Below are 103,576 nucleotides of genomic sequence, written 5' to 3'. Positions count from 1 at the left end.
GCCAAGCCCACGACCGGCGAGAAGCCCGCTGGCGCGGCCAAGCCGGCCGTCGGACCCACGCCCGCCGCCGAAGACAACACCTCCGTCGTCCCCAAGCCCGCGACCGGTGAAAAGCCCGCTGGCCCCACCAAGCCGGCCAGCCGGGGGAACACCACCGGCGCGGAGAAGACCACGACTGGGGACAGTCCTGCCGTCGCGGACGAGCCGCGCGCCGTGGACAAGCCGACCGCCCCGGGCAGGCGCCCGGGTGAAGGGGACGTTCGGGTGGCCGGGGCCGCCGGCTCCGAGGAGGCCTCCGGTGGCGGTGACGAGGTGGACGCCGACGCCACTCAGGTGATCTCGCTCCCCCTCCCTCGCCCGGAGAAGATCGCACCGGCCGTCCAACGGCCCCCCAAGGACGCCGAGCGCCCCCTGAAGCTCGACAAGCGGCCGGCGTCACCGGCGCCAGCACCCGCGCTGCCGGCACAAGCCCAGGCCGCTCCGGCCGCGCCCGGAACGGCGCAGGCCGCTCCGACCCGGCCCGCGAAGGCCGTGCCCGCCACGCCACCGGGAAGGACCGGCGCCGCCGTCCCCGAGCCGTCCGAGACGACTTCCCCGGCACCGGCACCGGCACCGGGCAAGACCACCCCGTCGACACCAGGCAAGACGGCTTCGCCGACACCGGCACCGGCACCGACCTCGAAAGTGGCCCCGCGCCCGGCGGCTCCGGCTCCGGCTCCGGCTCCGGCTCCGGCTCCGGCTCCGGCTCCGGCTCCGGCTCCGGCTCCGGCTCCGGCTCCGGTGAAGGCTCCCACGCGTACCCCCGCGCCCGCGAAGGCCGCGCCGGCCGTACCCGGGACGGGCGTGCCGGTGCCGGAGGCCGGGACGGCCGAGGGTGCCCGGGAGGGCTCCGGGGGCGAGGCGCCGGTGCTGTGGCTGGGGAGGGGGCCTTCGTGGGTGTCGCGGCTGGCGGCCGGCTCGCCGTCGTGGCTGCCGCCGCTGCTGACCGTCGAGGGCCTGGCCATGTACGTGCTGGCCCTGCGTGTGCCGCACGGCGCGATGCGCGGGGTCGACCTCGACCGCATCGACGGGCTCGGGCTGATCTCGGCGCTGCCGGTGACGGCCTTCGCGGCCATCGCGATGATCTTGGTCTCGTTCTTCGTCACGCTGACGCAGAACACCGACCGCAAGGGCCTGCTGCTGTTCCAGCTCGCGGCCATCACGTTCGCCCTGCACGGCGCCGCCGCCCTGGTGGAGGACGAGCCGCGTTTCCACACCGCCTGGGTGCACGCGGGGTTCGCCGAGTACATCGGGCGGGCCGGTGAGGCGCTGCCGGGCCTCGACGCGCGTTTCGCCTGGCCCGGGTTCTTCGCGCTGTTCGGCTTCGTGCTGCGGGCCGCCGGGATCGACGATCCCTCCTTCGTCCTGCAGTGGACGCCGATGGTGTCCAACCTGCTCTACCTGCTGCCGTTCGTGCTGATCCTGCGGCAGATCGTCGCCACCACCCGCGCCCGCTGGTTCGCCGCGTTGCTGTTCATCGTGGTCCAGTGGATCGGGCAGGACTACTTCTCGCCGCAGGGCTTCACCTACGCGCTCTACCTGGTCTTCATCGCGATCCTGCTGCGCTGGTTCGGCCGGGCCGAGCCGCGCACCGCGCCACCGCCGGCCAAGGGCCTGCTGCGGCGCGCGCTGGCCCGGCTCGACGGGCTCACGCCCGGCGAGCTGCCGTCGCGGCCGACCACCGTGACCGACCGCGTGGTGCTGCTCACCCTGCTGGTGGCGCTGTTCGTGGCCACCACCGCGACCCACCAGATCACGCCGTTCATGATGCTCGGGGCGCTGACCGGCCTCATCCTGCTCCGGCGCAGCACCCTGTCGCTGACCCTGCCGGTGCTGCTGGGCCTGATCGTGCTCGCCTGGATCAACTACCAGGCGACGCCGTTCTGGAGTGGCCGCATCGACGAGCTGTTCGGCGGCATCGGCAAGATCTTCGCCAACCTCCAGGAGAACACCGGCGACCGGCTGGAGGGCACCGACCCCCAGCACGCCCTCGTCCTGCAGGTGCGGCTGGGGATCTGCGGGGTGATCCTCACCTTCGCGGCCGTCGGCCTGCTGCGACGGCTGAGGCGCGGGGTCGGCGACCGCACCGCCCTGGTGCTGCTGTGCGTGCCGGTCATGGCGCTCGGGCTGCAGAGCTACGGCGGCGAGATCGGCCTGCGGGTCTACATGTTCGCCCTGCCCGCCGCCTGCATCCTGGGCGCCTACGCCTTCTTCCCGAACCTTCCCGCGCAGACGGGGGGCGCGCGCGAGGGCGAGACCGTCCCGATCCGGCTGCGCCGCCCGCTGCGGCTCGCCCCGGAGACCACCCGGCGCCTGTCGGTGGTGCTCGCCGCCGTCTCGGCGCTGGTGCTCGCGGTCGCCTTCCTGGTCGCCCGGTACGGCAACGAGAAGTTCGAGCGGGTCACCACCGGCGAGGTCGCGGCGATGCACTGGGTCTACGACCACGACAGGCCGAGCGCCCGGCTGCTGTACCTGGTGCCGGTGCTCGGGGACGAGGTGACGCCGACGATCCCGTGGCGCGAGCGCGACATCGACCGCGTCGACTACCTCCAGGCGCTGGTCACCGAGGACCCCAAGGACGTCAAGGGTGTGCTGACGGCGCTGCGCGCCAGGCCCGCCAACACGTTCGTGATGGCCAGCAGGGGACAGGCGGCGTACCTGGAGCTCAACCACGGCTTCCCCGACCGGTGGGGCGAGCGGTTCCGCGCGTCCCTGGACTCCTCGTCCTACCTCAAACGGGTCTTCGCCAACGACGACGCCGCGCTCTACACGCTGCGCAGCTACCCGAAGGGCACCGAGATCCCACCCCCGACGGCGATGACCCTTGTGGGCGACCCGTCGACGCCCTGGACCCCGCTCGGCATCGTGGCCCTCGCCACGGCCTCGGCCACCCTGTTCGCCGCGGAACTCGCACGCCTACGCGGCCGAAGCCGCAACTCACGCGCTCGAAGACGCCTGGTCGTCATCGGCCTGATCATGACCCTGGCGGCCCTGGCCGTGATAGCCGAACGCTTCCTGACCCTGACCTCGGCCTAGCGAGGCGCCCTCCACCCGGCGCAGCACGATGACCCCCTGCCTTCGCCGGGTGGCTCCCTTCCTCCCGCCGATGAGCGCCGAGTCGGCGAGAAGCGGTACGGCGAAGACGGCGCCGCCGTACGGCGGGTCACCGGCGAACCGCGCGACCCGGGACCGGCCACCTCCACCGCGGCGCCCGCCCTCCACCACCCAGGAGAATGGCCTCCCGGAGGCGCGCAGGCGAAGCCCGTGACGGGCTGGGCGGGGGTCGCCTTCGCGAAGGCCGCGCCGAAGGCACCATTCCGGGGCGGCACCCGGCTTCACCACGGACGCCGGCGGCGCCCGGTCGGGCGCGGACGATGGTGGCGGCACCCCGTTCGGGCCCAGACGACGGCGCCCGATCTGGGCCCAGACGGTGGCGTACCCGGTTGAGCGAGGGCGGTGGTGGCGACATGGTGCGGACAAGAGGCCTTGCGCAATAAGTCTACCTAGGTAGATATTAGGGGCATGGTACGCGCACGACGTCCCTCTCCGCAGACCGCCGCCGTGCTCACGGCTCTCGCCGAGACCGGCTCGGGCTGGAGCCACGGCTATGACCTGTGCCGCACGCTCGGCCTGAAGGCGGGCACGGTATACCCGATCCTCATCCGCCTCACCGAGCGCGGGCAGGTGGAGACCTCCTGGGAGACCGACCCGCCGCGCGGGCGGCCGGCCCGGCATCTCTACCGGCTCTCCAGCGCGGGCGCCGAGCTCGCGCGCACCGTCGCGGCGTCGGCGCCTGCCGGCGAGGCCGCGCCCGCTCCGCGAACGGCCCGGCTCGCGCCCCGAGTCACCTGACCGCCACCGCTCCATCCCCGCCCGGCTCGCGCCCCGAGTCACCTGACCGCCACCGCTCCATCCCGGCCCTGCCCTGCCGTTCGGAGGCCCACGATGCTCGAGTCCCTCCTCACCCTGGTGATGCTCGCACCGGCGCCCCTGCTCGCGACCGTGGTGCTCGCGCTCCGGCTGCGTGACGTCGTGCGCCGGGGCGGCGCGGGCGCGCTCGCCACCCGCACCGGCGCCGCGTGGCGGGACGGCGCCGGACGCCCCGTGTGGCCGGGACTGATCGCCGTCGCCGCCGCGGCCGGGCTGCTCACCGCCGGCCTGGAGCGCTGGTATCTCGCCACGGTCACGGACGGCCCGCGCCAGGGCTTCGACGTGGTGCTGCTGGCCATGCTGCTCGGACTGCTCGCGGCGGTCGTGTGCGCCACGCTCGCCGGGGTGGCCGCGGCCGCCGTGGCCCGTGCGCGCGGGTTCGGGGCCGGAACCGTCGCCGGGCTGCTCGCGCTCGTCGCCGTCGCCGCGGGCACCGCGTCCGGGCACCTGCCGCTGCGCGCCACCTACCTGGCGGAGCCCGACACGTTCCCCGCCATCGTGCTGTTCGGCGGCGGCCGGCTGCTGGGTCCGTTCGAGACCTTCCTCGCCGCGCTGATCTGGGCCGTGCCGTGGCCCGTCCTGGGGGCCGCGCTCGGGGCCCGCGCCGAGACCGGGGGTCGCCGGCACCCGGTACGCGACATCTGGCAGCTCCTGGTCGACACGGCCGTCGCCGACCTTCCCGAGAACCGGTCCGCGTGGGGTGCCGCGCTGCGGGCCGAGCTGGCGGCGATCGACCCGCCGGCCGAGCGCCGCGGGTTCGCCCTCGGCGGGGTGTGGACCGCGCTGCGGTCCGGACAGTCTCACGGTGCGTGGTTACGGGCCGCCGGGGTGGCGATCGTCGTCGCGGGCGGGTCGTTCGCCGCTTCGCGCTGGTCGCTGGCCCACGACCGGGGCGGCGTGCTCGGCTTCTGGGTGGCCGGCCCGAGCGTCCTGCTGCTCGCCGTCGCGCTCGCCACGGCCTGGCGCCACCGCTCCTTCGGCTCAGGGGTACGCGCCGGAGCACTGGCCGGGCTCGCCGCCCTGGTGGCCGTGCTCGCCGTCGGCATTCCCGAAGCCGTGTTCTGGATGCGCCGGCAGGCCGGTTACCTGACCACGGGCGACGCCGTGCCGCCGACCTGGCAGGCGGCCGTCCTCGACGTGCTGCGTCCGGAGTTTCTCGCCGTCATGACCGTCTTCTGGGCCGTCGGCGCGGTGGGCGGGGCAGCCCTGGGCACGGCCCTCGGGCACAGGCCCGCCGACACCCCCGGCGACGCCACGGCCCCCACCCGCTGACCTGCCCCTACCCTTCGGCGGCCGAGGACGGTCGCTCGCGCCGCGGGGGGAAGTACCGCGTCGAGGGTCGCCCTTCGGAAAGCGCGCCGGAGGCACCATTTCCGAGGGGCGGCGACGGATGGGCGACGGGGCGCTACCGGCCGCGGTCGCTCCAGGTGACGGCGTAGGGGGTCAGGTCGAAGGGCTTGCCGTCCACGGTCACCGTCACGTCGGTGCCGGCGGTGTTGACCATGATCATCTGATTCTCCACGGCCAGCACCCGCACGCGCGGGTCGGAGACCTCGACCTGGATCAGGCGGGCCTCGGCGGGGAACCAGCGGGTGAAGCCGCTGAGCAGGCCCGCCATCGGCATCTCGTCGCCGGAGCCGGCCGACCACATGCACCCGGGGCACTCGCCGCCGCGCCGTGTCTGCGGGTTCCAGTAGAGCGCGGTGGCGACGCCGCCGCGCGCGAACTCGATCATCGCGGCGGCCTGGACGGCGGTGCGGCGCGTCTCGTTCCAGTCGACGGAGTCGGGCGCGACGTACCACTCGGCCCACCAGATCGGCAGCGCGCCGCTCTTCTGCCGCAGCCAGGAGGTGACGGCCGAGAACTTGCCGAGCGCCGTGAACTCGTCGGGCACCACGCCTTGGTCGTTGGTGGCCGAGGAGCCGTCGATGACGACGAAGTCGGCGCCCTTCTTGTGCTTCAGCCAGTACTCCACGCCCTCCAGCGACCGCCGGTCGATGACGCCCCACGGCCCCTTCAACGCCGACCCATCGGACGTGGAGACGTGGCTGTCGATCGGGATGTACGGGCCGCCCACCTGGATCTTGGGGTTCACGGCCTTGAGCGCGTCGTAGACCCGGTTGTACAGGTCGGTGTAGGCCTCGGCGTTCCAGGCGTTGTGCGCGTCGTCCCAGAAGCCCTTGAACTCGTTCCAGACCATGTAGTGCGTCACCGTCGGGTAGCGCTTGGCGACCGTGACGGCGAGCGCCGCGAAGTCGTCGAAGTGCTCGCGCCGGGGCGCCACCTCGATCTTGCTCCAGGCGGTGCGCCCCTCGGCGCCGCCCTTCATCCAGTCGGGGGCGCAGCACAGGGTGAGCACCGGCTGGGCCTTGGTGGCCGCCATCAGCTTCACCCGGCGGTCGAGGTCGCGGAAGTCGTACTTGCCGGGGGACGGCTCCGGGTTGCCGGCGCCCCAGCCCATGATGTGCTGGTTCTGCAGCATGGGAACGCGGCTGAACAGCTCCTTGGCGCGTCCCGCGGCGGCGGTGTCCTCGTTGTCGGCGCTGTACTGGGTGTGCGTCACCCCCCAGCGCGGCCAGTCGGCCGTCACGGGCGGCTGCTCCAGGGTCGGCGGCGGCTCGGGGGTCGCGGGGATGGTGGCGGCCACGCCGTCCTCCCGGTCGCCGCGCTGGGCCGCGTAGGTGAGAAGGCCCACCACCGTGAGCAGGGCCACCAGACCGGCCCCGAGGGCCACCGGCCAACGGGGGATGTAGCGGCGCCTTGCGTGCCGTCCGCTGTTCTCCAACACTTCCTCACCGTATCCAGTGGCGCTTTCAGAACTCTTGAATGGTGCCACTACCTGGGCTCTCGGCACGAGTCGACGGTGTCACGTCTTGGAACCGCCGCTTTCCGTACCACCCTTAACCGGGTCATGAGGTGCATCCGTTGCCCGTGACGCGGTCAACGATCAACGATCGCAAGGTGAACTCGTTGCCGATAGGGGTATAAAACCGGACGACCGAGGATTTGAGGGGGCACAGTGGCCCGTGCATGGCTGCCCGTCGCCAGTCGAATTCCCGCTCCGGAGGACGCAGGTCCCATGACCGGAGGCGCTCCCCGAGTGGTCTGGTTCCTCTGGCCGACCGATCCCCAACGGGTGTCGGCCAAGTCAGTGGCTCAGCATCTCGTCAAACTCCGACGACCGGCTCACCTGGTCTGGAACCCGGTGACGGGCCAGATCGCGCAGTCGCTGCCCCCGTGGAGGGCGGCGTACGGCCTGCCGGGCGACCTGAACCGCCACGGCCGCGTCTGCGTCCAGATCCGCGTGCTCGGGTCGGTGGAGGAGCCCTTCACCGAGAGCAAGCTCGACGGGCTGGACGACATCCTGGCGTGGCTGGACTCCTGGCACGTGCCACGCCGGTGGCCGGCCGGCCCGCCGCTGCCGTACCCGCACTCGATCGCCGCGCAGGGAAGCCTCCGCCTGTGGGCCTTGGGCGGCCATTTCGGCAGCTCGCAGGTGCCCGGCAGCTTCGAGGGCGACCCCGGCCCGATCGACGTGCACCGCATCGTCGGCGGGCAGGCCGACGTCCTGGACGCGCCGAGCCCACGGGAGGTGCTGGAGCACGGCGTGCCGGTCGACCGATGATCGTCGCACGGCGCGCGCGGTGTTCTGATCTTTATCGTACTATTAGGTGCCAGGCATCAAGCTGGGTCAGATGAGCAGGCCCGCACCTGCCCCACGATGACCCCAGTAGGAGCCATGCGCATCTCCGTCGTCCACCCTCGGGAACTCGGCGCGTCCGAGACGGACCGGTGGCGGGAGCTCCAGAACGGCGACCCCGCCCTGGACAGCCCGTTCCTGTCACCGGAGTTCACGGTCGAGACCGGGCGCGTCCGCGAGCAGGTACGCGTGGCGGTGCTGAGCGACGGGCCCGACATCGTCGGGTTCCTGCCCTTCGAGCGGCACCGCTTCGGCATCGGCATGCCGGTCGCCGCCGGCCTCACCGACGCCCAGGGCATGGTGCACGCCAAGGACGTCGAGCTGAGCACCAAGGAGCTGATGCGGGCCTGCGGGCTGTCCGTGCTGGAGTTCGACCACCTCCTCGCCGGGCAGCCGCTGATGCCCGCCAAGCACAGCAGGCACCCCTCGCCGGTGATCGACCTGTCCGACGGCTTCCCGGCGTACGTCGAGGTGCTCAAGGAGGTCTCCGGCAAGACCTACAAGTCGACCGCCTACAAGAGCCGCAAGCTCCAGCGCGACTTCGGCGAGCTGCGCCACGACTACGACGTGCGCGACGAGGCCGTGCTGCGCGTCCTGCTCGACTGGAAGACCGGCCAGTACCGCCGCACGGGCCGCACCGACCGCTTCGCGCGGCCGTGGATCGTGCGGCTGGTGCAGAACCTGCTGCAGGTCGACACGCCGCACTTCGGCGGCTCGCTCGACATGGTGTACGCCGGGGGGCGGCCGGTCGCCGGCCACTTCGGGCTGCGCACCGCCACCACGCTCGCCGGCTGGTTCCCCGCCTATGACACCGCCTTCGCCAAGTACTCCCCCGGCCTGATCCAGCACCTGGGCATGGCCGAGCGCGCGGCCGAGGCCGGTATCCGGCTGATCGACATGGGGCGAGGCGAGAAGGAGTACAAGGAGAAGCTGAAGACCGGCGAGCTGTGGGTCGTCGAGGGACGAATCGCCCGGTTCACCCCGGCTGCCGGCGCGCACTGGGTGTCGCGCGTGCCCCTGCGCAAAGCACGCGGAACGGTCCTGGCGAATTCCGCACTCCGGGACACCGCTGACCTGGCACTTAAGACATTCGGCAAAATTCGCACGTCGATCGCCTCATAACCACCCTGTCCGCATGCGCTAACTTTCTGCTCTGATCACTCCTGGGTGCTCGCACGCGCTCACCGGTCGCGGCCCGCTGGGCGGCACCGGCACAGCCGGTCCCCGACTCCTCGCCCCTCCCCGACTTGAGGCACGGTGGCGGCGGGAACGGGCACCGCAGCCGGCGAAGACCACCGGTCGTCCCACAGGCGGGCACCCAGGCGGCGGAAAGAGAGAGCAGTGAGCCCGGAGCAACTCGTCGCGGCCCGCACCGGCCGGCACGGGGTCTACGTCCCGTCCAACCGGCTGGGCCTCTTCCTCGCCCTGCGTCACTGGTGCTCCCCCGGCCAGCGGCTGCTGATGTCGCCCATCTCGGCCGACGAGATCCTGTTCCTGGTGCTGGCCGCCGGGCTGATCCCGGTGATGGCGCCCGTCTCGCTCATGGACGGCAACATCGAGCTGGCGCGGGTGGTGGCGAGCGCCGTCGACGCGATCCTCACCACCAACATGTACGGCCTGCCCGAGGAGGTGCTGGCCATGGCGGGGACGGGGCTGGTGATGATCGAGGACGTCGCGCACGGCGGGGAGACCTCGGTCAGGGGCCGCCCCCTGGGCACGTTCGGCGCGGCCGGGGTCTTCAGCCTGTCCAAGCACGCCGGCGCGGGGTCCGGCGGCGTCGTGGCGGTCGAGGGGGCCGCCGAGCGGCGCGCGCTAGAGCGTGAGCGCGACCTGCTGCTCCGGCCCGGCGCGCTGCGCAAGGAGCTGCTGGGCGTCGCCACCTCGGTGGCCCGCAACGCGGCGCTCAGGCTCGACATGGCGCGCCCGGCCATGCGCGTGGCCCGTGTCCTGCGCCTGCAGGAGCCGCGTGACGGCCACCGCATCCCGCTGCGCCCCGAGGAGCTGCGCACCGCGCTCAAGTCGGTGCCCGACCTCGCCGCCCTCGACACCTGGGTCCGGGCCGACCTGCACGGCTACCGCGACACGCGGGGGGCCGTCGCCCGGTGGTACCAGAGCAGGCGCCTGGCGGGCCTGCCCTCCGAGCGCGACCGGAGGCTGGCGGGCGTCGCCAGGCTGGCCGAGCTGCCGACCGTCGCGCCGGGTGTGCTCGCGAACGTCGACCAGCCGCTGTTCCGGGTGCCGCTCCTGGTGGCCGACCGCGACGGGGCGATCGCCGCGCTCGCGCGGCGCGGGGTGCCCACGGGGTACCTGTACGACCCGCCGTACGACGACTACGCCGCGGAGTTCGTGGAGCCCTCGCCGGACCCCGAGCCCGCCCGCTGGTGGGCGCGGCACGTGCTGCCGGTCGACCCGATGTACGCCGACCGCGCGCTGCCCGTGGTGGGATCGCTCCAGCCCGCGCCGCCGCCGCCCGGCGACCACCGCATGCGCCGCGCCGCCTGACCGCGTGGCTCACCCGCCGTCGATCAGGCCGGCGAGCACGGCGCAGGCCCTTCTGACGTCGGCCAGGGAGGCCGACCCGTAGCCGACGACCAGCCCGAAGGTGCGGACGGGGCCGTGGTGGTGGCGCGCGGTGGTGTCCAGCAGCACGCCGCGTGCGGCCGCCGCGGCGATCAGCGGGTCGACGCGCTCGGGCGGCAGCGGCAGGAAGACGTGCAGTCCCGCGGAGTCGCCGCTCACGCGCGGGCCGAGGAGCTCCACGATGGCGGCGCGGCGGCGCGCGTACTCCAGGCGCATGCGCCGCAGGTGGCGGTCGAGGTCGCCGCGTTCGAGCAGCAGCGAGACGGCCTCCTGGACCGGTCCGGACGTCCGGTCGCCCAGCAGGCCGCGCAGCGCGGCGATGCGGGCCAGCAGCGGCGGCGCGGCGACCAGCCAGCCGATGCCGACGTTGGGCGCGAGGGACTTCGACAGCGTGCCCAGCAGCACGACCCGCTCGGGGTCCAGGCCGTACAGGGCCGGCAGCGGCGCCACGTCGTAGCGGAACTCGGCGTCGTAGTCGTCCTCCACCACCGTGGCGCCGGTGCTCCGGGCCCACGCGAGCAGCCGCTCCCTGCGCGGGATGGGCAGCCGCCCGCCCAGCGGGAACTGGTGCGCCGGGGTCGTGAACAGGACCCGCAGGCCGGCGGGCAGGCCCTCGGGGACGACGCCCTGCGCGTCCACCGGGCACGGGACGACGCGCCCGCCGCGGCTGGCGAACACCGTCCGGGCCACGCGGTAGCCGGGCTCCTCCACGCCTGCCCTGTCGCCGGGCCGCAGCAGGGCGGCGGCGATGAGGTCGAGACCGTGGCCCGTCCCGCGCGTCACCATGACGTTCTCCGGCCCGACCGGCACCGCCCTGGCCCTGCGCAGGTGCTCGGCGAGCAGCTCGCGCAGGCGCGGGTGCCCGTAGGGGTCGACGAAGTCGGCCGGGGGCAGCCCGGCCGCCGCGCGCCACGCCCGCCGCCACGCCGCCTGGTCGTAGTCGCGAACCCAGGGCTTCCCCGGCCGCAGGTCGACCATCCCCGCCGGCGCGGGCACGCTCTGCCCGTCCGGCCCCGCGCCGGGCCTGGGCAGCTCCGCGCCGGGCGCTCCGTCAGGGTGGCCGGCGGCCGCGGCGGGGACGGCGGAGGCGCCGGTGGCGGCGGCGCGAGTCGCGGCGGCCGGGGCGGGGCTCGCCGCGCCGAGCTGGGCGAGGTCGGCCACGTACGTGCCCGAGCCGTGCCGCCCCTCCAGCCACCCCTCGGCGTAGAGCTGCTGGAACGCCTCGGTCACGACGGTGCGGCTGACCCCGAGCAGCAGGGCCAGGCCGCGGCTGGACGGCAGCCGCTCGCCCGCCTTGAGGGCTCCGGCGCGTATCCCGCCCCGCAACTGGTCGCCGAGCTGCACGGCGAGCGCGACCGGCGCGCCGCGGTCGAGGGCGAGGGGCAGGTCGACGAAGTCGCGCAAGTGGTCTCCCGATAGTGCTCGGCAGTGGACATACACCCCGGTCCACTCGGTCCTTACGGTAGTGGCATGCTCTCCACGACACCTCGCACGTCCCTCGGCCGTTCCAAGGAACGGGGCCGCACCGACCGCGCCGACCTGTACGCCGTGCTCGACGCCGGGCTGATCTGTCACCTCGGCGTGGTGGTGGACGGCTCCCCGATGGTGGTGCCCACCGGGTACGGCCGCGTGGGCGACACGCTCTACCTGCACGGCTCGACCGGCACCCGCTCGCTGCGCGCGGCCGGCGAGGTGTGCGTGACCGTGACGCACGTGGACGGCATCGTGCTCGCCAGGTCGGCCTTCCACCACTCGGTCAACTACCGCTCGGCGATGATCTACGGCACGGCCCGCGTGGTGGACGACCCCGACGAGCGGTGGGAGGGCCTGCGGGCGCTGACCGAGCACCTGGCCCCGGGCCAGTGGGACACCGTGCGCCTTCCGGACAAGAAGGAGCTGGCCGGCACCACCGTGATCGCGCTCTCGCTCGCCGAGGCGTCGGTGAAGGTGCGGCAGGGGCCGCCCAACGACGACGACGAGGACTACGCGCTGCCCGTGTGGGCGGGGGTGCTGCCGTTGCGGGTGAGCTGGGGAACACCGGAGCCCGACCCCCGGCTCGCGCCGGGGATCCCGATGCCGTCCCACATCGCCGAACGCGGCGCGCCGGCCGCCCGCTGACCGGCCCGCACGGTCAAAGGGGATATAAACCGCCATTTTCCATGGGTCACTACCAAGTAGCCGGTCATGATCCACAAAGCTGACAATGGCAACGACAATATGCCAAATATCTATTTAAACAGCACAGAGGGCGGATGCCGTCGTTAGGCTTCGTTGTCGCGTCATGGGTGGGGACCCGGCCACGAAGGAGAAGTGCGTATGGACGCCCGCAGGGGGGAATGGCGAGTCCCCGGATACACCGAGATCCGCGATCTCGGCACCGGTGGATCAGGACGCGTCGCGATGGCGCGCTACGACGCCGACGGCACCTTGGTAGCGATCAAGTACCTGTCGGACGAGCTGTGCGCCGACCCGGGCTTCGTCGTCCGGTTCCGGCACGAGGCCCGGCTGCTGGAACTGCTCGACGGCCCGCACTCGGCCCGGTTCTACGAGTACGTCGAGAGCGACGGCGGCGCGGCCATCGTCATGGAGCTCGTCGACGGCGTCTCGCTGCGGGCGATGCTCCGATCGGAGGGACCCACGGGGGCCGAAGCCGCGCTGGTGCTGCTGAAAGGCTCACTGCTCGGCCTCGCCGCCGCCCATTCGAGCGGGATCGTACACCGCGACTTCAAGCCCGAGAACATCATCATCGAGGGCGACGGCGCCAGCAAGCTCGTCGACTTCGGCATCGCCGTCCGGTCGGGCGACGGCGTCAGCGGGGCCGGCACCCCGCCCTACATGGCGCCCGAGCAGTGGGCGGGCGCGCCGGCCGGCCCCAGCACGGACGTCTACGCCGCCACGATCGTCTTCTTCGAGTGCCTCACCGGCACCCGCCCGTTCCAGTCGCAGAACATCGCCGCGCTGGCACGGCAGCACCAGGCCATGCCGCCCCCGGTCGAGCAGGTCCCGGCGCCGCTGCGCGGCCTGGTCGAGCGGGGCATGGCCAAGCACCCGGCCGACCGGCCCGGCAGCGCCGACGCCTTCCTGGTCGAGCTGGAGGCGGTGGCGGCCGAGGCGTACGGCCCCGGCTGGGAGGACCGCGGGCGGCGCAGGCTCGCGAGCCTGGCCGCTCTGCTGGCGCTGCTGTTCCCGCTGGCCGACCACGCGCCCGAGGCCAGCACCTCCCTCGCCGAGACCGAACTCGGCGGCGACGGCATCGCCCGGCGGGGGCTGAAGAAGCTCAGCGTGAAGATCGCGGCCGGCGCGGTGGGCCTCGCGGTCGTCGCGGCCGTCACCGCCGTGCTGGTGGGCACGATGCGCGACAGCGAGTTGCAGGCGCAGAGCTCGGTCGTCACCCCCACCCCCACCACGTCCGACCTGGGCCTGGACCTCTCCTCGGCCGAGCCCGCGATCACCGAGGCGCCCGAGGAGCCGGAGGAGAGCCCCACCGAGGAGCCCACCACCCCCGCGCCCACCACGTCGGAGGCCGCGCCACCGGACGCCGCGCCCACCTCCACCGACGGCCAGAGCACGCCGAAGGCGTCTCCCAGCAAGAAGCGGGTCACGCCGCCGTCCGCGTCGGCGACCGGCTCGGCCAAGCCCTCCCCCAGCGCCACGGAGGACGACGAGGGCCCCCGGGCCGATCCGAAGGTGGATGACACCCTGCCCTCGGGCCGGCCGCGGCCGACACCGACGGTCCGCACCCCCGAGCCCGCCCCCACTCCCACCCCCTCGCCCACGAGGGGACAGCCGTCCACGCCCAGCGGGACGGCGGGCACCCCGACCAGGGAGCCCGAGACCGGCGGCGAGACCCCGACCGGGCGGCCCGAGACCGGCGGCGACACCCCGACCAAGGAGCCGGGGACCGGAGAGGAGTCCTCGACCAGGCAGCCCGAGACCGGGGGCGAGTCGCCGGAGCCGGAGACCTCCTCCAAGGACGGCCTTGGACTGCTGGCGGCCGGGCTGATGACGGCCGGCGCCGTTCCCGCCACACTTGCCTTGAGGAAGCGGATGGCGGGACGGCACCGGAGGCGGCGGTAGATGCCAGATGGCGGCGGCATCGCGGGGTACGTGCTCACGGGCCGTACCCGCGCGAGCGAGGTGGGCACCTGGATGGACGCGGCCGCGCCTGACGGCGGCCGGGCCGGGGCCCTCAGGTTCGACCCGGGGCTGCTGTCCTCCCCGGGGGCGACGGAACGGGTGGTCGCCGCCGTCACGGCCGACCGGCGGCTGCTGAGCAGCGGCCTGAGCGGGCTGCTGCCGGTCGCCGACCTGGTCGCCGCGCGCGAGGAGATCTGGCTGCTCACCGCGCGCCCGGGGACCCCCTCCCTGGCCGAGCTGATGGACGGCCGGCCGGGCCGGCCGTCTCCGGACGCCGGCAGCGCGGCCACCGTCCTGGTGGAGACGGCGCAGGTCCTGCTGGCCGTGCACGCGGCCGGGCTGGCGCACGGCGCGCTGCACCCGGGCACCGTCGTGGTCGGCGACGACGGCGTGGCGGTGCTGGCCGAGCGCGGGCTGGCCGCGGCGCTGCTGGGCGAGGCCGCCTCGCCCGAACGCGACGTCGCGGCCTGGGCGGCGCTCGCCCGGGGGCTGGCCGACGCGTGGGCGGCGGGCGACCCGCGCGCGGCGCGGCTCTTCGACCGCGCTGCGGCGACCGCTACCTCCCAGGGCCTGGACGCGGCACGCGACTCGCTGCTCGCCGGGCGCGAAGTGCTGCCCGCCGGGTTCATCACCCGCGAGCCGCTCGTGCGCAGCATCCAGTGGTGGTCGGCGAGCGACGTGCCGACGCAGAGCCCGCCCCGTCCCGCCATCGCGCAGGACGAGGGGGAGGTCGTCACCCTGCTCTACCCGCCGGGCGCCGGTGAACCGCCGTACGGCGGCGGGCAGGGCGCCCACCGGGTGGCGGCCCACGGCGCTCCGGGCAGCGGCCCCGCGGGCGCGGCGGGGTTCGCGGGCGCGGGCGGCGCGGCGGGGTACGCCGCGGCCGGCGCGGATGGCACGGTGCCCCCGGCGGGCACGGCCGAGACCGAGCGGGCCGGGGACATGCGCTTCGGCCCCGGCGTCCCGGCCGGCACCACGGCGGCGCAGATCTGGCGGGCGGGGCGCGAGCAGACCACGATGCCGGCCAAGGAACGCCTGGGCGCCGCCTCGGCGAAGCGGCGGCGGCGTCGCGGCGGCCTCCTCGGCTCGGTCGTGATCTTCCTGCTCATCCTGACGGCCGCGCTGTTCCTGTGGTTCCAGCGGGGCGAGCCGCTCGCCGTCACGGCCGTCGAGGTCAAGACGCCGAAGGCCAAGGGGTGCGACATCACGGTCGGCGTCGTCGGGGTGATCACGACGAACGGGTCGGCGGGCGAGGTCACCTACGAATGGCTGCCGACCGGCAAGAAGGCGATCAAGCACACCGACCCCGTGCCGTCCGGAAAGTCCACCCACGAGGTGACGCTGGAGTGGGAGGTCGGCGGCGAGGGCAGCAGGAAGCTGACCGCGCGGCTGCGGGTCCTGTCCCCCACCGGCACGGGCAAGCCCCTGGAGGACCGGGCGTCTTTCACCTATAAATGCTGACCGGCCGCTGAAGACGAGCCGGATGCTGCGCACTCCAAATGCGCGATAAGGCGGGATGTCACTATTCTGGCGACATGACGCAGACCCCCGCCGGCTGGTACCCCGACCCGTACGGAACCCCCCAACTGCGTTGGTGGGACGGCACGCAGTGGACCGACGCCACCCACCCCATGGAGGGCGCGGCGGGCCAGGCCGGTCCGGTGACCACAGGCCAGTGGGCACGGCCCGGCACCGGGCCGCAGCAGGCGGCGGGCCCGCAGGCCCCTCCGGGCACCTCACCCCAGGGCACGGGGCCGCAGCCCCAGGGCACGGGGCCGCACGGCTCGCCGGGCGGCGGCCAGCCTGGCGCGGGGCCGGAGCAGGGGACGGGGCCGCACGCCCAGCCGGGCGGCGCCCCCCGGGACGCGCCCGTGACCGGCCCCCACGGGCAGCCGGGCACCGGGCCGCAGCAGGCCCCTCCGGGCAGGCCGGCGACCGGGCCGCAGGGCCAGCCGGGCTTCCAGCCGGGGCCGCCCTACCCGCAGCAGGGCACCCCCCCGTACGGCCAGCCCGGCCCGGGCGCCTACCCGCCGGGCCCTGGCCGGCCCGGGCAGACCGGCGCGCACCAGGCGGGCCCCGGCCCGTACCCCCCGCCCGGCGACCACACCGAGCGCTTCGCGGGCCCGGGGGCGCCGTACGGCGGCCAGCCGGGGGCGCAACCGCCGTACGGCGGCCAGCCCGGGACACAGCCCCAGTGGAGCGGCCCGCCCGGCGGCACCGCCCAGTTCCCGGCGCCGGAGTACGGCCCGCACGGCGCGGCGCCGGCGAAGAAGCGCGGGCCGCTGCCATGGGTGCTCGGCGGCGGCGCGGCCGTCATCGTCCTGGTCGTGGCGCTGGTGATCGCGTTGAACGTGATCAACCGCAGTGACACGCCCACGAACGCCGCGCCCTCGCAGGCGCCCTCCGAGTCGGTCCAGCCGTCCGACCCGCAGATCACGCCGCCCCTGGAGAGCACGCCCGGCCCCTCGCCGAGCGACCCGAACAACTTCCCGGCCGAGCTGCCGGCGCCCGAGAACGACGTGATCACCGACCCGCGCACCGGGCTGTCGTACGCCTTCCCCGGCGGCGTGTGGAAGGTGCCGACCTGGCAGGAGCTGAACGGCCAGGGGCCGGAGGACCCGCGGTTCCCGCTGTGGTCCAGCGGCTACCAGACGGTCTCCCAGGAGAACTACGACGGGCAGGGCGGCAAGTGGATGGGCACGGTCACCACGGCCCGGCTGCCCGCCGTCTTCGAGTACACGGGCACCAGCGACCTGCGCAACACCGCCGGCGAGGTCCTGGTCGCCTACGACGGGGTGTTCTACGGCCCGCCGCACCAGAAGAAGGTCCTCAAGGACGAGGCCATCGAGGTGGACGGCAAGAAGGGCTGGCTGCTGCGCTTCGAGATGGACTTCGGCCCTGAGGCCAAGAAGGCCGGCTGGAAGTGGCGCAAGGAGGAGGGCGCGATCGTGATCGTCGACCGCGGGAACGGAGAGCGACCTTCCCTGCTTTACGCCTCTGTACCCGACAATCTGGACACTAAGGTGATCGATCGCGTACTGGACTCTCTCAAGGCCTCGTGACCGGGCACTACGCTGAGCATCATGAGTGACCTGCTGGTCTGGATCGACTGTGAGATGACCGGGCTCGACCTCGGCCGCGACGCGCTGGTCGAGGTCGCGTGCGTCGTGACAGACGGCGAGCTGAACCAGCTCGACGAGGGTGTCGACATCATCATCAAGCCTCCGCACGAGGCCGTGGAGCAGATGTCGGAGGTGGTACGGCAGATGCACACGGCCTCGGGCCTGCTGACGGCGCTGGGTGACGGCGTCACCCTGGCCGAGGCCGAGTCCGTCGTGCTGGAGTACATCCGAAGACACGTGCCGGAGCCGAAGAAGGCCCCGCTGTGCGGCAACTCCATCTCCACCGACCGTTCGTTCCTGGCGCGCGACATGCCCGCCGTCGACGCCTACCTGCACTACCGCATGGTGGACGTCTCCTCGGTCAAGGAGCTGGTGCGGCGCTGGTACCCACGCGTCTACTTCGCCTCGCCCGCCAAGCAGGGCGGCCACCGCGCGCTCGCCGACATCACCGAGAGCGTCCAGGAGATGCGGTACTACCGCGCCGCCGTGTTCGTGCCCCAGCCGGGGCCCGACTCCGCCACGGCGCGCGAGGTGGCGGAGGCCATAACCGGATCTTGACCCGTCGCGGCGTCAGAACCCCCCAAAGGCCGCTACACTTTTCCCTGTGCCGCGGCGATGCCGCGAGCGTGGTGGGTGTAGCTCAGTTGGCAGAGCGCCAGGTTGTGGTCCTGGATGTCGTGGGTTCAAGTCCCATCACTCACCCGGAGACGATGGCCGGTCCGCGAGGACCGGCCATCGCGCTTTTCTGGCATATCGCCCCACTTCCCCGGAAAGTAGTGGTTTCTGGTACGGCATGGACCCCCAAAGCCCCAAGCGGCGGGCTATGCTCGCACAGGACCGCTACGCCGCCAGCGCTGGGGGGGCTCGGCGACTTGACAATGATTCGTGCCACCGGAGGCCGGATGAGTGTCGATGACGCCACGTACAACAGGCATGCACGCACAGAGCTCAGCAAGCGCGAGGCCGAGGTGATGGAGCTGATCGCGACGGGGCATTCCAACGGACAGATCGCCCAGCGACTCTTTCTGAGCGAGAAGACCGTGAAGAACCACGTCAACCGCATCTACTCCAAGTTGGGGGCCGACTGCCGCATGACGGCCATCGGAATGTGGCGGGCGAAGTCCCCGAGCCGGTCCTGAACAACCGGTCCGGCCCCGGCGTGACCCGCGGTCACGCCGGGCCGGGGCCTCGGACGCCGAATGCCCATGCGGGCGCCGGCCGGGGCCCGCGCGCCCGGCACGGCCGCGGCGGGTAACCGGCGCCTCAGGCCGGGACGGTCATCGGGTTCCGCACGGCGGGCAGCGCCCGTTCCAGCGCCGCCAGCCCGTGGTCGACCTCCTCGGCGGTGATCGACAGCGCGGGGCGCAGCCGCACGGTGCGCTCCCCGCACGGCAGCACCAGCACCCCCTCCTCCTCACGCAGCGCGGCGATCAGCCGGTCTCTGGCGGACGGCGCGACGGACCGCCCGTCCTCGCCCGGGGCGTCCGGCCCGGGCGCCGCCTCTCCGGCGGAAGGCACGTCGAAGGCGCACATGAGGCCCCGCCCCCGGGCGGCGCGCACCCCGCCGGGGAACGCGGCCTCAAGGCGCCGCAGGCCGGCCAGCAGCCTCTCGCCCAGCACGGCCGCGCGCGGGATGAGGCCGTCGCGTTCGATGATCTCCAGCATCCGGCGGGAGCGCACCATGTCCACCAGGCCGCCGCCCCAGGTGGAGTTGATCCGCCCGCTGACCCGGAACACGTTGCCGGGGACCTCGTCCACCCTGCGGCCGGCCATGATGCCGCCCACCTGCACCTTCTTGGCGAAAGCCACGATGTCGGGCGACAGCCCGAGCTGCTGGTAGGCCCACGGCGTGCCGGTGAGGCCGGCGCCGGTCTGGACCTCGTCCAGGACGAACAGCGCGTCGTGCTCGTGGCACAGGTCCTGGACCGCCCGCAGGAACGCGGGCCGCATGTGGTTGTCGCCTCCCTCGCCCTGGATGGGCTCGGCGATGAAGCAGGCGATGTCGTGCGGGTGACGGGCGAAGGCGGCGCGGGCCTGGGCCAGCGCCCTCTCCTCGGCCGCCTCCACGTCGCCGTGGTGGATGGCCGGCACGTCGATCCTGGGCCAGTCGAACATCGGGAAGCGGTCGGTCTTGACCGGGTCGGTGTTGGTGAGCGAGAGCGTGTAGCCGCTGCGGCCGTGGAAGGCGCGCGTGAGGTGCAGCACCTTGGTGCCCAGCTCGCGGGGGCGGCCGTTGGCCTCGTTGTGTCGGCTCTTCCAGTCGAAGGCGCACTTGAGCGCGTTCTCCACCGCGAGCGCGCCGCCCTCGACGAAGAACAGGTGCGGCAGCTCGGGGTCGCCCAGCACGCGGGCGAAGGTCTCGGCGAAGTCGGCCAGGTGGGCGGTGGACAGGTCGGAGTTGGCCGGCTTGTTGGCCGCCACCCGCCCGAGCAGGGCCAGGAAGCCGGGGTCGTCGTCGAAGGGGTTGACGCCGAGCGGGGCCGAGGCGAAGAACGTGTAGAGGTCGAGGTAGCGGCGGCCGCTCTCGGCGTCCACGATCCAGGAGCCCCGGCTGCGCTCCAGATCCAGTTCCATGCGGAAGCCGTCGACGAGCATGTGCCGGGCGAGCCGGTCGAGGACGCTCATGGGCCCTCCTGTCAGGGTCGGACTCCTCCCCTGAATGTTCCCTCCCGGCGGGTAAGTATCGGGATTCCTCCGGCTCTTCGCGCTCTGGGCCGAATATCTTCCGGCGCGGCCGTGGCTCCGTGCGCCGGTCTCCCGCGCCGCGCCGCGTTCTCCCCGTGTTCCCTCAGGCGGGATGCGGGGCCGTGCCGTGGGTGTCCCGGTGGCCCACGCCGCGGACGCGCACGGACAGCACGAGCAGCGAGATCCCGTAGACGACGGCGAACACGCCGATCAGCCAGGTCAGCGCGAGGGCGCCGGTCGCCGGCCACAGGAACAGCAGGACTCCGAAGATCACCGCCAGCACCCCGTTGACCAGGTGCATCCAGTCCAGCTCTCCCGCCTCACCCCGCCTGAACGAGGCGAGGACCTCCCCGCCGCCGCGACGAAGGAGCGCCGCGACGATCTCGACGGCGCCGATGACGACCGCGTAGGCGGCGATCAGCATGAGCAGGGCGAACGTCGTGATGCCCGGCCAGATCCAGGCGACGAGGCCCAGGACGACGCCCAGCACGCCGGAGACGACCATCCAGATCCTGGCGTCGCGCGGGTGGGTGCCGCGGAAGGCGCCGATCAGCGTGAAGACGCCGCTCACGATGGCGAAGGCGCCGAACAGGACGACGAGCGTCAGCAGCGTCATCGCCGGCCAGATGAGTGCCAGGACGCCGAACAGCACCGCGGCCGCGCCGCGCAGGGCGTAGATCCACCAGTGGTGGGCCGCCGTCTCCTCGGTCAGGTCGTGCATGTGTCCTCCCCGATAGCGCTGCGACGAAGGACCTCCGTGACCACCCTCCGTCCCCCTTTCCCCTTCGTATCCCGACGAGAAGCGACAACGGCCCATGAACAGCTCAAAAGCTCTCTAGCTACCGATAAATCCCCTCAGAGGGGACACGGCACCCCTCGGACGCGGGTGGACCTCGACGGGCCCGGCGGCTCGCGTCGGCCGCCCGCCGACGGCGCCCGCGCGGGCGCTCACAGGGCGCGCAGGAAGCGGGCGGCGGCGGCCGCGGCGGTCCCCGCGCCGGTGCCGGCGTGTTCGACGAAGACCGCGAAGGCGAGGTCTCCCCGGTAGCCGATGAACCAGGCGTGCTCGCGGCCCGAGGCGGGACGGGCCGTGGCGGCCTTGCCCGAGACCCCGCCGGGCAGCCCGGCCGCGGCGACCGTCTCGTCGGCCGCCGCGGCGGCCATCATCGCGCGCAGCTCGGACGCCACCTCAACGGGGACGGGCTTGGCCCTGGGGCCCCCGGGGCCGTCCAGGCGGGCCACGGCGGTCTTCGACATCAGGCGGGGCGGGCGCCAGGTGCCGTCCTTGACGGCGGCGGCGAGCGTCGCCATGCACAGCGGCGTGGCGGCCACCGCGTCGTCCCCGATGGCGCGCAGGCCGAGCTGGTCGCCGGTCTCCGGCTCCCGCATGGCCCCGCACAGGCCGCCGAGCCCCGACTTCAGCCGCGCGCCGAACCCGAAGGCCTCGGCCTCGCGGCGCAGCCTCCCGTCCCCCAGGCGCTCGACGGCCAGCCGGGAGAAGGTGGTGTCGCACGAGAGCGCGTACGCCTGGGCGAGCGTCACCGTGCCGTGCGCGGCGCTGCCGCCGTTGACGACGGTGCGGCCGCCCGGGACCGTGTAGGAGGCCGGACAGTCCACCTGGGTGCCCGGGGCGACCGGCCCGCGCAGCAGGGCCGCCGCCGTCACCGTCGTGAACGCCGCTCCGGCCGGGTAGCGCCGGTAGAAGGCCCCCTGGCCCGCCAGGCGGTCGGCCACGGCCAGCACCTCCCCGGTCGACGGCCGGACGGCGACGATCGCGGCGGGGCCGCCGACGCCGTCCAGTGCGCGGTCGGCCGCCGCCTCGGTCCACCAGTCGAGCGTCGTGCGGAACCTGCGCTCGGCCGCCTGCCGGTACACCACCAGCCTGCGGACCCTGCCGGTGGCCGCCACCGCCTCGATGGCCCAGCCGGAGGGCGGGTCCTCGTCGAGGTCGTCGATCTCGCGGACCAGGTCCTCGAAGTAGGGCGCGGCCCCGCTGTCGCGAGGCAGCGGCCTGCCCTGGCGGGTGAACAGCTCGGTGCCCGGGACGGGGATCTCGGAGACGCGCAGCCGCTCGCCGGCCCCCACGCCGGGGTGGAGCGTCTCCGGCGTCCAGATGACCTTCCAGGCGCCGTCCCGGACGCCGAGGTGCAGCACGGAGGAGAAGGGCCACCGGCCGAGCTCCGCTACCTGCCAGACCCCCGTGAACGGCAGGTCCGCCGTCCGGTCGTCGCGCCGGACGAGCCGGCCGGGCGTCAGCTTGACCGACAGGATCTGCAGGTCGGTGCGCATGCGGCGGTGCCGGTCGAAGAAGTCCGCCGGCGCGGAGGCGACCCTCTCGCGCATCTGCGGCAGGTTGTCCGCCGCCCAGGCGTCGAGGTAGGCCAGGGCGGTCTGCTCGGGGCCGCCCCGCACTCGGCGGGCGTCCACCACCAGTGCCACGACGCCCCCGGCCACGATGACGAGCGTCAGCACGAGGAGAGCGAGAAGTTCCCGGCGACGCATACGGTTCTCCCAAGAGTGCCGAAGATGGCACAACCGGATATACCAGAAGCAAAGGGAGGCTGTGTGGCCAAGCACAAGGCCGAGGCGACCCCCGCCCCCGGCCGCTACCCGGTCAGCAACGGCGAGGTGGAGCTCCTGCGGGACCTCGACCGGCCGAGCGGGTGGCTGCTGAGCATGGCCGGCGTGCCCCAGTCATACGTGGACCTCGACGATCCCACCTACCTGGAGTTCGAGTACGTCCGGCTGATGGCCGACGCCGTCGACGCGCTCGCCGAGGGCCCGCTGGACGCCGTGCACGTGGGCGCGGGCGCCTGCACGCTGCCCCGTTACGTCGCGGCGACCCGGCCCGGCTCCCGCCACATCGTGATCGAGCCCGACGAGGCGCTCGTGCGGCTCGTCAGGGACCAGCTCCGGCTGCGGTCGGTGCCGCGCCTGAAGGTCCGCGTCGGCGACGGGCGCACCGCGGCCGGCGGCCTGCGCGACGCCTCGGCCGACCTGTTCGTGCTGGACGCGTTCACCGGGGCCGTGATGCCCCTGGAGCTGGCGACGGCCGAGTACATGGCCGACGTCGCCCGCGTCCTCAAGGACTCGGGCACGCTGCTGGTGAACATCGCCGACGGCAAGGGCCTGGCGTTCGCCCGGCGGGTGGTCGCCACCGTGCGCGACCGGTTCCGCCACGTGGCACTGCTGGCCGAACCGGGCATCCTGCGGGGGCGGCGGTTCGGCAACCTCATCGTGATCGCCTCACCCGCGCCGCTGCCGCTGCCGCGACTGACCAGGAAGGCGGCCGGCGGCCTCACCCAGGCCCGCTGCGTGCACGACGAAGCCCTGGTCAACTTCGTCGCCGGGGCCGCGCCCATCAAGGACGGCGACGCCGTGCTCGCCCCGGTGCCCCCGCCCGAACTGTTCCACTGACGCCGTCCCCGGGCGCCCGGGGACGGCGGATCCCCGGGCCGCGTCGTGTGCTCGCCGTCGTCGCCGGCCGGTCGCCCATCGGGTAAGCGCTCTTTCCGGTTTCCGCGCGCCCCCGACTCCCGCAGTTCAACTGCACGTGCATTCGCAAGGCCATTTCGCGCGTGCACTACGTTGACGAAAGCCTCTAAGCCCGTACTCGCGGAGTCGGAGAACTATACGAAACCGGTCACACGTCGCCATTTCGTGCAGCCCTCCCCCGACGCAACGCGCCAGATCTTCGGCATTCGCCCAGCTCAGCGCCGCTTATAAAGGATCTAGTGCGAAAAATGAGCATACTTCGTGTGCGCCCATCCGCCTGCCTCTACGCTTTGGCCTCACGACGATCATTTACCTCCAAGAAAGGATAAGTAACGACATGACGGAGCGTCAGCTCCCCGGCGATTCCGGCAATGGCGAGGCGCCGGCTCCCCCGCCTTCATTGGCGAAGCGCGCCGTGAAGGCCGCCACCCGGCAGATCGCGGGATTCACCAGCGGCGTGCTGGTGGCGGTCACGGCGCCGGCGGTGGCGGGGGTCATGCAGGGATGGCGGGAGCCCGCCCCGGAGATCGGCATCGACCTGCCGGAGGACAGGTCTCCGGTCAAGGCCACGCCCTGCGTGACGGTGAGCGGGCACGGGGTCCCCCGGCCGGGCACCCGGCTCGTCGTGGCCGTCCAGCAGTTCTATCCGGAGAACGGCCTCATCACGTTCAACCCGAACGTGCGCGTCGTCGGCGAGGAGTGGCAGGCCGCCGTCCCGCTCACCGGGCCCGTGGACGGCTGGTTCAGGATCCGGGCGGTGCTGGTGGAGGGGGAGCTGGCCGGCTACCTCGGCTCGGTCGGGGGCGACGCGGGGGCGTCCAGGTGGGTGTCTCCCTCGATGCCCCCCGGCACGGCGATCGCCGAGTCGGTGGACGTCCAGCGCGGTCCCGGTCAGATCTCCTGCTGAGCCGCTCCGGGCGCCCGTCAGGCGGGCGGAGAAGCATGGCAGCAAGGTGCCAGCGGCGGGCAGCTTGCTGCCGTCCATTCATCTGGTTCCGAGGGCTTGAAAAGCGGAGAGTTGGTGGTGCGAGAAGAAAACAAAACAACCACCGAAAGAGGAAAAAGAAATGAACTCCACGACCTCCCTCACCGCCAAGATCTCCGCCGGCTTCGTCTCCGCCGCCGTCTCCCTCACCGCCGCGATCGGCCTCTACGCCGCCACGAGCCAGGCCGCCGAGTACGCCCCAAGCACCCACGTCGTCGCCGGCACCACCTGGGACACCCCCGCCGACAAGGACGGCACCACCTGGGACTCCGCCTCCACCAGCGACGACGACGGCACCACCTGGGACTCCGCCAAGCTGCTCGCCGAGGGCGAGATCCCCGCCGACGACAACGGCACCACCTGGGACTAATCCAATACGCGAGAAACGCGGAAACAACAAAGCGAATGAATCCTCGGCAAGAAATCCGGCGAGAAAAGCGCCGGACCTGAGAGAAGAACCGGCCGGACGGCCGGCGAGAACCACCCGGCAAGGCCGAACCACGGGCCCGTCCTCCGGAATCCAGGCGTGACGTCGACCGCCACCGGAGCCCGCGCCCCGGCCACAGCCACCAGCGCACTCCCCTCCACCCACACGCCCCGGGCTCAGCCGCGCCCGGACGCCCTCCGGCACGCCGCCGGACCCCCGCACGGCGAGAAGCCGCGTGCGAACCCGGCCGGGGCGCGGGTTTCGCCTGTCGGTGGGGCGTGGAAAGCTGATCAGTATGGACAGGCTCGACGATGCGGCGATCAGCGCCCGGCTCAGTGAGGTGCCCGACTGGCGTCGGGAGGGGGACGAGATCCGGCGGACGGTCAAGGCGCCCGACTTCCGCACGGCCATCGCGATCGTCAACGACGTGGCCGAACAGGCCGAGACCCTCAACCACCATCCCGACATCGACATCCGCTGGCGCACCCTGCACCTGGCCCTCAGCACCCACGACGCCGGCGGCCTCACCGAGATGGACTTCAAGCTCGCCGGCCGCATCGACGCCATCGCGGCCGACCACGGCGCCTGAGCGCGCGGCCGCGCACCCCTCCCGAGAAACGGAAGGCGGGTGCGGCTCGCGCTTCCGCGAGCCACACCCGCCTTCCGGGTCAGGTGAGGGCGATCGCCGTCACAGGCCGATCATCTGGCAGGTGGCGGTCGACTTCTTGGTGGGGTCGCTCTCGGAGGTGGCGGTGAGGTTCAGCCTGGCCAGGCGGTCGCCGCCCGGGGCACGCTGGGCGTACACCGGCACGAGCGTGGTCTTGCCGAAGTCCACGGCGGTGAGCTGGTTGGGCACCCACGTCGTCCAGCCCTTGCCCTGCACGCCGGCGGTCAGGCGGTAGACGTCCGACTTCAGGTAGGCGCCGACGTCCTCGGGGTGCTGCCCCGCGGGGGCCGCGGCGCGGCCGGTGTTGACCACGGGGAAGCGGCAGGCCGCCCACTCGGCGCCCTTGGCCGCCCCGACGCTCGGCAGCACCCGCACGCCGCGCCGCTGCGGGCCGGCGCCGTCCAGGGAGCGCACGGCGACCGTGTACGACAGCACGCCCTTCTTGTCGCGGCTCTTCTCCAGGATGTAGAAGTGCAGGCGGTTGGCCTCGTCGACGTGCTCGAACTCGCTGCCGGAGTCGGTGCCCGCGTGGAACAGGGCGTCCGAGAGCTGCCGGTAGTCGCCGATCGTGATCGGCACCCGGGTGCCGTCCGGCAGCACGTAGTCGGTCATGCCGATGTCCTGCGGGTTGGCGTCGATGACCCACTCGAACGGGGCGCGGTCCTCGTTCTTGGTCTTGGCCAGCAGCACGCCGGAGTCCGGGGTGAAGGAGTCGGCGCCCATGCGGTCCACGACCTCGACCGTGTAGTTCTCGTAGCCGCCTCCGTCGCAGAACGGGTCGGTGAGCGTGTCACACGCCGGGCTGCGGTCGCCGTCGGCGAACGCGATGTTCACCCCGGCCAGGCCCTTGTCGCCGGGCTGCGCGGCCCGGGCCGTCACCCGGGCGACGACCAGGCCCGACTCGGCGAGCGCCTCGCGCGAGAGCCGCAGGACGTTCTTCTCGTCCACCATCTCCAGCTTGATCTTGTTGCGCAGCATGTGCTGGGCGCCCATCGAGCCGCCGCCGGTGGGCGGGATGAGCCACCGGCTGTGCGGGCCGCCCGGGCCGTTGAAGCTGCCCCGGCTGAGCATCTCCCAGATTCCGGTGTACGCGCGGCGCGGCGGCACGCTGAAGGGGTTGTTGTAGTTGTCGCCGATGCCCAGGATGTGGCTCAGCTCGTGGGCGTAGACGCCCTGGCCTGAGCTCTCGGCCTGGGTGGAGGAGCCGCCGCCGGCGTTGGGCCAGATGGAGGAGCCCGACGCCCAGGACGTCCACTCCACGTACCTGGTGCGCGACCAGTTGGGCAGCGCGGGGTCCGGCGGGCCGAAGTCGTCGGTGACGGCTTCCTTGGTCGGGAACTTGATGGGCCCGAACTCCTGCCAGGTGGCCGACTCGTCCTGGCCGGCGCTCAGGTAGAAGATGAAGTCGAACTCCTCTGTGCCCTCCTCGCCGACGTCGCCGGCCCACGCGGCGCGGCCGTCGGTGCGGATGTTGCGGTTGCAGGTGTCGCCGGCCGGGCAGGCGGTGCCGGCCTGGAACTCCATGGCGTACTCGTGGTCCTTGCCCGGCATCTCGTACGGGCCGAACGCGGTGAGGTCGACGCCGTACCTGCCGCCGGAGTCCTCCATCCAGTACTCGTGGATGGTGTGGCCGCGGTTCAGCGGGCCGGGGGTGTTGAGGAAGTCCTTGTAGAAGCCGGCGACCTGGTCGCGCGGGACGTCGTGGGCCTCGGTGCTGGGGTTGCCGAACACGGTCGAGCCCACCGGCTGGGTGACCACGAACGGCTGGTTCGGATAGTCCAGCAGGACGAGCGCGCCCTTGAACGTGCGCTCCGAGCCCTGGGCCGTGGGGTCCGCCCAGTTGGTGCCGGGGACGGCCTTGTAGTCGTCCCAGGTCATGTGGTCGGGGTTCTTCCAGTTCTGCGGGTCGATCGCGGCGGGGCCGCCGGGCTTGCCGCGCAGCGCGGCGGCGGGCGCCTGCTCCTGCCAGGGCTGCCGCTGCGGCCAGTGGTCGGCCTGCCAGGGGTGCTCGGGCTGCGGCGGGGGCTCGGCCGCGGCGGGGAGCTGGCCCGCGGCGAGCCCCAGCGGGGCGAGCACGACGGCGGCGATCAGTGCGGTGAGTCGTCTCTTCCTGCGGGGGCGGTGGATCGACGACGCGGTCACGGCCTCATCCTCCATCTCGGCCACAGCGCGGCCGAGGACGTAACAGACGTTTCTGCCGGAGATCATCCATGAGATACCGGAGCCCGGATAGGGCTTTGTCCGATAAATGATGAGATCGCCGCTTAAACGCCGCGAGGGCGAGATGCCCCCAGGAGAGCGAGAGTGCTACTTGACGGCTCCGGCGGTGAGACCGGACTGGATCTGGCGCTGGAAGATGATGTAGACGATCAGCATGGGGATGATGGCCATGCTCAGCGCGGCGAACAGACCCGGCCAGTCGGCCTCGTAGCCGGCGTTGGTGTTGATGTTCGCGATGCCCTGCGTGATCAGCCACTTGTCCTCGACGCCGCCCGAGAGCAGCACGATCGGCAGCAGGTACTGGTTCCACTGGCCCAGGATGTTGAAGATCGTGATGCTGACCAGGCCGGGCCTGGCCATGGGCATCATGATCTGGAAGAACGTGCGCGTGTGGGAGGCGCCGTCCATCATCGCCGCCTCCGCCACCGAGGTGGGGAGCGTCTTGAAGAACGCCGTGAGGAAGAACACGGTGAACGGCAGCGAGTAGGCGGTATAGACCAGTACCACGCCGGTGTGCGTGTCGATCAGGCCGAGGTTGCGGACGACGAAGAACAACGGCACCAGCGCAAGGAACACCGGGAAGGCGAGCCCGGAGACGAACAGGTAGTAGATCGCCCGGTTGCCGAAGAACCGGTACCGCGCCAGCACGTACGCCGCCATCGAGCCGAACAGCATGGTCAGCGCCGTGCTCGCCGCCACGACGAGCACCGTGTTGAGCATGTACCTGCCGATGTGCGCCTTCTCCCAGGCGCGTCCCCAGGAGGCCCACGAGAAGCTCTCGGGCATGGAGAGCGGCAGGTCGCCGACGATCTCGGCGTTGGTCTTGAAGGACGCGAGGAACGTCCACACGATCGGCCCGATCACCAGGATCGCCCAGACGACCAGGGCCACGTGGGACAGCGCCCCGAAGGCGCCGAGCGGGTTCTTCGGCTTGCGGCGGACCGGGGCGGGCGGGGTCTTGGCCACCCGGACCGTGTCGGTGGGGGTCGCCGTCGTCACAGCTCGATCCTCTCGCGCCGCGTCACGCGCAGGCTCAGCGCCGCGAACGTGATGGTCAGGAAGAACAGGGCCACGCCCATCGCGGAGGCGTAGCCGAACTTGGAGAAGGTGAACGCCGACCGCCAGATCTCCAGCGGCAGCACGGTGGTCGCGTTGTCGGGGCCGCCGCGGTCGACCGACAGCACCTGCACCAGGGCGAAGGCGTCGAACGCCGCGATGCCGAGGTAGACCCAGCCGACCTGGATGGTGTCCCAGATCAGCGGGAGCGTGACGCTGAAGAACAGCCGGAAGCGGCCCGCCCCGTCGAGGGCGGCCGCCTCGAAGACGTCCCTCGGGATGGCCGACATGCCGGCGGAGAACAGCACCACGTAGAACCCGACGGCCTGCCAGACCAGCACGCCCATGATCGACCACAGCGCCAGGTCGGTGTTGATCAGCCAGCCGACCGGCTCTTTGAAACCGACCATGGAGAGCAGGCCGTTCAGCACACCCGTGCTGTCGGGGCGGTAGATCGCCTGGAACAGGACGCCGACCACCGCCACGGCCAGCACCTGCGGGAAGAAGTAGACCACCCGGTAGAACTTCGAGCCCCGGACGCCGGTCATCGTCCCGCCCTTGCTGCCTCCCCCGAGGTTCAGCAGGAACGCGAAGAACAGCGCGATGGCGATCGTGATCAGCGGCATGGCGAGCAGCAGGAGGCCGTGGTGGCGCACCGCGGCCCAGAACACGTCGTCGTCCAGCAGTCTGGTGAAGTTCTCCAGCCCGATGAACTGCGGGGACGCCGAGACGCCCCGCCAGTTGGTCAGCGAGATGTAGAACGCCTGCACGTAGGGACTGATCACGAAGACCACGTACAGGACGAGCGGGACCGCCAGGAACGAGATGACGAACCCGTACATCCGCGCCTTCGCCGACAACCGCCCCGCGGCGAGCCCGCCGTCGCCAAGCCGCATGATCGACTACACCGTCCGGTTCTGCTTGGTGATGGAGGAGTCGGCCTTCACCGAGTCGGCCTTCTTCTGCATGTTGGCGCAGAACTCGTCGGCGGTGATGCGGCCGAACATCAGCGAGTTGGTCTGCTTGCGCAGTTCGGTCTCCAGCTCCTTGTACCAGTTCTCGAAGCTGCTGTAGGTGACGATGTTGGCCCCGGCCGCCGTCTGGGCGTCGGCGACGCTCTTCAGGCCCGGGGACAGCGGCAGGCCCTCGGCGGCGCCGACGACCACGGTGAGGCTGCCCGACTTCTCGGTGAAACCCTTGGCGCCCTCCTTGGAGAGCATGATGCGCGCGTACTCCAGACCGCCGGCGGTGTTCTTGCCCTTGGAGGGGATGATGTACGGCTCGCCCGCGGCGGCCCTGATCGCCTCGAACGGCATCTTGTCGGCCGCGGTGAGGCTCGGGGTCGGCGTCACGGCGTACTCGAAGGAGTCGGGCGTGTTGGCCTTCTGCTCGTTCTCCAGCCACGAACCCGACGGGTAGAGCGCGACCTTGTCCTGGTTCTGCCTGGTCTGGACCTCGGTGTGGATGAGGCCCTCGTAGCTCTTCTCCATGAACTTGCCGATCTCGGCCCAGGCCGCGGCGGACTGCTTCACCGAGTCGCGGGTCCAGGCGCCGTCGGCGAGGTTGTCGATGTCGAGCAGGACCTGGTTGCCCTCCAGCTTGGCCGCCGAGATGAGGATCATCCAGTACTGGTAGTAGGCGGCGTTCTTGCCCGCGTAGGCGTACGGCGTGAGGCCCGCGCCCTTGATGATCTCGCAGAGCGTCTTGAACTCGTCGAACGTCTTCGGCGGCGTCCAGCCCTTCTCCTGGAAGAGCTTGCTGTTGTACCAGAGGCCGTAACCGGTGAAGACGTAGTTCAGGATGTACGGCTTGCCGGCGATGAGGCCTGACTCGATGGTGCCCGGGACGACGGTGTCGCGCACCTTCTTGCTCGGGTCGTCGATGGACGGCGCGTCGAACAGCGGCGTGAGGTCGAGGAGCTGGTCCTCGGCCTGCAGGGCGCCCATGTCCATCAGGTCGGTGCCGGAGTTGGCGATGAAGTCGGGGACGTCGCCGCCCGCGAAGCGGGGCTGCAGCGTCTGGGCGATCTGCTGCGTGGCCACGTGCTTGACGCTGGCCCCGGGGAAGGTCTTCTTGTACAACGGCTCGTGGACGTCGGTGGCATAGCTGTCGCCGAGACCGCCCTTGAAGATCACGACTTCCAGGGGCGAGTCGGCCACGACCCCGAAGGGGTTGGCCGCCGAGACGGCGGAAGCGCTGGCAGAGGCGGTGGGAGACGCCGCGGAGTTGCCTCCGCTGGTCGCACAGGCGCTCAGCACGCCCGCCGCGGGACCCGCGACGAGGGCGGTGAGGCCGATCCGGCGGAGCATCTGCCGGCGGGTTATCTCTCGGGGCGTGCCGGCGGGGTTGGACATGCGACCCTCCAGGATGGGGCGAACAAATAGGAAAGTTTCCTAAACGTTTGAGGAACGTACGTCCATCCACCGGCATCGTCAAGTGGTCTAGGCCGACCCGTGATCGAGCTGTGGCCGACCAGCAAACCACCCGCGACAAACGGTGGCGAACACTACTCGGTGAAACCCACCCGTAACCTGCCAACAGCACAGGTCACCGGGCGATGATGACACAGGTGAGGGTGGAATAAACAGACCCTTTACCCGGTCTAGACCAGCGCAAGGTAAACGCGCGTGGTGTCCGGTACGTGGGCCTCTGCTGCCGCCCGGGCGCTGAACGACTAGCGTCGACGGCAACAGCACCGAATGTGAGGAGACACGGGTTGCCGCTGCAGATGACCGGCGCTCCCAGCGATCCGGACCTCATCCGCCTGCCGTGGGACCTCCCGCTGGAGGACTGGCCCGAGCGCCACCTGGTGTCACTGCCCCGGGGCATATCCCGGCACGTCGTCAGGTTCGCCCGCCTGTCGGGGCGGGTCTACGCCATCAAGGAGATCACCGAGCGGTACGCCAAACGGGAGTACCAGCTGCTGTGGGACCTGAGCCGCCTGGACACCCCGTCCGTCGAGCCCGTGGCCGTCATGACCGGCCGCACCACGCCGGACGGCGAGCCGCTGAACTCGGCGCTCGTCACCCGCCACCTGCAGTTCTCCCTGCCCTACCGCGCAATGCTGTCGGGCACGCTGCGGCCCGACACGCTCATCCGCCTGCTGGACGCGCTCGCCGTGCTGCTCGTCCGGCTGCACCTGGCCGGGTTCTACTGGGGCGACTGCTCGCTGAGCAACACGCTGTTCCGGCGGGACGCCGGCGCGTTCGCGGCGTACCTGGTGGACGCGGAGACCGGCGAGTTGCACCCGGTCATCAGCGAGGGCCAGCGCAAGCAGGACATCGAGGTCGCCCACGTCAACATCTACGGCGAGATGCTCGACCTGGAGGCGGGCGGCTTCCTGCACGCCTCGATCGACCCGCTGGCGTTCGCCGAGCAGCTCTGCGAGCGCTACCACCGGCTGTGGAACGAGCTGACGCAGGAGGAGATCGTCGAGGACGTCGAGTGGCACCTGATCGACCAGCGGATCCGGCGGCTCAACTCCCTCGGCTTCGACGTCGCCGAGATGATGATCCGCCGCAAGGCCGGCACCGCCCGCCTGATCGTGCGTCCCAAGGTCGTCGACGCCGGCCACCACCAGCGCCGGCTGCTGCGGCTCACCGGCCTGGACGTCGAGGAGAACCAGGCCAGGCGGCTGCTCAACGACCTCGACTCCTTCCGGGTCGCCAAGGGCCTGCGCCACGAGGACGAGGCCATCGTCGCGCACCGCTGGCTCGCCGAGACCTTCCAGCCGACGCTGCACGCCATCCCGCCAGCCCTGCGCGGCAAGCTGGAGACCGCCCAGCTCTTCCACGAGGTCCTCGACCACCGCTGGTTCATGTCCGAAGCCGCCGGCCGCGACATCGGCCTCGACACGGCCCTGCGCTCCTACATCGACACCGTCCTCGTCCACAAACCCGACGAGGAGGCCATCATCACCGAAGACGCCCCCGACGACCTCGACCCCTGACCGGCCATCACCCGCCCCGAACGGCGCCTTCGGCGCGGCCTCCCGGAGCGCCCCTGCCCCGCCCACACCTCGCCACCCGCAACGTGCGGCCTATACCGGCGCCGCGGCGGTGAGAAGCCGTACGGCGAAATCGGCGCCGCCGTACGGTGGCCGGCCAGTCCTTGCCCGTCCCGTGCGCTCCGGCTTCGTGGTGCGGGCGCGTCAGCGTGCGGCGCGTTCCAGGGTGTCGAGGTGTTCCGCGGCCTCGGCGATGCGGTCTTCGCCGAAGACGCGGATGCCGTGCAGTTCGAGCAGGGCGGCGGTCACGCCTGTGCCCGGGGTGACCCGGCCCCGGAAGGTGCCGTCGTGGATGCGGAGGCTGCCGCAGGACGGGCTGCCGTCCTTCAGGATGGCCGTCCTGAGCCCCATGGTCTGCGCCACGGCCAGGGCGGAGTAGGCGCCGGCGAGGAAGTGCCGCGTCACGTCCTCGCCCGCGGGCGTGAGGATGCGCGCGCTCCCGGAGAGCACTGCCGCGCCGCCGACGCCGCTCTCGATCTCGGCGGGCGGCCTCGGCACCGGCAGCCCGCCCTCCACCTCAGGGCAGAACGGCACAAGCCGCCCCTCGGCCCGCCACGCCGCGAACACCTCGTCCGCCACGGCCTTGGCCCGCCCGTCGAAGCGCACACGCCGCCCCATCAGGCACGCGCTGACCAGGATCCTTTCCACCGCTCCACGGTAACTCCCGCGTCGCGGCCACGGCGTTCCGGAGGGTTCAGGAGGCGTCGGCGCGTTCGGTCAGCTCGGTGACGGCGTCGACGATCTCCGGCCACAGGGGGCGCGGCAGGTCGTGGCCCATGCCGGGGAAGGTGAGGAGCTTGGCGCCGGGGATGGCGTCCGCCGTTGCGACGCCGCCCGCCAGGGGCACGAGCGGGTCGGCCTCGCCGTGGATCACCAGGGCGGGCACCGTAAGACCGGTGAGCGCGGCGGTCCGGTCGCCGGACGCCACGATCGCGGCGTACTGCCGCGCGAACCCGGCCGGGTCGTAGGAGCGGTCGAAACCGGCGCCGGCCAGCGCCGCCACCGCCTCCTCGCCCGCCGGATACCCCGGGGAGCCGATGATCCGCCACGCCTCGACCGAACGGCGCACGGCCGACTCACGGTCGGACACCGGGCGGGACGCGAGCACCCCCAGCGCGGCCGGGGTCGGCGGCGTGGCCCGCGTGCTGGGGGTGGACATCACCGAGGTCAGGCTGCGCGTCCGCGCGGGATGGCGGATGGCGAAGGCCTGCGCGATCATCCCGCCCATCGAGGCCCCGAGGAGGTGAGCCCCGTCCCAGCCGAGCGCGTCCATCAGCCCCGCCGTGTCGTCCGCCATGTCGTCCAGCAGGTACGGAACCGTCGACATGTCGCCGGCGGACACCGCCGCCAGGTCGGGAACGCCCAGAGCGTGCAGGTGCGTCGACAGCCCGGCGTCGCGGTTGTCGAACCGGACGACATGGTGCCCCCGCTCGGCCAGCATCCGGCAGAGCCCCTCGTCCCACTGGATGAGCTGACTGCCCAGCCCCATGATCAGCAACAGCGGCCGATCCCCCGGCGACCCGAAGGAGTCGTAAGCGATCTCGATCCCGTTGGCCTTGGCGCGATTCATACGAACAGAATTACATTCGGTTCCACCCCCGGCAAGCCCTCCACCCCCTCCCGCCACCTCGGTGACGTGCGACCTCTCACCCCGACCCCCGCGAGAGGCGCCCGGTTCGGCCGGGCCCCGTCACGCCAGGAGGCCGCGCCAGCGGTCGGCCGACTCGATGACGTCCAGGCTGACCCGCTCCAGGAACGCCCCCGCCCTGGCCATCCGCTGCCCCACGGGCCCGTCGAGCCCGGACGCCTCCGCCGCCGCCATGGCGGCCCGCGCCGACTCGAGCGTCTGCCGGGAGCTGATCACCATCGAGTGGTACCAGGCGTCGTCGTCGACCACGTAGATGTCGCGACGCCGCCGCGGATCGCGCTCGCGCCGGACATACCCGTGCTCGACCAGGTAGTTCACGGACACCGAGACGGAGGCCGGGCTGACCTTCAGCCTGCGTGCGAGCTCGGCCGCGGTGCGTCTGCCGTCCTCGGACAGCAACAGGTCGAGATGCACACGCGCCGTCATCCTCGGCAGCCCTGCCCTGACCGCCATCTCGATGATCTCCTCTCCCACCGTGCCGCCCGGCGGCCCGGCCGCGGGCGGGGGTGCCGGTGTGCCGCGCCGTGCCCGCCGGGTCGTCGCCTGGTGCGCCTGCTGGGGCCGGTAGCCGCGGGGGCCTCCGTTGCGCCCGACCTCCCGGCTGATCGTCGAGGTCGGCCGGTCGAGCCGCCTGGCGATCTCGGCGTAGGAATGCCCGCCGGCGAGGCCGGCCGCGATGCGCTGGCGGTCCTGCTGGGTCAACCGTCCTCCTGGCATGCCGTCAGTATTGCCTTCGCCGTCATTCATTGCAACGCGCCATTGCATTCGCCCGCAGCGCCATTGCACCAATTTATCGGTGTTCACCTGCACAAATACTCTTCATGAATTGACAGTCATTCTGGATGCAACGTAGCTTTCGAGCTATTCCAAATACGTACTATCGTGAGATGGGAAACGGCCATGGGTGAGCCTCTCCACACCGTCACGACGCTGCCGACGGCGCGTCAGCCCGGCTGTCCATTCGACCCGCCCAAGGAGCTGATCCAGGCCCGCGAGCACGGCCCCATCAGCCGCTACACCTTCCCCGGCGGACGACCCGGCTGGCTGGTCACCGGGTACGACCTGGCCAGGTCGGTCCTGGCCGACCCGCGGTTCAGCTCCCGCAAGGAGCTCATGCGCCACCACCCGACCATCGACATGGGCGACATCGAGGTCCCTCCGGCGCCGCCCGGCGAGTTCCTCCTCATGGACGAGCCACAGCACGGGCGCTACCGCAAACCGCTGGCGGGCAGGTTCACCACCCGCCGGATGCGCCTTCTCACCGAGCGCGTCGAGCAGATCACCGCCGACCACCTGGACGCCATGGAGAAGGCCGGGCCGCCGGCCGACCTGGTGACCGCGTTCGCCAAGCCCATCCCCGCCATCGTGATCTGCGAGCTGCTGGGCGTGCCGTACCAGGACCGGGGCTCCTTCCAGGAGCAGATCGAGTCGTTCCTCAGCGGGGAGGCGAGCGACGAGGAGCAGATAGCCGCCTACACCGCGACCCAGCGCTACCTCGCCGAGCTGGTGGCCGCCAAGCGCGCGAACCCCACCGACGACGTGCTCAGCGACCTCACCGACGGCGACCTCACCGATGAGGAGCTGAGGGGGATGAGCCTGCTCCTGCTCGCGGCCGGGTTCGACACCACCGCGAACATGCTGGCGCTCGGCACCTTCGCGCTGCTGCGCAACCCCGCGCAGCTGGCCGCGCTCCGCGCCGACCCCACGCTCGCCGACCGTGCCGTGGAGGAGCTGCTGCGGTATCTGAGCGTCGCCAAGATGTTCATGCGCACGGCGCTGGAGGACGTCGAGCTGGGCGGCCAGACCATCGAGGCCGGCGCCCAGGTCATCCTGGCGTACAACACCGCCAACCGCGACCCCGAGCGCTTCCCCGACCCCCACGTGCTCGACCTCACGAGGCAGGACGGCGGTCACCTGGCCTTCGGCCACGGCGTCCACGTGTGCCTGGGCCAGCAGCTGGCCCGCGTCGAGATGCGCGTCGCGTTCCCCGCCCTCCTCACCCGCTTCCCCACCCTCCGCCTCGCCGTACCGGCCGAAGACGTCGCCCTCCGCCCCGAGACCGCCGACATCTACGGCGTCAAAAGCCTCCCGGTCACCTGGGACGCGTAATGACGCCCCGTCGGGCTCGCTCAACATGACAGGTTGCGGCCGCCGGTGTAGCCACTACATGCGAGGCGCCCCGCCCTTACATGAAGGACGGGGCGCGCGCCTTAGCCGTGCTGCATCGATGGGTTAACCGGCCGCCGTCTGCAACTGCCGAAGCGTCGCAGCCGTCCGCTTGCCGCCCTCCAGCTTGTCTACCACCGCTCCCATGATGCCGATGTAGACGCCGCGGCGAAGGGTCTCCGGTTCGACGGTCAGCGCGATTTCCAGCTTGTCGCCGACGGCGACCGCTGCCGTGACGGTGCCGGCCTTGAAGATCGCGTCGACGGTCTTGGCGAACACCGTGCCCTCCGCCGCATCAAGATCTCTGACGTCGCTCTCCGTCACACACCCATAGGCCCAGACGTTGACATCCCAGACTTGCCCCTCGACGCAGTCGAACAGGTAGCGTCGACCGTGCTGCTCGATCAAGCCCGTAACTGGTCGATCATGACGGTCGTACACCTTGACCAGCGTCGCCGTGTCGGCGGGCGTCCAGGGCTGCGCCCCGAAGCGAAGGTGGATCTGATCACTCATCGTCCCCCTCCAACCAAATTGGTTCGCCGAAGCAGGCGTTGAACCGCGCGCTCTCATCGTCAGTCCAATCAACGTCCTCGTCTAGGGAGACGGTCACATGGTTAGGATTACTTTTACTGTTGCGTCCATCGTGAACGACCTCGAACCCGGCTGCACGCAGCCGTCCCGCGGTCGTCCTCCTCACACCGTCGTGGAGCATGGGACTACGCCTGCCCCGGTACACGACGTCGACCATCTCCTTGATGCTGCGCGCCCCAAGTGACAGAGACAGCCCTTCCTCCTGAGGCCTCGGATGACTACGGAACGGCAGCATCGACAGACTGGGATTCACGCGCACGCCGAACTGGGTGAGGATCGCATCGTCCGGCAGTTCGCCGTCCGGAGATCGTTCAGGTGGCTGCATTGCATGTCGACTGCGGGGCGGCATAGCTCGACATCATCGCTCTGTTATTGATCCTTTGCAGGGAGTGACGAAAAGCCGGCCTTTTCGATGCCGGTCCGGTCTCGCTCGGCCGGCTTGGGAGGGCGGGGGGAGGCGCTGTTCAGGGGACTCGGCGTACGAGGGGGAGGACCTCGGCGCCGAGCCTGGTGATGTTCTCCCGGGTGGCGGCGGGGTCGCCGGTGGTGTCGGGCAGGAGGACGAGGTGGCGGACGCCGGTTCGCGCGATCGTGGTGCGCAGTGTTTCGGCGCAGTGGGCCGGGGAGCCGATCGGGTGCAGGCGGCAGAGGAGGTCGGTGTACTCGTGGGCGTCCCTCGGGCGGTGGGGACGGGCGTCCGCCCTGCGGTAGCCGGCCAGGCCGGGCTCCAGCCACGTGGGGAGCGAGCGTTTCACGGCGGCCACGGCCTCGGGGGTGCTGTCGGCCACGTGTGCCACGCCGGCGGCCATGTGCGGCGTCGCGGCCGGGTCGTGGCCGTGCCGAAGGGCCGTGCGGGCGTAGGCGTCCACCAGGGCGGCCTTGTCGGCGTCGCCGATGTGCATGCCGAGCAGCATGGGCAGGCCGCGCGCAGCGGCCAGCCCGACGGTGCCGGGTGAGGTGCAGGCGACGACCGGGCGCATCGGGGCGGACGGCCTCGGGACGATCTCGACCTCCCGGAACTGGAAGGTCTCCCCCGACGCCGAGACCGGCCCGCCGCCGAGCGCGGCGACCAGCAGGTCGAGGCTCTCCTCGAAGCCGGTCTCGTAACGCTCCAGGCCGGTGCCGAACACCTCCAGGTCGACCCACGGCCCGCCGCGCCCGACCCCGAGGCGGAACCTGCCGCCCGACACCTGGTCGAGCAGGGCCGCCTGCTCGGCGAGCGCCACGGGATGGGTCGTGGACAGCACGCTCACCGCCGTCCCGACCGCCACGCGCTCCGTGCGGCCCAGCACGTACGCGGCCAGCGTCGTCGCCGAGGGGCACAGCCCGTAGGACATGAAGTGGTGCTCGGCGATCCAGACGTCGTCGAACCCGGCCCGCTCGGCCGTCACGGCCGCGTCCACCGCCGCCGCCAGCACCTCCCCCTGCCCCCGCCCGGGAAACCCGGCCGCCGGCAGGAACACCCCGACCCGCACCTCATCGCCCACACCCAAGAATCCGCCGCCCCCGCCCCGATGTCACGCCCCACGGCGGAGTCCAGGCCCGGACCCGCACCGGGTTGCGCGCCGTACGGCGGCGCCGCCCTCGCCGTGCCACTTCCCACCGACGCGCCGGAAGAAGGCAGCTCACAGGCGCAGGAACGGCGACCGGCGATCGCCGGGCGCGGCGGGTGAACCAGGCCGGCGAGAGCCGCCCTGGAGTAGACGCGCCGAAGGCACCATCTCGGAGACGCGGCGGCCGAGCGGTTTCCTGGGTGGTCACCCTGCCTAGTCGCCCGGGGGCAGGTAGGGGCTTTCGTCGTCGATGGTGTCCTGGGCTCCTACGCCGGTGCCGTGTCCGGGTTTCGAGACGCCGTAGGGGCGTTTGGACGGGTACTCCTCCCCGAGCTTCTCCCGGCCGGGTTCCTGTTCGCGGCGGGCCAGGTGTTCGGCGCGCATCGTCGTGCTCGTGCCGACGCCCAGGGGGCTGCGGGCCTGGGTGTCGGTGGGGGAGACGCCTTCCCGCTCGATCGCGGTGACGTCGCGGGGCGGGCGGAGGTCGCCTCGGGGCGGGCTCTCGAAGGCCAGGTTCCCGGCCCGGACGGCGTCCTCGTGCGCGAGCGCGCGCAGGTGCTGGATGCCGGGCATCTGGCCCGATGTCTTGCGCGTCGGCTTCTTGGCCATGACACCACCCCCGTCGGGACAAGCGGTCCGGGTACAGCTCTGAGTAGAAGGTCGGTTCTGCAGGGCTTTCAACAGGTGCGCGGCAAAGAGTCGCCCACGGCGACGCGGGCGATCCGGGTTCAGCAGATGCGGGGCAAAGGGTCTCCCACGAGGACGTCGACGATCCGGGTGCCGCCGAAGGCCGTCTTCAGCAGCACCAGGCCGGGCGGGTCGTCGGCGATCCGCCCGATCACGGTCGCGCCGGCGCCGTGCGGGTGGCCGCGCATCGCGGCCAGGGCGGCGTCGGCGCAGTCGCGGGCGAGCACCGCCACCATCCGGCCCTCGCACGCGACGTGCAGCGGGTCGATGCCGAGCAGCTCGCACGCCCCGCGCACGGCGGGCCGCACCGGGACGGCGTCCTCGTCCAGCACCACGGCGGCGCCGGACGCCTCCGCGATCTCGTTCAGCACCGTGGCGACGCCGCCCCGGGTGGCGTCGCGCAGGCACCGCACCCGCCCGGCCGGGCAGGTGTCCAGCAGGCGGGCGACGAGGCCGTTGAGCGGGAGGGTGTCGGAGACGAGGTCCGCCTCCAGGTCGAGCCCTCCCCGGGCCAGCATGATCGTGACGCCGTGCTCGCCGATGGGGCCGGAGACGACCACCAGGTCACCCGGCCGGACGGCCGACGCGCCGAGCCGCACGCCGGGGTCGACGACGCCCACCCCGGCCGTGGTGACGTAGCAGCCGTCGGCCTTGCCCCGGGGCACCACCTTGGTGTCGCCGGTCACGATGTCGACCCCGGCCGCCCGTGCCGCCGAGGCCATGCTGGCGACGACGCGCCGCAGGTCGGCCACGGGGAAGCCCTCTTCCAGGATGAACCCGGCCGACAGGTACGCGGGCCGCGCGCCGCACATCGCCAGGTCGTTGACGGTCCCGTTGACGGCCAGGTCGCCGATGTCGCCGCCCGGGAAGAACAGCGGCGTCACCACGAACGCGTCGGTGGTGAACGCCAGCTCCCCCGCGACGGCTCCGTCCCCCAGCGGCTCCAGCAGCGGGTTGCGGAACGACTCCAGGAACACCGCCTCGACCAGGTTCCGCGTCGCCTTGCCGCCCGCGCCGTGCGCGAGCGTGATCAGCTCCTCGCGCACGCGCGCCTTGCGCCGCCTGCTCCGCTCGACCCGTTCGAGCACCCGCAGCTCGCGGCCCGGCGCGAGCGGGTCGGCGTGCCGCGCGGGAACGGTGCGGTCGTCGGCGGTCATGCCCGGCTCCCCGGTGACGTTCCGATCCGGGCGGCGGGGGTGCCGTCGGCGGCGGGACGGCCGCGGTGGGCGGTCATGTCCGGGTCGCCTCTCGGACGCGGGCGCGGGAGAAGCGGCCGAAGTTGTAGTAGGCCGCGCAGGCGCCCTCGGAGGAGACCATGCAGGTGCCGATGGGCGTCTCCGGGGTGCAGGCGGTGCCGAAGACCTTGCACTCCCACGGCTTGAGCACGCCCTTGAGCACCTCTCCGCACTGGCACGCCTGCGGGTCGGCCACCCGGCCGCCCGGGATCTGGAAGATCCGCTCGGCGTCGAAGGCGGCGTACCGCTCACGCATCTGGAGGGCCGAGTGGGAGATGAAGCCGAGTCCGCGCCATTCGAAGTGCGGGCGCGGCTCCATCACCTCGTTGATCACGGCCAGCGCCTTGCGGTTGCCGTCCCAGGGCACCACCCGGGCGTACTGGTTCTCCACGGCCGCCCGGCCCCGCGCGAGCTGGACGAGGTTGCGGTGGATCGAGTCCAGGACGTCCAGCGGCTCGAACCCGGCGACCACCAGCGGCTTGCCGTAGTCGCGGGCCACGAAGTCGTACGGGCGGCAGCCGATCACCGTGGACACGTGCCCTGGCCCGATGAACCCGTCGAGGCGCAGGTCGGGCGAGTCGAGGATGGCCTTGATCGCCGGGATGATCGTCACGTGGTTGCAGAACACCGAGAAGTTGCAGATCCGCTCGGCCTCCGCCCGCAGGACGGTCATCGCGGTCGAGGGCGCGGTGGTCTCGAAGCCGATGGCCATGAACACCACACGCTTGTCCGGGTTGTCCCGGGCGACCTTCAGCGCGTCCAGCGGCGAGTACACCATGCGGATGTCCGCGCCCCGGGCCGTGGCGTCCTGGAAGGACCCCCGCCCGCCCGGCACCCGGGTCATGTCGCCGAACGACGTCATGATGACGTCGGGCTGCTCGGCGATGTGGATGGCGTCGTCCACCCGCCCCATGGGGATCACGCACACCGGGCAGCCGGGCCCGTGCACGAGCGTGACCGCCTCGGGCAGGTGGTCCTCCAGCCCGTGCTTGTAGATGGTGTGCGTGTGCCCCCCGCACACCTCCATGAACTTGTACGCGCGGCCCGGCTCGCACAGGGCTTCTATGCGGGCGGCGAGGGCACGGGCCGTGTCCGCGTCGCGGTACTCGTCGACGAAGCGCATCACACCTCTATCCCTGTTCGATCACTGACTCGCGGAGGGCGGCGATCTCGTCGTCGTACGCCTGGCCGATGCTTTCGAGGAACTCCAGCGCCGACCTGGCCTCCACCTCGTCGATCTTCGACAGCGCGAAGCCGACGTGGATGAGGATCCAGTCGCCGGGCGCGAGCGCCTCCCCCTCCAGCAGGCCGATGTTGACCGCGCGCCGGACGCCGCTGACGTCGACCTTCGCCAGGTCAGGACGGTCCGACGAAATCTCCACGATCTCCCCGGGGATCCCCAGGCACATGTGACGCCTCCGCGAGCTGGATGGATTCGAGGACGAGGTCGTCGCCGCCCTCGCTGTCGAGGTCGGTCGACCCGCAGGCGGAGCACACCGCGTACGGATCCACCGACGTGCCCGCGTTCCCGCACGCGCGGCAGGTGAGCCGCACGGGCAGGGTGACGAGGTCGAGGCGGGCGCCCTCGGCGACCGTCCCCTCGGCGACGACGGTGAACGCGTCGTTGATCGAGGGCTCGGCCACGCGGAGCAGGGCCCCCACCTGCACCCGCGCCCGGCGTACCCGCCGGCCGTCCGCGCGGCCTTCCACCGCGGCGAGTATCGACTCGGCGATCCCGAATTCGTGCACTTCTCCTTCTCCCCTGTTCGTCGTTCGGTCGGCTTCACGTCTCGGCGGCCCGCGTCACATGCGGCGGATCGCCAGGTACCGCTTGAGGTCGGGAATGGACTGGTAGATCATCACTCCGGCCGTCACCACGGCGGCGACGGTGATCAGACGCCTCATGCCGGCTCCCCCACTTCGTGCCGTGTCCTGTCGTCCCCGGGCCCGGGCGGGCCTGGGAGGTGTTCCCCGATGAGCTCGCACACCAGGTCGGCGGCCCGCCCGACGGCGCCCGCGACCGGCGGGCTGAGCTCCATGCCCGGGGAGAGGTCGGCGGGCTCGCACGCCACCAGCAGCACCGGGGTGGCGCGCTCGCCCAGCGCGCCGGCGAGGGCGAGGACGGCGTCCGGCGTCATGTCGTGCGCGTCGGCGAACGTGCCCGGCCCCCCGCCCGGCGAGGGCCGCAGGACGTACAGCGTCCCGGGCGGGTCGCCCCGGGCGGCCGCGTCGACCAGGATGGCCAGGTCGTAGCCGCCGCCGGTGAGCTCGTAGGCCAGGTGGACGCCCCGGATGCCGAAGTCGGCGACCACGACGCCCTCGGGCAGCGGCCTGGCGGCCAGCGACTCGGCCACCGCGACGCCGAAGCCGTCGTCGCCGAGGAAGACGTTGCCCACGCCCGCCACCAGGATCCTCACGCCTCCCTCCCCCCGTCGCCCGAGACGCCGGCGTCCGAGGACGCCCCGCGCGGCCCGTCCGAGGACGCGGGCTCTGCGGGCAGCGGCTCGACCTCCTCCGGCGCGAAGTACAGGTAGCGCCCGTGGGAGCGGCGCAGGTCGGCGCCTGGATCGTCCTCCAGGGTGACGGCCAGGTGGCAGGCTCCGTCGACGTCGTGCAGCACCGCCTCGACCCGCGCCGTCCTGCCCGCGAGGAACATGTCGTGGGCGTCGGCGCGGCGCCGGCCCGGGTTCAGGCGGACGCGGACGCCCCTGCCCACCGCGACCCCGGCGACGGTCACGCTGTCGGTCTCCGGCGACACGTCGGCGTCGGCGCCGGGATCCCACCACGGCGCGCCGGGCTCGGCCCGTGCGGGCCCGCCCAGACGCCGGACGGTCCCGTGCAGCCGTTCCAGGGCCTCGGGCGGCAGCTCCTCGGCGCGCCGCAGGATCTCGGCGGCTCGGGGGTCGGTGGCGCGCGCCTCGCGCTTCTCCTGCTCGGTGAGCGTGATCGTGCGCAGGTGGAGCATCTCGTCGATCTCGGTGGAGTCGAACAGCGGCCCGGGGCTCTCCGGGGCGATGCCCGGGTGGTCCTCCAGGATGATCGGCGAGGACAGCATCACGTCCCGCTGCCCGGGCTCGCCGGCGAGCACGGGCCAGGTGTTCTGGTTGCCGCACGCCTCGGCGGCGGGCCGCGCCCACTCGGGCGGGTCGGTCAGGGAGACGAACCCGCCCGCCGTCACCCCGATCAGCAGGTGGGCGGCGACGAGCGAGTGCCGCAGCGCCCGCTCCCGCGACTCCGGCCGTCCGGGCCCGGTCTCCCAGTGGTCGCCGTTGTGCCGCCCCGTCCCCAGTTCACCGTGGGCGCCGGGCGGGGTGCCCCACCGGGTGCGGTTCTCCAGCCTGATACGCAGCCTCAGCAGGCCGTGCGGCCCCGCCGCCTCGGCCGTGGCACGCAGCACGGCGTCCAGGGGGCGGTGCTCGACGACGACGCGCCCCCGGACCTCCCCGGACGGCTCGCGCAGCGGCACCTCGACGCGTCCCCCCGGGACGCGCACCGGGACGACCCGGTCGGTGTCCAGCAGATGGGGCACCGACAGGACGACCTCCACCTCGCGCGGCGCGGCGTCGTCGAACGTCAGGTAGGTGCGGTCGCCGCACGTCAGCTCGTCGACCTGGACGAACCCGCCGTCCCCCGCCCTCTCCGCGCGGCGCTCGCTGACGTGCAGGAACCGCAGCCGCACGCGCACCAGGGCGTTGGCCGCCCCCTCCAGCAGGCACTCGGTCACGCTCGCCGACGGCTCCCCGGTGGCGGTGAAGCCCGGCGGCACGAGCACCCCGAACTGCCAGCGCACCTTGTTCTTGGCGGCCGACGCCCGGTACGGGTAGAGCAGGTAGCCCTCGTACAGGACGGCGTCGGCGACCTTGCGCGCCCTGTCCATCGACATGGTCATCCCCGCGCCTCCTTGAGCAGCACTTCGGCGACGTCGTCCCAGGTCGCAAGGGCACGGCCGGACTTGAACCGCTGCAGCGCGCGCAGCGTGTCCCGGCGCAGGCGCAGCCAGCCGCCGCCCGGGAAGTAGCGGTCCATCAGCTCCCGCCAGACCGCCACCGGCAGGGCGGCGCGGGCCTCGCAGTGCCAGGGCACCTGGCGGACGGTGAAGCCCTCGCCGCGCCGGGAGAAGACGGTGCCGCTGAAGAGCAGCAGCAGCGGCACCTCGCCGGCGTCCAGCGAGGCCAGGTACTTGCCGCCGGCGACCTCCAGGTCGTAGGTGCAGGGCACCGGCAGGTCGACCTCGGTGGCGCCGGTGAACCGCGGGACCATCACCGAAACGGTGGCGAAGTGGAACGGCTTGAGGGTGTCCCCCCACCGGGACGGGTCGCCGAACAGGTCGGCGAGCAGCACCGCCTCGCCGGAGGCGTACCGCCGGGCCTGCGGCAGGATGCGGATCTGGCAGTGCAGCGCGACGGCGTGCACCGCGGCGCCGTCCGGCTCGGTGAGGCCGAGCCGGAACACCAGCGTCGGGAACACGGAGTACTGCTCCGCGCGCACTCCCAGGCACTCGAACCGCAGGTCAGCCATGGCCGCGCACCTTCCCGTCGTCGTCGGCGCGGCGGCGCAGCTCCTGGAAGAAGCCGTCGATGGCCTGCCACGCCTCCCGCCCGCCGCCGAAGCCCTTCCAGTGCAGGCGGACCAGGCCGACCAGCTCGTAGCAGGCATCGATGGGCACGAGGTGGCACGTGAAGCCCTCGGGGCGGCGGTCGACGAGGTAGGCCTCGACGTCCGGCCGCGCCTCGGCCGTCGCGGGGTTGGCCGCGAGCACGCGCTCCCAGGCCGAGACGGGCAGCAGCGACTCGGTCGCCCCGCCCGGGCTCGGGTAGAACGCGACGTACCGGCCGAGGGCGGAGTTGCGGAAGAAGAACGCCGTGCGCACCGGGATCTGCAGTTCCTCCCAGTCGGCCGCCGTGAGCTGGAAGGCCGGGAGGCGCAGGTACCGCTCCGGCACCGCCCGGTACCGGCCGGCGGGCCCGCCCTGGACGGCCGCGTCGCCGGGAACGGGCGGTCCGTCCGGAACGAACGCGTCGCCCGGAACGGGCGGCCCGGCCGGAGCGGACGCGTCGCCGGCACCGCGGGGCCCGTCCGGGGTGAACGCGTCGCGCGACAGGAGCAGGTGGCAGCCGCGGCAGGTGCACAGCAGCGCGCGGCTGCCGACGTCCACCACGTGCCCGTGCCGGTCGGCCAGCGGCTCGGCGCACATCTCGCAGCGCTCCACGCCCGCCGGGCTCGGCTCGCGGAACCTGCTCAGCCCCTTCACCGTCATGACCCCGCCTCCCGCGGTACCGGGCAGGGGCCGGGCGGGCGGCGCCCGATCTGCAGCAGCGGCGCGGACGGCTCGGCGGCCACGCCCTCCACCTCCACCCGCGCCACCTCGGGCGCGGCCATGGCGATCGCCCGCTCGACGGCGCCGGAGACGGTGTCGCGCGAGGACGCGCAGCCGTCGCAGCCGCCCGACAGGCGCAGCCGCACGACTCCCTCGGCGTCCACGCCGAGCAGCTCCACCCCGCCCTCGTGCCGCGCGAGCAGGGGACGGACGCCGTCGAGCGCGGCGCGCACCCGCTCCTCGGTGGTCAGGGGGTGCAGGTCGTGCACGACGAGGAGGCCGGACACCACCTCGTCGGCGGTGAGGCGGTGCAGCACCTCCGAGGCGCCGCTCTCGACCACGATGCCGACGACGCGTTCGAGGCCCGCCCCGTACAGGCCCACCATGACCCGCACGAGCTCCTCGGCCCGGGCCCGCGCCATCGGGTCGGCGAGCGCGCCCAGCTCGTCGATCAGCGCCTCCACGCGGTCGCCCACCGCGCGCACGTCGGCGGCGTCGCGCGCCGGCCGCCCGGCGTCCGCGCGGCCGTCCCCGCCCGCGCGGGCGTCCCCGTCCGCGGGCCCGGCGGCCCCGGGCGGCGGGCAGGCGCCGGCCCGCGCGTCAGGTCGCGTCGTAGGCATGGGGACTGTGCAGCTTCCGTAGTTCCTGACCGTCTCCGAGGTACATGTGCACCCCGCACGGCAGGCAGGGATCGAAGCTGCGCACCGTGCGCATGATGTCGATGCCCTTGAAGGTCTCCGGCGGGTTCTCCTCGAAGATCGGCGTGTTCTGCACGGCGTCCTCGTACGGGCCGGGCGTCCCATTGCTGTCGCGGACGCTGGCGTTCCACGGGGTCGGAGGGTACGGGTGGTAGTTCGCGATCCTGCCGTTCCTGATCACCATGTGGTGCGACAGCACGCCGCGCACCGCCTCGGTGAAGCCGCAGCTGATCGCCTCCTCCGGGACCTCGAACGGCTCCCAGGTCTGGGTGCGGCCCCCGCGCACCTCCTCCAGCCCCCGCTCGGCGAAGTACATCGCGGCCGCCGCGGCGTAGGCCTGGAAGTAGCTGCGGGCCCGGTTGCGTTCCAGGGCGTTGGACAGCAGCTCACCGTTCCGCTCGGGGATCTTCCACTCCAGCGTCACCTCGGGCTTGGTGGCCGACTTCGGCAGGGTGATCAGCACGCTGTGGCCGGTGGCCCTGACGTAGCCGATGTCGACCTTGCCCGACAGCGCGGTGGACCACAGCCGGGCGATGGGCCCGCCGCCGGTGTCCAGCGGGAGCAGGTTCTCGCCGTCGAACCAGCGCGGCGACATGACCCAGGAGTACTTGTCCTTGAAGTCGCGCTTCTGCGGGCGCGGGATCGTGTGCTGGTTCCACGGGTGCCGCATGTCGACCGGGTTGCCCAGCGGGTCGTGGGTGACGAACGGCTCCTGGGTCTCCCAGTCGTCGTAGTAGGAGCTGCCGAGCATGATGCGCATGCCGAGGTTGATGTCGACCAGGTCGCGGGTGACCAGGCGGCCGTCGACGATGACGCCGGGCGAGACGTACATCTCCCGGCCCCAGCTGTTCATGTTCTCGTAGGTGAAGTCGCAGTGCTCGGGGTTGTTCAGGCTCCCCCAGCACCCGAGCAGCACGCGGCGGCGTCCGACCTCCTCGTAGCCGGGCAGCGCGTCGTAGAAGAAGTCGAACAGGTCGTCGTGCATGGGCACGACCTTCTTCATCCACTCGATGTAGCGCACCAGCCGGGTGAGGTAGTCGGTGAAGAGCTGAACCGTGGCGACCGTGCCGACCCCGCCGGGGTACAGCGTGGACGGGTGCACGTGCCTGCCCTCCATCAGGCAGAACATCTCGCGCGCGAGGCGGCTCATCACCAGCGACTCGCGGTAGAACTCGCCCTCCATCGGGTTCAGCGAGCGCATGATGTCGCCGACGGTGCGGAAGCCGTGGTCGCCGGCGTGCGGGCTCTCGGTGCGGTCGGCCAGCTCCATCACGCCCGGGTTGGTCTCGCGGACCATGCGCTCGCAGTAGTCCACCCCGACCAGGTTCTCCTGGTAGATGTTGTGGTCGAACATGTACTCGGCCGACTCGCCCAGGTTGATGATCCACTCGGCCAGCGCAGGAGGCCGCACGCCGTACGCCATGTTCTGCGCGTACACCGAGCAGGTGGCGTGGTTGTCACCGCAGATGCCGCAGATGCGGCTCGTGATGAAGTGGGCGTCGCGCGGGTCCTTGCCCTTCATGAAGATGCTGTAGCCGCGGAAGATGGAGGAGGTGCTGTGGCACTCCACCACCTCCTTCCCGGCGAAGTCGATCTTCGCGTAGATGCCCAGGCTGCCGACGATCCGCGTGATGGGATCCCACGCCATCTCCACCAGGTCGCGCTTCTCGTCGCCTCGTCGTGCGGTCGTCATCTCTGCTCCGTCTCCATCTCAGCTCCAGGGCGCCTTGTATCCGGTGAGCAGGGCGCGGCCCCTGGCGTGCCACTTCGGCTCCTTGTCCACCGTCTTGACGGTGATGTCGCGCAGCCTGCGCACCACGCCGCCGTAGACGGTGCTGATCGTGGTGGAGAAGCGGGCTCCGGGAGGCTCGTCCATGAACGGCATGAACTTGTCGGGGAAGCCGGGCATCGTGCAGGCGATGCAGATGCCGCCGACGTTGGGGCAGCCGCCGACGCCGTTCATCCACCCCCGCTTGGGGACGTTGCACTTGACCACCGGCCCCCAGCACCCGATCTTGACCAGGCACGTGGGAGAGCCGTACTCGACGGCGAACTGGCCCTGCTCGTAGTACCCGGCGCGGTCGCAGCCCTCGTGGACGGTCTGGCCGAACAGCCAGGTCGGGCGCAGCGCCTCGTCCAGCGGGATCATCGGGGCCTGCCCGTTGAGCTGGAACAGCAGGTAGAGCAGGGTCTCCGACATGTTGTCGGGCTGCACGGGGCATCCGGGCACGTTGACGATCGGCAGCCCCGCCTTGGAACGCCAGTCCCAGCCCAGGTAGTCGGCCACGCCCATGCAGCCGGTCGGGTTGCCGGCCATGGCGTGGATGCCGCCGTACGTGGCGCAGGTGCCCGCGGCGACCACGGCGGTGGCCTGGGGCGCCAGCCGGTCCAGCCACTCGGGGAGCGTCATCGGCTGGCCGGTGTCGGGGTTGTTGCCGAACCCCGACCAGTAGCCCTCACGCTTGATCGACTCGTTGGGCACCGAGCCCTCGACGACCAGCACGAACGGGTCGAGCCCGCCGCGCGCCGCCAGGTAGTACCACTCGATCATGGCGTCGGCGCCCTGCATGGGGCCGCTGTGGAAGTCGAGCAGCGGCCAGTGCACCTCGACCTTGGGCAGGCCGGGGAACACGCCGAGGATGATGTCCTCGATGCTCGGCTGGGTCGCGGCGGTGAGCGCGACGGAGTCGCCGTCGCAGCTCAGCCCGGCGTTGATCCAGAGTATGTGGACGAGAAGGTCGTCGCGATCGCGCACCTCGGCGCTCGCCGTGTCCGTTGTTGCCGCCATGTCCGTCCCCCGCTCCTGGTCGGTGTCGATCCCCCCGGTCCCACTCCCTCCCTCGTTTCCGCCGGGCCCGGCTAGGGCCCGAGCGCGTGCTGGGTCAGCTCCCACAGCACGTGGTACGCCGTCGTCTGGGCCTCCTGGATGCGGTGCACCGACGACGACGGGATGACGAACAGGAAGTCCAGCACGCCCCGCTCGCGCAGCTCGGCGAACCTGCCGCCCAGGTGGCCGGCCAGGCCGACGGTCAGCATGTCCCTGCGGGACGCCTCCTCCAGGGCCTGGACGAGGTTGCCCGAGCCGCCGCTGGTGGACAGGCCGAACGCGATGTCCCCGGCCCGGCCGAGGGCCGCGAGCTGCCGGGCGAACACCACCTCGAAGCCCGCGTCGTTGGACAGCGCCGTCACCACCGCGACGTCCGAGGTCAGCGACAGGGCCGGCAGCGGCCGTCCGTACCAGGGGTTCAGGAAGGTGGTGGCGACCTGCTGGGCGTCGGTGCTGCTGCCGCCGTTGCCGAAGGTGAACAGCCGGCCCCCGGCCGCGAACGCGCCGGCCATGGCCTCGGCGCACTCCGCCAGCCGGTCGGCGTACAGCTCCGCCACGCGCTCGCGCAGCGCGACGATCTCGGCGACCTTGACCGCGGTGGACCCGTCGACCTCGACCGGCACGTGCCCGCCGTGCAGGAAGGGGTACAGCCGCCGTATCCCCTCGGGCGACGGCGCCTCCTCAGCCCGTCCCATCGTCCCCGCCCCTTCGCGCGAGCACCGCGATGGCCTCCATGGCGTGGACGAGGACCGTGTCCCCCGGTGCCGCGTCGACCAGCGCGACGCTCACCTCCCGCCGGACGCCGCCGAGGTCGACGACCGCGAGGTCCTGCTCCAGGCACCGCACGACCAGGGCCGGCCACGCCTCGTCCGAGCAGGTGACGCAGCTCTCGCGCGCCGGCGGCGTGCCCCGCCCCGCGCCGGGCCCGCCGTGCGCCCCCTCGGCGCGGCCCACGCTCATCGGTCCGCCTCCGGGCGCGCCGGGCCGCTCGCGCCGGCCCCTTCGTGGACGCCGGCCGGGGCCGGCTCGCCGTGCACGGCGTACTGGGCGTGGAAGACGTGGACCAGCTCCCACAGGACGTGGTAGGCGGTCACGTGGATCTCCTTGACGACGGCCGGGTCGGCGGAGCCGGCGACGAGCACGTGGTCCACGGCGGCGCTGCCGGCGATCGGCCCTCCGTCGCCGCCGACGAGCGCCAGGGTGAACAGGCCCAGCTCATGGGCCTGTTCCAGCCCGCGCAGGACGGTGGCGCACCGCCCGTCCGGTGAGACGCCGAGCGCCATGTCGCCGGGGCCGGCCCAGTGACGGACCTGGTGGGCGAAGGCCTCGGCGAGCCCGTTCCTGGCGCCCACCCCGGTGACCGTGGACACGTCGTTGCTCAGCGCGATGGAGGGAAGCGCCCGCTTGCCGACGATGACCGGATGCATGAACTCCACGGCGATGTGCGACGCGTCCGTGCCGGCGCCGCCGCTGCCGAACACGATGAGCTTGCCGCCGCGATGAAACCGGGCCGCCATGTCGCGGCAGGCGCGCGAGATGAGCTCGGAGTCCTCGGCCAGCCGCCGCCCCGCTCCCTGGCGCCGGGCGAAGGCATCGTCGACCGCCAGCCGCGCGGTGGATGTCAAAGGCATGTCCACGCTCCGTTATGTACCGTAGTCGCCAGGCTACGATGCGTACACGGAGAACCGACACCCTAAGCGGGACAACCAGAAGTAAAAGCTTGATCGTGACCGTACGCCCTGATCAGGGGGCTATATCCGGCTCCGCCGGCCGCCCCGTCGTGGGTCGGGCACCGGGGCGGGCCAGGTGCCGGGAGAACCAGCCTGAGGCCGGCGAGGCCACCCGGTCGAGGGCGCCGGGCTCCTGGAACAGGTGGGTGGCGCCGGCGACCGTCACCAAGTCCGTCTCGCAGACCATGCGCTCCATCGCCTCGCGGTTGAGCTCCAGCACGGCGGGGTCGCGCTCCCCCACCACCAGCAGGGTCGGCTGGGTCACGCGGCCGAGGTGGTCGCCGGCGAGGTCGGGGCGGCCTCCCCGCGAGACGACCGCGCGGACGACGCCGGGGCGCTCGGCCGCCGCCACCAGGGCGGCCGCCGCGCCCGTGCTGGCGCCGAACAGGCCGACCGCCAGGCCCGCGAGCGGCTCCAGGCCGCCCAGCCGGTCGGTGATCGCGATCACCCGGGCCGCGAGCAGGTCGATGTCGAAGCGCAGTGCGCCGGTAAGGGCGTCGACGTCCTCCTCCTCGGGAGTCAGCAGGTCGACCAGCACCGTGGCCAGACCGGCCGCGTTCAGCCGGTCCGCCACGTACCGGTTGCGAGGGCTGTGCCGGCCGCTCCCGCTGCCGTGCGCGAACAGCACCACGCCCTGCGCGCCGGACGGCACCGCGACGTCGGCCGTCAGCGCGACGCCCGCGGCGTCGACGGTCACGCATCGCCGCTCCACCATCGTCCCTCCCGTCTCCCGCCCGGCCGTCCCCGGCGTCGCCGCCACCCGGGCCGCGCGCTCAGCGCGGGCCGGTGGAACCGCGCGCGGGCGGCAGCGGCTCCACCGCCGCGGTCTCGTCGATGTGCACGACCGCGTCGAACTGGTCGCGCACGCGGGCCCGGAAGTACGGGCCCCGGCCCTCGCGGGGGACGCGGACGGCGCCGGTCATCCGCTCCAGCCAGGTCGAGCGCAGCACGTCGGCCGACCGGGGCGCCGTGTCGAAGGCGAGCAGGAACTCCTTCTCCCCCACCTCGTGGAACAGCTCCTCGACGCTGCCGGGCACGGCGGGTTCGAGAGCTTGTGTCCCCGGCGGGGCGTCCCACTCGTCGGCGGCGGTCACGGTGCCGGCGTAGGTGGTCAGGCCGATGAGACGGCAGGCGCCGGGGTGCCGCTCGCGTGCGAGGCGGCCGAGGCTGGTCTCGCCGCGGCACCCCGCCTCGGTCGCACGGGAGTCCCCCAGGTGGGTGCTCGTGCCCCAGACCACGATCTTCGCCGGGTCGCCGTGCCTGCCGAGGTGCCGCGCCAGTGCGTCGAGCGTGCCGGCCATGTGGCGCTCGCGCAGGTTCCACGCCCCGATGCCGCCGCCGAGCGCCGCGCGGTAGTACTCCTCCGCCGACCGCGCCGTGCCGGCGTTCAGCTCGGCGTGGAACAGCTCGTCCCCCTCCAGCAGCCCTTCCTCGCGGGCGGACTCCATGCCGTGCCGCCTCAGGCTCGCGAGCCGGCCGACGACGTCGTCCTCGCACGGCTCGCCCGCGCCGCAGGCCGCCGCGAAGTCGTACGCCGGGCCCGCCCCGGAGTCCATGCGGTCGAAGCGGGCGAACCGCCGGCGTGCCCGGGCGGCGGCGGCCGGGTCGGCGCGTTCCAGGCAGGCGACCACCTCGTGCGCGGCCCGCTGGACGCCGTACACGTCCAGGCCGTAGAAGCCGACCCCGGCCGGGGAGACGCCGGAAAGACGGGCGTTGTGGCCGCGCAGCCACTCGACGAAGTCGAGCACGACCGTGTTGCGCCACGTCCACGAGGGGAACCCTTGGAAGCCGCGCAGGGCCTGCTCGGCGCCGGCGTCCGCGCCGTGGGCGTGGACGTACCGGTTGACCCGGTAGGCGTCCGGCCAGCCGGCCTGCGCCGCGACGGCGTTGAAGCCCCGCTCCTCGATGAGCGCCCTGGTCATGCGGGCGCGCGCGGCGTGGAACTCGTGCGTGCCGTGGGAGGACCCACCGATCACGACCATTTGTGCGTCGCCCACCAGCTCGAACAGGGCCTCCCTGCCCGGGGCGCCCTCCTCGGCCTCCCTGGCCACCCGGGCCTCGGCGGCGACGGCCGCGACGTCGCCGGACGGCCGCCCGCCGGTCGGCGCGCACGGCCACGGGCCGGCCCGGCGCAGGAGGTCGAGCACGTCGGCGAGGGTGACCTCGTCGTCGCCCCAGGTCTCGGGGTCGGCGGCCGAGTACGGCGTGGGGGCGGTGGCGCAGACGACCTCGTCGGCGCCGGCCGCGAGCTCCTGGCAGGTGCACTCGGCGGCGATCGGCACGGCGATCACGACACGCGCGGGGCGCAGCATGCGCACCGCCTTGACCGCGGCCCGCATGCACGCGCCCGCCGCGAGGCCGTCGTCGACGACGACGGCGACCTTGCCCGCCACCGGGTACGGCCCGCGGCCGCGCCGGTAGCGACGCTCCCAGCGCGGGATCTCGCGGCCCTCCCGCTCGGCGACGTGCTCCACCGCCTCCGGCGGGATCGACAGCCCCCGGATCACGTCCTCGTTGAGCACGACCGCGCCCTTCCCGGCGACCGCGCCCATGGCGAGGTCCTCCTGGCCGGGCACGCCCAGCTCGCGGACGACGAGCACGTCGAGCGGGGCGCGGAGCGCGCGGGCGACCTCGTGGGCCACCGGGACGCCGCCGCGGGGCAGCCCCAGCACCACCACGTCGTCACGGCGCCCGTAGCGGTGGAGCAGACGGCCGAGAGCCCGGCCGGCGTCCGCGCGATCTCGGAAAAGGCTGTGGGACATTCGCGGGCCCCCCATCGCGTTCGGAGGCGGACCGTCCCGGGAGGGCGCCGTTCCCCGTCGGCGCCGGGTACCTCCGGCGCGACTGGCGCCTCCGGCCGGACGATCCCTGGGCCGTCATCTGCGAGTTTACGCCTTCGCCCTCCGAGGGCCCCGGCGCGCCTTCGGGCGGGCTCCCGGGCCCGACTCCCGCGAGTCCGTACATCAACCTCAAAAAACGGGTCAAGCATCGCAATTACCACCAGCAATGGAGAACACCGAAAAATGCAGCGCCCGCCGTCGTTCCCGAGAGAAATTCGTTATTTCCGATGCCGACAAGACACGGAAACTCCAATTGACACGCGGAAGACGTTCCCCGCATAATTGCTGTCGTCCGTCGACGCCGGAATAACTCCACTACAGTGAGTTATTCTCCCGTCACACGACGGGCGCGACACCTCCCCCGAGCAGCCGTCCCCGTCCCCGCCGCCCCCCGGCGAACAGCTTCGTGTTCCGCGTCCGACCGCGGCATCCCCTTTACCGAGAACCCCTATTTCGCGTTCACATAAAAAGATTGGTGGTGTGGGTCGTGACAGAGACAATCGAGGCGGGCCCGATCGTCGAGAACGGGCAGCACTCTCAGCGGAGCCTCGCTCCCACGGCGGCGCGCAACCTGGCGACGACGACCAAGTCGCAGCCGCAGATGCAGAACATCTCCTCCCGGTGGCTGCTGCGCATGCTGCCCTGGGTGCACGTCCCCGGCGGCGCCTACCGGGTCAACCGGCGCCTGAGCTACGCGATCGGCGACGGCCGCCTCACCTTCACCAGCCAGGGCGCCGACGTCCGCGTCGTACCGCCCGAGCTGCGCGAGCTCCCGCCCCTGCGCGGCTTCGACGACGACGCCGTCCTGGAGTCGCTCGCCAACCGCTTCACCCAGCAGGAGCACGAGGCCGGCGAGGTCATCGTCGAGGCCGGCCGGCCCGCCGACCGCGTCGTCCTGATCGCGCACGGCAAGGTCAACAAGATAGGCACCGGCGAGTACGGCGACCAGACCATCCTCGGCGTGCTCGCCGACGGCGACTACTACGGCGAGACCACGCTCAACGGCGTCGTGGAGACGACGTGGGAGCACACCATCAAGGCGGTCACCCCCACCACGACGCTCAGCCTGTCGCGCCAGGCGTTCCAGGAGCTGCTCGCCCAGTCGATCTCGCTGCGCGGCCACATCGAGGCCCAGCAGACCAACCACCGGCCGCCGCAGAACAAACACGGCGAGGCGAGCATCGACATCCTGTCGGGCCACCAGGGAGAACCCACCCTCACCAGCACGTTCGTCGACTACGAGACCACGCCCCGCGAGTACGAGCTGAGCGTCGCCCAGACGGTCCTGCGCATCCACACCCGCGTCGCCGACCTCTACAACCAGCCGATGAACCAGACCCACCAGCAGCTGCGGCTCACCATCGAGGCGCTGCGCGAGCGCCAGGAGCACGAGCTGGTCAACAACGCCGAGTTCGGGCTCCTGCACAACGCCGACCTCAAGCAGCGCATCGCCACCCGCAGCGGCCCGCCCACCCCCGACGACCTCGACGAGCTGCTGTGCCGCCGCCGCCGGTCGCACTTCTTCCTGGCGCATCCGCAGACCATCGCCGCCTTCGGCCGCGAGTGCAGCCGGCGCGGCATCTATCCCGACAACATCGTGCTGAACGGGCATGCCGTGCCCGCGTGGCGCGGGGTTCCGCTGCTGCCGTGCAACAAGATCCCGATCACCAAGACCCGCACCAGTTCCATCCTGGTCCTGCGCACCGGCGAGGACGACCAGGGCGTGATCGGCCTGCACCAGACAGGCCTGCCCGACGAGGTGGAGCCGAGCCTGTCGGTGCGGTTCATGGGCATCGACGATCAGGCGATCATCTCCTACCTCGTGAGCGCCTACTACTCCGCGGCGATCCTGGTCCCCGACGCGCTGGGCGTGCTGGAGCACGTCGAGATCGGGCACTGACCCTCCCCTCCCGGCGAGCCGGCTCCGGTGTCCCCGGAGCCCCGCCGGGCGGGCGCGGCCGTGATTTTCCGGCGGACGGCCCGAATTCCCGGCCGCGCGGCGGCGATCCGCGCGGCCGGTTGTGATGAAGTCTGGAAGAGGCTTTCTCCCGGCGTACCCGCGCCTTCCCACATCCGTCGAGACAAGCTCTGAGGAAGGGGTCAGGCATATGGTCGAGGTCATGACCACCGGACGGCCCGTGCGCGAGGTGCTGCACTGGAGCCGGGACACCGTGGGCCCCGCCCTGCGCACCGCGGTGGAGACCCTGCCGCCGTCGATGCGGCGCGTCGCGGGTTACCACTTCGGCTGGCTCGACCAGCACGGCGAGCCCGCCGAGGGCGACGGCGGGAAGGCCATCCGCCCCGCCCTGCTGCTGCTGGCCGCCGAAGCGCTCGGCGGCCGGCCGGAGACCGCCATGCCGGCCGCGGTGGCCGTGGAGCTGGTGCACAACTTCTCGCTCCTGCACGACGACGTGATGGACGGCGACGTCACCCGCCGCCACCGCCCCACCGTCTGGAGCGTGTTCGGCGTCAGCAAGGCGATCCTCGCCGGGGACGCCCTGCTCACTCTGGCGTTCGACGTGCTCGCGAGCAGCGGGCACCAGGCCACCGACGGCGCCGCGCGGGTGCTCGGCGCCGCCGTGCTCGACCTCGTCGAGGGCCAGAGCTCCGACACCGCCTTCGAGAGCCGCGACGACGTCACGCTCGCCGAGTGCGTCAGCATGGCCGAGGGCAAGACGGGCGCCCTGCTCGGCTCCGCGTGCGCGCTCGGCGCGCTCCTCGGCGGCGGCGACGCCGAGCGCGTCGAGCACCTGCGCCGCTTCGGCGACCGCCTCGGCCTGGCCTTCCAGCTCGTGGACGACCTGCTGGGCATCTGGGGCGACCCCGAGGTCACCGGCAAGCCGGTCTACTCCGACGTCCGCAGCCGCAAGAAGTCGCTGCCCGTGGTGGCCGCCCTGACCTCCGGCACGGCGGCGGGCGAACGGCTCGCCGAGCTCTACCGCCGCGAGCCCGCCGGAGCCGACCTCGAATACGCCGCCGAGCTCATCGAACAGGCCGGCGGCCGCGCCTGGACCCAGGCCAGGGCCGCCGACCTCTTCGCCGAGGCCCAGGCCCATCTGACCGCGGCCGCCCCCGCCCCACGCCCCGCCGCCGAACTCCAGTCCCTCGCCCGCCTGATCACCCACCGCGACCACTGACCCCGCCCGACGCCGCACCGCCCGACCTGCGGTGCGGCGTCAGCCATGCCCGCGGGCCGGCGCGGACGGCACCCAGACGGGCCGCGCGCACCCCCCGGGAGCGTGACGCGTCCGCGCGGCGGGCCCGCGGAGCGCCTCCCCTGCGAATCGCCGCGAAGTGACGTGAATCCCGTCTTTCCACGATGTTGCGGTGACGACTCGTGTGCCAAGGTTCTCCCGTCTCCTGACGCGGAGCCCCGAGGCGGCTTCGGCCGGCCGGGTGACAGCCTTCACCACCGCATTCGTTCGGTTACCCTCGGCCTCAGGAGATGACCGCATGGCCGACGAGGACGACGCCGTCACCCTCCTCCAGGCAGAGGTCCGCGACCGCCTCACCGACCTGGACGCGCTGCTCACCCAGGCTGGGGAGCTGGACCTGCACGCCGTCCGGTCGGGCCGGGGCGTCGAGGCCGCGATGAGCGCCGTTCACGACGACGTCGAGGCGATCGAACGGATGGAGCTGCGCATACCGATCGTCGCACCGATGAGCGCGGGCAAGTCCACGATCATCAACGCGATGACGGGGCTCACGCTGCTCCCCGCCCGGGTGACCGGCATGACCACCCTTCCCACCAGGATCGTCCTGGACGACGTCGCCGAACCCGTGCTCAGGCTGGCCGCCTCCGACGCGGCCCTGTTCGACACGCTCACCGGCGAGCTGGCCACGCGCCTGGGAGACGCCGAACGCGACGACGTCCTCGACCTGTTCCCCCACATGGGTCCCCTGCTCGATCTGATCGTGAGCGGGCCCCGGGTGCCGTTCCCCCTCGAATGCACGGGCGAGAGGGAGATCCAGCGGACGCTGATGCGGCTGAACGAGCTGGTTCGCGTCGGGTCGGTGGTCCTGCCCGACGTCGACGTGGTCTCCGCCCTCTCCGACGTGCCGTCCCTGCACACCCCGTCGGAGTTCGCGCCCGCCGGCGCGGGGCCGGGCGCCGGAACCCTGGTGCTGGTCGACACCCCCGGCCCGGACGACGCGCAGATGAGCGTGCCGCTGACCGAGATCGTGGCCGACCAGCTCGCCAAGGCGCACGTCGTGGTGATCGTGCTCGACTACACCCGGCTCAACGTCATGGCCGACGAGGCGATCCGCGAGCTGGTGCGCCCGGTGCTGGCGCGCATCGGCACCGAGAAGCTGTTCGCCGTCGTCAACAAGGTCGACGAACGGCTCACCGAGGAGGACCCGGGCCCCGAGGAGGTCGTCCGCCTGGTCGGCCGCCTGCTCGGCTTCTCCGGCGACCAGGCTCGTGAGCGGGTCATCGAGACCCGCGCGCGGTTCGGCCTGGCCGCGGCGCGGGTGCTCGCCCGGGTCACCGATGCCGGCGACGGGCTCGACCCGGCCACCGACCCCGCCGTCGAGGCCATGCTCCGCCTGCGTTCGCGCTACGGCTGGGAGCGCGACCGGGAGACGGCCACGGTGGCATCCCTGCACGCCACGGCGCAGGAGATGTGGCGGTACAGCGGGCTTCCCGTCTTCCGCGACCGCGTGCTGCACACCCTGCGGCGCACGGCCGTCCCGATCCTGGTCGACGCGGTGCTGGGCCGCACGATCGGGATGCTGGACGAGATCGAGGCGGCGGCCTCCAACCGCATCGCGGCGATGCACGCCGACCAGGCCGAGATCACCCGCCGCATGGACGACCTCGCGGGCGAGCTGGCCGAGCTCGACCGGCTGACCTCGCGCCTGCCCGGCAAGAACGAGGTGCGCAAGCGCGCGCAGGACAGCGTGGCCGAAGTGATCGACGGCGCCCGCCGCCGCGGTGAGGTGGTGATCGACAGCGTGCGGGGGGCCAAGCGCTTCGACACCGCCAAGGAGGCCAAGAAGTACATCAAGAAGCGGAGGAACAAGGCCTCCGAGGAGCTCGACTACATCCTCTACGACGCCCGCAACGAGGTCGCCCGCCGCCTCGGCCTGCTGCGTGGCGAGCTGCTGGCGCAGGCGGAGAAGTCGGTGGCCCCGATCATGCGCCGCGCGGGTGTGGCCGCCGGCCTCCCGGCGCCCGAGGCGGTCTCGCTGACGCCGAGCTCCGCGAAGGCGGTGAAGGGAGGCGGGGCCGATCCCGACCGGAAGACGAAGACGTACGTAGCTGGGCACGAGAGGGTCGACGAGACGCTCGGGGAGATGTTCGTCCGCTGGTGGCAGGGCGAGGCCGCGCCGACCACCCCGGTCTACGGGCAGACGGTCTCCTACAAGGCCGGGCTCGGCGACACCCGGCACACGCTGGCCGCCTCGTTCGGCGCCCGCGTCGACGATCTTTCGGCCCAGGTGCGGGAGCACGTCGCGCCCCAGCTCGCCGCGCACGTCTCCCGCTACCACGACGACGCCGTCCGCCTGGTCAAGGCGTACCGTGACGACCTCGCCGCGGCGCGCGACGATCTCCGGACCGACGACCGGCGGCGCCGGGTGCGGCTGGAGGAGCTCGCCGAGCTGGTGGAGGCGACCCGGAGCGCCTCGGCGGAGCTGCGCGAGCTGCAGGAGCGAGCGGCGTCATGAGCCCGCCGCCGTTGCGGGTGGCGGTGGCCGGCCTGCCGAAGGCCGGCGTCTCCACGCTGGTCAACGCCCTGATCGGCGCGGCGGTACTGCCTGTCTCCACCCTGGAGGGCGTCTCCCCGCTGACCGAGGTGGCCGTCGTCCCGGCCGGGGAGACGGTGGCCGAGCCCACGCTGCACCTGTCCGACGGCACCCGGGCGGCGGTGCGGGAGTCGCCGGGTACGGCGGAGCCGTCACGCGCCGCCTCGGCGGGCCGGCTTCTGGCCGGTCCGCTGGCGGCGGGCGCCGCCCCGGTCACCGGAGCCGACCGGGTGCGCGCCGTCCTCGCCGACCTGCGGCGGGCCCTGGGAGCGACGGCCTCCGCGGACGGGCGCGGCGAGCACCCCAGCCCGCCGCACGTGGTGGTGCCCGTCGGATGGGCCGCCTCGGAGCGGTTCGTCCTGGTCGACGGCCCGCCGGGCATCCTGGCGGGGCCGTCGGACGCCTTCCTGGTGGTGCTCGACTACACGCACCTCGACACCGTCGAGGACGCCCGCGTGCTGCGCCTGGCCGCGGAGGCGACAGCCCGCGTCGGCCCCGGCCGGGTGACGATCGCGGTGAACCGCGTGGACCAGGGGGAGGACGGCGACCTGGCCGGCGAGAGCCTGCGGCGCCACGTCCACGCCCGCATGCCCGCGGCCGGACGCCCCCCGGTCGTCGAGACCTCGGCGCGGTGGGCGCTGGCCGCGTCCCTCCTGCTCGGCGACGACGCCCACGCCGCGACGCTCGACGCGCTGGCCCACCCGATGGGCGGCGGCGCGGCCGACGCCGGCGCCCTGAGCCGCGGCGCGGAGCACACCATCGCCGCCTCCGGCATCCCCGAACTCCGGCAGACCCTGCTCCGCTGGTGGAGCGCGGCCGTCCGCGCCCCCCACGGGACGACGCGGTGAGCAGCGCCGTGAACCCGCCACGGCCGCGCGGTCACGGCGGCGTCCGGTGAACCACGACCAGGAGGCCGGCCGGCCGCCGGGCGACCGCGGCATCTTCAGCGGCAGGCTGCACGGGGGCGCCGCCATGACCGGCGACTACGCCTCCGCCGCGATCTTCAACCACGAGACCCTGCCGCCGCTCCCCGGCGACATCGCCATGCCGCGCGGCATCACCACGCTCCCCCGCCCACCCATGCGCCCGTTCCCCGGCCGTGCGGACGCCCTCGCCTCCCTCGACAGGGCGCTCTCCGGCGACGTCGCGGTGACGCTCCACGGGCTCGGCGGCGTCGGCAAGACCGAGCTGGCCCTGCACTACGCCGACGGGCATCCCGGCCGCTACTGGCTGAGGGGGTGGGTCGCCGCCGACACGCCGCGGAACATCGAGACCGGCCTGGCCGCGCTCGCGACGCGGATACGCCCGGGGATCCGGCACCCGTCCGACGCCGCCGAGTGGACGCTGCACCTGCTGCAGAGCTGTTCGAGCTGGCTGCTGGTGCTGGACGACGTCAGGGAGATCGGGCACGTACGGAGCCTGCTCGGCCAGCTGCGTACCGGCCACGTGCTGGTGACCAGCCGCCTCAGCTCGTGGGATCGGCTTGTCACGCCGATCCACCTGCGCGCCCTCTCCCTGGAGGCCGCGACCGAGCTGATCATGGGGGAGACGGGGGCGGGCGACCGCGCCGGCGCCCGGCGGATGGCCCGCGAGCTGGGCTGCCACCCGCTGGGGCTGCGGCACGCCATCGCCTATGTCCGGCGCACGAACATGAGCCTGGAGCGGTTCCTGCGGGTTCTGCGGGACAACCCCCAGCGTGTGTACGGGTCGGAACAGGCGGCCGAGGGCGCCGAGCGGACGGTGTCACGGCTCTGGGACATCACCCTGACCGACATCGGCGCGCGCGACCGCCGTTCCGGCGCCGGGTACTCCGCCACCCGGCTGCTGGACGTGATGGCCTGGTACGCGCCCCACGACATCCCGAGGGTGCTGGTGGCGCCGAAGGAGAACCCGGAGGACGTCGACGAGGCGATCGGGACGCTCGCCGACTTCAACATGATCGACAGGACGCGCGACACCATCGGCATGTCGCCGCTGCTCCAGGCGGTGCTGCGGGAGCGGCAGACGGCCGGGAGTGAGCACCCCGCCGGTCGTGACCTGGCCCTTCGGTGGCTGACCGACGTGGAGCCCGAGCCCGGGCAAGCGCTGAAGCGCGCTGTGGTGCGCAGCCTTGCCGGCCACCTGGAGAACATCGTCCGCCACCACCCCGATCGTCCCGAGTGGTGGTCCCAGGGCCGTCACCCGAAGCCGTCGGACTTCTCCCTTCCGTCGGCGGACGACGGCGCCCTGGTGGGGCGGTACTCCGCGGCAGTTCTGTCGATCACGGAGTCCGCCCTTGGCCCCGACTACCGGCGGGTCGCCAACCTCTCCTCGCTCTACCAGGAGCTGGGCCGGCCCGATGTGGCGCTACCGCTGGCCAGACGCGCCATGGAGTTCGCCGAGGCCGCGCACGGGCCCGACGACCCGCGGGTGGCCCAGGCGCTGGGCAACGTCGCGGCCACCTACTCCAACCTCGGCCGCACCGAGGAGGCGCTGCCGCTGGTCAGGAGGGCGTACCGGCTCACCGAGAAGGCCTACGGGCCCGGCGGTGCCGAGCTCGTGCCCTGGCTGAGCAACCTCGCCCTGCTGTACGCCGACTCCGGACGCGTCCGGGAGGCGAGGGAGGCGGTCGCCAAGGCCCTGGCCATCGCCGAGGGCCACTCCGGCGACGACCTGGTCGAGCGGCTTCGCCGCCTGGCCGGCGACCTGGAGCCGCACGGCCCGCCCGATGAGGGCGCAGGGCTCCACCGACCATCATCTGGAGGCTGACCGGCGATGACGATGACGGAACTGGCGGCGGCGGCGACCGCGTACGTCGCCGAGGCGGTGAACGCGTACGGCCTGGCGGTGTTCACCAGAGCCCAGGACGACGCCGCCGGGGCCACCGTGAACCTGGGCCACCGCATCCTGCGGCGCCTCTTCCGGCGGGGCGACGCGCCCGAGCTGGAGGAGGCGGTGCGGGAGCTCGACGGGAACCACGACGACGAGGACCTGCGGGCGGTGGTGCGCGTCCAGCTCCGCAAGCTCCTGGCGTCGGACGCCGAACTCGCGCAGGACCTGCGGCGGATGCTCGGCGAGGCCGGCGTCCGGGTGACGGTGGGCGACCGCGGTGTGGTCACCGGGGTGAACGAGGGGATCATTCAGACCGGCGACGGCTCGGCCGCGTTCCAGGACCGCCGGAACGGGTGACGCCGCCGCGCCGACCCACGGGACGTTGCCCTTGAAGTGGGGATACATCTCAACAGAGGTACATCGCACTTTCGCCGGAGACGGGGGATGATCACATGCCCGGCAACAAGGGAGTCGCGTATCTCGGGCCCGGGGAGGTCGGGGTCGAGGAGATCGACTACCCCGAGTTCGTGCTCAAGGACGGCCCGGGGGTGCATCCGGCCAATGTCGGGCGCCGGATTCCGCACGGAGCCATCGTCAAGGCGATCGCGACCAACATCTGCGGCAGCGACCAGCACATGGTCAGGGGGCGGACGACCGCCCCGCCGGGGCTGATCCTCGGGCACGAGATCACCGGGGAGGTGGTCGAGACCGGCAGGGACGTCGAGTTCGTCAAGGTGGGCGACCTCGTCTCAGTTCCGTTCAACATCGCCTGCGGGCGGTGCCGGAACTGCAAGGAGCGCAAGACGGACGTCTGCGAGAACGTGAACCCCGACCGGCCCGGGGCGGCCTACGGGTACGTCGACATGGGCGGATGGGTGGGCGGGCAGGCGGAGTACGTGCTGGTGCCCTACGCCGACTGGAACCTGCTGGTGTTCCCCGACAGGGATCGGGCGATGGAGAAGATCCTCGACCTCGCCATGCTCACCGACATCTTCCCCACGGGTTACCACGGTTGCGTGCGCGCCGGAGTGGGCACGGGCTCCACGGTCTACATCGCCGGCGCCGGGCCGGTCGGGCTGGCGGCTGCCGTGTCCGCCCTGCTGCTGGGCGCCGCGGTGGTGATCGTCGGCGACCTGAACACCGAACGGCTGGCGCAGGCGCGCAGCTTCGGTTGCGAGACCGTCGACGTCTCCAAGGGCCCGCTGCCCGACCAGATCGCGCAGATCCTGGGCACCCCGGAGGTCGACTGCGCGGTGGACGCCGTCGGCTTCGAGGCGCGCGGCCACGGGGAGGACGCCGAGATCGAGGCGCCCGCGACGGTGCTGAACGCCCTGATGGAGCTCACCAGGGCGGGCGGCGCGATCGGCATCCCGGGGCTGTACGTCACCGGGGATCCGGGGGCTCCCGACGAGGCGGCCAAGGTGGGGGCGCTGTCGCTGCGGTTCGGCCTCGGCTGGGCCAAGTCGCTGTCCCTCTTCACCGGCCAGTGCCCGGTCATGCGGTACAACCGGCGGCTGATGATGGCGATCCTGCACGACCGCGTTCAGATCGCCAAGGCGGTCAACGCCGTCCCGATCCCGCTGGATGACGCGGTGCGGGGATACCGCGACTTCGACCGCGGCGCGGCCTGCAAGTTCGTGCTCGACCCGCACGGCATGCTCGGCTCCCGACCGGCCACCTGACCCCCGGACGCCGCGCCGGCTCGCGGCCGGGGGATGCCGCGTGGGAGACGACGATGCGCCGACCCCGCGCGGGGGTGGCGCCTTGGCCTCCTCGCGACCCTCCAGACGCGATGAGACGGGCCACCACCCCCGCGCGGGCGCGGGCCCGGGGCTCACCGCCGGGGAACCGCTGGTGGTGAGTCCGGGCCTGTCGCCGTACAGGTTGACGCGGCACCGTCCCCGAGGACCCCTGTCCGGGAACGGGCCGCGACGGCGACGTGGTGACGGGCCCCGCCACGAGCCGATGATCGGCCATGGCGGGGCCCGCAGTCAGGGACGGGTGTTACAGAGCCGGGTAGGCGTTCGCCAGCAGCTGGCGGAACTGCGCGGAGAACCAGGCTCCGGAGATGGGCGCGTCCGGCAGGGCACCGGTCGCGCTGTTGCCGTTGCGGTCGTTGCCCTCGTAGGTCGGGTCACACATCCGGTCGAAGCCCTTGCCCTGATCGTTGTCGATCAGACGGCTGGAGCCGTCGGACTCACCCGGAGGCTTGATCCACACGTAGGCGTCGATGCCGGTCTCGGGGTTCGCCCGGGGCCGCTCGCCGAGGCCCGCGCCGCTCTGGTTGCACCAGTTGCCGGCGTGGATGCGCCGGTCGACGCGTGACTGGTCGACGAACTCGTTGACGTTGGTCGACGTGCTCGGCCCGGACGGACGGGCGGAGCCGCCCCAGCCGTTGCGGGAGGTGTCGATCAGCATGCCGATGTTGGAGGAGAAGCCCTCGCTGATGAGACGGGTGCGGAACGCCTGCGCGAACGACAGCTCGTCCGCGTAGAAGTTCCAGTCGAGCCAATCGGACTGGCGCACCGACTGGCCGTTCACCGTGGTGCTGGCGCTGAAGTACGGCTCGCGCAGCGCCGAGTAGTTGGCGGTGTTGAGGATGAAGCCGTCGACGCTCGCCATGCCCGCGGTGGTGCCGCGGGCCGTGCTGGCGAAGAGCTGCGCCGCCGGGCCGAAGTTGCTGTCCCAGCCGAGCCAGCCGTGGTGCGCGGCGTCGACGTAGTTGTAGACGTTCGGGATCGCGTGCAGCTTGTTCAGGGCGTACTGCACACCCTCCACGTAGGCGCCGGTGCGCTGCGCCTCGGCGCAGGCGGCGATGCCGGTGTTGGTGACCAGGTTCGGCAGCGAGTCGATCTCCACGATCGCGACGATCCTGAGCCCGCGGTACTGCGACTCACCCATGATCGCGGCGATCGGGTCGATGTACTCGGTCTTGTACCGGTTGAGGCCGTTCTCCGCGATCTTCAGCTCGCCGTTGGAGGCAAGGGCGGAGCAGTCGCGGTTGGGCAGGTTGTAGATGACGAACTGGATGGTCAGCGGTCGGCTGCCGTTGGCCGCGTCCTGCTCCAGGGCCTCGTCGAGGTGGGCGCGCATGCCCATGGCGGACGAGGAGCCCGCGATGGCGGCGATGCGGTCCATCCAGACGCCGGTCGAGATGTTCGCCACGGCCGAGCCGCCCGGCTCCGCGGCGGCCTTGGCCGACCAGTCCGGGTTCACGTAGCCGTCGGCGCCGGCGTACGGGTTGTCCACGTGAGTGGGGTTCGTCACGCCGTCGTCGTCGGCCTCTGTCGCGGCCACGGCCACGGAGGTCAGACCGGAGGACGACACGTTGATCGTGCGGGTGCCGTTGGTCTGGTCGCTGTCCTGGGCCGCCGCCAGCCTCACGGTCTGGGCGGTGTTCCAGTTCGAGGTGGTGAAGGTCAGGCTCGACCCGGCGGACACCGTGATGTCGGCGTCGCCGCCGCTCGCGGCCGCCGAGGCGACGCTCACGCTGGCGGTCGGCTGACGCGACAGGCGCACCGAGTACGTGGCCGTCGAGCCTTCCGGCACCGACACGCTGGTCGGGGTGACGACCAGCGACTGCGTTCCGGAGCTGGTGTCGTCGTCCGCCTCGGTGGCGGTCACGGCGACGGACGCGAGGCCGCTGGCGGCCACGTTCACCGTTCGCGTGCCGTTGGTCGTGTCGGAGTCCTGGGCCGCCGCGAGCGTCACGTTCTGCGCGGTGTTCCAGTTCGCGGTGGTGAAGCTCAGGCTCGACCCGCCGGAGACGGTCAGGTCCGCGTCACCGCCGGAGGCGGCGGACGAGGTCACCGTCACGCCGGCGCTCGGCTGCGCCGACAGGCGCACCGCGTAGGTGGCGGTGCCGCCCTCGGGGACGCTCACCGAGGTGGGCGTGACGACGAGCGTGGGCTGGTTGCCGCTGGGCTGGCCGGTGCAGACGGTCCCGTTGATCGAGAAGCTCGTCGGGTTCGTGTTGGTGCCGCTGAAGCTGCCGTTGAAGCCGATGCTCCAGCTCGCGCCGGTCGCCTGGGCGCCGTTGTAGGACAGGCTCCTGGCGGTGACGTTCGCGCCCGACTGCGACCAGTCGGCGCTCCAGCCCTGGGTCACGCGCTGGTTGCCCGGGAAGGTGTACGTGAGGGCCCAGTTCTGCAGGGGGTCGCCCAGGTTCTTGATGGCGATGTTGCCGCCGAACCCGCCGCCGCCCTCCCAACCCTTGGTATACGTGACCTCGCATGCGACCGCGGCGTTGGCCGCGGTCGGGCTGACGGCGAGCCCGACGGCGGCGAGCAGGACGCCCGCTCCCGCCGTCAGGGCTCTACGCCAGTGAGTCTTCTGGGGTCCCATTGTCTGTTCTTCTCCCTCATGAAACTGATGGGGGGGTCGCCGTCTTCTTGAGACGGCCAAGCAGCACCCAGCCCTGCCGGCGTGTGGGAGCGCTCCCATGGTGTGTGTGTTTCCTGGGGATGTACAGCACGTTGCGAGAGGGGGACCTCAGACGCGGCCCCCCCGCCGCGCACACACCGGGCGCCCGCGCGCTGACCTAGGAAAACGCCGCGGACTGAGCGGCCGATCACCGTCCAGCCCGATGAAACATTCATCTGTCGCGCCGCCCGGGCCCGTGGACGGCCGCCCCGTCCGCGGTCCCCGTGCCCGGCCCGCGCGCCGTGGTCGCGCGCCGATCGCCGACAGTTGGACTTTCAACCGATTTGGCCCGTTCACATGGGGTTCAGGCACGACCGGGAGGGTGCCTCCGTAGCCGGCGATCGACTGCCGGCGGGGACGGAAGGCACGACATGGGTCACGGGCACGATCACTCTCACGATCACCCTCATTCACATACGCACGGCACCTCGGACGCGCACGACCACGGCGACATGGCCGAGGTCGTGGACCTGTCCATCCCGGACGCCGAGCTCTCCCCCGGCCAGGTCTCGCGGCGCCAGGTGTTCCGCCGCGCGGGACTGCTGGGCGCCGGGCTCACCGCGGCCGGCGTGCTCGGCTCGCAGGGCACGGCCGCCGCCGCGACGGCCGGCAAGGAGCGCCCGAGGAGCGGCGCCGAGCCGCTCGACGGGTACCGCTGGCTGGCGGGCGACCACCACATCCACACCCAGTACAGCTCCGACGGCATCTACAAGGTCATCGACCACGTCCGGCACGCGAACGCGAACGGCCTGGACTGGATGGTCATCACCGACCACGGCGGCGCCACGCACGCCCGGATCGGCGTAGAGAAGGTCAACCCCGACATCGTCGCGGCCCGCCAGGCCGTCCAGGACACCCTGGTCTTCCAGGGGCTGGAGTGGAACATCCCGGCCGCCGAGCACGGCACGGTGTTCGTCGCCCCGGGCCGCCGCGAGGTCGCCACGCTCAAGGAGTTCGAGAACGGCTTCGACGGCTCGGTGAAGGGCGCGAGCGCCAACACCCCGCAGAACGAGGCGCTGGCCATCGCCGGACTGAACTTCCTGGCCGAGTCGGTCAGGAAGCGCCGCGTCGACGACGCCCTGTTCCTCGCCAACCACCCCTCGCGCAAGGGCCTGGACTCCCCGCACGAGATCCGCGGCTGGCGCGACGCCCAGCCCGGCATCGCCGTCGGCATGGAGGGCGCCCCCGGACACCAGGCCGCGGGCATCCCCAAGCCGCACGGGCCGGGCGGCGGGCGCGGGTTCTACGACAGCAACCCCGGCGCCGACTCCTTCCCCGCCTACCCGGCCGAGAGCTACAAGACCTTCGGCGGGTTCGACTGGATGACCTCCACCGTCGGCGGACTGTGGGACAGCCTGCTGGCCGAGGGCAAGAGCTGGTGGATCAGCGCCAACTCCGACTCCCACACCGTGTACGCCGACACCAGCGCGCGCGGCCCCGGCAGCGACTTCGACGCCAACGGCAAGTACAACGACCCCGTCTACGGCGGCGGCGCGATGAACCTCGCCGCCGGCGACTTCTGGCCGGGCTTCTACAGCCGGACCCACGTCGGCTCGCGCGACTTCTCCTACACCTCGGTCATGGAGGGCATCCGCAACGGCCGCGTCTGGGTCGACCACGGCGGGCTGATCAGCTCGCTGATCGTCCGCGCCCGGCAGTCCGGCCGGCGCGGGGTGACGCTCGGCGACACGCTGCACGTCCGCAAGGGCGCGAAGGTCGAGGTCTCCATCGAGATCACGCTGGCGAACCTGCCGAACTGGGCCCAGTACGTCCCGACGCTGGCCCGGGTGGACGTCATCCAGGGCGACGTCACCGGACCGGCGTCCGACAAGGACGTCTTCACGACGCCCTCCACCAAGGTCGTCAAGTCCTACGAGGTCGGCAGGAACACCGGCACGGTGAAGTTCGTGTACCAGGTGGGCGCCGTCGACCGGCCGGTGTACGTCCGGCTGCGCGGCACCGACGGCAACCGCACCGCGCCCGGCCTGCTCGGCGCGGCGGTGGACCCCAACGGGCCGGCGATCGACGTCTTCGGCGACGCCGACCCGTGGAAGGACCTGTGGTTCTACAGCAACCCGATCTGGATCGTCCCGCGCGGATGATCGTCGGCCTGGACGCGGGCTCGCGGACGGTCGCCGAGGCCGAGCACCTCATCACCGACACGGTGAAGGCGCTCGGCCTCCCGGCCGGCACCGTGGCCTGCACGCACTTCGTCCGCTCCGGCACCGGGGCACCGCACGTGGCCTGCTCGCTGGCGGTCGCCGACCGGCCCGTCGGCGCGCTCAGCGTCCCGGACGGGGTGGGCCTCGCGTACGGCGAGACCCGCACCGGGCCGGCGGAGCTCGCCGAGGGCGCGGCCCTGGCGGCGGCCGAGCACGCCGCCGGGTCGGCCGGGCGCCTGGTCCTGTTCCCCGGCCGTGACGAGCTGGTCGGCACGCTGAGCGTCGCCGAGGTGCTGGCCCGCTCGGCCGTCGAGCGGGTGGTCGTGCTCGCACACGCCGACGAGCCGCGGCCCGGCACCCCGCTGGCGACCGGCGACCACGTGCGCCCGCAGTGGCGGGAGGGCCGGATCGTCCTGCTCACCATGCCCGCCGCGGGCGGCCGCCTCATGCCGGCGGAGGTCCCGAACCCGACGCCCTGCTGCGTCGACCACGACTGACCTCGCGCGGGATCCCCACCCGGCCCGCGCGGCGGCCGCTCTCCGAAAGCTCGCCGAGATACCCGGCTCGGCGGCCCGCCGGGCGCCACCCTCACGCCCGGCGGCGGCGCGCCTGGCCCGGTGGGTCAGGCGCGTCCGGCGGCGAGGTCCATGAGGCGGGACAGGACGCGGTCGCCCGCCGTTCGGACGCCGTCGTGCTCCCACTCGTTGGTGATCCACCACCGGAGGCCGCCCACCGCGCGCGCCGTCCGCAGCGACAGGTCGGCGTCGACGTACATGTCGTCGTGGTAGACGAGGGCGGCCACCGGCACCTCGTTGGCCGCGAGCCGCCCGGCGTCGTACAACGGCGGCCAGTCGCCGGCCTCGGCCAGGGCGTTGGCCGCGTCCCGGAAGGGACGCAGGGTGCGGATCTCCTCGAACATCCACGGGTAGAACATCTCGCCGGTGAACAGCGTCGGCTCCGCGCCGGGCGCGAACTCCGGGAGGCGCTGGAGCGCGCGCTCGGCGGCCCACCTGGTCGGCGCGTCGCCCTGGGCGTAGATCGCCTCCTGGAACAGGCCGTACAGCGGGTTGCCGGGGAACGACGTCTGCGCCGCCACCTCGTGCAGGAAGACGTCCGAGAGCTCGGGGCCGTCCCAGACCTCGTCGAACAGCCAGTGCAGCCGCTCGGCGCCGCTCCCCATGCCCAGCCCCGCGCCGAGCATCTGCAGGCGCCGCACCGTCAGCCGGTCGCCGTCGGGCAGTCGCACGTCGCGCTCGGCCAGGTGCTCGGCCACCGCCGTGACCGTGGCCGCGTCCTCGGGGTAGCGCGCGTAGTAGTCGGCGACCTTGCCGCGCACCCGCGGGTACGTGCGGGCGTACACCTCGTCGGCGGTGGCGGTGAGCCCGGGCAGCCCGCCCGTCACGTAGCAGGCGCGCAGCCCTTCGGGCGCCAGCGACAGGTAGGTGAGCGTGATGAAGCCCCCGTAGCTCTGCCCGAGCGTCTCCCACGGCCGTCCCCCGCACAGCTTCCGGCGGATGATCTCGGCGTCCCGGACGATGGAGTCGGCGCGGAAGTGGCGCAGGTACCCGGCCAGCCCGTCGCCGAGGCGCGCGGCCGTCGCGGCGGTGACGGGCGTGCTGCGCCCGGTGCCGCGCTGGTCGAGCAGCAGCACCCGGTGCGTCCGCAGCGCGCGGCCCAGCCAGCCGTCGGGGCCGGTGGGCCGCGGCCCCTTGCCGCCCGGCCCGCCCTGCAGGAAGAGCAGCCAGGGCAGGGCCTCGCCCGCCCGTGCGGGGTCGACGACCTCGCGGGCGAACACCGTGATGCTGGCCCCGTCGCGGGCGCCGTGGTCGAGCGGCACCGCGAACTCGTGGCCGGTCACCGCCATCCCCGGCAGGTGCGGCATGGCACTCCCTTCGACACGGCCGGCAACGGAGGAGCGGCCACCGCCCAAAGGTACTAACGCTGGGGACCCCAGATATCGGGGCGACCGGGCCGAAGTTCCGCCCACGGGGGTAGGACAGTCGGCGTGGCCGACAAACTGGAGCCCTACCGCGGCAAGCGCGACCCCCGTCGCACACGCGAGCCGTTCCCGGCCGACGGGCCGCTGCCGCGGGGCGACGACGACACCTTCGTGATCCAGGAGCACCACGCGCGCTCGCTGCACTGGGACCTGCGGCTGGAACGCGAGGGCGTGCTGGCGTCCTGGGCGATCCCCAAGGGGCTGCCGCCGGACCCCGCCACCAACCACCTGGCCGTGCACACCGAGGACCACCCCATGGAGTACGCCACGTTCGAGGGCGAGATCCCCGCGGGCGAGTACGGCGGCGGCACGATGACGATCTGGGACCGGGGGACGTACGAGACCGAGAAGTGGAGCGACCGGGAGGTCATGATCGTGCTGCGGGGCGAGCGCGCCTCGGGCAAGTACGTGCTGTTCCGGACGCACGGCCGCAACTGGATGATCCACCGCATGAGCCCGCCGGTGGAGTCGTGGGAGCCGATGCCGTCGTCCCTGGCCCCCATGTCGCCGGTGACCCGCTCCCGGGCGCCGAAGGACGCCGGCGAGTACGCCTGGGAGTTCGCGTGGGGCGGCACCCGCGCGCTGGCGTACATCCAGGGCGGCCGGCTGACCCTGCGCTCGGCGCGCGGCGCCGACGTCACCGCGGAGTACCGGTGGCTGCGCCCGCTGGCCGAGGCGTTCGGCAGCAGGGCCGCGGTGCTGGACGGCGAGGTGGTGAGGCTGGGCGGCACGCTGGTCTACGTCGCCTACGACGCCCTGTACGACGACGGCGCCTCGCTGCTGGACGCCCCGTTCGAGACCCGGCGCGAGGCTTTGGAGGACATGGCCGTCACCGGCCCCCGCTGGCAGACCGCCCCCAGCTACCCGGGCGAGCTGAAAGCCGTCCGTCAGGCCGCCCGCGCCCAGTCCCTCCCCGGCGTGGTCGGCAAGCACCCCGGCTCGCCTTACAAGCCCGGCGAGGAGTCCCCGGCCTGGGTCTTCGTCGCCGCGTAGCGATGCCGACCTGCGAAGGCAACCCGTCCGGCGCGCTTCACCCGGTCGCGGCGAACGAGGGGGCACAGCCTCTCGCCGCGCAGATACCGAATCCGTTGATATTTCAAATAGTTTTCAGGCTAATAGAATAGCATATGGAAGGGAGTGTCAGGAATTACCACCTGGTACTACTCTTAAAGCTGCGAAACACGTGACCACCCCCGGCGGATGCAGCACAATGGAATGCCATGACAGCACTGCCATACCGCCGATCAGACCGGTCGGCCGTCCGTGCCGTACTGCCGCACGGCGCAATATCGAAGACGCCGAAGTTCACGTCCGCGAAGGGTGCTGGATCGCACCGCGAGGTCTCATGCTGACGATTCGCACCCTGTCGGTTCCGGTTGGTGACCCGAAGCCGGCATTGTCGGCGGCCGAGCACGCGTTGGAGTACGCTCTGTCGCCACAGGCATTCACCCGAAAGACCGACCCGGGGCCCGAACGGGCGAATTCGATGTGGCTGGGGTCGAACGAGGCCCTGCGGTCCCTCGGCGTGGAGCGCGGCGCCGAGACACGCGCCAAGCAGTTGACATCGGCCCTGCTGGGACGCCACACGGTCACCGGGGCGCAGGCGCGCCCACCGCATTTCACGCAGCCATCCGGCGCGGGCACGCGCCCGAGCCTCGGCGGACCGGGACGATTCGAACGGCAGATGGCGGTCACCAGCTTCGTTCTCGACTTCTGGGCCCCCGGCTCGATGTCGTGGGTGTGGGCCCAGTCCGACGCGAAACTGCGGGCGTCGCTGGGACAGGCCATGGTCCAGGCCGCGGGCCAGGCGATCGAGTACCTGACGCGGACGAGACCGCTGGTCGCCGGCATCGAGCCGGCGCGGGGATTCGCCGCCTCGATAGCGCTGCACGTGATATCACGGAAACCACCGTGGCTGGAACCACCCCCTCCGCAGTTGCACGTGCATTGCTATCTGGTCGGCGTGCTGGACGCGAATATGAAACTCCGCACCCCGCACAGCGAGGCCCTGTACGGGGAATCCGTTATGCGCGAGTGCGGCGCCGCCGGGCGGGCGGTGCTCGCGGAGGAGCTCAGAAAGCTCCGGTTTCCGATAGAAGCCCTCACGGGCCCGGGCCGCCGCTTCTTCGAGATAGCCGGAGTACCACCGGAACTGGCCGCGTCCTCAAGCGCCTGGGAGCACGCGGAATGCCAGGAGTCCACCCGAACACACCCCGCCGAACACCATAGGCACTCACACAACTAAAGAACGGAGCACCTCCGCCACACGCGTTTCTCGGGCCGATCCTGACACCGGTCACGGGCCGTCCGGATCCGCTGCCGGGGGATCACGACCCCGGGCGACCCGCGGCGCCACCCCGGACTTCAGGCTCCGTCGTCGGATGCCCCGGCACCTCCGGTCGATCATCGGTCACTCGGCGAGCCGCGGTGGCCGATGACGTGGCGGTGAGGGCTCGACGGCGTCGGGTGTGCCGTCAGCGAACCCTTCTGGGCGGTTGGTGTCCGTGGTGGTTGGGTGGCGGGATGGAGATCTTGGTTCTGGGTGGGACGGCGTGGGTGGGGCGGGAGCTTTCGGGGCAGGCGGTGGGGCGGGGGCATCGGGTGACGTGCCTGGCTCGGGGGGAGAGCGGGGAGGTCGCGGGCGGGGCGAGGCTGGTGGCCGCCGATCGGCGTGAGGCATCGGCGTACGAGGGGGTGCTCGATCGCGAGTGGGACGCCGTCGTCGAGGTGTCCTGGCAGCCGGGCTTCGTTCGCGCGGCGCTCGGCGCGCTGGGCGGCAGGGCCCGGCACTGGGCCTATGTCTCCTCCATCAGCGCATACGCCTCCCACGCCGTCCCGGACGCGGACGAGTCCGCGGCCCTGCTCGCCGCGACCGACCGTGGCGAGGTCGACCGCGGGTTGTACGGCGAGGCGAAGGTCGCCTGCGAGCAGGCGTCGACGGACGTCGTGGGCGATCGCCTCCTCGTCGCGCGCGCCGGGCTCATCGGCGGGCCGGGCGATCACACCGGGCGTACCGGCTACTGGGTGGCCCGCGCCGCGCGCGACCCGCTCGGGCCGATGCTGGTCCCCGACGCGCCGGGCATCCCGACACAGGCGGTCGACGTGCGCGACCTCGCCGCCTGGCTGCTGGACGCCGCGGAGGCGGGGAGCACCGGCGTGTACGACGCCGTCGGGCCGGTCGTCTCCTTCGGGGAGTGGGTCGAGACGTCCCGTGCCGTCGGCGGGCACACCGGCCCGGTGGTCCACGCGGAGTCGTCGTGGCTGCTCGCGAACGGCGTGACCGAGTACATGGGGGACGAGTCGCTGCCGATGTGGCTGGTCGAGCCCGGCTGGGAGGGGTTCTCGGCCCGCACCGGGGCCGCGGCGCGCGCCGCCGGGCTGCGCCACCGGCCCCGGGCGGAGCTGCTGGCCGACACGCTCGCCTGGGAGCGCGAGCAGGGTCTGGACCGGGCGAGACGTTCCGGGCTCAGCGCCCGCCGCGAGCGCGAGCTGCTCGACGCCCTCGGCTGACGCCGCTGGTCTCCGTCACGACGGCTTCGGCTTCCGGCTGTTCGCGGGGAACGGCCGATCCACGAACGACATCGGTCTTCAGTCGCTCACCACGGCCTCGGCCTCCGGCTGTTCGCGCGGGGATCGGACGGCGGGCGGCGCACCCCGTAAGTGGCAGAACTGGGGTTCCGGGGCTCGGGAGGGCGGGGTGATGATGCGGGTAACACCCGCTCTCAGGAGGCCCGATGAGAACCGCGCTCCGGACCTGTCCCCTTTGTGATGCCGTCTGCGGGCTGAAGCTCACGCTCGACGACACCGGGCGCGTCACCTCCGTCAAGGGTGACCCGGACGACCCGTTCTCCAAGGGCTTCATCTGCCCCAAGGGCGCCAGCCTCGGCAACCTCGACGCCGACCCCGACCGCCTGCGCGTCCCGCTGATCCGCAAGGACGGCGAGTGGCACGAGGCGACGTGGGAGGAGGCGTTCGAGCGGGTCGACCAGGGGCTCAAGGACGTCATCGCGACCCACGGGCGCGAGTCGGTGGCCGCGTTCTTCGGCAACCCGACCTTCCACACGATGGCCGGGCCGCTGTACCGGGGCGCGCTGAGCCAGGCGCTCGGCACCCGCAACATCTACTCGGCCAGCACCATCGACCAGATGCCCAAGCACGTCGCCTGCGGCTACATGGTGGGCGACCCGCTGGCCATCTCGGTGCCCGACATCGACCGCACCGACTTCCTGCTGATCCTCGGCGCCAACCCGGTCGAGTCCAACGGCTCGCTGTGCTCGGCCCCCGACTTCCCCGGCCGGCTCAAGGACCTGCGCCGTCGCGGCGGCAAGGTCGTCGTCGTCGACCCGCGCCGCACCCGCACCGCCGCGGCCGCCGACGAGCACCTGTTCGTGCGCCCGGGCACCGACGCGTTCCTGCTGTTCGGCATGGTGCACACCCTGCTCGCCGAGGGCCTGACCACCATCGACATCGAGGTCAACGGCCTGGACGAGCTGCGGCACCTGGCGCAGGAGTTCACCCCGGAGCGCGTCGCGCCGGTGTGCGGTGTGGCCGCCGAGGACATCGCGCGGGTCGCGCGGCAGCTCGCCGCCGCCCGGACGGCCGCCGTGTACACCCGCATCGGCACCTGCACCGCCGAGTTCGGCACGCTCAACCAGTGGCTGGTCGACGTCCTGAACATCCTGACCGGCAACTTCGACCGGCCGGGCGGGGTGATGTTCACCCAGACCGCCACCTTCGGCCCGCCCAAGCCGTCCGAGCCGTACAAGACGGGAAGCTGGCACAGCCGCGTCCGGGGGCTGCCGGAGTCGCTCGGCGAGCTGCCGGTCGCGACCCTGGCCGACGAGATCGAGACCCCGGGAGAGGGGCAGGTCAGGGCGCTGGTGGCCGTGGCCGGCAACCCGGTGGTGTCGGCGCCGGGCGGCCCGCGGCTCGCGGGGGCCCTGGAAAGCCTGGACTTCATGGTCTGCGTCGACCCCTACCTGAACGAGACCACGCGGTACGCGGACGTCATCCTGCCCCCGCCGCGGATCATGCAGATGCCGCACTACGACTTCCTGCTGCTGACGGTGACCGTCCGCAACTACACCCGGTTCTCGCCGCCGGTGGTGCCGCTGGAGCCGGGGCAGCTGTCCGAGGCCGAGATCATGGCGAAGCTGACGCTCATCGCCTCGGGGGCCGGCGCGGACGCCGACCCGTCGTCGCTGGACGAGATGATGCTCGCCGGGATCCTCGGCGGCGCCACGCAGACGCCCGGCTCCCCGTACGAGGGCATGGACCCCGCCGAGCTGCGCGCCTCCCTGGAGGGCGACTCTGGCGTCGAACTCATCCTGGACGCCTTCCTCCGGCTCGGCCCGTACGGGCTCACCCTGGCCGACCTGCGCGCCAACCCGCACGGCATCGACCTGGGCGCGCTGCGGCCCCGGCTGCCCGAGATGCTGTTCACGGCGTCCGGCCGGGTGGAGCTGGCCCCGCCGGTGCTGGTGGCCGACGTCTCCCGGCTGCACGACCGGCTGGCCGAGCCGCCCGCGGAGATGCTGCTGATCGGCAGGCGTCAGCTCCGTTCCCTCAACAGCTGGCTGCACAACGTCGAGACCCTGGTCGGCGGCAGCAACCAGTGCACGCTGCACATCAACCCCGAGGACGTGGCCCGGCTGGGCCTCGGCGAGCACGCGCTGGTGCGCTCGGCGTCCGGCGAGCTCGTGGTGCCGGTGGAGCCCAACGACGCGATCATGCCCGGCGTGGTCAGCCTGCCGCACGGGTGGGGGCACGCCGGCATCCCGCAGCGGGTCGCCTCGCAGAACGCGGGCGTCAACGCCAACACGCTGACCGACGAGTCGGTGGTCGACGTCCTGTCCGGCAACGCCGTCTTCAACGGCGTCCCCGTGACGCTCACCCCCGCCGCGGTCTGAGACGCCGCCCCGCCGGGCCGTGCGACCGCCTCCCGCACCGGTCCGGCCGGCGGCCCGGCCTGAACCCCCACGGCCCGCATGAGCCCGCACGGCCCGTCGACGCGGGCCGCCTGAGCGGACCGCCTGAGGGCGCGCCGCCTGTCCCGCGCGGGGCGTCCGGGGAAAGATCACGTGTATCGCCCCGGACATCCGCCGTTCATGCCGTGGCGTGGCACCGGTCGCCCGCACCGCTTACGTTCCGGGTGACCGTGATCGGCCAGACCTGGAGGCAATGGTGGAGCGTCGGACGGTACTGAGAGCCGCTGTCGTTGGAGTGGGAGGGGCGGCGTTCTCCGGAGCGCTGTGGGGGGAGGCGTTCGGCGCCGTCGCCCAGCCCGGCCCCAGCCCGTACGGAGACCCGCTGGCCGCCGACGGGAACGGCATCCAGCTCCCGCCCGGGTTCACCAGCAGGGTGATCGCCCGCTCGGGGCGCCAGGTCGCCGGCCACACCTGGCACTGGGCGCCGGACGGAGGGGCGTGCTTCCCCGACGGCTCGGGCTGGATCTACGTCTCCAACTCCGAGATCCCGCTGATCGGCGGCGCCTCGGCGGTGCGTTTCGCCGCCGACGGCTCCATCGTGTCGGCGTACCGCATCCTGTCGAACACCAACCTCAACTGCGCGGGTGGCGCCACTCCGTGGGGCACCTGGCTGTCGTGCGAGGAGATCGCGCTCGGCCGGGTCTTCGAGACCTGGCCCGGCGGCGGCCGTTCCGCCGAGGAGCGCACCAGGATGGGCCGCTTCAAGCACGAGGCCGCCGCGTGCGACCCCGTCCGCCGGGTGGTCTACCTGACCGAGGACGAGAGCGACGGCTGCTTCTACCGGTTCGTCCCCGACACCTGGGGCGACCTGCGCACCGGGCAGCTTCAGGTGCTGTGCGCGCCCTCCGGCCAGGTGACCGGCCCGGTGACGTGGCAGAACATTCCCGACCGCGACGGCTTCCCGGTCGCCACCCGCAAGCAGGTCGGCGCGGCCCAGCGCTTCGACGGCGGTGAGGGCTGCTGGTACGACCGCGGCGTCTGCTACTTCACCACCAAGGGCGACAACCGGGTGTGGGCCTACGACGCGACCTCCTCCACGCTCGACCTGGCGTACGACGACTCGCTGGTGACCGGCGGTGCGGCGCCGCTCACCGGCGTGGACAACATCACCGGCGCGCCCACCAGCCGCGACCTGTTCGTCGCCGAGGACGGCGGCGACATGGAGATCAACGTCATCACCGCCGAGGGCGTCGTCGCGCCGTTCCTGCGCATCCAGGGGCAGTCGTCGTCGGAGATCACCGGGCCCGCGTTCTCGCCCGACGGCCGGCGCCTGTACTTCTCCTCCCAGCGCGGCACGTCCGGCTCGTCCACCGGCAGCGGCGGCATCACCTACGAGGTGACCGGCCCCTTCCGCGTGCAGCCCTGACCCGCCGGGCGGGCCGGCCGGCACGCGCCGGGCGGCCCGCCCGGGGAGCGGGCGTGGTGGCTCCGGGTGACCAGGCCGAATCAGTTAGCGAGAAATCCCTATACGACAGGGCCTCTCGGGGTTACGTTCCTTGGAGCGTTATTTCGGGGATCTTGCACACTTTCTGGCCGCTTGGAGAACCATGCACGTACCTCTGCTGAACGGCGCTCGCAAGAGCGTCGTCCGTCTCGTCACCGTGGTCACGGTCCTCGCCCTGTTCCTCGTCCCGACCCTGCCGGCCTCGGCCGGGGCGATCGACGAACTGTTCGCGAAGCTGCTGGTGAAGCAGGTCAAGGGCACGAACGTCAAGAAGCACCTGGACGCCTTCCAGGCCATCGCGAACGCCAACGGCGGCAACCGCGCCGCGGGCTCCCCCGGCTACCAGGCCTCCGTCGACTATGTCGCCGGAAAGCTGCGTAAGGCCGGCTACAAGGTGACGCTCCAGCCGATCGAGTTCGTCGAGAGCTGGGCCGAGAACAGCGCGCCGGTGCTGGCCCAGACCGCGCCGAACGCGAAGACCTACGTCCCGAACGAGGACTTCTTCACCTTCCCGCCGTCGCCCGCGGGCGACGTCACCGCCCAGGTGCAGGGCGTCGACCTGACGCTGCCGCCGGCACCCACGCCCAGCTCCACCAGCGGGTGCGAGGAGTCCGACTTCGCCGGTTTCGTCGCCGGCCGTATCGCGCTCATCCAGCGCGGCACCTGCGCGTTCGCCCAGAAGATCCGCAACGCGGGCAGGGCCGGCGCCGCGGGCATCATCGTCTTCAACGAGGGCCAGCCCGGGCGCACCGACGCCTACACGGTCGACATCGGCGAGTGGCGGGCCGACGTCCCCATGGTGTTCGCCGACTTCGCCGTCGGGCAGGAGCTCGCCACCACGGCCGGCGCCACCGTGCGCCTCAAGGTCGACAGCACCCTTGAGCTCGGCACCGACGACAACGTGATCGCCGAGTCGCTGTTCGGCGACCCGAACAAGGTCGTGATGGTCGGCGCCCACCTCGACAGCGTGCCCGTCGGCCCCGGCATCAACGACAACGGCTCGGGCAGCGCCGCCATCCTGGAGACCGCCCTGCAGGCGAAGCTCTACCCGGTGCGCCACAAGCTGCGGTTCGCCTTCTGGGCCGCCGAGGAGATCGGCCTGCTCGGCTCCGACCAGTACGTCGAGAGCCTGTCGCAGGCGCAGCGCGACCGGATCAAGCTGTACCTGAACTTCGACATGGTCGGCTCGCCGAACTACGCCTACAAGCTCTACGACGGCGACGACTCCGACGCCGCCGGCTCGCCCGCCGGCCCGCCCGGATCGGACGCGATCGAGAAGCGGCTGGCCAAGTTCTTCACCAGCCGCGGGCTGCCCACCGTGGGCACCGACTTCGACGGCCGCTCCGACTACGGCCCGTTCATCGCCGCGGGCATCCCGGCCGGCGGCATCTTCACCGGCGCCGAGGGCATCAAGACGCCCGAGGAGGCGGCCCTGTTCGGCGGCACGGCGGGCGTCGCGTACGACCCGTGCTACCACGCGCCGTGCGACACGATCGCCAACGTCAACCTGACCGCGCTGGACGTCAACTCCGACGCGATCGCCGACTCCACCGCGAGGTACGCGTTCAACCTGAGCTCCATCCCCAACCGCGTCAGCGCGGTGTCCGCCCGCTCCGCCGTCCCGCCGGCCCACGCCGGCGACGCGGCCGCGGCGAGCTGACGTAGTCCGGTAAGCAGGGCGCCCGGCGCCGCCGTCACCAGGCGGCGCCGGGCGCCCTTCGCCCGTCTCGGCTCAGCTCACCGGGCGCGGGTGGCTGACCGGGCTTCGGTGGCCGGCCCTGTCGACGGCGCGGACGCCGAACTGGTGGTTGTCCTTCGACCTGCCCTCGACGGTGTACTCGGTCACGTCGCCCACGTAGCGCGCGTGGGTCCACAGCGGCTCGGTGCTGTCGCGCCACACGACCTCGTAACCGGCGATGTCGGGGGCCGGGTCGGCGTCCCAGCGCAGGTCGGTGTCGTTGGTGAGCCGCGTGGTGCGGATGCCCGCCCCCTTGGGCGCCTGCGGGGCGCGGGCGAGGGACGCCAGCGAGGCGACGTTCACGCGGGCCACACGGGCGGTGTAGTCGAAGTCGACGAACTTCAGCAGGTCGCCGTACTGGACGCCGTCCTCGACGCGGATGTCCTGGTGCTGGTGGGCGTACTCCTCGTGGACCTCGGTGAACCGGATCGCCGGGTAGCCGCGTTCCAGGAAGGGGATCTGGTCGCCGCCGCGCAGGTAGCGGTCCCTGCGGTAGACGAGCATGGCGTCCATGCGGGGCGTGTAGACGGTGGCGGCGTCGCGGACGAACCGGGCCAGCTGCCGGGACGTGCTGTCGTTCTCGCCGCCCGTGGAGCGGCGGGTGGCCGCCTGCTCGGGGGTCTCGGTGGTGGGCACGCCCTCGGAGAACACGCGGACCTCGCCGGGCGCCTCGCCGTTCTCGCCCTCGGCGCTGCCGACGATGTCGTTGGTGAACATGCCCTGGATGTCGACGCCGTTCGTCTTCGCCTGCTCGGCGTAGTACCCGGAGCCGTACAGGCCCTGTTCCTCGCCCGCGACGGCCATGAACACGACCGTGGCGTCGAAGGTGTGCGGGGCCATGACCCGGGCCGCCTCCAGCGCCACGGCGACGCCCGAGGCGTCGTCGTTGGCGCCCGGCGCGTCGCAGGTGGCGTTCATGACGTCGGAGCAGCGCGAGTCGTAGTGGCCGCTGACGACGTAGTGCCGGCCGGCCGACTCGGCCTGGGTGCCGCGCAGGGTCGCCACCACGTTGGTGATGACGGTCGGCACGGGGATGCGCGAGGAGACGGGCTGGACGAACGACTGCTTCTCGACCGTCATCCGGCCGCCCGAGCGCGCGGCGATCGCGCTGAACTCCTGGTACAGCCAGTCGCGGGCGGCGCCGATGCCGCGCGCCGGGTCGTCCTGGCTGGAGAGCGTGTGGCGGGTGCCGAAGGAGGCGAGCTTGGCGATGCTCCGCTGCACGCCGCGGGGGTCCACGGCCTCGACCATGCGGGCGATCTCGGCGTCGCGCGGCAGGCGGGAGGCGGGGTCTTCGGGCGCCGCGCCGGAGGAGGCGGCCGGGGTGACGAGGCCGGTGGCGAGGACGAGCGCGGTGAGGGGAAGGGCTCGGCCGGTGGAGGGAAGCCGAAGGGGCATGAACATATCTCCTGACTCAGGGTGATATGCAGCTGTCAACCCTCAACGTACGGCGCTTCCAGCGGCTTGATCAAGGGCGCGGCTCGCCGAGCAGGCGTAGCATCTGCTCGATCTGCGCCTCGCGCGAGCGTTCCACCTGCGTCGCCCAGTCCCGCACCTGCGGGTGGGCGCCGTTGGCGGCCTCCACCGTGGCCATCTGCACGGCGTCGTCCTGGTGGGCGAGCAGCAGGTTGAGGAAGTCGCGGTCGAACTCGTCCGTCGTCCCCAGGGCGGCGATCTGCCTGCGGTCGCTCCGCGGCATGCCGCCGTGGTGGGCGTGCGCGTCGGACGGCGCGGCGAGCGGCTGGTCCCAGGAGCGCAGCCAGGCCGTCATCCTGCGCACCTCGCCGTCCTGGGTCACCTCGATGGCCGAGGCCAGCGTCCTTACCTCGGGGTCCTTCGCCCTCGCCGCGGCCAGCCGCACGATCTCGATGCCCTGCCTGTGGTGCGGGATCATCATCTGCAGGAACATCACGTCCTCTGCGTTCACCGGCTCGGCCGGCCTCTCGGCGGCGGCGCCGCACGCCGGCAGCAGCAGGACGGCCAGCAGGGCCGCCGCGACGCGCTTCATGCCGAGCGCTCCCTTCACACGGGGACATCTCACACGGACATCTCACACGGGGACATCGATGCTCACCGTGCCCGGCCACGCTCCACGTGCGAGGCGGCCGGGCCACGCTCACGTTCCGGGCGGCCCGGCCGCGCGGGGCGGGGCCGGGCCGTCGACGGATCGTGCGGGTCAGACGCGCCGCCAGAGGGCCGGGACGTTCGGCGGCTCCCACCCGGTGAGGGCCGTGTGCGCCTGGATGCACTCGTAGGCGGCGCCGGAGTAGGTGACGCGGTCGCCGGCCCGGTAGGCCACGCCCGCCTGCCAGGTGCCGCCGGGCTGCGTCACCGTCGGCGTCGGGGTCGGCGTGGGCGTGCGGGTGGGCGTGACGGTCGGCGTCGGGGTCGGGGTCGGCGTGGGGTTGGTGCCGCCGCCGCCGAAGTCGACGTCCGAGCAGGTGTAGAAGGCCTCGTTGCTGCCGACCACGCGCTGCCAGATCGAGTACAGGATGTGCCGCCCCGAGCGCTGCGGCAGGTTGATCGTCCAGTTGGTGAACGTGGTGGGGTTCTGGTTGTTGAACGTCCTGATGTGGACGAGGTCCGACCACCTCAGGGGCATGGTCGGGTTCCAGCCGTCCCGGGTGATGTAGAACTCGAAGTGGCTGTTGGCGTGCGGGGCGCTGGCGTGGTACGTCAGCGTGAACGAGCCCGGCGACACGCGGGTGGCCGGCCAGTCGGCCCGCTGCAGGTCGAGCCCGCGGTACTTGTCGCGCCCCGCGCTGCACAGCTTGCCGTCGGGAATGAGCTCGCGGTGCCGCCCGCCCGCTTCGAGCAGCGACACCTCGTTCCAGTCGTAGTACGCCTGGGTGCCGCCCGCCGCCACGGCCGCCTTGCACGCGGCCGACTTCGGCGTCTCGGGCCCTTCGTTCTTGCAGACGTAGACCCGGCTCGGCGGGTTCGACATGGTGCCGTGCGCGTCGACGGCCCCCGCGGGCAGCAGAACCAGCGCGGGGGGGGGGGGGGGGGGGGGGGGGGGGCCCCCCCCCCCCCCGCCACCTTGCTTCGCTTGTACATCGAGAACTCCTCCATTGGGGCTGGGGGGTGGGAGGCAGTCGAAAAAGCGGACAACTAAAAAGAAACCTTCCTAAGAGTTAACAACAGAAGTCAACCAGCGCAAGCCTTTCGGGCTGGAAAGACGCACAACCTTGACTCCCAGGCACCTTGACTCTCACCCCGCGAGCCCTCCTTGCTCCCTCGGCCCAGCCGCTGTTCCGGTGGCGCGGGGCAAGGGGCGTGGCTAGCCTTCTCCTGGGTCGGGCGGCGAGAAGGCGGATATGACTTACACAGGCGAGCGCACACGTAGAGAGCCGCCCTCGCGCCTCGCTCCGCGAGAGCGGGCGCACGCGTGAGCGGCGCACCGCCGCCCCCGCCGCCGTTGCCCGACGACGCGCTTCCCGGGCTCTTCCAGGCGGCCGACCAGGCGTCCCTGCACGGCCAGAAGCGGTACATCACCAGCACCGCGCTGCGGCTCGCGCTCATCGTGCTCGCGGCGGTCACCGCGGCGCTGAGCCTGCGGGTCGGCGCCGCCAAGGTGGACGTCATGGCGCTCGTCACCGCCGTGGCGTTCGTCGGCACGGCGCTCGTCGAGGTGTACCTCCTCGCCGACCGGCCCTCGCAGACGTGGTACGACGGCCGTGCGCTGGCCGAGTCGGCCAAGACGCTGGCCTGGCGGTACGCGGTCGGCGGCGCGCCGTACACCAGGACCGGCGACGCCGAGGAGGAGCAGGCGGCCGGGCAGCGGTTCCGCAGAGAGCTGGAGTCGCTGCTGATCGACGCCCCCGAGACCGGCATCGAAGCGACCACGGCCCCGGCCATCAGCCCCCGGCTGCGCGAGCTGCGGGCCGCCGCGTTCGAGGAGCGCAAGCAGGCCTACCTCACCGGGCGCATCCTCGACCAGCAGCGGTGGTACTCCTCCAAGGCCACCCTGAATCGCTCACGCGCCCACTCCTGGCGCATCGCCCTGCTGGCCATGGAACTGCTGGGCGTGGTGGCCGCGCTGCTGCGAGCGTTCGGCGTCCTCGCGATCGACCTCCCCGGAATCGCCGCGGCGGTCGTCGGCGCGGGCGCGGCGTGGCTGGCCGTCAAACAGCACGACTCCCTCGCCCGGGCCTACGCCTTCGCCGCGAACGAGCTGGCCATCGCCCGCTCCCGCCTGGAGGACGCGACCGACGAGCCCCGCTGGGCCGCCGAGGTGGCCGACGCCGAGGAGGCGGTCAGCCGCGAGCACACCATGTGGCGCGCCTCCCGCACCGCCTTCCGCCGCCGCCCCTCCTAAGGCTTCCTCAGCCCCGCCCCGGAAAAGGCGCCTCCGGTACGCCTTCCCCAGGGCGCCCCTGCCTGCTGGACATCTGTTCGTCCCGCTGGCCAGGCGTTCGACGGAGGCCGTCACTCGGCCACCGAGTTCGACGTCTGACGACGCGCACGCGCTCAGTGGCGATGCGGTTGGTGGTGGTGATGGTCGTCGGGCGAGGTGCCGAGGTCGTCGTCGTGTCCGGCTTTGATGCGTGACCACTGGGCGGTGGGGCGACCGTCCAGGCGGAACTGGCCGCCTCGGGCATCCCAGTGCTGGGGCCAGCCTTCTGGCGAGTCCTCCCAGAACTCCTTCCGGCCGTAGGGGGTCAGGTCCAGCAGGCCGTACGACGGTGCCATCAACTCGTTGCCGCGGCCGGTGGTCCAGTAGGTCTCGTAGACCTTGTCGTCGTCCCGGAGGTAACTGACCAGGATGCCGAAGTGCCGGTCTGCGACCAGCCGGTCGACGGAATCCTGCGGTACGGAGTACCAGGGAATCGTCCAGCCCATGAAGTCGCGGTAGCGCGAGCTCTCCTCGTACGGCCCCTCACAGAAGGTCGCGTAACCGACGTCCCGCGAGTGCAGGTAGGACAGCTCGTTGATGTGGGTCGTGGAGAAGGTGCAGCCCTCGCACTGCTCCGCCGCAGGCTTACCGGTGTGCCACATCTGGAAGTAGGCGATCAACTGCGACCGGCCGTCGAAGATGTCGATCAGCGGCACGGGGCCGTCGGCTCCGATCAGCGCAGTCCGCGGATCGACCTCGACCATGGGTAGCCGGCGGCGTTCGGCCGCCAGTGCGTCCCCGGCCCTGGTGTGGGCCTTCTCCTTGACCCGGAGTTCGTCGATCTTCGCCTGCCAGGTCCGCCGATCGGCGATCCACGGAAGGGGGCGTTCGGCTGACGTCTCTGTCATGCGCCCTGTCTAGCCCAAGTGGAGAGGGCCGAACAACACCTTCGACTGATCACGGCCAGATACTGATCTTGGGAACTCCGCCTCTACCCGCGCGACGATGAGCCCAAGCCCGGCCACCAGGAGACCCTGAACCGTCAGATCATGACACGCCGACTCACCCGTGCCGGTGACCCCCGGACGCCACTAAGAGGTCAGGCCGCGGTCGACGAAGGCGATCAGCCACTCGAAGCTCTCGTCGACGTCGGTGTCCATCTGGAAGCCGCCGGCGGCTTCCAGGACCGCGAAGCCGTGGAACAGGCTGCGCAGGAGCCGTAACGCGTGCACGGTGTCGGCCGGGTCGAGCTTGTATCCGGACAGCACCGCCGACAGGGAGTCGAGGAGACCTGCGTCGAGGTGGCGTCGGGCCTTCCCGGCCTCGTCGGCGTCAGGGACAGCAAGATGCCGGGCGGCCCGGTGTTGGTATTCGCGACGAGTGAGTGGTCCGTGTTCGTGAGGGGAATCAAGGGCGGCGCCCTCGGTCTCTGAGATCGGCCGTCGGCCCCTTGGTAACGGCGCCTTCGGCACGACCCTTTTCGGGCACCCCTCGACTCAGCTCACCACCCCCCATCGCGCGAACACGGCTGGGTCCAGGGCAAGCGGTGAGTGGTATGAAGTTCGGGTCGACCCGCTTTCAGAATGGGACTGATTCCATGTACAGGAAGCTCCGATCAGCGGTTGCCGCCCTTCCGCTCAGCCTGCTGCTGGTTCTCACCGGTGGTGTGGCGTCGAACGCCCAGGCGGCCGGCTCACCCGTGCTCAGGAATTGGGACTGTGATCCGGGCGGCAGCCTCATATGGTGCGCGATCACCGTGGAAGGCGGCGTCACCCCTTACACCTACCAGTGGTACAAAGACGGTGACCTCAAGACGCAGTTCACCGGCCACGTTCTGCGAATCGGCTGCATTCCTGGCAACAGCGTGCGAATCGACGTCGTGGTCACCGACGCGACCGGCCAACAGGTATCAGCGTGGGCAGTCTGCACATGCCTGCGAGACTGGCAGTAGCGTCGCTTTCCGGCTTGAGTTCGCAGGCTCTCGATCAGTGCGGCCATCAGGTCCCGGCCACGGCGGCGGTCTTCGTGGCGGTAGGCGGCGATCATCCGCTGGTAGACGCCCCAGGTCGCACCTTCATCTGGCGAGGAGCCGCTCCAGCTGCGACTACACTCCGGTCTCTGGGAGTAGGTCATCTGTCGAGGGGGCCGCGATCACGGCCGATGGCGGAAAGCTGATGCGCATCAGTCGGCTGTCGGCCCACTCTTCGAGCCGAGTCGGCCGGATGGTGCCGGGGTCGTGGGGCTGATTGAGATCCGCGACGATCTCCGCCAGCACGGCCTGACGTTCAGCCGGGGCTGTGACCGGCGTGGCCCGTGCAGGCAGATCCGCACGGATCCCGTTCTTGAGGTGGAAGGTGAAGGCGGGATTGGCGAGAAGGTTCGCATGCCAGTCGGTGGCGGCCCCGCCGGCGCCGCTACACAGGTAGGTGGTGCCCGCAGCCCGGTAGAAGAAGATCTCGATGCGGCGTGGTCGGCCGGTGCGGCGCCCCAGCGTCGTGATGTCGATGATCCGTTCACTGGTGCCCGCGGCGGGGGTGATCTCGATGGCTCGCCGGATGTGATCGGGCAGGTGCGACAGAGACGCGTCCCGTCCGGAGTCGTTGCATCCGGTCGTGTCTGGACCGCTCATGCGGTCTCGGTCTGAAGGGCGGGCCCGAGGAGGAGTCCACCGTCGATGACGTACTCCGACCCCGTGATGAACGACGCGTCTGACGACGTGAGGAACAGCAGAAGCCGGGTGACGTCGGTCGGCTCTCCAAGTCGGGGGATGGCGAACGGCTCGGGTGAGTAGAAGTCGGCGATTGCCGCGGTGGCGCCGGCTGCCGGTTCTCGGATGAAGGAGGTCGCGATCACGCCGGGGTGGATGGTGTTCACCCGGATGTGGTCCCGGCCGAGCTCGAGCGCTGCCGTTCGGGTGAGACCGCGCACGGCCCACTTGCTGGCGACGTACGGCGCGTAGTGCGCCGTGCCGCCCAGGCCCATCGTCGAGGCGATGTTGACGATGGCTCCCTCTGTCGCGCGGCGCAGAGCGGGGGCTGCGACCTTGATGCCGAGGAAGGTCCCCGTGAGGTTGATGTCGAGGATGCGCGACCACGTGGCCTGGTCCGTCTTCTCGATAGGCGCCGGCGGGTTCTGGACGCCCGCGTTGTTGACGAGCACGTTCAGGGCGCCGAAGGCGCTCTCGGCGGCCAGCACAGCGGCGGACCACGAGCTCTCGTCGGTGACGTCGAGGCGGGTGAAGCGAGCGCGGGTCCCGAGCTCGGCGGCGAGAGCGGCGCCGCGTTCGGCGTCGATGTCGCCGATCACCACGTTCGCCCCCTCCGCATGAAAGGCACGTACGTGGCTCGAGCCTTGGCCACCGGTCCCACCGGTCACGAGCACGGTCTGGTTGTCGAAGCGGCGCATCAGATGTTCCTTCGGTACGTGGGTGACCGACCGAGATCATCCGGGATGAACGGCGGCCGATGGTGAGCCGAGTGACTCACCATTGCCCCGACACTAGGTGGGCGGCAATGGTGAGTCAAGCCACTCACCTCGTATACTCGGCTCATGAGCGGGGTCGTGACGACGTATCACCAGCGCATCGCCCAGGAGAAGCGCGCGCTGATCGTGACGGCCGCGACCGCGCTGTTCCTCGAGTTGGGCTACGACCGGACGTCGCTGGCGCGGATCGCAGAGCGCTCGGGCGTTTCGCGGGCCACCTTGTTCAAGCAGTTTCCGAGCAAGGCCGCCCTGTTCGACGCCATGGTCACCGAGTCCTGGTCAACCGCTGGCGAAGAGGATCCGCCGCCGGCAGGCAACGTCGTCGACGGGCTCAGCGTCATCGGTCGCCGCTACGCCGAGCTGTTGGGCCGCGCCCAGATGACCGACCTGTTCCGAATCGTCATCGCCGAGCTGCCGCGATTCCCCGAACTCGCCAATGCGCAGTTCTCGCACGGGAAGATGCCCTACTTCGAGTCCGTACGCGGCTACCTCCTAGCCGAGCACGAGGCGGGAACGGTGCGGGTCGAGGACGTGGACCTCGCGGCCACCCAGTTCCTGGGCATGATCTCCAACTACGTCTTCTGGCCGACGCTCCTAGTGCCGGGCTGGGAGGTGAGCGCCGAACGCGTCGCTCAGGTGGTCGACGAGGCCGTCCGCACCATCGTCGCCCGGTACGCCGCGACTGGACCGGAGCCGTCTCCCCACGACTGAGCCCCGCCGGCCGCGAATGAGCCCCACCGCCACCAAGGAGCTGCCGCCTAGGCAATCGAGGCCCGCGCGTCTGTGAAGAGCCGGTTCGCAGCCGTCGTCTATCCAGGTGCCGTCTCCCCGGGCGAAAGTCCGTTCGTGCCGGCTACTCCTCTCCCTGTTCCGGGAAATGGCAGGCCACCCAGTGGTCGTCGTCTATGGCGCGCATGGCGGGTTCCTCGGACTCGCAGCGGGGGGCCGCCTTGGGGCAGCGGGTGCGGAAGCGGCAGCCGGTGGGCGGGGTCACGGGGGACGGCGGTTCGCCGGTTATGAGGTGGTCGGACGGGGGGAGGTCCAGGCCGCTTCTCGGGATGGCGGACAGGAGGGCCCGGGTGTACGGGTGGGCGGGGTGGTCGACGAGAACGGTGCTCGGGGCCAGTTCGCAGACCTTGCCGAGGTACATCACCAGAATGCGGTCGCTGACGTTCTTCACCACGGCCAGGTCGTGGGCGATGAAGACCAGCGTGAGCCGGTAGCGGTGCTTGAGGTCCTCCAGCAGGCCGAGGATCTGCGCCTGCACCGACACGTCCAGTGCCGAGACCGGCTCGTCGCAGATCAGCACCTCGGGCTCGGGGACGAGGGCCCGGGCGATGGACACACGCTGGCACTGGCCGCCGGAGAACTCGTGGGGGCGGCGGACGGCCGCCGTCTTCGGGTCCAGGCCGACGGCCTCCAGCATCTCGTCCACCCTGGAGTCGCCGAGGCCCCAGACGCGCGTGCCCTCGGCGACGATGTCGCGGATCCTGCGCCGGGGGTTGAGGGACGAGATCGGGTCCTGGAACACCATCTGCAGCCGGCGGCGGGTGCGGCGCAGCTCCTCGCCGCGCAGGGCGGTCAGCTCGACGCCGTCCAGCCGCACCGAGCCGGCGCGGGGCGGCGGGAGCTGCATGAGGGCGCGCGCCGCGCTCGACTTGCCGCAGCCCGACTCGCCGACGATGCCCAGCGTCTCGCCCCTGGCCACGTCGAAGCTCACGCCCGACACCGCGCGCACCTCGCGCCCCCGGCCCGCGGGGAACGCGACCACCAGGTCGGCGACCCGCAGCACGACCTGCTCCGCGGGGCGCAGATGCGCCGTTCCGCTACCTGCCATGCGACTCGGCTCCCTCGGTGATCGCCGTCCCGGCGCCGCGCGGGTGCCAGCAGGCGTACAGGTGCTCCGGCGCCGTCGACGACGGCGGGACGGCGGCGGCGAGCGGTCGCGGCTCGGCTGGGGACGACGGGGTTACGGCGCTCGGTGGGCCGTCGGCGGCGGGCGGCGGCTGGTGGGCGGGTGGCGTCCCGTCGGCAGGCGGTCCGGCGGCAGGCGGTCCGGCGGCAGGCGGTCCGGCGGCAGGCGGCGGGTCGGAGGCGGGGATGAGGGGCGGGGTCTCGGTGGCGCAGCGGGGGTCGGCGTGGGGGCAGCGGGGGTGGAAGGCGCAGCCGCTGGGCAGGGCGGCCAGGTCGGGCGGGCGGCCGGTGATGACGCGGAGGCGGCGGTGCGGCGGGTCGGTGAGCTTGGGGACGGCCTGGAGCAGGGCCTCGGTGTACGGCATGCGCGTCCGTTCGAGAACCTCGGCGGTCGGGCCGCGCTCCACCACCCGGCCCGCGTACATGACGACGACCTCGTCGGCCCACTCCGCCACCACCGACAGGTCGTGGCTGACCAGCAGGACGGCCATGTCGCGCTCGCCGCGCAGCCGGTGCACCAGGCGCAGCACCTGGTCCTGGATCGTCACGTCGAGCGCGGTCGTCGGCTCGTCGGCGAACAGCACGTCGGGCCCGCACGACAGCGCCATCGCGATGGTCACCCGCTGGCGCATGCCGCCGGACAGCTCGTGCGGGTAGCGGCGCAGCGTGCGCGCGGGGTCGGGGATGCCGACCGACGCCAGCAGCCGCGCCGCCTCCGCGCGGGCCTGGCGGCGGCTCATGCCGCGGTGGACCCGCAGCGGCTCGGCCAGCTGGGTGCCGATGCGGCGCACCGGGTTGAGCGCGGTCATCGGGTCCTGGAAGACCGCCGCGAGGCGGGTGCCGAGCACGCGCCGCATCCGCTCGGGCGGGTACGCGGTGAGGTCCTCGCCTTCCAGGTACACCTTGCCGCCGCGCAGCACCTGGCCGGCGGGCAGCAGCCCCAGGATGGACCTGATCAGCATCGACTTGCCCGAGCCCGACTCCCCCACCACGGCCAGCGTGCGGCCCCGCTCCAGCGTGAGCGACACCCCGTCGACGGCCTTGACGGTGCCGTGCGGGGCCACGAAGTGGGTGCGCAGGTCGGCCACCTGCAACAGGACGTCCCCGGCGGCGTGCGGGGCCGTCGGCAGCGACGCGGGCGCGGCCCGCCGCACCGGCTCAAGCCCGCTCTCGCGCACCGCGGTGAGCGCCCGCAGCCGGTCGCCCACCAGGTTGAACGACAGCACGGTCAGGAACATGACCACCGAGGGCGCCAGCACCAGGTGCGGCGCGTTCTCCATGATGGCGCGCCCCTCGTTGATGAGCCCGCCCCACGTCGGGGTGGGGGCCTGCACCGACAGCCCGAGGAAGGCCAGGCCGCCCTCGGCGACGACGGCGACCGCCATCCCGATGAACGCGTACGACGCGGCCGGCATGGTCACGTTCGGCACGATCTCGCGCCACAGGATCCGCCGGTCGCGGGCGCCCAGCGCGCGCGCCGCGAGCACGAACTCGCGCTGCGCCACCGACAGGGTCGCCCCGCGGATGAGGCGGGTCCACGCGGGCGCGCCCAGCACGCCGAGCACGATGAGCACGTTGCGCAGGCTCGCCCCGGCGAACGCGACGACGGCGAGCGCGAACACCAGCGCGGGGAAGGCGAGCGCGATGTCGGTGCCCGCCATGATGACCGCGTCCGCCGCGCGCCTGCGGTATCCGGCCAGGACGCCCAGCGGCGCCCCGACGAGCAGGCCGAGCAGGACCGCGCCGACGCCGACGCCGAGCGAGACGCGCGAGCCGTGCACCACCCGGCTGAGCACGTCGCGGCCGAGCCCGTCGGTGCCTAGCGGGTGCGCGGCGCTCGGCCCGGCCTGCGGCGGGCCGGCCAGCGTCTCGTCGTACCGGGGCATCGGCAGCACGTCGGCCAGCAGCCCGGCGGCCAGGACGACGGCGATCCACGCCGACCCGATCCAGAACGCGGGGCCGAGGCGCCTAAGCACGCCGGATCCGCGGGTCCACGGCGGCGTACACCAGGTCCACCGCGAAGTTGACGAGGACGTACCCGACGGAGATCAGCACGACGCATCCCTGCACGGTGAGGTAGTCGCGGGAGAAGATGGAGTCCACGATGAGCCGCCCGACGCCGGGCAGCCCGAACAGCGTCTCGACGATCACGGTGCCGCCGATGAGCGCCCCCAGGTTGAGGCCCACCGCGGTGACCAGCGAGATCGCCGACGGCCGCAGCGCGTGCCGCCACAGGATCCGCCGGGGCGACAGGCCGCGGGCGCGGGCCAGGGTGATGTAGTCCTCCTGCAGGGTGGCGATGAGGTCGGTGCGCAGCAGCCGCGCGTAGACGGCCATCTGCGCGCAGCCGAGGGTGACGGCCGGCAGCAGCACCGAGGTGAGGTTCCAGCCGACGTCGACCGACAGCGGCGTCCACCCGGTGGCCGGCAGCACGCGCCAGGTGACGGCGAACAGCAGGATCAGCAGCACCCCCACCACGAACACCGGGGTGGACAGCAGGGCGAAGCCGAGCGCGGTGAGCGCCTGGTCCAGGGCTCGCCCGGCGCGGCGGGCCGCGGCGACGCCGGCCGGGACGGCGAGGCCGAGCGCCAGGACCTCGGCCGCCACCAGCAGCTCCAGCGTGACCGGCAGCCGCTCGACGAGCTCCTCGGCGACCGGCACCCGGGTGATGGGCGAGGTGCCGAAGTCGCCGGAGAGCAGGCCGCCGAGCCAGGCGCCGTACCGGACGAGCAGCGGCTGGTCCAGGCCGAGCTGCCGGCGCAGCTCGGCGCGGGCCTCCTCGGTGGCCGACAGGCCGAGCATCTGGGTGGTGGGGTCGCCCGGGAGCAGGTTGAGCAGGACGTAGGACAGGAACGTCACCACGAGCAGCACCACCGCGAGCCGGGCCAGCCGGTACGCGATCACTTCGCGCTGACCCAGACCTGGGTGAAGGGGTGGTAGGGCACGGGCGCGCCGGTCAGCGGCGTGCGCCTGTCGCCGTCGGGCAGGGTCTGGTCGACGATGCCGCGCACCCGGGTGGTCGCGATGACCGAGCCGACGTCGAGGTGGTCGACGAACACGAACGGCACCAGCTCGCGCAGCCGCCGCTGCACGGTGGCGTAGTCCTTCTTGCGCACCTCGGGCTGCGGGTTGCTGCGCCCGCTGTCCAGGGCGTCGCTGAGCTGGACGTCCCGCAGGCGGCTGAAGTTGAGCGCGACGGAGCCGACCGGCTGGGCGTAGTTCTTGTGCAGCCAGACGTACTCGCCGTCGGGGTCGGGGGAGGAGAACTGCGTCCACACGGTGGCCTGGAAGTCCCCAACGACCGCGCGGTTGATCAGGTCGGCCTGGTCGGCCTGCCGGATGGTGACGTCGACGCCGGCCTTGCGCCACATGTCCTGGGCCAGCTCGACGCCCGCCATCGTGCTCGGGTCGGGCGGCGACAGCACCTCGAAGGCGATCGGCCCCTTCTCCGCCTCGACCTCCTTGACCAGGCTGGTCGCCCTGGCCAGGTCGTAGCCGGGATAGTCGCCGCCGGCGTCGTACCAGGGCGAGTCCTTCGACCAGGGGCCGTCGGCCTCCTCGGTGAGGCCGGAGCGCACGGTGGCGATGACGGCCGCGCGGTCGGTGGCGTGCGCGAGCGCCCGCCGGACGCGGACGTCGTCCAGCGGGGCGGCGGCGGTGTTCAGCATGAACATGTACTCGGCCACGGCCATGCCCTTCGGCCGGTGCACGGTGTAGGAGTCCTTGAGGGCGCCGAACTTGACGACGTCCTCGTCGCGGGTGGTGCCCATGGCGTCCAGGCCGCCGGCCTCCAGGGTCTGCGCGCGGGTCTGGCCGTCGGGCAGGATGCGGAACTCGATCTCGTCCAGGTAGGGCAGGCCCTTGCGCCAGTAGGTGGGGTTGCGCGTCACCACCATGCGGCTGTCGGGCACGTACTGCTTGAGGGTGAACGGGCCGGTTCCGATGGGGGCGCGGCCGGCGGCGTCGGGGTCGGCGAGCGAGGCCGGCGCGAGCACCATGCCGATCTGCGCGGCGAGGTGGTAGGGGAAGGCGACCCAGGGCTGGCGCAGTTTCACCTTGACCGACATCGGGTCGGCCAGCTCGGCAGACAGGACGGGGCCGAACACCGAGCTGGTGAGCGGGGAGGCCTGCTGCGCCTTGAAGTTGGCGAGCACCACCTCGCCGGTCAGCGGCGTGCCGTCGGAGAAGGTGATGCCCTGGCGCAGCTTGATGGTCCACTCGTCGGCGGCGGAGTTCGGCGTCACCGACTGGGCCAGGTTGGGCTTCCAGGCGCCGGACGCGTCCACGCTGACCAGCGTCTCCACCATGGTGCCGACCATGCTGTAGGTCTGTGAGGAGAACTGGTCGGTGACGGGGTTGAAGCCGGCGGCGTCGGCGCTGAGCCCGTAGACCAGGCGGCCTCCGGCGGTGGGCGAGGCCGTGCCGGACGACGGGGCCTGCGGCCCGGCGACCGGCCGGGGCCCGCTGCAGGCGGTCAGCGCGACCAGGGCCAGCGATGCGAGCAAGGTAGTGCGGCGTCTCATCCGTACCTCTCTCCCGTCCCCCGAGAGCGATTCACCGATACTACTATCGGTGAAAGAACTCACAAGGGCCTACGGGGGAGAGTGGGCGGGGTCCCGCCGTACCATCGCGGGTGAACGAGGAGCGAGACGTGAGCAGCACACCGCTGACCAGGAGCGAGGCCAAAGACCGGACGCGGCGCCGGCTGATCCGGGCGGCGCTGGCGATCCTGGACGACGAGGGCGAGGCGGGCCTCACGACGGTGAAGATCGCCCGGGTGGCGGGCATCGCGCAGTCGAGCTTCTACGTCCACTTCAAGGACAAGCAGGATCTGCTCCGGGCGGTCAGCGAGCACTACGGCGAGCAGCTCCGCGCGTCCATGCGCGAGGCGCGCCGCCGGGCGCGGGAGGCGCCCAGCGACCGCGAACGGCACCGCGACACCTTCCGCATCCCGCTGGAGGCGATCATCCGCCACCCGGAGCTGCTCCGCATCCGCATGCGCGCCCTGCACGACCCTTCGTCCCCGCTCAAGGAGTTCGCCGCCAGGACGGCCATCGCCTACCGCGACCACCTCGCCGCCGACCTGGCCGCCCTCGGCTACACCGCGGACGACGAGCCCTCCCGCCGCCGCCTGGAGATGGTCGCCGAAGGCCTCAACACCCTCACCAACACCTTCGCCGTCGGCCACATCGAGGGCCGCCTCACCGACGTCGAGGAGACCCTCGACGTCCTCGTCGCCTTCTCCAGCGGCGCCCTGCGCCTGCTGAAGGGCCGCGATGGCCACCCCCGCGAACGGCGCACCGACTGACGCACGGCGGTGGCCCGGCGGCCGACCGGCCGTCAGTCCGCGGGGCCGTAGCCGACCGCGAAGGCGCGCCGGATGTAGTCCCACACCTGGGTGTCGACGACTCCGCGGGTGGCCGCCTCGGGGCCCTTGCCGTCCAGCTTGGCGTACATCGCCGACAGGACGCTCCTGTCGCCGCCGGTCAGGCGGTGCGTGAACGCGCTCCACCGCGCGGCCGTGGCCTGCGCGGCCGGGGCGGCCGGGTCGACGCCGTTGGCGATGTGCCCCCTGACCTCCTCGGCGATGTCCGCCCACTCCCGCTGCCAGCCGGCCAGGCCCTCGTCGCCGAGCGTCCGGTGACGGGCCTTCAACCGGGTGAGCTGTCCGGGGGTGAAGTAGCCGCTTTCCATCATCGCCTCCATGTCGTCGAGCAACCGGTCGATCGAGGGGTCGCGCGTCGCCGCCATCGCGTCCAGCAGCGCCACCAGGCGGCGGCGCGACCGCCGGTGGACGGCGAGCCGCCGGTCCACCCGCGCGAGGTTCTCCCGCACCACCGGCTCCAGGCCGGCGGCCGGGCCGTCGAGGACCCGGGCCACCGCGCCGAGCGGCAGCCCGAGGTCGCGCAGGGCGAGCACCCGGTACAACCGTCTGACGTCCCCGGCCGTGTACACGCGGTGCCCGGCCGTGGACCGCTCGGACGGGCACAGCACCCCTATCTGGTCGAAGTAGTGCAGCGCGCGGACCGTCAGGCCGGTCGCCCGCGCCAGCTCACCGACCTTCCACCGCCGCCCGGCCCCGCTCATGCGACCACCCTCACGACGTTAGAACCTCACGCCGCGTCAGGCGCAAGCCCGCGCGGCGTGTTCGACGGCCGCGCGCGACGGCGGTTGTAGATTCCTTCGATATGAAGGCAGCCACCGACGCGACCGCGAACCGCGAACGACGACCGGCGAAGCCCTCCCCTCGCCCGGCCCCGACCGGCACCACTACCCCGGGCAGAGGATTCGCGACACCCGCCACGCCACCGGGCACGCCGGCCACCGCACCCGCCGGGGGATTCGTGACCCGCTTCGCGCCACCAGGGGCCGCGGTCCGGGGCGCCGGGGCGCGGGTCGTCTCGCTGGGCGCGGCCCTCGCCGTCGCCGCGGCAGCGGTGTGCGGCTGCGCGAACCCGGCGGCCGAGCGCGAGCCGGCCGCGCCGGCCGCGGCCCCGCCGTCCTCGGCGGCGACCGAGACCCGTCCCGCCGCCTCGTCCGCGCCGGAACCCGACGCCCTGCCCGATCCCGACGCGCGCATCCCGCAGACCGCCCCCAAGCTGGCGGAGGCCCTGCACACGACGACGCGGGCGCTGCACGACGCCGTCGACGCCTGGACCAAGGACGGCGACCCGGCGAAAGGCGCCCCGCCGGAGCCCGTCGTGCTCCTGGCGCTGCACCAGCAGCGCATCTACCGGTACGCCGCCCGCCACCCCAAGGTGGCCGCGCGCGCGTTCGCCGCGCTGCCCGCGAAGCTCGCCAAGGAGGCGAGGGACAACACCGCCGCCATCCAGGAGCTGCTGGCCCTGGCCCGCCCCATCAAGGGCTCGGCGACCTTCAAGGTGCAGGACCCGCCGCCCGCGGGCGCCCTGCTGGAGCTGTTCCGCAAGGCCGAGCGCCGGTTCGGCGTCGAGTGGGAGATCCTGGCGGCGGTGATGTTCGCCGAGACCAAGTTCGCCCGGGTGAAGTCGGCAAGCCACGCCGGCGCCCAGGGGCCGATGCAGTTCATGCCCGCGACGTGGAAGGCGTACGGCCTGGGCGGCGACATCCAGGACCCCAGGGACGCCGTCATGGCCGCCGCCAACTACCTGCGCGCCTCCGGCGCCCCCCGCGACTACCAGCGGGCCCTGCACGCCTACAACCCGTCCCAGGCGTACGTGAACGCCATCCTCCTGCACGCCCGCCAGATCAAACGCGATCCGCGCAACTACTACGCGTACTACAACTGGCAGGTCTTCGTCCTCACCACGACCGGCGAACGCCGCCTCACCGGCCCCTGAGCCGTGCGTCGAGGCGGGCGTCGGGGCGGGCGTCCGGCGTCCGGCCTTCCCGGTCGTGACGGGAGACGGGCCCGGGAGTGAGGGCCGTCGGCCCGGCCCTCACTCGGTCGGCGGGGTCGTTACCGGGCGGGGGCCGGGGCGGGGCGGTCGACGTAGAGCTTGTCGAACTGGACGAGCGGGGTGGAGCCGGCGAAGTTGGCGTTGACCTCACTGCGCTCGGCCGAGCTGGGGTTGGCGTTGGTGCAGCTCACCGGGGCGCTGGAGCCCGACATCAGATCGGTGCAGCGGCCGGTGCGCCGGTCGGGCAGGCCGAGGATGTGGCCGATCTCGTGGGTGGCGATGCGCAGCGGGTAGTACCCCTGGGCGGTCGCCTCCCGGCCCATCCAGATGGTGCCCCGGCCCAGGCTGGTGACCCTCGCGCGGGGCCAGCCGTTGTCGGCCAGGACGACGAAGTCGGCGGGCGTGCCCGCCACGAGCCGGACGTTGGTGACGCTGGCGTTCCAGACCTGCGCGGCCTGGTCCACCACGCTGCGGAACTCGGCGGCCCGGCTGGCGTCGTACCGGAGCACACGCGCCGCGCTCGCCGAGGCGGCGCCGGTGTGCGCGGTCGCCGCAGGGGCGGGCGACACGGTGACCAGGAAGGCCAGCCCCATGACCAGGGCTGAGACGGTGCGAAGGATCCTTCGCAGGTGCATCGGGGGTCTCCTCGGGGTGGGGGGTGACCACCGGCGAGGCGCACCAAGGGGATCACCGGCGAGGTGACGCCGATGACCCATGGAGTCCTCGGGGTGGGGCTCCCGCCAAGGTAACCTCGGCGGGCCCCGCCGGGGATACGCCAGTTCTCCCCTACCACCGTGTTATGGACGGCCGCCCGGCCCTGGGCCGCGCCGCGTCGTGGACGGCTACCGGCCCGGGGTCGCGCCGCGTCATGGACGACTGCCCGGCCCGAGGCTGCGCCTCACTCGCTGCCCGGCCCCCGGCCGCGATCCCCGCAGGAAGCCTGACATTTCACGAAAGGCGGTGAATTCGGAGCGAGCTTCCGCCGGGTTCCGGGAAATTCCCCGCCATGTTCGGTTGAGGTCGGATGGGGATTTCATCCGCCGTCGCGACGGTGCTGTAGTTTCGCGCGGGTGTGATGCCCGCGCAACGCCGTCGAGGACAAGGACGGGTAACCATGGGTGACTTCACCGTGGGAAGTTATCTCGCCACCCGGTTCGAGCAGATAGGGCTGAAGCACTATTTCGTGGTCCCGGGAGACTACAACCTCATCCTGCTCGACGAGCTCCTGGCGCATGAGGACATCGAGCAGGTCGGCTGCTGCAACGAGCTCAACGCGGCCTACGCCGCGGAGGGATACGCGCGGGTCAACGGATGCGGAGCGGTGGTCACCACGTTCAACGTGGGGGCGTTCTCCGCGCTCAACGGCGTGGCCGGGGCCTATGCCGAAAGGCTGCCGGTGATCCTCGTCTCATCCGGGCCCAACACCAACGACGCCGCAGCCGGCCACCTCCTCCATCACACGATCGGCACCCACGACTTCTCGTACCAGTACGAGATGTTCCGGCATGTCACCTGCGCGGCCGTCAGGGTGCTTCACGCCGACGACGCGCCGTCCATGATCGACCACGCGATCGGCACCGCGCTGCGCGAGCGCAAGCCCGCCTACATCGAGATCGCGTGCAACCTCTCCGACGCCCCATGTCCGGCGCCCGGGCCGTTCGAGGCCCCCCGGTGGTCCGGCGGCTCCCGCGCTCTGGACGCGGCAGTCGAGCGGGCGGCCGCCCTGATCGGGCGGGCCAAGCGGCCGCTTCTGCTGGCCGGCGTCCACCTGCGCTCCTTCGGCGCGGTCGGCGCCTTCCGCGAACTCGCCGAAGCCCTGGGCTGCGCGGTGGCGGTCATGCCGGACGCCAAGAGCCTGTTCCCCGAGGACCATCCGCAGTACATCGGCATCTACTGGGGCGGGGTGAGCACCCCGGGCTGCGAGCCCATCGTCGACTGGGCCGACCTGATCGTCGCCGCCGGGCCGATGTTCACCGACTACACGACCGTCGGCTGGACGGCCCTGCCGCCACGGGAGCGCCTGATCGACGCCCAGCCCGGCCGGGTCCGGTTCCCTGACGCCGAATGCACCGGTGTCGCGCTGGCCGACTTCCTCTCGACCGTGGGCGGGAAGGTGAGCCCGAACGCCGCCACCCTGGAGCAGTACCGGCGCGAGACGGGAGGGCCGGACGGCGAGGCCGCGCCCACGCCCTCCGCCGGCCCCGATTCCGCGCTGACCCGGGCCGAGCTGTGGCGGCAGGTCGAGCGGGAGCTCGACGCGAAGACGACCTTGCTCGTGGAGACCGGCGACTCCTGGTTCAACGGGATGTACACCCGCCTGCCCGGGGGCGCGCGATTCGAGATCGAGATGCAGTGGGGATCGATCGGCTGGGCCGTCCCGGCGAGCTTCGGCTACGCGATGGGCCTGGAACCTCGCAGGCGGCTCATCTCCGTCATCGGCGACGGCTCGTTCCAGCTGACCGCCCAGGAGGTGGCGAACATCATCCGGCACGGCCGGGAGATGCTCATCCTCCTCGTCAACAACCGCGGGTACGTCGTCGAGTCGGAGATCCACGACGGCCCGTACAACTACATCAAGAACTGGGACTACGCGGGCCTCGTCGCCGCCTGGAACGCCGAGGACGGCCACGGCCTCGGCCTCGTTGCGGCGACGGCGGGAGAGCTGGCCTCGGCCGTCGAGAGGGCCCGCGGCCACCGTGGCGGCCCCGTGCTCGTCGAGTGCCGCATCGAGCACGACGACTGCAGTCGCCAACTGCTCGAGTGGGGATCCAAGGTGGCCGAGGCCAACGCGCGCCCACCCCACCAGGGGTAGCGCCCGAGGAGCCGGCCCGGCCGTCCGCCGACCGGCGAGGCCGGACGGCGACACCGGCAGCGACGTGCTGCCGGTCATCGAGGCGGCGCCACCGGCTATGGACCCGGGGGATCACCGGCGCGGCGACGCCGGTGATCGTCCTCGGGGCGGCGCGGCTCGGCGCCGGCCATCGCCCGCCGCCCCGCCGCAGGACGTCCCCGGATAGCGGGTCGTCAGGTCAGCAGCTCGCGGATCTTGGCGATGACGGCCGTCGCCGCCTGCTCGTGGCCCTTGGCGTTGGGGTGGACCAGCGCGCCGCGCGGCCACCGGGTGATGACGGGGACGTAGACGTGCTGGTCGATGAGGCCCTCGACCCACGCCTCGTCCTGCCCGACCCCGGTCTGCCCGCACACGTGGTGGCCGGGGGCGCCCAGCCCGTACAGGTCGACGAAGTGCGCCCCCTCGTCGGCGGCGGCCTGGGCGATGACGGAGTTCAGCGGCTTGAGCACCGAGTCGCGCAACCATCTGAGGTCGTCGTGGGTGACGCTGGCGAAGTGGTGCAGCGAGATCAGGTTCTCCTCAGGCCTCCCCCACATGCACCGGCTGATCTGGTCGTCCTCGGGGATGATGAACGGGTACCCGATCGCCAGAATCTTCGCCTCGGGGTGGGCCTTGGCCTTGATCTGGTCCAGCATCACCCGGTACTCGGCTGCCACCCGCTCCAGGCGCCGCGTGATGGTCTCCACGTCGGCGGAGGCTTCGGTGAAGTGGGCGCTGCAGGGAGCGCCCTCGTCGCCGGTGGCGGCGCCGAGCTCCATGCACTTGGCGATGATGGGCGCGAACCCGAGGCTGTTGCCCCCGATGCCGACGGTCACCAGCCGCGTGTCGCCGGTCACCGCGTCGAGCTGAACCCGCTCGACCTTGGGGAAGGCGAGCGAGGTCGCGTCGGCGTCCGGGTCGGTCGGGAAGAACAGGTGGTCCGGCTTGGACAGCCCGGGGATGTTCTGCCCGTAGGGCGTCTGCCGCTCGGCCTGGATGTGCTTGATCTGCGCACCACCGCAGCTCACGTTCGCCGTGAGCTTGACCAGCCCCTCCCCCTTCTCCCCGAGGGCGGCGTCGACCCGGTAGGGGTACGACAGGTCGGTCTGGTCACACCCACTCCGCGTCTCGGCCCCCACCGCCCCGTCGCGGAAATGCGGCGGATCGTTCAAGCGCCCCCCGGGCTTGCTGCTGGCCGCCGGAATGGCCCCCGCCGTATAGGAGTCCCCCAGAACCACCCACTGGAGCGGCTCCCCACGACGAGCATCGGCGACCGCCGTCGACACCGAGGCCACCAGCCCCAGCGCCGCGAAGGCACCGAGCACCGGCACCCATCTCCTGATCCTGCGTGGTCTCATGCGTTCTCCAAGTGCTGTCGGGGGTCACGCGCCCGCCCCTAAGCGAGCGCGCGACCGGAGGAGCGTAAAGCTCACTGTGGTCGAGCGATCGCAGAACGTAGCACCGCCTCACGTGAGACACGCGCGAGACCACCAGCGCTTTCCCACGTGTTGCCGACGCCCTCGTGTAGCCGTCCGGCCGGTGTCCCGGAAACAGCGCAGATGACGCGGATTAGGTGATGAGCGGGATTTATCGGGCTTGGACCGCGAAATGACGGCCGAAGAAATGGCGCGCGGCGTCAACCGGGCACGCTCACCGCTCGTCTCGTTCTTGCCCCTGTCTGTCGTATCTGGAGTTCGGTTGTGCGCCTCGCTGTGATCGTTCCACTCGCTGCCCTCATCGGCGGTATGGCTGTTTTATGGCAACCGGCGCACGCGGCACCGGCTAATACCGTCATAGCCACCGATATCGTGGAATATCTGTGCACAACCGACGGAGTAGCCGAGAAGCAATCCGTCATGGTCGACGTCGAACTGACCATTCCCACGGACGCCGTCACCGACCAGCCGATGACCATCGGCTGGCGGGGCACCTACGCGCAGGGTGCCGGCCTCAGAGCACCCGCCGCCGGGCTGCCGACTGGCACGAAGCTGTACGCGTACGCGTCCATCAGCGGACTCCCCGCCCTCACCTCCGCCACGGGAGTCGGCGAGCTCCTCCCCGTCGAGGCGGGCGAGATCATCCCGCTACCACTGGACTCGGTCCCGATGAGGACGACCTCGCGCAACGCGGGCAGGGCCTCGGTGAAGGCCGCCGCCATGAACTTCGGGTCACGGCCGAACGAGCCGTTCATCGAATGCGACGTCCAGAACCCCGGCGCGCTCACGACCCACCCGCTCACCGTCACCGCGGCCGGCCAGACGCCCGACCCGACCCCCTCCACTCCCACCCCGACCCCCTCCAGTCCCACGCCGACGCCCAGAACCCCGGCCCCCACCGTCACGGCCACCGTGACCGCCTCCGAGACCTTCTCGACGGTGAGCGGCGGAGTGCTCAAGACCCCCTCCGGCGGCGCCGACACCGGCGGCGGCGGTACGACCGGCCCCGACGGCCGAGCCCTGGTGGCGGCGGGCTCCCTGCTCCTGTGCGCCGCGGCCACCGGCCTTCGGCTGCGCCGCCGCGGCCTCTCCAAGAGATGATCATTCCCGTCCGCCGCACCGCGTCCAGGCGGCACGCCAGGTAGCCCGGACGCGCCGCGGGCACCGTCGCCGGCGGGCGCGAGGGAGTGCGGCCGAGGGGGCGCGGGGAGGGCGATAACGTGCGGTCCCTCGGGTGAAAGTTTCGTGTCCCATATCAAGGGCCTGTATAGCAAGTAGCTTGATATGCAGGGGATTGACGTGGTCCCCGGGCGTGTGCCGTCACGGCCGTCCGGTGGTGCCTTGACCACGGTGTGAGCCCGCCTCTATACCGGCGTGCGGCGAGACCCCCCGCGAGCTCGGTGGCGACGTGGTCCCGTGTGCCAGGCAGAGAAGAAACCGACATCGTCGACCAAAGGAGAGCGGATGAAGCGAACGATCGCGGCGCTGGCCGGTGCCTGCGCCGTAGTGCTGTCCGCTGTCGCGGCCCTGGTGTTCACACACCCCG

At 72.3% G+C, this 103,576-nt stretch carries 86 protein-coding genes, 1 tRNA gene and 3 pseudogenes; 42 read left to right on the top strand and 48 right to left on the bottom strand.

Features of this window, described 5'->3' with window-relative positions:
- Window positions 1-843: 843 nt before the first annotated feature.
- The 3 genes from PYR91_RS26905 to PYR91_RS26895 all read left to right on the top strand — a co-directional run bounded on the left by PYR91_RS26905 (window position 844) and on the right by PYR91_RS26895 (window position 5,241).
- Window positions 844-3,075, top strand: coding sequence for a hypothetical protein (locus PYR91_RS26905; protein WP_279784080.1), 2,232 nt, complete (start codon window positions 844-846; stop codon window positions 3,073-3,075).
- 486 nt (window positions 3,076-3,561) lie between these two features.
- Window positions 3,562-3,891: a PadR family transcriptional regulator gene (locus tag PYR91_RS26900; protein WP_279784078.1), complete on the top strand. Its 330-nt coding sequence runs from the start codon at window positions 3,562-3,564 to the stop codon at window positions 3,889-3,891.
- A gap of 93 nt (window positions 3,892-3,984) precedes the next feature.
- Window positions 3,985-5,241: a hypothetical protein gene (locus PYR91_RS26895; protein WP_279784076.1), complete on the top strand. Its 1,257-nt coding sequence runs from the start codon at window positions 3,985-3,987 to the stop codon at window positions 5,239-5,241.
- Window positions 5,242-5,374: 133 nt separating this feature from the next.
- On the opposite strand, the gene PYR91_RS26890 is transcribed toward PYR91_RS26895, so the two are convergent.
- Complete coding sequence (locus PYR91_RS26890; protein WP_279784075.1) at window positions 5,375-6,757, bottom strand: xylan 1,4-beta-xylosidase; 1,383 nt, start codon at window positions 6,755-6,757, stop codon at window positions 5,375-5,377.
- A 417-nt stretch (window positions 6,758-7,174) separates the two neighbouring features.
- On the opposite strand from PYR91_RS26890, the gene PYR91_RS26885 reads away from it, so the two are divergent.
- The 3 genes from PYR91_RS26885 (at window position 7,175) to PYR91_RS26875 (ending at window position 10,171) form a co-directional block, all read left to right on the top strand.
- Window positions 7,175-7,594: a hypothetical protein gene (locus tag PYR91_RS26885; RefSeq protein ID WP_279784074.1), complete on the top strand. Its 420-nt coding sequence runs from the start codon at window positions 7,175-7,177 to the stop codon at window positions 7,592-7,594.
- A 114-nt stretch (window positions 7,595-7,708) separates the two neighbouring features.
- Complete coding sequence (locus PYR91_RS26880; protein WP_279784072.1) at window positions 7,709-8,791, top strand: GNAT family N-acetyltransferase; 1,083 nt, start codon at window positions 7,709-7,711, stop codon at window positions 8,789-8,791.
- Window positions 8,792-9,010: 219 nt separating this feature from the next.
- The gene (locus PYR91_RS26875; protein ID WP_279784070.1) at window positions 9,011-10,171 is read left to right on the top strand and encodes a DegT/DnrJ/EryC1/StrS family aminotransferase; all 1,161 of its coding nucleotides are present in this window, start codon (window positions 9,011-9,013) and stop codon (window positions 10,169-10,171) included.
- Between the two features lie 9 nt (window positions 10,172-10,180).
- On the opposite strand, the gene PYR91_RS26870 is transcribed toward PYR91_RS26875, so the two are convergent.
- On the bottom strand, window positions 10,181-11,653 hold the full coding sequence (locus PYR91_RS26870; RefSeq protein ID WP_279784068.1) for a PLP-dependent aminotransferase family protein: 1,473 nt from the start codon (window positions 11,651-11,653) through the stop codon (window positions 10,181-10,183).
- A 66-nt stretch (window positions 11,654-11,719) separates the two neighbouring features.
- On the opposite strand from PYR91_RS26870, the gene PYR91_RS26865 reads away from it, so the two are divergent.
- From PYR91_RS26865 to PYR91_RS26835, 7 genes and pseudogenes are all read left to right on the top strand, one after another.
- Entirely contained in the window at window positions 11,720-12,367 is a 648-nt protein-coding gene (locus PYR91_RS26865; RefSeq protein ID WP_279784067.1) for a pyridoxamine 5'-phosphate oxidase family protein, read from the top strand.
- 198 nt (window positions 12,368-12,565) lie between these two features.
- Entirely contained in the window at window positions 12,566-14,326 is a 1,761-nt protein-coding gene (locus PYR91_RS26860) for a serine/threonine-protein kinase (RefSeq protein WP_279784065.1), read from the top strand.
- On the top strand, window positions 14,327-15,847 hold the full coding sequence (locus PYR91_RS26855) for a hypothetical protein (protein ID WP_279784063.1): 1,521 nt from the start codon (window positions 14,327-14,329) through the stop codon (window positions 15,845-15,847).
- 74 nt (window positions 15,848-15,921) lie between these two features.
- Window positions 15,922-17,448 carry a DUF2510 domain-containing protein gene (locus PYR91_RS26850; protein WP_279784061.1) on the top strand — a complete coding sequence of 509 codons (1,527 nt, stop codon included), beginning with the start codon at window positions 15,922-15,924 and terminating at the stop codon, window positions 17,446-17,448.
- Window positions 17,449-17,469: 21 nt separating this feature from the next.
- Entirely contained in the window at window positions 17,470-18,066 is a 597-nt protein-coding gene (orn, locus tag PYR91_RS26845) for an oligoribonuclease (RefSeq protein ID WP_279784059.1), read from the top strand.
- A 71-nt stretch (window positions 18,067-18,137) separates the two neighbouring features.
- Window positions 18,138-18,210, top strand: a tRNA-His gene (locus tag PYR91_RS26840).
- Window positions 18,211-18,455: 245 nt separating this feature from the next.
- Window positions 18,456-18,647: pseudogene (locus tag PYR91_RS26835) on the top strand (LuxR C-terminal-related transcriptional regulator); the annotation flags it as partial.
- 124 nt (window positions 18,648-18,771) lie between these two features.
- On the opposite strand, the gene lat reads toward PYR91_RS26835, so the two are convergent.
- The 3 genes from lat to PYR91_RS26820 all read right to left on the bottom strand — a co-directional run bounded on the left by lat (window position 18,772) and on the right by PYR91_RS26820 (window position 22,695).
- Complete coding sequence (gene lat / locus PYR91_RS26830) at window positions 18,772-20,133, bottom strand: L-lysine 6-transaminase (protein WP_279784057.1); 1,362 nt, start codon at window positions 20,131-20,133, stop codon at window positions 18,772-18,774.
- Window positions 20,134-20,296: 163 nt separating this feature from the next.
- A complete protein-coding gene (locus PYR91_RS26825) occupies window positions 20,297-20,914 on the bottom strand; it encodes a DUF308 domain-containing protein (protein WP_279784055.1) in 618 nt (205 codons plus the stop codon).
- A 227-nt stretch (window positions 20,915-21,141) separates the two neighbouring features.
- A complete protein-coding gene (locus tag PYR91_RS26820; RefSeq protein WP_279784053.1) occupies window positions 21,142-22,695 on the bottom strand; it encodes a penicillin-binding transpeptidase domain-containing protein in 1,554 nt (517 codons plus the stop codon).
- A 63-nt stretch (window positions 22,696-22,758) separates the two neighbouring features.
- Here PYR91_RS26820 and PYR91_RS26815 point away from each other — a divergent pair, with 63 nt between their 5' ends.
- The 4 genes from PYR91_RS26815 to PYR91_RS26800 all read left to right on the top strand — a co-directional run bounded on the left by PYR91_RS26815 (window position 22,759) and on the right by PYR91_RS26800 (window position 25,689).
- Complete coding sequence (locus PYR91_RS26815) at window positions 22,759-23,610, top strand: fused MFS/spermidine synthase (RefSeq protein ID WP_279784051.1); 852 nt, start codon at window positions 22,759-22,761, stop codon at window positions 23,608-23,610.
- 415 nt (window positions 23,611-24,025) lie between these two features.
- Window positions 24,026-24,595, top strand: a complete 570-nt coding sequence (locus PYR91_RS26810) for a hypothetical protein (RefSeq protein WP_279784049.1) — start codon at window positions 24,026-24,028, stop codon at window positions 24,593-24,595.
- Window positions 24,596-24,755: 160 nt separating this feature from the next.
- A complete protein-coding gene (locus PYR91_RS26805) occupies window positions 24,756-25,043 on the top strand; it encodes a hypothetical protein (RefSeq protein ID WP_279781188.1) in 288 nt (95 codons plus the stop codon).
- A gap of 352 nt (window positions 25,044-25,395) precedes the next feature.
- Window positions 25,396-25,689, top strand: a complete 294-nt coding sequence (locus PYR91_RS26800; protein WP_279784047.1) for a 4a-hydroxytetrahydrobiopterin dehydratase — start codon at window positions 25,396-25,398, stop codon at window positions 25,687-25,689.
- A 99-nt stretch (window positions 25,690-25,788) separates the two neighbouring features.
- On the opposite strand, the gene PYR91_RS26795 is transcribed toward PYR91_RS26800, so the two are convergent.
- The 4 genes from PYR91_RS26795 to ngcE form a co-directional block, all read right to left on the bottom strand.
- The gene (locus tag PYR91_RS26795) at window positions 25,789-27,909 is read right to left on the bottom strand and encodes a M6 family metalloprotease domain-containing protein (RefSeq protein ID WP_279784045.1); all 2,121 of its coding nucleotides are present in this window, start codon (window positions 27,907-27,909) and stop codon (window positions 25,789-25,791) included.
- A 165-nt stretch (window positions 27,910-28,074) separates the two neighbouring features.
- Window positions 28,075-28,986, bottom strand: coding sequence for a carbohydrate ABC transporter permease (locus PYR91_RS26790; RefSeq protein WP_279784043.1), 912 nt, complete (start codon window positions 28,984-28,986; stop codon window positions 28,075-28,077).
- Complete coding sequence (locus tag PYR91_RS26785) at window positions 28,983-29,939, bottom strand: sugar ABC transporter permease (RefSeq protein WP_279784041.1); 957 nt, start codon at window positions 29,937-29,939, stop codon at window positions 28,983-28,985. The genes PYR91_RS26790 and PYR91_RS26785 overlap by 4 nt, the downstream gene beginning before the upstream one ends.
- A gap of 6 nt (window positions 29,940-29,945) precedes the next feature.
- Window positions 29,946-31,397: an N-acetylglucosamine/diacetylchitobiose ABC transporter substrate-binding protein gene (ngcE, locus tag PYR91_RS26780; protein ID WP_279784039.1), complete on the bottom strand. Its 1,452-nt coding sequence runs from the start codon at window positions 31,395-31,397 to the stop codon at window positions 29,946-29,948.
- A 362-nt stretch (window positions 31,398-31,759) separates the two neighbouring features.
- On the opposite strand from ngcE, the gene PYR91_RS26775 reads away from it, so the two are divergent.
- Window positions 31,760-32,992, top strand: a complete 1,233-nt coding sequence (locus tag PYR91_RS26775; RefSeq protein WP_279784037.1) for a DUF4032 domain-containing protein — start codon at window positions 31,760-31,762, stop codon at window positions 32,990-32,992.
- 201 nt (window positions 32,993-33,193) lie between these two features.
- Here PYR91_RS26775 and PYR91_RS26770 read toward each other — a convergent pair whose 3' ends face one another.
- The 3 genes from PYR91_RS26770 to PYR91_RS26760 form a co-directional block, all read right to left on the bottom strand.
- A complete protein-coding gene (locus tag PYR91_RS26770) occupies window positions 33,194-33,697 on the bottom strand; it encodes a DUF523 domain-containing protein (protein WP_279784035.1) in 504 nt (167 codons plus the stop codon).
- Window positions 33,698-33,743: 46 nt separating this feature from the next.
- Window positions 33,744-34,619, bottom strand: a complete 876-nt coding sequence (locus PYR91_RS26765; protein WP_279784033.1) for an alpha/beta hydrolase — start codon at window positions 34,617-34,619, stop codon at window positions 33,744-33,746.
- A gap of 120 nt (window positions 34,620-34,739) precedes the next feature.
- Entirely contained in the window at window positions 34,740-35,399 is a 660-nt protein-coding gene (locus PYR91_RS26760) for a helix-turn-helix domain-containing protein (RefSeq protein ID WP_279784031.1), read from the bottom strand.
- A 198-nt stretch (window positions 35,400-35,597) separates the two neighbouring features.
- Here PYR91_RS26760 and PYR91_RS26755 point away from each other — a divergent pair, with 198 nt between their 5' ends.
- Window positions 35,598-36,806, top strand: coding sequence for a cytochrome P450 (locus tag PYR91_RS26755; RefSeq protein WP_279784029.1), 1,209 nt, complete (start codon window positions 35,598-35,600; stop codon window positions 36,804-36,806).
- Between the two features lie 123 nt (window positions 36,807-36,929).
- On the opposite strand, the gene PYR91_RS26750 is transcribed toward PYR91_RS26755, so the two are convergent.
- From PYR91_RS26750 to PYR91_RS26660, 19 genes are all read right to left on the bottom strand, one after another.
- On the bottom strand, window positions 36,930-37,376 hold the full coding sequence (locus PYR91_RS26750; protein WP_279784027.1) for a hypothetical protein: 447 nt from the start codon (window positions 37,374-37,376) through the stop codon (window positions 36,930-36,932).
- Between the two features lie 542 nt (window positions 37,377-37,918).
- On the bottom strand, window positions 37,919-38,929 hold the full coding sequence (locus PYR91_RS26745; protein ID WP_279784088.1) for an LLM class flavin-dependent oxidoreductase: 1,011 nt from the start codon (window positions 38,927-38,929) through the stop codon (window positions 37,919-37,921).
- Between the two features lie 291 nt (window positions 38,930-39,220).
- Window positions 39,221-39,616, bottom strand: coding sequence for a hypothetical protein (locus tag PYR91_RS26740; RefSeq protein ID WP_279784025.1), 396 nt, complete (start codon window positions 39,614-39,616; stop codon window positions 39,221-39,223).
- 119 nt (window positions 39,617-39,735) lie between these two features.
- On the bottom strand, window positions 39,736-40,851 hold the full coding sequence (gene hypE / locus PYR91_RS26735) for a hydrogenase expression/formation protein HypE (protein WP_279784023.1): 1,116 nt from the start codon (window positions 40,849-40,851) through the stop codon (window positions 39,736-39,738).
- 73 nt (window positions 40,852-40,924) lie between these two features.
- A complete protein-coding gene (hypD, locus tag PYR91_RS26730; protein ID WP_279784021.1) occupies window positions 40,925-42,052 on the bottom strand; it encodes a hydrogenase formation protein HypD in 1,128 nt (375 codons plus the stop codon).
- A 7-nt stretch (window positions 42,053-42,059) separates the two neighbouring features.
- Entirely contained in the window at window positions 42,060-42,311 is a 252-nt protein-coding gene (locus PYR91_RS26725; protein WP_347943489.1) for a HypC/HybG/HupF family hydrogenase formation chaperone, read from the bottom strand.
- Window positions 42,286-42,678: a hydrogenase maturation nickel metallochaperone HypA gene (locus PYR91_RS26720; protein WP_279784017.1), complete on the bottom strand. Its 393-nt coding sequence runs from the start codon at window positions 42,676-42,678 to the stop codon at window positions 42,286-42,288. Before PYR91_RS26720 ends, PYR91_RS26725 begins: the two co-directional genes overlap by 26 nt.
- Before the next feature lie 152 nt (window positions 42,679-42,830).
- Window positions 42,831-43,346 (bottom strand): hydrogenase maturation protease, encoded by a 516-nt coding sequence (locus PYR91_RS26715; protein WP_279784015.1) that lies wholly within the window; start codon window positions 43,344-43,346, stop codon window positions 42,831-42,833.
- Window positions 43,343-44,818, bottom strand: coding sequence for a hypothetical protein (locus PYR91_RS26710; RefSeq protein WP_279784014.1), 1,476 nt, complete (start codon window positions 44,816-44,818; stop codon window positions 43,343-43,345). Before PYR91_RS26710 ends, PYR91_RS26715 begins: the two co-directional genes overlap by 4 nt.
- Window positions 44,815-45,447: a DUF6084 family protein gene (locus PYR91_RS26705; protein ID WP_279784012.1), complete on the bottom strand. Its 633-nt coding sequence runs from the start codon at window positions 45,445-45,447 to the stop codon at window positions 44,815-44,817. Before PYR91_RS26705 ends, PYR91_RS26710 begins: the two co-directional genes overlap by 4 nt.
- The gene (locus PYR91_RS26700; RefSeq protein ID WP_279784010.1) at window positions 45,440-46,186 is read right to left on the bottom strand and encodes a DUF5947 family protein; all 747 of its coding nucleotides are present in this window, start codon (window positions 46,184-46,186) and stop codon (window positions 45,440-45,442) included. The genes PYR91_RS26705 and PYR91_RS26700 overlap by 8 nt, the downstream gene beginning before the upstream one ends.
- The gene (locus PYR91_RS26695) at window positions 46,183-46,866 is read right to left on the bottom strand and encodes a NifU family protein (RefSeq protein WP_279784008.1); all 684 of its coding nucleotides are present in this window, start codon (window positions 46,864-46,866) and stop codon (window positions 46,183-46,185) included. Before PYR91_RS26695 ends, PYR91_RS26700 begins: the two co-directional genes overlap by 4 nt.
- Complete coding sequence (locus tag PYR91_RS26690) at window positions 46,847-48,637, bottom strand: nickel-dependent hydrogenase large subunit (protein ID WP_279784007.1); 1,791 nt, start codon at window positions 48,635-48,637, stop codon at window positions 46,847-46,849. Before PYR91_RS26690 ends, PYR91_RS26695 begins: the two co-directional genes overlap by 20 nt.
- 18 nt (window positions 48,638-48,655) lie before the next feature.
- Entirely contained in the window at window positions 48,656-49,732 is a 1,077-nt protein-coding gene (locus PYR91_RS26685) for a hydrogenase expression protein HypE (protein ID WP_279784006.1), read from the bottom strand.
- Window positions 49,733-49,803: 71 nt separating this feature from the next.
- On the bottom strand, window positions 49,804-50,466 hold the full coding sequence (locus tag PYR91_RS26680; protein WP_279784004.1) for an SIS domain-containing protein: 663 nt from the start codon (window positions 50,464-50,466) through the stop codon (window positions 49,804-49,806).
- A complete protein-coding gene (locus PYR91_RS26675; protein ID WP_279784003.1) occupies window positions 50,453-50,731 on the bottom strand; it encodes a HypC/HybG/HupF family hydrogenase formation chaperone in 279 nt (92 codons plus the stop codon). Before PYR91_RS26675 ends, PYR91_RS26680 begins: the two co-directional genes overlap by 14 nt.
- On the bottom strand, window positions 50,728-51,402 hold the full coding sequence (locus PYR91_RS26670) for an SIS domain-containing protein (RefSeq protein WP_279784001.1): 675 nt from the start codon (window positions 51,400-51,402) through the stop codon (window positions 50,728-50,730). The genes PYR91_RS26675 and PYR91_RS26670 overlap by 4 nt, the downstream gene beginning before the upstream one ends.
- Window positions 51,403-51,514: 112 nt before the next feature.
- Window positions 51,515-52,216, bottom strand: a complete 702-nt coding sequence (locus tag PYR91_RS26665) for a dienelactone hydrolase family protein (RefSeq protein WP_279783999.1) — start codon at window positions 52,214-52,216, stop codon at window positions 51,515-51,517.
- Window positions 52,217-52,274: 58 nt separating this feature from the next.
- On the bottom strand, window positions 52,275-54,263 hold the full coding sequence (locus tag PYR91_RS26660; RefSeq protein ID WP_279783997.1) for an erythromycin esterase family protein: 1,989 nt from the start codon (window positions 54,261-54,263) through the stop codon (window positions 52,275-52,277).
- A gap of 565 nt (window positions 54,264-54,828) precedes the next feature.
- On the opposite strand from PYR91_RS26660, the gene PYR91_RS26655 reads away from it, so the two are divergent.
- The 7 genes from PYR91_RS26655 (at window position 54,829) to fdhA (ending at window position 64,582) form a co-directional block, all read left to right on the top strand.
- Window positions 54,829-56,241, top strand: a complete 1,413-nt coding sequence (locus tag PYR91_RS26655; protein ID WP_279783995.1) for a family 2B encapsulin nanocompartment shell protein — start codon at window positions 54,829-54,831, stop codon at window positions 56,239-56,241.
- Window positions 56,242-56,461: 220 nt separating this feature from the next.
- On the top strand, window positions 56,462-57,478 hold the full coding sequence (locus PYR91_RS26650; protein WP_279783992.1) for a family 2 encapsulin nanocompartment cargo protein polyprenyl transferase: 1,017 nt from the start codon (window positions 56,462-56,464) through the stop codon (window positions 57,476-57,478).
- Between the two features lie 316 nt (window positions 57,479-57,794).
- Entirely contained in the window at window positions 57,795-60,011 is a 2,217-nt protein-coding gene (locus PYR91_RS26645; protein ID WP_279783991.1) for a GTPase, read from the top strand.
- Complete coding sequence (locus PYR91_RS26640) at window positions 60,008-60,937, top strand: hypothetical protein (RefSeq protein WP_279783989.1); 930 nt, start codon at window positions 60,008-60,010, stop codon at window positions 60,935-60,937. The genes PYR91_RS26645 and PYR91_RS26640 overlap by 4 nt, the downstream gene beginning before the upstream one ends.
- A gap of 46 nt (window positions 60,938-60,983) precedes the next feature.
- A complete protein-coding gene (locus PYR91_RS26635; RefSeq protein WP_279783987.1) occupies window positions 60,984-62,837 on the top strand; it encodes a tetratricopeptide repeat protein in 1,854 nt (617 codons plus the stop codon).
- A gap of 6 nt (window positions 62,838-62,843) precedes the next feature.
- Window positions 62,844-63,257, top strand: coding sequence for a hypothetical protein (locus PYR91_RS26630; protein ID WP_279783985.1), 414 nt, complete (start codon window positions 62,844-62,846; stop codon window positions 63,255-63,257).
- A gap of 95 nt (window positions 63,258-63,352) precedes the next feature.
- Complete coding sequence (gene fdhA / locus PYR91_RS26625) at window positions 63,353-64,582, top strand: formaldehyde dehydrogenase, glutathione-independent (RefSeq protein ID WP_279783983.1); 1,230 nt, start codon at window positions 63,353-63,355, stop codon at window positions 64,580-64,582.
- A 322-nt stretch (window positions 64,583-64,904) separates the two neighbouring features.
- Here the strand turns inward: fdhA and PYR91_RS26620 are convergent, their stop codons facing one another.
- Both PYR91_RS26620 and PYR91_RS26615 read right to left on the bottom strand, forming a co-directional pair.
- Window positions 64,905-66,611 (bottom strand): glycoside hydrolase family 6 protein, encoded by a 1,707-nt coding sequence (locus PYR91_RS26620; protein ID WP_279784086.1) that lies wholly within the window; start codon window positions 66,609-66,611, stop codon window positions 64,905-64,907.
- 234 nt (window positions 66,612-66,845) lie between these two features.
- Window positions 66,846-67,244, bottom strand: a pseudogene (locus PYR91_RS26615) (cellulose binding domain-containing protein); the annotation flags it as partial.
- Between the two features lie 530 nt (window positions 67,245-67,774).
- Between PYR91_RS26615 and PYR91_RS26610 the strand changes: the two are divergent.
- Both PYR91_RS26610 and PYR91_RS26605 read left to right on the top strand, forming a co-directional pair.
- The gene (locus PYR91_RS26610) at window positions 67,775-69,424 is read left to right on the top strand and encodes a PHP domain-containing protein (protein WP_279783981.1); all 1,650 of its coding nucleotides are present in this window, start codon (window positions 67,775-67,777) and stop codon (window positions 69,422-69,424) included.
- Window positions 69,382-69,981 (top strand): hypothetical protein, encoded by a 600-nt coding sequence (locus PYR91_RS26605; RefSeq protein WP_279783979.1) that lies wholly within the window; start codon window positions 69,382-69,384, stop codon window positions 69,979-69,981. Before PYR91_RS26610 ends, PYR91_RS26605 begins: the two co-directional genes overlap by 43 nt.
- 125 nt (window positions 69,982-70,106) lie before the next feature.
- Here PYR91_RS26605 and PYR91_RS26600 read toward each other — a convergent pair whose 3' ends face one another.
- Entirely contained in the window at window positions 70,107-71,366 is a 1,260-nt protein-coding gene (locus PYR91_RS26600; protein ID WP_279783977.1) for an alpha/beta fold hydrolase, read from the bottom strand.
- Window positions 71,367-71,489: 123 nt separating this feature from the next.
- Between PYR91_RS26600 and PYR91_RS26595 the strand changes: the two genes are divergently transcribed.
- The 6 genes from PYR91_RS26595 to PYR91_RS26570 all read left to right on the top strand — a co-directional run bounded on the left by PYR91_RS26595 (window position 71,490) and on the right by PYR91_RS26570 (window position 80,574).
- On the top strand, window positions 71,490-72,476 hold the full coding sequence (locus tag PYR91_RS26595; RefSeq protein WP_279783975.1) for a DNA polymerase ligase N-terminal domain-containing protein: 987 nt from the start codon (window positions 71,490-71,492) through the stop codon (window positions 72,474-72,476).
- A 352-nt stretch (window positions 72,477-72,828) separates the two neighbouring features.
- Window positions 72,829-73,728, top strand: coding sequence for a relaxase domain-containing protein (locus PYR91_RS26590; protein WP_279783973.1), 900 nt, complete (start codon window positions 72,829-72,831; stop codon window positions 73,726-73,728).
- Window positions 73,729-74,006: 278 nt separating this feature from the next.
- Window positions 74,007-74,993, top strand: a complete 987-nt coding sequence (locus tag PYR91_RS26585; RefSeq protein WP_279783971.1) for an epimerase — start codon at window positions 74,007-74,009, stop codon at window positions 74,991-74,993.
- Window positions 74,994-75,217: 224 nt separating this feature from the next.
- Complete coding sequence (locus PYR91_RS26580) at window positions 75,218-77,392, top strand: molybdopterin-dependent oxidoreductase (protein WP_279783969.1); 2,175 nt, start codon at window positions 75,218-75,220, stop codon at window positions 77,390-77,392.
- A 313-nt stretch (window positions 77,393-77,705) separates the two neighbouring features.
- The gene (locus PYR91_RS26575) at window positions 77,706-78,836 is read left to right on the top strand and encodes an alkaline phosphatase PhoX (RefSeq protein WP_347943482.1); all 1,131 of its coding nucleotides are present in this window, start codon (window positions 77,706-77,708) and stop codon (window positions 78,834-78,836) included.
- Window positions 78,837-79,017: 181 nt separating this feature from the next.
- A complete protein-coding gene (locus PYR91_RS26570) occupies window positions 79,018-80,574 on the top strand; it encodes a M28 family metallopeptidase (RefSeq protein ID WP_279783965.1) in 1,557 nt (518 codons plus the stop codon).
- A 72-nt stretch (window positions 80,575-80,646) separates the two neighbouring features.
- On the opposite strand, the gene PYR91_RS26565 is transcribed toward PYR91_RS26570, so the two are convergent.
- The 3 genes from PYR91_RS26565 to PYR91_RS26555 all read right to left on the bottom strand — a co-directional run bounded on the left by PYR91_RS26565 (window position 80,647) and on the right by PYR91_RS26555 (window position 83,599).
- Window positions 80,647-82,050: a M28 family metallopeptidase gene (locus PYR91_RS26565; RefSeq protein ID WP_279783963.1), complete on the bottom strand. Its 1,404-nt coding sequence runs from the start codon at window positions 82,048-82,050 to the stop codon at window positions 80,647-80,649.
- 70 nt (window positions 82,051-82,120) lie between these two features.
- Window positions 82,121-82,660: a DUF305 domain-containing protein gene (locus PYR91_RS26560; RefSeq protein ID WP_279783961.1), complete on the bottom strand. Its 540-nt coding sequence runs from the start codon at window positions 82,658-82,660 to the stop codon at window positions 82,121-82,123.
- A gap of 168 nt (window positions 82,661-82,828) precedes the next feature.
- Entirely contained in the window at window positions 82,829-83,599 is a 771-nt protein-coding gene (locus PYR91_RS26555) for a lytic polysaccharide monooxygenase (protein ID WP_279783959.1), read from the bottom strand.
- Between the two features lie 441 nt (window positions 83,600-84,040).
- Here PYR91_RS26555 and PYR91_RS26550 point away from each other — a divergent pair, with 441 nt between their 5' ends.
- Window positions 84,041-84,970, top strand: a complete 930-nt coding sequence (locus PYR91_RS26550; protein ID WP_279783957.1) for a DUF4231 domain-containing protein — start codon at window positions 84,041-84,043, stop codon at window positions 84,968-84,970.
- Between the two features lie 152 nt (window positions 84,971-85,122).
- Here the strand turns inward: PYR91_RS26550 and PYR91_RS26545 are convergent, their stop codons facing one another.
- Together PYR91_RS26545 and PYR91_RS26540 are read right to left on the bottom strand one after the other, a co-directional pair.
- On the bottom strand, window positions 85,123-85,896 hold the full coding sequence (locus tag PYR91_RS26545; protein WP_279783955.1) for a DUF899 family protein: 774 nt from the start codon (window positions 85,894-85,896) through the stop codon (window positions 85,123-85,125).
- A gap of 183 nt (window positions 85,897-86,079) precedes the next feature.
- A pseudogene (locus tag PYR91_RS26540) lies at window positions 86,080-86,271 on the bottom strand (TetR-like C-terminal domain-containing protein); the annotation flags it as partial.
- Here PYR91_RS26540 and PYR91_RS26535 point away from each other — a divergent pair.
- The gene (locus PYR91_RS26535; RefSeq protein WP_279784082.1) at window positions 86,215-86,421 is read left to right on the top strand and encodes a DUF397 domain-containing protein; all 207 of its coding nucleotides are present in this window, start codon (window positions 86,215-86,217) and stop codon (window positions 86,419-86,421) included. The pseudogene PYR91_RS26540 and the gene PYR91_RS26535 sit on opposite strands and share 57 nt — an antisense overlap.
- A gap of 164 nt (window positions 86,422-86,585) precedes the next feature.
- Window positions 86,586-86,939, top strand: a complete 354-nt coding sequence (locus tag PYR91_RS26530) for a hypothetical protein (RefSeq protein ID WP_279784090.1) — start codon at window positions 86,586-86,588, stop codon at window positions 86,937-86,939.
- Window positions 86,940-87,092: 153 nt separating this feature from the next.
- Here PYR91_RS26530 and PYR91_RS26525 read toward each other — a convergent pair whose 3' ends face one another.
- Together PYR91_RS26525 and PYR91_RS26520 are read right to left on the bottom strand one after the other, a co-directional pair.
- The gene (locus PYR91_RS26525; protein ID WP_279783953.1) at window positions 87,093-87,617 is read right to left on the bottom strand and encodes a nitroreductase/quinone reductase family protein; all 525 of its coding nucleotides are present in this window, start codon (window positions 87,615-87,617) and stop codon (window positions 87,093-87,095) included.
- The gene (locus PYR91_RS26520) at window positions 87,614-88,393 is read right to left on the bottom strand and encodes a glucose 1-dehydrogenase (RefSeq protein ID WP_279783951.1); all 780 of its coding nucleotides are present in this window, start codon (window positions 88,391-88,393) and stop codon (window positions 87,614-87,616) included. Before PYR91_RS26520 ends, PYR91_RS26525 begins: the two co-directional genes overlap by 4 nt.
- Window positions 88,394-88,537: 144 nt before the next feature.
- Here PYR91_RS26520 and PYR91_RS26515 point away from each other — a divergent pair, with 144 nt between their 5' ends.
- Window positions 88,538-89,182, top strand: coding sequence for a TetR/AcrR family transcriptional regulator (locus tag PYR91_RS26515; RefSeq protein ID WP_279783949.1), 645 nt, complete (start codon window positions 88,538-88,540; stop codon window positions 89,180-89,182).
- Between the two features lie 142 nt (window positions 89,183-89,324).
- Here the strand turns inward: PYR91_RS26515 and PYR91_RS26510 are convergent, their stop codons facing one another.
- From PYR91_RS26510 to PYR91_RS26495, 4 genes are read right to left on the bottom strand one after another with little or no spacing between them, the layout of a single operon-like run.
- Window positions 89,325-90,308 carry an ABC transporter ATP-binding protein gene (locus tag PYR91_RS26510; RefSeq protein WP_279783947.1) on the bottom strand — a complete coding sequence of 328 codons (984 nt, stop codon included), beginning with the start codon at window positions 90,306-90,308 and terminating at the stop codon, window positions 89,325-89,327.
- Window positions 90,298-92,361 (bottom strand): dipeptide/oligopeptide/nickel ABC transporter permease/ATP-binding protein, encoded by a 2,064-nt coding sequence (locus tag PYR91_RS26505; RefSeq protein ID WP_279783945.1) that lies wholly within the window; start codon window positions 92,359-92,361, stop codon window positions 90,298-90,300. The genes PYR91_RS26510 and PYR91_RS26505 overlap by 11 nt, the downstream gene beginning before the upstream one ends.
- Window positions 92,354-93,289 (bottom strand): ABC transporter permease, encoded by a 936-nt coding sequence (locus tag PYR91_RS26500; protein WP_279783943.1) that lies wholly within the window; start codon window positions 93,287-93,289, stop codon window positions 92,354-92,356. Before PYR91_RS26500 ends, PYR91_RS26505 begins: the two co-directional genes overlap by 8 nt.
- Window positions 93,286-94,908, bottom strand: coding sequence for an ABC transporter substrate-binding protein (locus tag PYR91_RS26495; RefSeq protein ID WP_279783941.1), 1,623 nt, complete (start codon window positions 94,906-94,908; stop codon window positions 93,286-93,288). Before PYR91_RS26495 ends, PYR91_RS26500 begins: the two co-directional genes overlap by 4 nt.
- Before the next feature lie 128 nt (window positions 94,909-95,036).
- On the opposite strand from PYR91_RS26495, the gene PYR91_RS26490 reads away from it, so the two are divergent.
- Entirely contained in the window at window positions 95,037-95,693 is a 657-nt protein-coding gene (locus PYR91_RS26490) for a TetR/AcrR family transcriptional regulator (protein ID WP_279783940.1), read from the top strand.
- Between the two features lie 32 nt (window positions 95,694-95,725).
- Here the strand turns inward: PYR91_RS26490 and PYR91_RS26485 are convergent, their stop codons facing one another.
- On the bottom strand, window positions 95,726-96,472 hold the full coding sequence (locus PYR91_RS26485) for a MerR family transcriptional regulator (RefSeq protein WP_279783938.1): 747 nt from the start codon (window positions 96,470-96,472) through the stop codon (window positions 95,726-95,728).
- 257 nt (window positions 96,473-96,729) lie between these two features.
- Between PYR91_RS26485 and PYR91_RS26480 the strand changes: the two genes are divergently transcribed.
- A complete protein-coding gene (locus PYR91_RS26480; RefSeq protein ID WP_279783936.1) occupies window positions 96,730-97,704 on the top strand; it encodes a lytic transglycosylase domain-containing protein in 975 nt (324 codons plus the stop codon).
- A gap of 119 nt (window positions 97,705-97,823) precedes the next feature.
- Here PYR91_RS26480 and PYR91_RS26475 read toward each other — a convergent pair whose 3' ends face one another.
- Window positions 97,824-98,399, bottom strand: a complete 576-nt coding sequence (locus PYR91_RS26475; RefSeq protein WP_279783934.1) for a snapalysin family zinc-dependent metalloprotease — start codon at window positions 98,397-98,399, stop codon at window positions 97,824-97,826.
- A gap of 479 nt (window positions 98,400-98,878) precedes the next feature.
- On the opposite strand from PYR91_RS26475, the gene PYR91_RS26470 reads away from it, so the two are divergent.
- Window positions 98,879-100,576 (top strand): thiamine pyrophosphate-binding protein, encoded by a 1,698-nt coding sequence (locus PYR91_RS26470; protein ID WP_279783932.1) that lies wholly within the window; start codon window positions 98,879-98,881, stop codon window positions 100,574-100,576.
- 212 nt (window positions 100,577-100,788) lie between these two features.
- On the opposite strand, the gene PYR91_RS26465 is transcribed toward PYR91_RS26470, so the two are convergent.
- On the bottom strand, window positions 100,789-101,952 hold the full coding sequence (locus tag PYR91_RS26465) for an SGNH/GDSL hydrolase family protein (protein WP_279783930.1): 1,164 nt from the start codon (window positions 101,950-101,952) through the stop codon (window positions 100,789-100,791).
- Between the two features lie 498 nt (window positions 101,953-102,450).
- Between PYR91_RS26465 and PYR91_RS26460 the strand changes: the two genes are divergently transcribed.
- The gene (locus PYR91_RS26460; protein WP_279783928.1) at window positions 102,451-103,131 is read left to right on the top strand and encodes a hypothetical protein; all 681 of its coding nucleotides are present in this window, start codon (window positions 102,451-102,453) and stop codon (window positions 103,129-103,131) included.
- Window positions 103,132-103,576: the final 445 nt, after the last annotated feature.

Source organism: Sphaerisporangium sp. TRM90804 (genome assembly GCF_029846175.1).
GTDB lineage: Bacteria > Actinomycetota > Actinomycetes > Streptosporangiales > Streptosporangiaceae > Sphaerisporangium.
This window is presented reverse-complemented; position numbering and strand designations above follow the sequence as displayed.

What these genes read in the sequence shown, in the direction of transcription:
- PYR91_RS26900 (WP_279784078.1), top strand. Translation starts at nt 3,562, where the DNA reads ATGGTACGCGCACGACGTCCCTCTCCGCAGACCGCCGCCGTGCTCACG.
- PYR91_RS26895 (WP_279784076.1), top strand. Translation starts at nt 3,985, where the DNA reads ATGCTCGAGTCCCTCCTCACCCTGGTGATGCTCGCACCGGCGCCCCTG.
- PYR91_RS26880 (WP_279784072.1), top strand. Translation starts at nt 7,709, where the DNA reads ATGCGCATCTCCGTCGTCCACCCTCGGGAACTCGGCGCGTCCGAGACG.
- PYR91_RS26865 (WP_279784067.1), top strand. Translation starts at nt 11,720, where the DNA reads ATGCTCTCCACGACACCTCGCACGTCCCTCGGCCGTTCCAAGGAACGG.
- PYR91_RS26860 (WP_279784065.1), top strand. Translation starts at nt 12,566, where the DNA reads ATGGACGCCCGCAGGGGGGAATGGCGAGTCCCCGGATACACCGAGATC.
- PYR91_RS26855 (WP_279784063.1), top strand. Translation starts at nt 14,327, where the DNA reads ATGCCAGATGGCGGCGGCATCGCGGGGTACGTGCTCACGGGCCGTACC.
- PYR91_RS26850 (WP_279784061.1), top strand. Translation starts at nt 15,922, where the DNA reads ATGACGCAGACCCCCGCCGGCTGGTACCCCGACCCGTACGGAACCCCC.
- orn (WP_279784059.1), top strand. Translation starts at nt 17,470, where the DNA reads ATGAGTGACCTGCTGGTCTGGATCGACTGTGAGATGACCGGGCTCGAC.
- lat (WP_279784057.1), bottom strand. Translation starts at nt 20,133, where the DNA reads ATGAGCGTCCTCGACCGGCTCGCCCGGCACATGCTCGTCGACGGCTTC.
- PYR91_RS26825 (WP_279784055.1), bottom strand. Translation starts at nt 20,914, where the DNA reads ATGCACGACCTGACCGAGGAGACGGCGGCCCACCACTGGTGGATCTAC.
- PYR91_RS26820 (WP_279784053.1), bottom strand. Translation starts at nt 22,695, where the DNA reads ATGCGTCGCCGGGAACTTCTCGCTCTCCTCGTGCTGACGCTCGTCATC.
- PYR91_RS26810 (WP_279784049.1), top strand. Translation starts at nt 24,026, where the DNA reads ATGACGGAGCGTCAGCTCCCCGGCGATTCCGGCAATGGCGAGGCGCCG.
- PYR91_RS26805 (WP_279781188.1), top strand. Translation starts at nt 24,756, where the DNA reads ATGAACTCCACGACCTCCCTCACCGCCAAGATCTCCGCCGGCTTCGTC.
- PYR91_RS26800 (WP_279784047.1), top strand. Translation starts at nt 25,396, where the DNA reads ATGGACAGGCTCGACGATGCGGCGATCAGCGCCCGGCTCAGTGAGGTG.
- PYR91_RS26785 (WP_279784041.1), bottom strand. Translation starts at nt 29,939, where the DNA reads ATGCGGCTTGGCGACGGCGGGCTCGCCGCGGGGCGGTTGTCGGCGAAG.
- ngcE (WP_279784039.1), bottom strand. Translation starts at nt 31,397, where the DNA reads ATGTCCAACCCCGCCGGCACGCCCCGAGAGATAACCCGCCGGCAGATG.
- PYR91_RS26765 (WP_279784033.1), bottom strand. Translation starts at nt 34,619, where the DNA reads ATGAATCGCGCCAAGGCCAACGGGATCGAGATCGCTTACGACTCCTTC.
- PYR91_RS26755 (WP_279784029.1), top strand. Translation starts at nt 35,598, where the DNA reads ATGGGTGAGCCTCTCCACACCGTCACGACGCTGCCGACGGCGCGTCAG.
- PYR91_RS26750 (WP_279784027.1), bottom strand. Translation starts at nt 37,376, where the DNA reads ATGAGTGATCAGATCCACCTTCGCTTCGGGGCGCAGCCCTGGACGCCC.
- PYR91_RS26740 (WP_279784025.1), bottom strand. Translation starts at nt 39,616, where the DNA reads ATGGCCAAGAAGCCGACGCGCAAGACATCGGGCCAGATGCCCGGCATC.
- hypE (WP_279784023.1), bottom strand. Translation starts at nt 40,851, where the DNA reads ATGACCGCCGACGACCGCACCGTTCCCGCGCGGCACGCCGACCCGCTC.
- hypD (WP_279784021.1), bottom strand. Translation starts at nt 42,052, where the DNA reads ATGCGCTTCGTCGACGAGTACCGCGACGCGGACACGGCCCGTGCCCTC.
- PYR91_RS26710 (WP_279784014.1), bottom strand. Translation starts at nt 44,818, where the DNA reads ATGACCATGTCGATGGACAGGGCGCGCAAGGTCGCCGACGCCGTCCTG.
- PYR91_RS26705 (WP_279784012.1), bottom strand. Translation starts at nt 45,447, where the DNA reads ATGGCTGACCTGCGGTTCGAGTGCCTGGGAGTGCGCGCGGAGCAGTAC.
- PYR91_RS26700 (WP_279784010.1), bottom strand. Translation starts at nt 46,186, where the DNA reads ATGACGGTGAAGGGGCTGAGCAGGTTCCGCGAGCCGAGCCCGGCGGGC.
- PYR91_RS26695 (WP_279784008.1), bottom strand. Translation starts at nt 46,866, where the DNA reads ATGCCTACGACGCGACCTGACGCGCGGGCCGGCGCCTGCCCGCCGCCC.
- PYR91_RS26690 (WP_279784007.1), bottom strand. Translation starts at nt 48,637, where the DNA reads ATGACGACCGCACGACGAGGCGACGAGAAGCGCGACCTGGTGGAGATG.
- PYR91_RS26685 (WP_279784006.1), bottom strand. Translation starts at nt 49,732, where the DNA reads ATGGCGGCAACAACGGACACGGCGAGCGCCGAGGTGCGCGATCGCGAC.
- PYR91_RS26680 (WP_279784004.1), bottom strand. Translation starts at nt 50,466, where the DNA reads ATGGGACGGGCTGAGGAGGCGCCGTCGCCCGAGGGGATACGGCGGCTG.
- PYR91_RS26675 (WP_279784003.1), bottom strand. Translation starts at nt 50,731, where the DNA reads ATGAGCGTGGGCCGCGCCGAGGGGGCGCACGGCGGGCCCGGCGCGGGG.
- PYR91_RS26670 (WP_279784001.1), bottom strand. Translation starts at nt 51,402, where the DNA reads ATGCCTTTGACATCCACCGCGCGGCTGGCGGTCGACGATGCCTTCGCC.
- PYR91_RS26665 (WP_279783999.1), bottom strand. Translation starts at nt 52,216, where the DNA reads ATGGTGGAGCGGCGATGCGTGACCGTCGACGCCGCGGGCGTCGCGCTG.
- PYR91_RS26660 (WP_279783997.1), bottom strand. Translation starts at nt 54,263, where the DNA reads ATGTCCCACAGCCTTTTCCGAGATCGCGCGGACGCCGGCCGGGCTCTC.
- PYR91_RS26650 (WP_279783992.1), top strand. Translation starts at nt 56,462, where the DNA reads ATGACCACCGGACGGCCCGTGCGCGAGGTGCTGCACTGGAGCCGGGAC.
- PYR91_RS26645 (WP_279783991.1), top strand. Translation starts at nt 57,795, where the DNA reads ATGGCCGACGAGGACGACGCCGTCACCCTCCTCCAGGCAGAGGTCCGC.
- PYR91_RS26640 (WP_279783989.1), top strand. Translation starts at nt 60,008, where the DNA reads ATGAGCCCGCCGCCGTTGCGGGTGGCGGTGGCCGGCCTGCCGAAGGCC.
- PYR91_RS26630 (WP_279783985.1), top strand. Translation starts at nt 62,844, where the DNA reads ATGACGATGACGGAACTGGCGGCGGCGGCGACCGCGTACGTCGCCGAG.
- fdhA (WP_279783983.1), top strand. Translation starts at nt 63,353, where the DNA reads ATGCCCGGCAACAAGGGAGTCGCGTATCTCGGGCCCGGGGAGGTCGGG.
- PYR91_RS26610 (WP_279783981.1), top strand. Translation starts at nt 67,775, where the DNA reads ATGGCCGAGGTCGTGGACCTGTCCATCCCGGACGCCGAGCTCTCCCCC.
- PYR91_RS26600 (WP_279783977.1), bottom strand. Translation starts at nt 71,366, where the DNA reads ATGCCGCACCTGCCGGGGATGGCGGTGACCGGCCACGAGTTCGCGGTG.
- PYR91_RS26590 (WP_279783973.1), top strand. Translation starts at nt 72,829, where the DNA reads ATGCTGACGATTCGCACCCTGTCGGTTCCGGTTGGTGACCCGAAGCCG.
- PYR91_RS26585 (WP_279783971.1), top strand. Translation starts at nt 74,007, where the DNA reads ATGGAGATCTTGGTTCTGGGTGGGACGGCGTGGGTGGGGCGGGAGCTT.
- PYR91_RS26580 (WP_279783969.1), top strand. Translation starts at nt 75,218, where the DNA reads ATGAGAACCGCGCTCCGGACCTGTCCCCTTTGTGATGCCGTCTGCGGG.
- PYR91_RS26570 (WP_279783965.1), top strand. Translation starts at nt 79,018, where the DNA reads ATGCACGTACCTCTGCTGAACGGCGCTCGCAAGAGCGTCGTCCGTCTC.
- PYR91_RS26565 (WP_279783963.1), bottom strand. Translation starts at nt 82,050, where the DNA reads ATGCCCCTTCGGCTTCCCTCCACCGGCCGAGCCCTTCCCCTCACCGCG.
- PYR91_RS26560 (WP_279783961.1), bottom strand. Translation starts at nt 82,660, where the DNA reads ATGAAGCGCGTCGCGGCGGCCCTGCTGGCCGTCCTGCTGCTGCCGGCG.
- PYR91_RS26555 (WP_279783959.1), bottom strand. Translation starts at nt 83,599, where the DNA reads ATGTCGAACCCGCCGAGCCGGGTCTACGTCTGCAAGAACGAAGGGCCC.
- PYR91_RS26545 (WP_279783955.1), bottom strand. Translation starts at nt 85,896, where the DNA reads ATGACAGAGACGTCAGCCGAACGCCCCCTTCCGTGGATCGCCGATCGG.
- PYR91_RS26530 (WP_279784090.1), top strand. Translation starts at nt 86,586, where the DNA reads ATGTACAGGAAGCTCCGATCAGCGGTTGCCGCCCTTCCGCTCAGCCTG.
- PYR91_RS26525 (WP_279783953.1), bottom strand. Translation starts at nt 87,617, where the DNA reads ATGAGCGGTCCAGACACGACCGGATGCAACGACTCCGGACGGGACGCG.
- PYR91_RS26520 (WP_279783951.1), bottom strand. Translation starts at nt 88,393, where the DNA reads ATGCGCCGCTTCGACAACCAGACCGTGCTCGTGACCGGTGGGACCGGT.
- PYR91_RS26515 (WP_279783949.1), top strand. Translation starts at nt 88,538, where the DNA reads ATGAGCGGGGTCGTGACGACGTATCACCAGCGCATCGCCCAGGAGAAG.
- PYR91_RS26510 (WP_279783947.1), bottom strand. Translation starts at nt 90,308, where the DNA reads ATGGCAGGTAGCGGAACGGCGCATCTGCGCCCCGCGGAGCAGGTCGTG.
- PYR91_RS26495 (WP_279783941.1), bottom strand. Translation starts at nt 94,908, where the DNA reads ATGAGACGCCGCACTACCTTGCTCGCATCGCTGGCCCTGGTCGCGCTG.
- PYR91_RS26485 (WP_279783938.1), bottom strand. Translation starts at nt 96,472, where the DNA reads ATGAGCGGGGCCGGGCGGCGGTGGAAGGTCGGTGAGCTGGCGCGGGCG.
- PYR91_RS26475 (WP_279783934.1), bottom strand. Translation starts at nt 98,399, where the DNA reads ATGCACCTGCGAAGGATCCTTCGCACCGTCTCAGCCCTGGTCATGGGG.
- PYR91_RS26470 (WP_279783932.1), top strand. Translation starts at nt 98,879, where the DNA reads ATGGGTGACTTCACCGTGGGAAGTTATCTCGCCACCCGGTTCGAGCAG.
- PYR91_RS26465 (WP_279783930.1), bottom strand. Translation starts at nt 101,952, where the DNA reads ATGAGACCACGCAGGATCAGGAGATGGGTGCCGGTGCTCGGTGCCTTC.
- PYR91_RS26460 (WP_279783928.1), top strand. Translation starts at nt 102,451, where the DNA reads ATGGTCGACGTCGAACTGACCATTCCCACGGACGCCGTCACCGACCAG.